Source organism: Porphyrobacter sp. AAP60, assembly GCF_001296025.1.
In the GTDB taxonomy this organism is placed as follows: Bacteria; Pseudomonadota; Alphaproteobacteria; order Sphingomonadales; family Sphingomonadaceae; genus Erythrobacter.
In genome coordinates this window covers 1-94,446 of sequence record NZ_LJHV01000001.1, presented here as the reverse complement: position 1 = coordinate 94,446, position 94,446 = coordinate 1, and the positions used below count along the sequence as shown (strand labels likewise).

91 protein-coding genes, 1 tRNA gene, 1 pseudogene and 1 riboswitch are annotated in these 94,446 nt (G+C 62.7%); of the genes and pseudogenes, 60 read left to right on the top strand and 33 right to left on the bottom strand.

Features of this window, described 5'->3' with window-relative positions:
- From IP79_RS00460 to thiC, 3 genes are all read left to right on the top strand, one after another.
- Positions 1-617 (top strand): MipA/OmpV family protein (locus IP79_RS00460; protein ID WP_197273696.1); only part of this gene is annotated, 617 nt, incomplete at its 5' end.
- A 73-nt stretch (positions 618-690) separates the two neighbouring features.
- Complete coding sequence (locus IP79_RS00455) at positions 691-1,962, top strand: metal-dependent hydrolase family protein (protein ID WP_054117297.1); 1,272 nt, start codon at positions 691-693, stop codon at positions 1,960-1,962.
- 34 nt (positions 1,963-1,996) lie between these two features.
- Positions 1,997-2,107, top strand: a riboswitch (TPP riboswitch).
- 43 nt (positions 2,108-2,150) lie between these two features.
- Positions 2,151-4,055, top strand: a complete 1,905-nt coding sequence (gene thiC / locus IP79_RS00450; RefSeq protein ID WP_054117296.1) for a phosphomethylpyrimidine synthase ThiC — start codon at positions 2,151-2,153, stop codon at positions 4,053-4,055.
- A gap of 200 nt (positions 4,056-4,255) precedes the next feature.
- Here thiC and IP79_RS15845 read toward each other — a convergent pair whose 3' ends face one another.
- Positions 4,256-4,390, bottom strand: a complete 135-nt coding sequence (locus IP79_RS15845) for a hypothetical protein (protein ID WP_267886197.1) — start codon at positions 4,388-4,390, stop codon at positions 4,256-4,258.
- A gap of 328 nt (positions 4,391-4,718) precedes the next feature.
- Here IP79_RS15845 and IP79_RS00445 point away from each other — a divergent pair, with 328 nt between their 5' ends.
- Positions 4,719-6,710 carry a hypothetical protein gene (locus tag IP79_RS00445; protein ID WP_054117295.1) on the top strand — a complete coding sequence of 664 codons (1,992 nt, stop codon included), beginning with the start codon at positions 4,719-4,721 and terminating at the stop codon, positions 6,708-6,710.
- A gap of 21 nt (positions 6,711-6,731) precedes the next feature.
- Here the strand turns inward: IP79_RS00445 and IP79_RS00440 are convergent, their stop codons facing one another.
- Entirely contained in the window at positions 6,732-7,196 is a 465-nt protein-coding gene (locus IP79_RS00440; protein ID WP_054117294.1) for a YaiI/YqxD family protein, read from the bottom strand.
- A gap of 490 nt (positions 7,197-7,686) precedes the next feature.
- On the opposite strand from IP79_RS00440, the gene IP79_RS00435 reads away from it, so the two are divergent.
- The 3 genes from IP79_RS00435 (at position 7,687) to IP79_RS00425 (ending at position 8,669) form a co-directional block, all read left to right on the top strand.
- Entirely contained in the window at positions 7,687-7,899 is a 213-nt protein-coding gene (locus IP79_RS00435) for a cold-shock protein (protein ID WP_054117293.1), read from the top strand.
- Positions 7,900-8,012: 113 nt separating this feature from the next.
- On the top strand, positions 8,013-8,225 hold the full coding sequence (locus IP79_RS00430) for a hypothetical protein (RefSeq protein ID WP_054117292.1): 213 nt from the start codon (positions 8,013-8,015) through the stop codon (positions 8,223-8,225).
- Between the two features lie 90 nt (positions 8,226-8,315).
- Complete coding sequence (locus IP79_RS00425; RefSeq protein ID WP_233994033.1) at positions 8,316-8,669, top strand: HPF/RaiA family ribosome-associated protein; 354 nt, start codon at positions 8,316-8,318, stop codon at positions 8,667-8,669.
- 29 nt (positions 8,670-8,698) lie between these two features.
- Here the strand turns inward: IP79_RS00425 and IP79_RS00420 are convergent, their stop codons facing one another.
- Complete coding sequence (locus IP79_RS00420) at positions 8,699-9,904, bottom strand: hypothetical protein (RefSeq protein ID WP_054117291.1); 1,206 nt, start codon at positions 9,902-9,904, stop codon at positions 8,699-8,701.
- Between the two features lie 82 nt (positions 9,905-9,986).
- Positions 9,987-11,222, bottom strand: a complete 1,236-nt coding sequence (locus IP79_RS00415; protein WP_054117290.1) for an FAD-binding domain-containing protein — start codon at positions 11,220-11,222, stop codon at positions 9,987-9,989.
- A 200-nt stretch (positions 11,223-11,422) separates the two neighbouring features.
- On the opposite strand from IP79_RS00415, the gene IP79_RS00410 reads away from it, so the two are divergent.
- The 3 genes from IP79_RS00410 (at position 11,423) to IP79_RS00400 (ending at position 12,985) form a co-directional block, all read left to right on the top strand.
- Positions 11,423-11,992, top strand: a complete 570-nt coding sequence (locus tag IP79_RS00410) for a fasciclin domain-containing protein (protein WP_054117289.1) — start codon at positions 11,423-11,425, stop codon at positions 11,990-11,992.
- Positions 11,993-12,100: 108 nt separating this feature from the next.
- Positions 12,101-12,547, top strand: coding sequence for a COG3650 family protein (locus IP79_RS00405; protein WP_233994032.1), 447 nt, complete (start codon positions 12,101-12,103; stop codon positions 12,545-12,547).
- Between the two features lie 30 nt (positions 12,548-12,577).
- Entirely contained in the window at positions 12,578-12,985 is a 408-nt protein-coding gene (locus IP79_RS00400; protein ID WP_054117288.1) for a GFA family protein, read from the top strand.
- Here the strand turns inward: IP79_RS00400 and IP79_RS00395 are convergent, their stop codons facing one another.
- Positions 12,986-14,476, bottom strand: a complete 1,491-nt coding sequence (locus tag IP79_RS00395) for a S41 family peptidase (protein WP_324608153.1) — start codon at positions 14,474-14,476, stop codon at positions 12,986-12,988.
- Between the two features lie 267 nt (positions 14,477-14,743).
- Here IP79_RS00395 and IP79_RS00390 point away from each other — a divergent pair, with 267 nt between their 5' ends.
- Positions 14,744-15,331 (top strand): YbhB/YbcL family Raf kinase inhibitor-like protein, encoded by a 588-nt coding sequence (locus tag IP79_RS00390; protein ID WP_054117287.1) that lies wholly within the window; start codon positions 14,744-14,746, stop codon positions 15,329-15,331.
- A gap of 28 nt (positions 15,332-15,359) precedes the next feature.
- Positions 15,360-15,614 (top strand): SWIB/MDM2 domain-containing protein, encoded by a 255-nt coding sequence (locus IP79_RS00385; RefSeq protein WP_054117286.1) that lies wholly within the window; start codon positions 15,360-15,362, stop codon positions 15,612-15,614.
- Between the two features lie 82 nt (positions 15,615-15,696).
- Here IP79_RS00385 and IP79_RS00380 read toward each other — a convergent pair whose 3' ends face one another.
- Complete coding sequence (locus tag IP79_RS00380) at positions 15,697-16,083, bottom strand: DoxX family protein (protein WP_054117285.1); 387 nt, start codon at positions 16,081-16,083, stop codon at positions 15,697-15,699.
- Positions 16,080-16,535, bottom strand: coding sequence for a cupin domain-containing protein (locus IP79_RS00375; protein WP_054117284.1), 456 nt, complete (start codon positions 16,533-16,535; stop codon positions 16,080-16,082). Before IP79_RS00375 ends, IP79_RS00380 begins: the two co-directional genes overlap by 4 nt.
- A 64-nt stretch (positions 16,536-16,599) precedes the next feature.
- On the opposite strand from IP79_RS00375, the gene IP79_RS00370 reads away from it, so the two are divergent.
- Positions 16,600-17,895 (top strand): dipeptidase, encoded by a 1,296-nt coding sequence (locus IP79_RS00370; RefSeq protein ID WP_054117283.1) that lies wholly within the window; start codon positions 16,600-16,602, stop codon positions 17,893-17,895.
- On the opposite strand, the gene IP79_RS15335 is transcribed toward IP79_RS00370, so the two are convergent.
- The 8 genes from IP79_RS15335 to IP79_RS00335 all read right to left on the bottom strand — a co-directional run bounded on the left by IP79_RS15335 (position 17,896) and on the right by IP79_RS00335 (position 24,938).
- A complete protein-coding gene (locus tag IP79_RS15335; protein WP_156317983.1) occupies positions 17,896-18,057 on the bottom strand; it encodes a hypothetical protein in 162 nt (53 codons plus the stop codon).
- 114 nt (positions 18,058-18,171) lie between these two features.
- The gene (locus IP79_RS00365; RefSeq protein WP_054117282.1) at positions 18,172-18,393 is read right to left on the bottom strand and encodes a DUF2945 domain-containing protein; all 222 of its coding nucleotides are present in this window, start codon (positions 18,391-18,393) and stop codon (positions 18,172-18,174) included.
- Positions 18,390-18,668 carry a hypothetical protein gene (locus IP79_RS15330; RefSeq protein ID WP_054117281.1) on the bottom strand — a complete coding sequence of 93 codons (279 nt, stop codon included), beginning with the start codon at positions 18,666-18,668 and terminating at the stop codon, positions 18,390-18,392. Before IP79_RS15330 ends, IP79_RS00365 begins: the two co-directional genes overlap by 4 nt.
- Before the next feature lie 72 nt (positions 18,669-18,740).
- A complete protein-coding gene (gene dapD / locus IP79_RS00355; RefSeq protein ID WP_054117305.1) occupies positions 18,741-19,577 on the bottom strand; it encodes a 2,3,4,5-tetrahydropyridine-2,6-dicarboxylate N-succinyltransferase in 837 nt (278 codons plus the stop codon).
- Positions 19,578-19,749: 172 nt separating this feature from the next.
- Positions 19,750-20,832 carry a phosphotransferase family protein gene (locus tag IP79_RS00350; protein ID WP_054117280.1) on the bottom strand — a complete coding sequence of 361 codons (1,083 nt, stop codon included), beginning with the start codon at positions 20,830-20,832 and terminating at the stop codon, positions 19,750-19,752.
- On the bottom strand, positions 20,832-21,920 hold the full coding sequence (locus IP79_RS00345; RefSeq protein ID WP_054117304.1) for a Zn-dependent alcohol dehydrogenase: 1,089 nt from the start codon (positions 21,918-21,920) through the stop codon (positions 20,832-20,834). The genes IP79_RS00350 and IP79_RS00345 overlap by 1 nt, the downstream gene beginning before the upstream one ends.
- A 131-nt stretch (positions 21,921-22,051) precedes the next feature.
- The gene (locus tag IP79_RS00340; RefSeq protein WP_054117279.1) at positions 22,052-23,389 is read right to left on the bottom strand and encodes an acyl-CoA dehydrogenase family protein; all 1,338 of its coding nucleotides are present in this window, start codon (positions 23,387-23,389) and stop codon (positions 22,052-22,054) included.
- Positions 23,390-23,480: 91 nt separating this feature from the next.
- Entirely contained in the window at positions 23,481-24,938 is a 1,458-nt protein-coding gene (locus IP79_RS00335; protein WP_054117278.1) for an MFS transporter, read from the bottom strand.
- Between the two features lie 262 nt (positions 24,939-25,200).
- Here IP79_RS00335 and IP79_RS00330 point away from each other — a divergent pair, with 262 nt between their 5' ends.
- From IP79_RS00330 to IP79_RS00315, 4 genes are all read left to right on the top strand, one after another.
- Entirely contained in the window at positions 25,201-26,394 is a 1,194-nt protein-coding gene (locus IP79_RS00330; protein WP_054117277.1) for an acyl-CoA dehydrogenase family protein, read from the top strand.
- A gap of 186 nt (positions 26,395-26,580) precedes the next feature.
- Positions 26,581-27,720: an acyl-CoA dehydrogenase family protein gene (locus IP79_RS00325; RefSeq protein ID WP_054117276.1), complete on the top strand. Its 1,140-nt coding sequence runs from the start codon at positions 26,581-26,583 to the stop codon at positions 27,718-27,720.
- 3 nt (positions 27,721-27,723) lie between these two features.
- Positions 27,724-28,533: an SDR family oxidoreductase gene (locus tag IP79_RS00320; RefSeq protein WP_054117275.1), complete on the top strand. Its 810-nt coding sequence runs from the start codon at positions 27,724-27,726 to the stop codon at positions 28,531-28,533.
- Between the two features lie 215 nt (positions 28,534-28,748).
- Positions 28,749-28,928 (top strand): hypothetical protein, encoded by a 180-nt coding sequence (locus tag IP79_RS00315; protein WP_054117274.1) that lies wholly within the window; start codon positions 28,749-28,751, stop codon positions 28,926-28,928.
- 17 nt (positions 28,929-28,945) lie between these two features.
- On the opposite strand, the gene gmk is transcribed toward IP79_RS00315, so the two are convergent.
- The 3 genes from gmk to IP79_RS00300 are packed head-to-tail and all read right to left on the bottom strand — an operon-like array spanning position 28,946 to position 30,549.
- Entirely contained in the window at positions 28,946-29,596 is a 651-nt protein-coding gene (gene gmk / locus IP79_RS00310) for a guanylate kinase (RefSeq protein WP_054117273.1), read from the bottom strand.
- Between the two features lie 42 nt (positions 29,597-29,638).
- The gene (locus tag IP79_RS00305) at positions 29,639-30,058 is read right to left on the bottom strand and encodes a hypothetical protein (RefSeq protein WP_156317980.1); all 420 of its coding nucleotides are present in this window, start codon (positions 30,056-30,058) and stop codon (positions 29,639-29,641) included.
- Between the two features lie 5 nt (positions 30,059-30,063).
- On the bottom strand, positions 30,064-30,549 hold the full coding sequence (locus tag IP79_RS00300; protein WP_054117303.1) for an SspB family protein: 486 nt from the start codon (positions 30,547-30,549) through the stop codon (positions 30,064-30,066).
- A 99-nt stretch (positions 30,550-30,648) separates the two neighbouring features.
- Between IP79_RS00300 and hisB the strand changes: the two genes are divergently transcribed.
- From hisB to pal, 13 genes are all read left to right on the top strand, one after another.
- Positions 30,649-31,257 (top strand): imidazoleglycerol-phosphate dehydratase HisB, encoded by a 609-nt coding sequence (gene hisB, locus IP79_RS00295; RefSeq protein WP_054117271.1) that lies wholly within the window; start codon positions 30,649-30,651, stop codon positions 31,255-31,257.
- On the top strand, positions 31,250-31,546 hold the full coding sequence (locus tag IP79_RS00290) for a YciI family protein (RefSeq protein WP_054117270.1): 297 nt from the start codon (positions 31,250-31,252) through the stop codon (positions 31,544-31,546). Before hisB ends, IP79_RS00290 begins: the two co-directional genes overlap by 8 nt.
- A complete protein-coding gene (gene hisH, locus IP79_RS00285; RefSeq protein WP_054117269.1) occupies positions 31,539-32,165 on the top strand; it encodes an imidazole glycerol phosphate synthase subunit HisH in 627 nt (208 codons plus the stop codon). The genes IP79_RS00290 and hisH overlap by 8 nt, the downstream gene beginning before the upstream one ends.
- A complete protein-coding gene (hisA, locus tag IP79_RS00280; RefSeq protein ID WP_054117268.1) occupies positions 32,162-32,899 on the top strand; it encodes a 1-(5-phosphoribosyl)-5-[(5-phosphoribosylamino)methylideneamino]imidazole-4-carboxamide isomerase in 738 nt (245 codons plus the stop codon). The genes hisH and hisA overlap by 4 nt, the downstream gene beginning before the upstream one ends.
- Positions 32,896-33,657, top strand: coding sequence for an imidazole glycerol phosphate synthase subunit HisF (hisF, locus tag IP79_RS00275; RefSeq protein ID WP_054117267.1), 762 nt, complete (start codon positions 32,896-32,898; stop codon positions 33,655-33,657). The genes hisA and hisF overlap by 4 nt, the downstream gene beginning before the upstream one ends.
- A gap of 139 nt (positions 33,658-33,796) precedes the next feature.
- The gene (locus IP79_RS00270; RefSeq protein ID WP_054117266.1) at positions 33,797-34,114 is read left to right on the top strand and encodes a phosphoribosyl-ATP diphosphatase; all 318 of its coding nucleotides are present in this window, start codon (positions 33,797-33,799) and stop codon (positions 34,112-34,114) included.
- A complete protein-coding gene (locus IP79_RS00265; protein ID WP_054117265.1) occupies positions 34,114-34,491 on the top strand; it encodes a histidine triad nucleotide-binding protein in 378 nt (125 codons plus the stop codon). The genes IP79_RS00270 and IP79_RS00265 overlap by 1 nt, the downstream gene beginning before the upstream one ends.
- A 201-nt stretch (positions 34,492-34,692) precedes the next feature.
- Positions 34,693-35,142 carry a YbgC/FadM family acyl-CoA thioesterase gene (locus IP79_RS00260; protein ID WP_054117264.1) on the top strand — a complete coding sequence of 150 codons (450 nt, stop codon included), beginning with the start codon at positions 34,693-34,695 and terminating at the stop codon, positions 35,140-35,142.
- 4 nt (positions 35,143-35,146) lie between these two features.
- Entirely contained in the window at positions 35,147-35,851 is a 705-nt protein-coding gene (tolQ, locus tag IP79_RS00255; RefSeq protein WP_054117263.1) for a protein TolQ, read from the top strand.
- A 97-nt stretch (positions 35,852-35,948) separates the two neighbouring features.
- On the top strand, positions 35,949-36,386 hold the full coding sequence (locus tag IP79_RS00250; RefSeq protein ID WP_054117262.1) for an ExbD/TolR family protein: 438 nt from the start codon (positions 35,949-35,951) through the stop codon (positions 36,384-36,386).
- A 13-nt stretch (positions 36,387-36,399) separates the two neighbouring features.
- Positions 36,400-37,263 carry a hypothetical protein gene (locus IP79_RS00245; protein WP_054117261.1) on the top strand — a complete coding sequence of 288 codons (864 nt, stop codon included), beginning with the start codon at positions 36,400-36,402 and terminating at the stop codon, positions 37,261-37,263.
- A gap of 1 nt (position 37,264) precedes the next feature.
- A complete protein-coding gene (gene tolB, locus IP79_RS00240) occupies positions 37,265-38,674 on the top strand; it encodes a Tol-Pal system beta propeller repeat protein TolB (protein WP_054117260.1) in 1,410 nt (469 codons plus the stop codon).
- A gap of 35 nt (positions 38,675-38,709) precedes the next feature.
- Positions 38,710-39,228 (top strand): peptidoglycan-associated lipoprotein Pal, encoded by a 519-nt coding sequence (pal, locus tag IP79_RS00235; protein WP_197273695.1) that lies wholly within the window; start codon positions 38,710-38,712, stop codon positions 39,226-39,228.
- 17 nt (positions 39,229-39,245) lie between these two features.
- Here the strand turns inward: pal and IP79_RS00230 are convergent, their stop codons facing one another.
- Positions 39,246-39,437, bottom strand: a complete 192-nt coding sequence (locus IP79_RS00230; protein ID WP_054117259.1) for a hypothetical protein — start codon at positions 39,435-39,437, stop codon at positions 39,246-39,248.
- 162 nt (positions 39,438-39,599) lie between these two features.
- Here IP79_RS00230 and IP79_RS00225 point away from each other — a divergent pair, with 162 nt between their 5' ends.
- Positions 39,600-40,133: a J domain-containing protein gene (locus IP79_RS00225; protein ID WP_054117258.1), complete on the top strand. Its 534-nt coding sequence runs from the start codon at positions 39,600-39,602 to the stop codon at positions 40,131-40,133.
- Between the two features lie 5 nt (positions 40,134-40,138).
- On the opposite strand, the gene IP79_RS00220 is transcribed toward IP79_RS00225, so the two are convergent.
- From IP79_RS00220 to infC, 7 genes are all read right to left on the bottom strand, one after another.
- Positions 40,139-40,870 (bottom strand): rhomboid family intramembrane serine protease, encoded by a 732-nt coding sequence (locus IP79_RS00220; RefSeq protein WP_054117257.1) that lies wholly within the window; start codon positions 40,868-40,870, stop codon positions 40,139-40,141.
- Between the two features lie 64 nt (positions 40,871-40,934).
- Positions 40,935-41,774: an SDR family NAD(P)-dependent oxidoreductase gene (locus IP79_RS00215; RefSeq protein WP_054117256.1), complete on the bottom strand. Its 840-nt coding sequence runs from the start codon at positions 41,772-41,774 to the stop codon at positions 40,935-40,937.
- 209 nt (positions 41,775-41,983) lie between these two features.
- A complete protein-coding gene (locus tag IP79_RS00210; RefSeq protein ID WP_054117255.1) occupies positions 41,984-43,297 on the bottom strand; it encodes a cystathionine gamma-synthase family protein in 1,314 nt (437 codons plus the stop codon).
- A gap of 187 nt (positions 43,298-43,484) precedes the next feature.
- A complete protein-coding gene (locus IP79_RS00205; protein WP_054117254.1) occupies positions 43,485-44,909 on the bottom strand; it encodes an SLC13 family permease in 1,425 nt (474 codons plus the stop codon).
- A gap of 91 nt (positions 44,910-45,000) precedes the next feature.
- The gene (locus IP79_RS00200; protein WP_054117253.1) at positions 45,001-46,215 is read right to left on the bottom strand and encodes a DUF547 domain-containing protein; all 1,215 of its coding nucleotides are present in this window, start codon (positions 46,213-46,215) and stop codon (positions 45,001-45,003) included.
- 99 nt (positions 46,216-46,314) lie between these two features.
- On the bottom strand, positions 46,315-47,457 hold the full coding sequence (locus IP79_RS00195) for a DUF547 domain-containing protein (RefSeq protein WP_054117252.1): 1,143 nt from the start codon (positions 47,455-47,457) through the stop codon (positions 46,315-46,317).
- A 270-nt stretch (positions 47,458-47,727) separates the two neighbouring features.
- Positions 47,728-48,246: a translation initiation factor IF-3 gene (gene infC, locus IP79_RS00190; RefSeq protein WP_082336925.1), complete on the bottom strand. Its 519-nt coding sequence runs from the start codon at positions 48,244-48,246 to the stop codon at positions 47,728-47,730.
- A gap of 414 nt (positions 48,247-48,660) precedes the next feature.
- Between infC and IP79_RS00185 the strand changes: the two genes are divergently transcribed.
- A complete protein-coding gene (locus IP79_RS00185; RefSeq protein WP_054117250.1) occupies positions 48,661-49,083 on the top strand; it encodes a MarR family transcriptional regulator in 423 nt (140 codons plus the stop codon).
- Here the strand turns inward: IP79_RS00185 and pdeM are convergent.
- Complete coding sequence (gene pdeM / locus IP79_RS00180) at positions 49,080-49,790, bottom strand: ligase-associated DNA damage response endonuclease PdeM (RefSeq protein WP_054117249.1); 711 nt, start codon at positions 49,788-49,790, stop codon at positions 49,080-49,082. The genes IP79_RS00185 and pdeM overlap by 4 nt on opposite strands.
- A gap of 114 nt (positions 49,791-49,904) precedes the next feature.
- On the opposite strand from pdeM, the gene hemF reads away from it, so the two are divergent.
- Positions 49,905-50,762, top strand: a complete 858-nt coding sequence (gene hemF / locus IP79_RS00175) for an oxygen-dependent coproporphyrinogen oxidase (protein ID WP_054117248.1) — start codon at positions 49,905-49,907, stop codon at positions 50,760-50,762.
- Between the two features lie 36 nt (positions 50,763-50,798).
- On the opposite strand, the gene IP79_RS00170 is transcribed toward hemF, so the two are convergent.
- Positions 50,799-51,689, bottom strand: a complete 891-nt coding sequence (locus IP79_RS00170; RefSeq protein WP_054117247.1) for a glycoside hydrolase family 16 protein — start codon at positions 51,687-51,689, stop codon at positions 50,799-50,801.
- A gap of 130 nt (positions 51,690-51,819) precedes the next feature.
- On the opposite strand from IP79_RS00170, the gene IP79_RS00165 reads away from it, so the two are divergent.
- Positions 51,820-53,910, top strand: a complete 2,091-nt coding sequence (locus tag IP79_RS00165) for a RelA/SpoT family protein (protein WP_054117301.1) — start codon at positions 51,820-51,822, stop codon at positions 53,908-53,910.
- Positions 53,910-54,269, top strand: coding sequence for a VOC family protein (locus IP79_RS00160; protein ID WP_054117246.1), 360 nt, complete (start codon positions 53,910-53,912; stop codon positions 54,267-54,269). The genes IP79_RS00165 and IP79_RS00160 overlap by 1 nt, the downstream gene beginning before the upstream one ends.
- Positions 54,270-54,376: 107 nt before the next feature.
- On the opposite strand, the gene IP79_RS00155 is transcribed toward IP79_RS00160, so the two are convergent.
- Positions 54,377-55,414 carry a peptidylprolyl isomerase gene (locus IP79_RS00155; protein ID WP_054117245.1) on the bottom strand — a complete coding sequence of 346 codons (1,038 nt, stop codon included), beginning with the start codon at positions 55,412-55,414 and terminating at the stop codon, positions 54,377-54,379.
- A gap of 79 nt (positions 55,415-55,493) precedes the next feature.
- Between IP79_RS00155 and IP79_RS00150 the strand changes: the two genes are divergently transcribed.
- A tRNA-Ser gene (locus IP79_RS00150) sits at positions 55,494-55,584 on the top strand.
- A 335-nt stretch (positions 55,585-55,919) separates the two neighbouring features.
- Here the strand turns inward: IP79_RS00150 and IP79_RS00140 are convergent.
- A complete protein-coding gene (locus IP79_RS00140) occupies positions 55,920-57,209 on the bottom strand; it encodes a sugar MFS transporter (protein WP_054117243.1) in 1,290 nt (429 codons plus the stop codon).
- A 98-nt stretch (positions 57,210-57,307) separates the two neighbouring features.
- On the opposite strand from IP79_RS00140, the gene IP79_RS00135 reads away from it, so the two are divergent.
- A complete protein-coding gene (locus IP79_RS00135; RefSeq protein ID WP_054117242.1) occupies positions 57,308-59,092 on the top strand; it encodes an IlvD/Edd family dehydratase in 1,785 nt (594 codons plus the stop codon).
- 8 nt (positions 59,093-59,100) lie between these two features.
- Here the strand turns inward: IP79_RS00135 and IP79_RS00130 are convergent, their stop codons facing one another.
- Positions 59,101-59,970, bottom strand: a complete 870-nt coding sequence (locus IP79_RS00130; RefSeq protein WP_233994031.1) for a FadR/GntR family transcriptional regulator — start codon at positions 59,968-59,970, stop codon at positions 59,101-59,103.
- Positions 59,971-60,131: 161 nt separating this feature from the next.
- Here IP79_RS00130 and IP79_RS00125 point away from each other — a divergent pair, with 161 nt between their 5' ends.
- The 4 genes from IP79_RS00125 (at position 60,132) to IP79_RS00110 (ending at position 63,356) form a co-directional block, all read left to right on the top strand.
- A complete protein-coding gene (locus tag IP79_RS00125; RefSeq protein ID WP_156317979.1) occupies positions 60,132-61,079 on the top strand; it encodes a family 43 glycosylhydrolase in 948 nt (315 codons plus the stop codon).
- Between the two features lie 65 nt (positions 61,080-61,144).
- Entirely contained in the window at positions 61,145-61,450 is a 306-nt protein-coding gene (locus IP79_RS00120; RefSeq protein ID WP_197273694.1) for a hypothetical protein, read from the top strand.
- Positions 61,447-62,436, top strand: coding sequence for an AraD1 family protein (gene araD1 / locus IP79_RS00115; protein ID WP_197273693.1), 990 nt, complete (start codon positions 61,447-61,449; stop codon positions 62,434-62,436). The genes IP79_RS00120 and araD1 overlap by 4 nt, the downstream gene beginning before the upstream one ends.
- On the top strand, positions 62,433-63,356 hold the full coding sequence (locus IP79_RS00110) for a Gfo/Idh/MocA family protein (protein WP_054117238.1): 924 nt from the start codon (positions 62,433-62,435) through the stop codon (positions 63,354-63,356). Before araD1 ends, IP79_RS00110 begins: the two co-directional genes overlap by 4 nt.
- A 17-nt stretch (positions 63,357-63,373) precedes the next feature.
- Here the strand turns inward: IP79_RS00110 and IP79_RS00105 are convergent, their stop codons facing one another.
- Positions 63,374-64,522, bottom strand: a complete 1,149-nt coding sequence (locus IP79_RS00105) for an aldose epimerase family protein (RefSeq protein WP_054117237.1) — start codon at positions 64,520-64,522, stop codon at positions 63,374-63,376.
- A gap of 156 nt (positions 64,523-64,678) precedes the next feature.
- Between IP79_RS00105 and IP79_RS00100 the strand changes: the two genes are divergently transcribed.
- The 9 genes from IP79_RS00100 to IP79_RS00060 all read left to right on the top strand — a co-directional run bounded on the left by IP79_RS00100 (position 64,679) and on the right by IP79_RS00060 (position 79,122).
- Complete coding sequence (locus IP79_RS00100; protein WP_197273692.1) at positions 64,679-66,160, top strand: alpha-N-arabinofuranosidase; 1,482 nt, start codon at positions 64,679-64,681, stop codon at positions 66,158-66,160.
- Between the two features lie 43 nt (positions 66,161-66,203).
- Positions 66,204-67,133: an alpha/beta hydrolase gene (locus IP79_RS00095; RefSeq protein WP_054117235.1), complete on the top strand. Its 930-nt coding sequence runs from the start codon at positions 66,204-66,206 to the stop codon at positions 67,131-67,133.
- Between the two features lie 306 nt (positions 67,134-67,439).
- Positions 67,440-69,614, top strand: a complete 2,175-nt coding sequence (locus IP79_RS00090) for a glycoside hydrolase family 3 N-terminal domain-containing protein (protein ID WP_233994030.1) — start codon at positions 67,440-67,442, stop codon at positions 69,612-69,614.
- A complete protein-coding gene (locus tag IP79_RS00085) occupies positions 69,614-72,421 on the top strand; it encodes a TIM-barrel domain-containing protein (RefSeq protein WP_054117233.1) in 2,808 nt (935 codons plus the stop codon). The genes IP79_RS00090 and IP79_RS00085 overlap by 1 nt, the downstream gene beginning before the upstream one ends.
- Positions 72,422-72,581: 160 nt before the next feature.
- The gene (locus IP79_RS00080; RefSeq protein ID WP_054117232.1) at positions 72,582-73,865 is read left to right on the top strand and encodes an MFS transporter; all 1,284 of its coding nucleotides are present in this window, start codon (positions 72,582-72,584) and stop codon (positions 73,863-73,865) included.
- A 93-nt stretch (positions 73,866-73,958) separates the two neighbouring features.
- Positions 73,959-75,386 (top strand): glucuronate isomerase, encoded by a 1,428-nt coding sequence (gene uxaC, locus IP79_RS00075; RefSeq protein ID WP_054117299.1) that lies wholly within the window; start codon positions 73,959-73,961, stop codon positions 75,384-75,386.
- Positions 75,383-76,873, top strand: a complete 1,491-nt coding sequence (locus tag IP79_RS00070; protein ID WP_054117231.1) for a mannitol dehydrogenase family protein — start codon at positions 75,383-75,385, stop codon at positions 76,871-76,873. The genes uxaC and IP79_RS00070 overlap by 4 nt, the downstream gene beginning before the upstream one ends.
- Before the next feature lie 103 nt (positions 76,874-76,976).
- A complete protein-coding gene (manD, locus tag IP79_RS00065; protein ID WP_054117230.1) occupies positions 76,977-78,185 on the top strand; it encodes a D-mannonate dehydratase ManD in 1,209 nt (402 codons plus the stop codon).
- A 4-nt stretch (positions 78,186-78,189) separates the two neighbouring features.
- Entirely contained in the window at positions 78,190-79,122 is a 933-nt protein-coding gene (locus tag IP79_RS00060; RefSeq protein WP_156317975.1) for a sugar kinase, read from the top strand.
- Positions 79,123-79,232: 110 nt separating this feature from the next.
- On the opposite strand, the gene IP79_RS00055 is transcribed toward IP79_RS00060, so the two are convergent.
- Positions 79,233-80,888 (bottom strand): NAD(P)/FAD-dependent oxidoreductase, encoded by a 1,656-nt coding sequence (locus tag IP79_RS00055; protein ID WP_054117228.1) that lies wholly within the window; start codon positions 80,886-80,888, stop codon positions 79,233-79,235.
- A gap of 283 nt (positions 80,889-81,171) precedes the next feature.
- Between IP79_RS00055 and IP79_RS00050 the strand changes: the two genes are divergently transcribed.
- The 10 genes and pseudogenes from IP79_RS00050 to IP79_RS00005 all read left to right on the top strand — a co-directional run.
- Positions 81,172-82,305 (top strand): efflux RND transporter periplasmic adaptor subunit, encoded by a 1,134-nt coding sequence (locus tag IP79_RS00050; RefSeq protein ID WP_054117227.1) that lies wholly within the window; start codon positions 81,172-81,174, stop codon positions 82,303-82,305.
- Between the two features lie 9 nt (positions 82,306-82,314).
- Positions 82,315-85,521 carry a multidrug efflux RND transporter permease subunit gene (locus IP79_RS00045; protein WP_054117226.1) on the top strand — a complete coding sequence of 1,069 codons (3,207 nt, stop codon included), beginning with the start codon at positions 82,315-82,317 and terminating at the stop codon, positions 85,519-85,521.
- Entirely contained in the window at positions 85,518-86,954 is a 1,437-nt protein-coding gene (locus IP79_RS00040; RefSeq protein WP_054117225.1) for an efflux transporter outer membrane subunit, read from the top strand. Before IP79_RS00045 ends, IP79_RS00040 begins: the two co-directional genes overlap by 4 nt.
- 302 nt (positions 86,955-87,256) lie before the next feature.
- A complete protein-coding gene (locus IP79_RS00035; protein WP_054117224.1) occupies positions 87,257-88,891 on the top strand; it encodes a TldD/PmbA family protein in 1,635 nt (544 codons plus the stop codon).
- A 22-nt stretch (positions 88,892-88,913) separates the two neighbouring features.
- The gene (locus IP79_RS00030; RefSeq protein ID WP_054117223.1) at positions 88,914-90,236 is read left to right on the top strand and encodes a TldD/PmbA family protein; all 1,323 of its coding nucleotides are present in this window, start codon (positions 88,914-88,916) and stop codon (positions 90,234-90,236) included.
- Between the two features lie 18 nt (positions 90,237-90,254).
- Entirely contained in the window at positions 90,255-90,989 is a 735-nt protein-coding gene (locus IP79_RS00025; protein WP_054117222.1) for a DUF4159 domain-containing protein, read from the top strand.
- A gap of 14 nt (positions 90,990-91,003) precedes the next feature.
- On the top strand, positions 91,004-92,011 hold the full coding sequence (locus tag IP79_RS00020; RefSeq protein WP_054117298.1) for an AAA family ATPase: 1,008 nt from the start codon (positions 91,004-91,006) through the stop codon (positions 92,009-92,011).
- Between the two features lie 15 nt (positions 92,012-92,026).
- On the top strand, positions 92,027-92,923 hold the full coding sequence (locus IP79_RS00015) for a DUF58 domain-containing protein (protein ID WP_054117221.1): 897 nt from the start codon (positions 92,027-92,029) through the stop codon (positions 92,921-92,923).
- A complete protein-coding gene (locus tag IP79_RS00010) occupies positions 92,920-94,050 on the top strand; it encodes a BatA domain-containing protein (protein ID WP_054117220.1) in 1,131 nt (376 codons plus the stop codon). The genes IP79_RS00015 and IP79_RS00010 overlap by 4 nt, the downstream gene beginning before the upstream one ends.
- A pseudogene (locus IP79_RS00005) lies at positions 94,047-94,446 on the top strand (DUF4175 domain-containing protein); the annotation flags it as partial. The gene IP79_RS00010 and the pseudogene IP79_RS00005, both read left to right, overlap by 4 nt.

Below are 94,446 nucleotides of genomic sequence, written 5' to 3'. Positions count from 1 at the left end.
CCCCGCCGTTTTCCGGCCCGCCATCCGCCGCCCCGCGCACACGGCCCGTCATCAGTTTCGGCCCGGCATTCCGGTTCCGCAATGATCGCAACAACCGCATCCGCGATGAGGTGGTGGCGCGCGCGGGCAAGCTGGATGCCGCGCTGGAGGTTGGGGGCGCGGCTTCGGTGGGGTTTCGCAATCTGCTGCGGCCGTTTGACCAGCTGACCATCGGGCTGCAGGCGCGCCGGGATGTGCTGGGCGCGCATGATGGCCTGATTGTCGAACCGCAGATCGGTTACCGCACCACGGTCAGCCGGGCGGTTGTGGTGCAGGCACAGATCAGCGCGGAGTTCGTCGACGATAATTTCGCCGATTACTACTTCACTGTCAGCCCTGCGCAGGCGCTGGCGACCGGCCTGCCGCAGTTCCGGGCCAAAGGCGGGCTGAACCGGATCGGCACGACCGCACTGGTCGCCTACGATCTCGATCGCAATCCGCTGAATGGCGGGTGGAGCCTGACCGGAATCGGCGGCTGGTCGCGGCTGGTGGGGGATGGCGCTGACACGCCCTATACCTCTGTGCGGGGGAATGCGAACCAGTTCATCCTTGGCACAGGGATCGCCTATACCTTCTAAGGCCTCGCGCGCTCTTGCTTTGGGCCTGCCTGCGCGCCATCACACGCAGGCAAGATCCGAGGGAAGAGACATAATGCACCATTTTCGCAAGGCCCTGATCGCGGGCACCGCCATGATCGCCGCAAGCCCGCTCGCCGCCGAAACCGTGGCGATCCGTGCCGGTAGCGTGATCACCGATGCCGCTGCCGAAGCAAGCGGCCCGGCAACGATCCTGATTACCGACGGGCGGATCGTGTCCGTCACCCCCGGACACGGTGCCGTTACCGCCGACCGCGAGATCGATCTTGCTTCCAAGACGGTGCTGCCCGGCCTGATCGACCTCCACACCCACCTGACCGGCGATCCCGGCGGCGATTTCTGGAAGGAAGCGACCGAGCCTGACGAATGGGGCGTGGTCGTCGGCGCGAAGAATGCGCTGGTCACCGTGCGGGCCGGCTTCACCACTGTGCGTGAAGCCGGTAGCGGCACCGAAACCGCCTTCGCCCTGCGGCGCGGCACTGCCGAAGGCGTCATCCCGGGGCCGCGAATCGTGGCCGCTGGCCCGGCGCTGGCGATCATCGGCGGCCATGCCGACGTGAACGGTTTCCGCCCCGAAGTGAACGAACTGCTCGACAGCGGCTTCACCTGCACTGGCGCGGTGGAATGCGCCTCCAAAGTCCGGCTGGCCAGCCAGAATGGCTCCGACGTGATCAAGATCACCGCGACCGGCGGCGTATTGTCGCAGCAGGGCCGCGGGCTTGAAGCGCATTTCACGCCGGAAGAGATGAAGGCGATTGCCGATACCGCGCACAGCCTTGGCCTCAAAGTCATGGCCCACGCCCACGGCGCACGCGGCATCCAGCAGGCGGCCGAAGCCGGGATCGATTCGATCGAACACGGCACGTATCTTGATGAAGCCGCCGCAAAAGCGATGAAGGCCAACGGCACCGTGCTGGTGCCGACCCTGATGGCACTGGAAGGCGTATCCGAAGGGCTGGGCAAGGGCATCTACACCCCCGTGGTCGAAAACAAGATCCGCGCTGTGCAGCCGCTGATGGCCACACTTGTTTCCCGCGCCCGCCAATATGGCGTGACCGTGGTGTTCGGCACCGATGCCGGTGTGTTCCAGCATGGCCGCAACGCCGAGGAACTGGGCCTGATGAAGCAGCAGGGCATGACCGACCGCGAAGTGCTGGCTTCAGCCACCACGGGCGCGGCCACGGTCCTGGGCATGGAAAGCCAGATCGGCAAACTCGCCCCCGGCTTTTCGGCAGACATCATCGCGGTGGACGGCAACCCGCTCACCGATGTGACCGTGCTGGAAGACGTGGACTTCGTGATGGTGCGCGGGCGCGTGATCGAGTGAGGCTCGACACCCGCGCCCAAACTCTCTAATCCTCCACCCATCCCCGGGGAGCCTGCTGAGGCTGAGAGGTGGGTGTAAGCACCCCACGACCCGTCGAACCTGAACCGATTAGCATCGGCGGAGGGAGTGGGCTGGTCGTTTGCACCAATGCGCCCGCGCTCTATCCGCCTGTTGGAGAGAGAGCAGCTATGGCCGACATCAATTCCCCCGTCGAAATCGGCGTCACCACCGGGCCGATCCGTGGCAGCCGCAAGATTTACGTCGGCGCGCGTACCGGCTCCGGCATCCGCGTCGCCATGCGCGAGATCGACCTTGAGGGCGGCGAGCCGAGCGTGCGCGTCTATGACACCTCCGGCCCCTATACCGACCCCGATGCCCATATCGACATCAATGCCGGGCTGCCGCAGCTTCGGCGCGACTGGATCATGGCGCGCAGCGATGTCGAGGCTTACGACGGGCGCGAGGTGAAGCCAGAAGACAACGGCCAGCTTGGCCCGGATCGCTCCGGCGGTGTCCCGCAATTCCCCAACACCGTGAAGCGGCCCCTGCGAGCCAAGGCTGGCGCAAACGTCAGCCAGATGCACTATGCCCGCCAAGGCATCATCACCCCCGAAATGGAATACGTGGCGGAACGCGAGAACCTGGGGCGCGAAATCGCTGCCGACATGGTGCGCGACGGGCAAAGCTGGGGCGCGGCCATCCCGACCATCATCACCCCCGAATTCGTGCGCGATGAAATCGCGCGCGGCCGCGCGATCATCCCCAACAACATCAACCACCCCGAAAGCGAACCGATGGCGATCGGGCGTAATTTCCTCGTCAAGATCAACGCCAATATCGGCAATTCCGCCGTCGCATCCAACGTGGCGAGCGAAGTCGACAAGATGGTGTGGGCGACCCGCTGGGGCGCGGACACGATCATGGACCTCAGCACCGGACGCAACATCCACGACACCCGCGAATGGATCATCCGCAATTCCGCCGTCCCCGTCGGCACCGTGCCGATCTATCAGGCGCTGGAGAAGGTCGGCGGCGTGGCCGAGGAGCTGACGTGGGAAATCTTCCGCGATACGCTGATCGAACAGGCCGAACAGGGCGTCGATTACTTCACCATCCACGCGGGCGTGCGGCTCGCCTATGTCCCGATGGCGGCCAAGCGCGTCACCGGGATCGTCAGCCGCGGCGGCAGCATCATGGCGAAATGGTGCCTCGCCCACCACAAGGAAAGCTTCCTCTACGAACATTTCGACGAGATCACCGAGATCATGAAGGCCTATGACATCGCCTACAGCCTCGGCGATGGCCTGCGCCCCGGCAGCATCGCCGACGCGAACGACGAAGCGCAATTCTCCGAACTCTACACGCTGGGCGAACTCACCCACCGCGCCTGGGCTCAGGATGTGCAGGTTATGATCGAAGGGCCGGGCCACGTGCCCATGCACAAGATCAAGGAGAATATGGAAAAGCAGCTGCAGGTCTGCGGCGAGGCGCCGTTCTACACCTTGGGCCCGCTCGTCACCGACATCGCGCCGGGGTATGACCACATCACCAGCGGCATCGGCGCGGCGCAGATCGGCTGGTATGGCACCGCGATGCTCTGCTACGTCACGCCCAAGGAGCATCTGGGCCTGCCTGACCGGGACGATGTGAAGGTCGGCGTGATCACCTACAAGCTGGCAGCCCACGCGGCGGACTTGGCCAAGGGGCACCCGGCATCACAGGTGCGCGACAATGCATTGAGCAAGGCGCGGTTCGAGTTCCGCTGGCGCGACCAGTTCAACCTCAGCTTGGACCCCGAAACGGCCGAGCAATATCACGACCAGACCCTGCCGGCAGAGGGCGCGAAGTCTGCCCACTTCTGCTCGATGTGCGGGCCCAAGTTCTGCTCGATGCAGATCAGCCAGGACGTGCGGGACTTTGCCGCCAAGCAGAACTCCAGCCCCGAAAGCTTCCTCGCCTCGGAAAAGCTGGGCGCCGACACCGCCGAGGCCAGCCGTCAGGCCGCGCTGAAAGGCATGGAGGAAATGAGCCGCCGCTACAACGAAGGCGGACGCGAGCTGTATGTGGGCGCAGGCAACCGCGAACACGATTGAGGCACTTCTCCCCTCCCGCCTGCCCCCGGCTTTCGCCGGGGCGGGTATCGGGTCTGGGGGTGGGAGCGCGGACGTTTTTGTGTTCCGCATCGCATCCGCGACGCGAAATCCTCGCTCACACGACCTGAAGGTCGCGTCGCTGCGGGCGGCCAGTCGGCCTTGCGGCGGCTATGCCGCCGACAGGCTCGCGCACTTACTGCCTAGCTGTTCTTCATGTTCTCCAGCCCCTTGATCCCGCCGGGCTTGGTGCTGGGCTGGCTGGCGTTGAGCTTCGGCCCCTTGTCCGCCTTGGGCTTGCGCGCTTCGCGGCTCTTCTTCTGTTGGCCCTTGGCCATAGGATGTTCCGATCAGGGGCGAGATGCCCTACCGCGGGCGTGCGCCTGATGGGGGTTGGTGTCAATGTGGGGGTGGGGAGAGCATGGCTCTCAAGGGATGGTCATCATTGAGGGGTAGTTCTATGTGAACGTGAAGGATCGCGACGTAGTTCGGGCACGAACCCAGCTGCTTTTGATTTGGTCGTGGGGCCAATTAACTTACGGAGAGAGAGGCATAATGACTGTCGCTGGAGCAATGTCTGACACTAATTCAGCACCCAAGATGCGATCTAGCTTCTCAGGGAGGGTGCGGAATTTTCACCTTCCGGCCACCGCAAAGAACACCCTTATGCCTGTGTTTGAGGGGGCGACCAACGCACTTTACGCTGTTCGAGACAGGTTCCCAGACACTTGGGCCGACGACGGTATTATCAATATCAAAGTCATCCGAGATGGACATTCAAAGGCAGGCGAATCTGAATTTGAACCGGTCATTGGGTTTGAAATCGAAGATAACGGCTTGGGCTTGAACGACGAATTATTTGATAAATTTCAAGAATTAGATACGCAACATAGAGCCCATTTAAATGGTCGAGGCATTGGCCGACTTTCGTGGCTCAAAGTATTTAATGACGTTACAGTCTCGTCAACTTTCGAGAGGGGTGGTGAGCGCTTTAAAAGAAGCTTTGATTTTAAGCTTAGGGACGACAACCCATTTCAGAATTATATTGAATCTAGCAGTATCGACGAACTCGGAACGAAGATAAAAATGGTGGGGTTCAAAGAGAAATTTGGTGCAAAGGCTTATATCGACTCAGTAGATATCAAGCGTGACATCATCGCGCATTTTATTTCAATTTTTGCCCAGCCTAAACGTCTGAAGTTCAATCTAGTCGACCACGGGAAATTTGAGAACCTTTCTGATTTCTTTTTTAATTCGATTGTTCGGGACTCAGGGGCAAGAGATTTCGAATTTGAAAGCGGAATCGTAACTGTCCGCCATGTATTGGTGCAAAGGTCCATTGCTCCCATGGATAACAGCCTAGTTTACTGCGCTGCAGAAAGATCAGTCTTGAGCCGAAATTTATCTGAATTTTTGGGTATGAAATTTATTCAAGACGATCAGGAAGGGGCGCTGGTATACATGGGACTCGTCGAGGGAAGTGTGCTTGACGATGCTTTGAATCACGAGCGCACCGGATTTGATTTCGGGGATATCGATTTTGAAGAATTAAATAAGCTGATTCTTGTTGACGTTCAGGATTTTCTTTCAATTTATTTGGAGGATCGCAGAAAAAAGAGCCGCCAACTGCTCGACAAAGTTCTCCAGTTAAATCCACTGTATAGTTCTGCCATCGGCGATCCCGAGGTCTACGCCCAGTCAATGCCCCTGAATTGGGATGAGAAAAAGCTGGTTGAGGCGGTGGCAGTCAAGCGATATCGCGCCCAAAAGGCATTGGTGAAGCAAATTGAGAAGCTTGATGCCAATACTGCGAGTATGTCGGATGGTGAGTTTGGAGAGCGCGTCCGAAAGATCACATCCGATCTTGGTGAGTCTGAAAAAAGTGCTTTGGCGCAATATGTCGTCGAAAGGCGCATGGTTATATCCTTGCTTGAGAAGAGGCGTCAATTCGATCGACGGAAAGGAGAACACGAAAGCGAGAATCTAGTCCATGAAGTTTTTTGCCCTCTAGGCGTCACAAGCGATGTAATTGATTACAACGATCACAATCTATGGCTCATAGATGATCGTCTGGCGTATTATTCGTTCATTGCGTCTGATCGTCCGATATCTACCTATACGGGAGACGTTGACGCCGTAGATGAAGATGAAACAGTTCGCCGTATGGAACTTCAAGAGATCGGTCGCTATTCGGAACGTAGCGAGCCAGATTTAGCTATTATCAAAAGGCCGATGCTTTTCAGGCGCAGCAAGACGCCGGATCCGGTCGTTATTATAGAGTTTAAGGCGCCTGGTAAAACTAGTTACTCCGGTGACCGAAAAGACAACCCAGTCATTCAAATCCGTAAGTATATAAAGACTCTTCAAAATAAGAAGGCATATGATTTTGAAGGTAATAGAATAAGTGATATCGGCGATAAGACGCCATTTCATTGCTATCTATTGGCAGAAAGTTGCACCCAAATCTACGAACTGCTTGAAAGTCACGGAATCTGGAAGCCTACGCCCGATGGGAATGGGCGTTTTGGGTATCTAGACGATTTAAATGCGTATTTTGAGTTTGTTCCGTATGATCAGGTTCTGTTGAATGCCAAGCTACGGAACGAGGCGTTTTTCAAGCATTTGAACATCATGGATAGCTTGGAAACGGCGCTTTAGACGGCATTCGATCCGTCCCCCTCACCCCATCCCCACCAGCACCCTATCCAACGCCTGCAAGAACCGCGAGCGGTCTGCCTTGCTGAACGGCGCAGGCCCGCCGCCCACGCCGTCCATGCCGGCGCGCAGGTCGGCCATGATGGCGCGGGTGGCTATGGCTCCGCCGATGCTGGCAGCCGTAAATGCCTCGCCATTATGTTTCAGCACCCGCGCGCCCGCTTTCAGGCAGCGGTCGGCCAGCAATATGTCGGCGGTGATCACCACGGACCGCGCATTGGCGTTTTCCGCGATCCAATCGTCGGCAGCGTCGAAGCTGTCGGATACCACCACGCGCTTGATCCGCGGACTATCGGGAATGCGGAACGGGGCGTTGCTGACCACGCGCACTCCGGCGCGGTATCGCTCGGCAACGCGGTAGATCTCGTCCTTCACCGGGCAGGCATCGGCATCGATCAGGATGGTGACGGGAGATGTGGGGTCTGGCATGTGATCTGGCACAGAGTCTGGCATAGTGGCCACGCCTATCGCACTTTCCTACGCCCGCCAAACCGCGCCATAAATGGGCGCGGTTTGCGCAAGGCCTTTGCACCGGTTGCCTTGCCATTCGCGCGTGAAACATTGGAAGTCTGGCAAAAACAGATGTTTAGGTGTGAAACATCGCAAAACAGCCCGCGCCAGACCCGGTTTAGCCCCGTTTAGACCCCTCCTAGACCCCCACTAGACCCGCCTCAGGTCGCGCCAGACCCACTCCAGACCGGCGCTGATTAGGTGATCGGGGCAAAGCGTGCTACACAGCCATTGCTGACGTCGAAATTTGCGACGGACTTCGAAATTTGCGCTCCGCCGCTTGCCAAGGGTTCAGCCCGAAGGCCCCGGCGTTAACCAGACGACGACTTCCTTTCATCGGACGATACGACGCACTATCTCGCCCGCACATCGTGGGCGGGCAAATGATTGTTCTTGAAAGGAACACCCCATGAGCAAGACCGGAACCGTAAAGTTCTTCAACACCGACAAGGGCTACGGCTTCATTCAGCCTGACGACGGTTCGTCGGACAGCTTCGTCCACATCACTGCAGTGCAGGCCGCCGGCATGCACAGCCTTGAAAAGGACCAGCGTCTGAGCTTCGAACTCGAGCGCGGCCGCAATGGCAAGGAAAGCGCTGTGAACCTCGCAGCTGCTGACTAAGCATTGATCCGGTACGGGGGCAGGGCGCGATTGCGTGCCTTGCCCCTGCACCAAACGTCTGAATGCAGGCGCTGAATCCCGCCCACTCCCTCTCCCAAGGCAGGACACCCCAGATGGCTCAGACTTACGAATTCTACAGCGAACGCGCCGACGAAGCAGCGGCGCTGGCCGACAAGGCAACGCTCGATAATGTGCGCGATCGCGAATTGCGCTCGGAAAAGACCTGGCGCGGGCTCGCCGAACAGGCACGCAAGACCGCCGAAGAGCGCGTGAAGGCCGATGCCGTGCGCGCGGAAAAGCGGGCTGCCGAAAGCCTCGATTCCTGAACAGGCTGGCCGATTACGCTGGAAAGCGGATGCGGCATTCCCCATATTCTCCTTGGGCAACAGGATACTGACCCCGAAGGAGAGAACGCCATGAGCACCATGCAATTCCAGTTCAATACCGATAGTTCGGTAATGGGCACGGCTGAAGTCGCAGACCGGATCGAGGCGCAGGTGCGCCATCGACTCGCGCGCTTTGCAGACCGGCTGACCAGGCTGGAAGTGCACGTTTCGGACGTCAATGGTCGCAAGCATGGTGCGGATGACAAGCACTGTACAATCGAAGCGCGCCCGCGCGGCGGCCGTCCGATCGGCGTGACCGGCAAGGCGCCCGATGTCGATGCGGCGGCGCGGATCGCGGCAAACACCATGGCTGAACGGCTGGAACGTGTGTTCGGCAAGGCCGAGCGCCACCGCCACGACCCTTCACCCGATAAGCAGATCTGATCCGGCGAAACCCGGGCGCGAGGCGGTAATTATAACCCCTTGCGCCCGAACACCCTGCTGCGCAGGCCGCGGCCCGAAAGGCCGGGAGCGCCAGGCAGGCTCGGCGTCGGCGCGATTACCGTGGCAGGCGGCGGCGCTTGCGGGGGAGGCGCATCGCCCACAGCGCGCACTTCGAATTGCCCGCCAACCCCCTCGGCCAGCTTGCGCTTTCCGCTCCATTCATTGGCCAGCACCATCTTCGCGTCCTGATCATCAGGCATGATGGCAGCAGGGAAGGCGCGGTCGTTGAAGGCGTTGGCGTCGGGCACATGTTCAGGCGCGACGAAGCCGTGGGCGAGGTGTTTCAGCGGCACCAGTTCGTACATCGGCATGTCTGCCGGTTCCGGCTCGCAATAGCCGATATCTGCGCCTGCATCATGGTGCAGCACACGGTAAGACAGGCTGCGATCCTCCGGCCCGAAGGTATCGGTATCGGGGATGATGTAGCCGTTGGGCATGGTCGCCACCCGCAGGAATGCGAGGATCGTTTCGTAATTGGCGGCCCACGGCAGGACATTGGGCTTGATCAGGATTTCGCGTCCCAGCCAATGCCGTGCGCCGAAGGTACGGATGCCTGTCAGTGCTGCATCGCCCGGCGCGGGGGGAGGGCCGTAGAGGAACGGATGGATGTGCAGCGGCCCGGGCGCAGCCATCGCCGCGAGCGCATCGCAGGCATCACCCTTCAAAAGCTGATCCGATTGGGTCCAGTGCACCGCCAGCGGCATTGCACGTTCCGATGCGATGCGGGTCATCAGGGCGAGAGTGGCAAGTCGCCGTTCGAACTGCACCTGCGAGGCGCCTTCACGCGGGCGCCCGATCTGCGCGAACATCGCCGCGATCTTGGGGTCTTCATCAACGCCGCCCAACACGCCGTGCGACACTTCGAGCAGAATGTGGCTTTGGGCGCGGGTCAGGCGCTCGCGGATATCGGGCGTAACGATCCCGGTATAGGGTGATGACAGCGCGCCGCGAAAGGCCTCTGCCTTGGCTGGCCCGTCGAGATATTCGAAGGTCAGCATCAATTCCTCGGCGCCGTTGAACAGGCGATAGAAGCGTCCGGGGTTGGCTTCGGCGATGTTGAAGGTCGCGCCTGATTTCATCCCCTCGATGCGGGTGAAATCGCGCATGATGTCTTCGAGATCGGTTATCGGCCGGTCAAACAGCAGCGCGGCTTGCAGGCGGTTGGGATAGAGCATGGCGCGGCGGCCCCTGAATTGGCAAGACCTCGCAGCTTTGGCGCAACTTGGTTAAAAACGGATTGAAACCAGCGAGCGCAATTCAGCCTGCGGTTCCGATCCCGCATTCGCGCAAAATCCCTTCGATCACCTTGGAAACGCCGAAGAACCCGGCTTTGGCATGGGGCCAGGTGGTGCGATCGAGATCGCCCAGCAAAGTGACCACGCGACCTGCTGCCACAAGTGGGGCAAGGTCTGGCCACAAGGCATCGCGGGTCCATCCTGCGGGCAGATAGGGGAGCGCAATCCGTTCCACCCCGGCAGCCGCAAGCAGCGGGGCCAGCGGCTTGCCCGCGTCCCATTCCGCCGCCGGGCACCCGAACTGCGCCGCCGCCTCGGCCATTCCGCCAGCCACCGCACCTTGGGCAAATTCGCGGGCGAGCAGGCCCGTTTCGCCGGGGGTGCGCGCTTCAGGGCGGGCGGCGCCGATCACCAGCGCAGGCGCGGCGGGCAGGGCGAGAGGCGCATGGTGCGCAGCCTCGTCATGCAGCAGCAACGCGAACGGCTGAGCGAGTTCGGCAGCGCTTACCGGAGCGGGCAGATCAAGCTGTCGTCTCCCGTATTCCTGCGGTTCTTCCAGCGGATCGGCATCGGCGGCCAACCCCTCGGCCGCCAGCGGGCCTTGCGGATGGCCTGCGGTGTAACGGGCGATATTGTCTGCCCGTGCCATGTAATGCTTGCCCTTGGTGTGCAGCCCAGCAACCCAGCGCCACGACAGCGTGTTCGACGCCGCATCGCCGTCCATCAGGTGGCGCAGGAAGAAATCCGCGCCCAGCCGCCAGTCGAGCCGCAGGGTGAAAATCCAGATGCTGGCAAACCACATGCGGGCGTGATTGTGGAGATACCCGGTCTCCACCAGCTCGCGCACCCAGATGTCGAAGGCTTCGATGCCCGTGCGCCCTTCGGTCGCCTTGGAGTATGCCGTGCGGATACCCGCGTTGCGCTCCAGCGCGGCAAGTGCGCTATCGCGGCCGGTGCGGAAATCGTCCCAGATCGCAGGGCGCTGCTCCAGATAGCCTTTGAAATAGATCCGCCAGAACACTTCGGCGATGAACTTTTCCGCGTCGCGCTGGCTGTGCCGGGAGAGCACCGCTTCGAGCACGTCACGCTCTCCGATCAGCCCGGCGTGCAGCCATGGCGATAGCTGGCTGACATTGCCGCGGCCTTCATCTGCGGGGCCATCATCATGGTTGCGGGTCTCGGCATAGCGGCGTCCAGCGGCGGGCAGGAAGGCGGAGAGGCGGCTGAGCGCGGCGGCGCGGGTGGGGTAGGTGTCCATGGCTTGCTGAACCCGACGACACGGGCATGGTTCCGGATGAACTGCGTCCAAGATGCTGATTGGCCGGAACATCCAGCGGCCTCGATGCTTCGTATCACTACAAGGCGTCACCGCTTGGGTGATTAACCTGCATTGTCCCGATGCATCTCGCAGCAGGGGCACCCCCTCCAGCCTTCGGGCACTATCAAGGAACTACCCCCATGAAGATCGTTCACATCACGCTCGCATCGGTTGCCGCGCTTTCGCTGGTTGCCTGCGCTGCCGAAACCCCCGCAGAAGACACCACTGCTGACACCACCGCCATGGCGGAAGACATGGCACCGGCCGGCACCATTGTGGAAGTCGCGCAGGGCAACGAAATCTTTTCGACGCTGGTGACTGCCGTGACCGCGGCTGAACTGGGCGAGACCCTGTCGGGCGCCGGCCCCTTCACCGTGTTCGCGCCCACCAATGATGCCTTCGGCAAGCTGCCCGATGGCACCGTGGAAAAGCTGACCACCGAAGACAAGGAAACACTGAAGTCGATCCTGACCTATCACGTGGTCGAAGGTTCGGTTGATGCCGCAGCCCTGACCTCCGCGATCGCCGCAGCTGGCGATGCCGGACACACGATCACGACCGTGAACGGCGCCGAACTGACCGCCACCGTGGTTGACGGCGGCGTGGTGCTGACCGATGCAGCCGGTAACACCGCCAAGGTCACCTCGACCGATGTTGCAGCCTCGAACGGTCTGGTCCACGTGATCGACACCGTCCTGATGCCGATGTAATCACGTCCTTCCGGATGGAAATTGCAGGGGCGGGCGTCGCGATAGCGGCGCCCGCCCTTTGCTATGGGGCCTGTGGAGGTTATGCTTCCCCGACAAAGGAGTCTGGCCATGATGCAATTATCCGTTCGCTTCCTTTCGCGTGGCTCTGCGTTTCTGGCCGCGCTCTCTCTTGCTGCTTGCGCTCCCTCTGGCGATGGCATTGATCCGCAAGGGCAGACATTCGACAAGATCGCAGCCGACGAGGTGATCAATCTGCTCGGCACCGAGCCATTCTGGGGCATCAGGATTGCGGACGGGAAAGCCAGTTACTCCAATCCCGATCAGCCCGATGGTGTGGAATTCGACGTCACCCGGTTTGCGGGCAATAACGGGCTGGGCTTTTCCGGTTCGATGGGCGAGGCGGACGTTACCATTACCCTCACCCCCGGCGATTGCAGCGACGGGATGAGCGACCGGGTGTTTCCCTATGTGGCTACTATCGCTTTGGGCGAGGAGACCTTGCGCGGATGCGGCTATACTGATCGTCAGCCGTTCACCGGCGACGCAGCGCCATGAGGCGCGCGGGATCACAAGGGGGGAGAGGTCATGTCGATTACCGGAGGCTGCCTGTGCGGCAAGGTTCGCTATAGCTGCGATTCCGATCCACTGCTGTGCGTGACCTGCCATTGCAAGAATTGCCAGCGGCAGGCGGGCAGCGCCCTATCGGTCATCATCGGCGTGCCCGAAGCGGCAGTCGCCTTTGAAGGCGAGCTTACCACCTATAACGACACCGGCGATAGCGGCGCGACCGTGCGGCGGCAGTTCTGCGGCACCTGCGGATCGCCGGTCTTCACCCGCGTCGATACCCCGCCGGGGATGATGTTCATCAAGGCCGGGACGCTGGACGATACCAGCATCCTGAAGCCTGCGTTTCATTGCTATGCCAAAAGCAAGCAGAACTGGGTCGATCTGGGCGATACCCCCAGCTTTGCCACGGTGCCCGAAGGGCTCTGATCAGAACAGGCCGGGAAGGTCGTGCTGCGCCGCATTGGGTCGCTGCGGCTGGAGCAGTTCACGTTCTGGCAAATTAAGCCCCTGGCGCGTGCTCTGGCCCTGAGAAGCGGCGCCGCTGACACCGCTTTGCGCGCTGGCAGTAAAGGCGGTGCATGTCCGCCCGCCCAGAAAGTCCAGCGCCGCCGCAATCGATGCCTCACGCGGGTCGCCAAGCGGGCGGAGCAGGTCGTCTCCGGCGCGGCAGGTGTTCGGCACCACGCTGCCGAGGCCGGTGAAGTATTCGCCCTGATTGTTGGCATTGACTGTCTGGAACGTCACCGCCCGCACCCGCAGATCGCAGGCCGTGAGATCAAATCCGAACTGCCCCACCGGCTTGCCGAAACTGTCGCTGCCCACCAAGGCCATGTTGTTGCCGAGATAGGGGATCATGCTGTTGGCAACCAGCTCGCTTGCCGAAGCGCTGGACCGGGTTGTGATGAAGGCAATGCGGGTAGGGGCAATCGCGTTCACTTCGCTGCGGAAGGCGCGGGTTTCGTTCTGTGCTGCCTTGGATGCGCGCAGCACCGTGCGGCTCCATACCTGGCCGATGCGCCCGGCGCCCATCAGGTCGCCCATCGTGTCGGCCACGTTCACCAATCCGCCGCCATTGTAACGCAGATCGATAATCAGCTCTGTCACACCTTGTCCGGCAAACTGGCCGTAGGCTGCGCGCAACTGGTTCGCTGCGTCCGATACGATGAAGGTGCGCAGATTGAGATAGCCGACCCGCTTGCCACCATCATTGAGGATCACCGCGCCATAGCGATCCGACACCGGATCAAGCGCGAAATCCGTTTTGGTGATGCTGCGTTCGATCGTCGCGCCATCGGGCTGGACAAAGCGCAACACCCGCGCCGTGCCGGGAGTGGACGGGCCGATGGCATTGACAACCGCCTGCGTGCCGCCGCTGGCAAACAGGCTCGCCACGGTCTGAAGGTCGGCGCTGGTGGTGCCGATCGCCACGATCTCGCTCCCCCGGTCCAGGCCCGCGGCCAGCCCGCTCGCGCCTTCATAGGCCTCTGCCACAAACACACGGCGTGCGGCGGTATCGTAAACCAGACGAACGCCGAACCCTGCGCTCGATCCGGAATTGATGAGCGCGTTCTCCTCTGCAATCGAGGTGGCGAAAGTAAAGCCGCGGTCGCGGTTCTGCGCGCGGGCAGGGGCGACCCGTGCGTCCAGATAGGCCTGAAGGTCGCTGAAAGAGGCCGGATTGGCATTGGCCAGCAAATCGGGGAACAGATACCATTCGCTGAGGACGCTATCGGCAAAGTCCTGCTGGGCGCGCAGTGAACAGGCCGTGGGCGTTGGGGTTCCGCCGGTCCCTCCGCCGCCGCCGCCACCGCTACCACCGCCGCCGGTCGGCGGCGTGCTCGACGATCCGCCCCCGCCGCAAGCGGCAAGACTGATAGCAAGAACGAGGCTCAATGCAGTGCGACCGGCATGAATCACTATCGGCAACTCCGTGCTTGCGGGCAGAAAGGGGGCTTGCGGGCAGAAAGGGGACTGCCCAATTACGCTTGCCCACGTGACGGAGATGCATTTTTGCTGGCGCGAGAGCAAGGATCGGAACCGCCGGAAGGCATCAATTTGCCCAAAAGCGTGACCATTTTGCCTGCATTTGCAGGGTTTTCCTCAGAAACCGGCGAAAACTGGCGTTTGAAGCCTCGTTTCTTGAGGCGGGCTGGACTAGCACGGCGGAGATGAAGCGACAGAATCATGACTGATTTTCCCGATTGGCTTGCACCTCACGTGCCCGCACCCGCGCGCCATTCCGGCCTCGCGATAGCGAAGCTGGGTTCGGCGCAGACGATGGCGCGCGGCAGCTTTTCGCTCACCAGCCCGGCTTTTCGCACTGGCGACGAGCTTGATCCCAGTTTTACTGCAACTGAAGAAGATGCGGTCGCCCCGCCTCTGGAATGGAGCGCGCCGCCGCCAGGTTCGCAGGAACTGGTGCTGGTGGTCGAAGATGCAACATCGACCGGGGCAGAACCCGCGTGCCACTGGCTTGTCTGGGGCCTCGCCGGGCAGCGCGGCAAGCTGCTGGAAGGCGAAGCACCGCCGCGCACCGGAAAGAACGCCGTCGGCAATTCCGAATGGCTGCTGCCGGACCCGCCCGAGGGTGAGACGCGCCATTATGTGTTTCAACTGTTCGCGACCGACCTGCCGCTGGTGCTGATGCCCGGCGCGGGTCGAGCGGAACTGCTTGCATCGCTGCAAGGGACGATTACGGCCTGCGCAGTGCTCCACGCCACTTTCACAGGGGGCGGGGACGACGATGCAGGCTGGGAAGATGATGATATCTGATTAACCTGCCACTTACATAAGGGAGTAGATGATGGCTGGATCGACCAATGCACTGCAGAAGCCGGTAACGCTTTCGGGTGATCTCGAAGCGGTGATCGGCAAGGGCCCGATGACCCGCGCCCAGGTGACTTCGAAGGTGTGGGAATACATCAAGGCGAACAACCTGCAGGATACCAAGGACAAGCGTCAGATCAATCCCGATGCCAAGCTTGGCGCGGTGATCGGCAAGGACCAGATCTCGATGTTCAAGATGACGGCTGCGGTGTCCAAGCACCTCAGCTAAACCGATTGCTCCGTCTTTTTGGCGGAGCCGGTTCAACAGCGGCGCGCGATCCCACTCGGGGGTTGCGCGCCGTTTTGTTTTTTCAGGCGCCCTTCGGTTCCCGGCTGACCCACCATGCCAGCCAGATGATCACCGGCTGGGCGAACATGCGCGGCACATGATAGGCAAGGCCCAGCCCGCCATCGGGCCGTGCCATATCCATCATGAAATGGTTGATATTGGCTGGCCATACGCACAGCGCATAAAGCGCCAGCCCCCAACCCGCCGCCCGCCGCAAACGCGGCGAAAACGGCTGCACCAGTCCGATGGCTCCGAGGATTTCAGCGACGCCCGTCAGCAGCACGACCCAATCCGGCGCAGGCACCCATAAGGGCGTGATGGTGAGGAAGGGTGCTGGCAGGATCAGGTGGATCACACCCGCTACCCCATAAAAAGCCGCCAGCACCCAGCGCAGGAGTGAGCGGATCATGCGGTGCCTCCTGTTCCCGGTTCCCACCCTTTCGGGGCAAGCGTGAAACCGGCAAAATCAAACCCCGGCACAACCACGCAGGAAACCAGACTATAACCGTGACGCGGATCGCCATATGGGCGCGCTGCCTGCCATTCAGTTGGTGCCACCACGCCCTGCAATTGCTGGCCCGCGCCCACATCACTGCCGAGGATCACCGACCGCGCCGGCCCTACATCATCATCGGAAAGCCGCAATTCCAGTGGATCGCCCGCCTGCCACAGCCACAGTTCGGCGGCATCGACAGTGTGCCAGTGCGACGATTCGTCAGCGCGCAGCAGAAAGATGATCGCGGTGCCGCTGGCGCGGCCATCCGGCCCGGGCTCGCCTCTCCAGGTTTCGCGGTACCATCCGCCTTCGGGATGGGCGATCAGGCCCAATTGTTCGATCAGTGCTGCCGCGCTATCACTCATGGCTGTATCCTCGCCTGCCCCCAGTCCCGGTGGTGCGGGCGCTCTAGCTTCGGGAGCCTACCCCATGCAACTTATCGCGCCCTCGCGCCTCGCCATGATCGCCGCGCTCGTGCTTGCGAGCCCGCTCGCCGCGCAGGAAGCGCCGGTTGACGCCGCCACGGCCACGGCAAATGCCGCGCTTGATGCTGCGCCGGTATTCGACGGGCACAATGATGTTCCCAATCAGCTGCGGGCGCGGGTGGCGAACCAGATCAACGGTTTCGATTTCGAGGACACGACCGATACCGGCGAGGCCCACCCGCAAGGTGCGGTGATGCAGACCGATCTGGCGCGGCTGGCCGAAGGCAAGGTGGGCGCGCAGTTCTGGTCGGTCTATGTCCCGTCCAACCCTGACGAGGCAGAGGCCGTGCAGCAGGTGATCGAACAGATCGACGTGACCAAACGGCTTATCGCGCGCTATCCGCAAAGCCTGCGTTATGCCGAAACCGCCGATCAGGTCGAACGTGCCATCGTCGATGGCAAGGTCGCATCATTGCTGGGCATGGAGGGCGGCCATTCGATCGGATCGAGCCTTGGCGTGCTGCGCCAGCTTTATGCGCTCGGCGCGCGCTCTATGACGCTGACCCATAACAGCAACACGCCGTGGGCCGACGCGGCGACCGATACGCCCAAGTTTGACGGCCTGAGCCCTTTCGGGGTGGACGTGGTGCGCGAAATGAACCGCATCGGCATGCTGGTCGATCTCAGCCATGTCAGCGAAGCGACGATGATGGATGCGCTGGACGCGGCGCGTGCTCCGGTGATCTTCAGCCATTCCGGTGCGCGTGCGATCAACGGCCACCCGCGCAATGTGCCCGACAGCGTGCTGGCCCGGCTGGCTGATAATGGCGGTATTGTCATGGTGGTGGCGCTGTCCGGCTTCCTGAATGAAGAGCGGCGGCAGTGGTTTGCAAAGCGATCGGCAGAGGAGGCACGGTTGAAGGCGCTGTTTCAGGGGCAGCCCGAAACGGTGAAGACAACGATGGACGCATGGGACAAGGCCAATCCCGAACCTGCCACGACCATCGGGCACATGGCCGACCATATCGACCATATCCGCAAGATTGCCGGCGTGGAATCCATCGGTATCGGGGGCGATTTTGACGGGATGCCATCGGGCCCCGTGGGCTTCGAGGACGTGCGCGGTTATCCGTTGCTGTTCGCCGAACTGGCGCGGCGCGGCTATTCTCAGGCAGAGCTCGAGATGATCGCCAGCCGCAACGCGCTGCGCGTGATGCGCGCGGCGGAGGCCTATGCGGCCAGTGTCAGGGGTGAGCCGGCGATCGAAACGCTGATCAACCGGCCCGTAAAGCCGGATTGATCAATGCGCCGCGCGGGCGAGTGCGGGAATGATCCAGACCAGGCTCATTGCGATCACCGTAAACGCCAGACTGAAGGCCAGCACATACCGCAAGCCGGTATTGCTTACAGCGCCGCGTGCCGCCTCATCGGTGATGCTGACGATTTTCTCGTGATCGATCATTTTCGCTCTCCCAATCCCGGTTGACGTTAGGGAAGCGCCTTCCCTAACGTCAATCAAATCCTGGGGCGGCAGATCGTTCCCGGTTTGCGCCGGGTTGTGCAAATTCCGATGGATTTACCCTTCGGCCTCGATTTCGCTGCCGAGTTTGAGCACCTCGTCACCATCATCCTGCTTGATGAGGTATGCCGGGTTGTCGGAGTCGCCCTGGCGGGTGATTTCCGAACCTTTGAGCGTGCGGGTCACTTCGCGTTCGAAGCGCTCCTTGATCTGGCCGGTCGCCTTGCCCTGTCCCCACTTCCAGCTGACGTGCTGGCCGGTGCGGAAGCTGTTGCTCACTGGTCAGCGCCTGTCGCAGCGCCCTGATCTGTCACCACGCCGTCGATCGAGCTGGCATCGGGCGCGGCTTGTTCGCGCTGCGCTTCCAGGCGACCGGTGGCAGTGCCCGCGCTTTCCACATCATCCTGCGTCAGTGCGCCGGTTACCCAGATGATGGTCAGTGCAACAATTGCCAGAGTGAGGCTGATCCCCAGCACCCAGCGAACCGTACCGCTTTTGCTGCCAGCGCTGGCATCTGTTTCGTCGATACGGGTCTGGCGGTTGTGATCGGACATTAAAAACTCCTGCTATTCTTCAACCAACCATAACCCAGACCGGGCTAGCCTTGTTCCATCGCAATCTCGCAATCAGTCGCGCAGCAGTTCGTTGATGCCGGTTTTGGAGCGGGTCTGCGCGTCCACTGTCTTGACGATGACGGCGCAATAGAGGCTTGGCCCCATGGTGCCATCGGGCAGCGGCTTGCCCGGCATCGATCCGGGCACAACCACGGCAAAGGGCGGCACGGCGCCCATGTGTACTTCGCCCGTGGCGCGGTCGACGATCTTGGTCGAAGCGCCGAGGTAAACACCCATCGAAAGAACCGCGCCTTCGCCCACGCGCACACCTTCGGCCACTTCGGCGCGGGCACCGATGAAGGCGTTGTCGCCAATGATCACGGGTTCGGCCTGAAGCGGTTCAAGCACTCCACCGATGCCTGCGCCGCCGGAAATATGCACGTTCGCCCCGATCTGCGCGCATGAGCCGACAGTGGCCCAGGTATCGATCATGGTGTTTTCGCCGACATAGGCGCCGATGTTGACGAAGCTCGGCATCAGCACGACGCCCTTGGAAATATGCGCGCCGCGCCGCACAACCGCGCCCGGCACCACGCGGAAACCGGCTTCCTTGAAACGGTTATCGCCCCAACCGGCAAATTTGAGCGGCACCTTGTCATAGGCAGGCGCGCTCGCCGCGGCGTCTTCGATCACGCGGTTATCGTTGAGGCGGAAACTGAGCAGCACAGCCTTCTTGAGCCATTGGTTGACCTTCCAGCTGCCATTTCCGTCAGGCTCGGCGACGCGTGCTTCGCCGCTGTCGAGCAGCGCGAGAGCATCACTGACAGCATGGCGCACCTCGTGGCCGGGTGAGACCTCGGCGCGGATTTCCCACGCGGCTTCGATGGCGGCAATCAGGTCGTCACTCATGGCGTTCTCCAGAAACACTTCCATCCCCGTTTGTCCTGAGCATGTCGAAGGACTATCCTTCTTCTGGACCGGAGCCGGAAGTGAAGTGCAGCCCTTCGACAAGTTCAGGGCGAACGGAAGTTGGTCGGAAATCGGGCGACCGCTTAGCCTTCGCGCAGGTCGGCGGCAAGTATTACGCGGGCATCCCTGCGGCGATTGCGAATTGATGCGCGCGTTCAGCCAGCGGCCGCACCCGTTCGCTCATCGATTGCGCATGGGCGGAAGACGCGGTGCCATCGATCACGCGTTTCTTGATCCCCTGCATGATGCCTGCGAGGCGGAACAGGTTATAGGCGAAATACCAGTCCATCGGCGGGACGGGGTATCCGGTTCGCGCCACATAGTGTTCCACCGCTTCTTCGACGGTGGGGATGCCCAGCGCCTCGAGATCGAGGCCGGACAGACCGGCGCGCCCGTCAGCGGGCTGATACCAGTTGAGCATCAGGTAGCTGAAATCGGCAACCGGATCGCCCAGTGTCGAAAGCTCCCAGTCGAGCACGGCGATGATGCGGGGTTCGGTCTTGTGGAAGATCACGTTATCGAGCCGGTAATCGCCATGCACCACGCTTGATCCGTGCTGCGGCGGGATGGTCTGCGGCAGCCATTCGATCAGCCGCTCCATCTCCGGCATATGTTCGGTTTCGGAAAGCTTGTACTGCTTGCTCCAGCGGGCGATCTGCCGGGCGCAATAATCGGTGGGCTTGCCGTAATCGCCCATGCCGATGGCGTCGGGCTGATTAAGGTGCAGATCGGCCATGGTGTCGATCAGCGCATGGTAATGCGCGCGGCGTTCGTCCGGATCGAGGCCGGGAAGGGCGCCGTTCCACAAGGAGCGGCCATCGGCCATGCTCATCACGAAGAACTTCGATCCGATCACCTCCGGGTCTTCGCACAACCCATAGGTACGCGGCACGGGAAAACCGGTGGGATACAGCCCCGTCATCGCGGCATATTCGCGATCCACGGCGTGGGCGGATGGCAAGAGCTTGCCGAAGGGCTGGCGGCGCAGCACATAGGAGGCTCCCGGCGTATCGATCCGATAGGTCGGGTTCGATTGGCCGCCCTTGAACTTGGTGTAGCTGATCGGGCCTTCGAAGCCTTCGACATTGGCTTCAAACCAGCGGGTCAAGGTGCCGAGATCAAGCGCGTCCTTCTCGGTCACTTCGACTGTGCCGACCATCGCGCTATCGTAATCGATGTTGCCTGCTTCTGCCATCAGTCGAACACCACCACCGTGCGGGCAGACGTGCCCTTGCGCATCGTATCGAAGCCTTCGTTGACCTGTTCGAGGCTGATCCGCTCGGCAATGATCGTATCGAGATCAAGCAGCCCGCGCAGATAGAAATCCACCAGACGCGGCAGATCGACGGGGAAATGGTTCATCCCCATGATCGCGCCCATCAGCTTCTTGCCGCCGAGCAGGTCCATCGCGCCAAGGCCGACCTTGCAATCCAATGGCATCATGCCGAGGATCACAGCGGTGCCGCCGCGCTTGAGCGATGCGACCGCGAGATCGGCAGACGCCTGACGGCCCACCGCCTCGATCCCCCAATCGACCCCGCCGCCGCTGATGGCGATGATCTGCTTGGCCGCATCATCCGCCAGCGCATCGACGGTGTGGGTCGCGCCCAGCACCTTGGCCAATTCGCGCTTTTCGGGCAGCGGATCGGCGGCGATGATCTTGCCCGCGCCTGCGATTTTCGCGGCATTGATCGCGGCAAGGCCCACCCCGCCGCAGCCGACCACCAGCACAGTTTCGCCCGGCGTGACCTTGCAGGCGTTGAAGATCGTTCCCGCACCGGTCGTCACCGCGCAGCCGAGCAGCGCGGCGCGATCGAATGGCATGTCCTTGTCAATCGCAACGCAGGCGTGTTCGTGGATCAGCATCTGTTCGGACAGGGCCGAAAGGTTGAGCATCTGTGCGACAGGTGCACCATCGCCGAAGGCAATACGCGGCGCTTCGCCCTTGGCGCGCCGGGTATCACCACCAAGGCACAAGGCCATGCGACCGGTCACGCAGAACTCGCAATGGCCGCAGAAGGCGGACAGGCAGGAAACGACGTGATCGCCCGGCTTTACCGTGCGTACTTCGCTGCCGACCGCCCGGACGATGCCCGCAGCCTCATGCCCCGGAATAGCCGGGAGCGCGTGGGGATAGTGCCCGTCGATAAAGTGCAGATCGGAATGACACAGCCCGCAGGCCTTGGTGTCGATCAGCACTTCATGCGGGCCGGGATCGGCATAGGTCACTTCGGCAATGGTCAGGCCCTTGCCGGGTGCTTCAAGGATGGCGGCTTTTGCCACAAGCAAACTCCGTTCGCCCTGAGCCTATCGAAGGGCCGTTCTTCCTTCGCAGCTCAGGTTCAAGAAAAAATACAGTGCTTCGACAAGCTCAGCACGAACGGCTGTATTGAGGGTTGCTTAGCGCGCTCCGATCAGCGAGCCACGCCCATGTCGCCCGAGCTGAAGCTCTGGGTTTCATTGACAACGCGGCCATGATCGCCGCGCAGGGCGTTGGCCGTGGGGCCGGGACGCGGTGCGTGCTTGGCGAACTCCATGTGCGCAATCGAGCGCGCGTGGACTTCATCCGGCCCGTCAGCCAGTCGCAGGGTGCGCTGGTTGGCGTAGCTTTTGGCCAAGCCGTAATCGTCCGAAACGCCGCCGCCGCCGTGCGCCTGGATCGCATCGTCGATGATCCGCAGCGCCATGTTGGGGGCCTGCACCTTGATCATCGCGATTTCCTGCTTGGCCGCCTTGTTGCCGACCTTGTCCATCATGTCTGCCGCCTTGAGGCAGAGCAGACGGGTCATGTCGATATCGATGCGGGCGCGCGCGACGCGTTCTTCCCAGACCGAATGCTTGTACACCGGCTTGCCGAAGGCTTCGCGTTCCTGCAGGCGGCGGCACATCTTCTCCAGCGCCTCTTCCGCCGCGCCGATGGTGCGCATGCAGTGGTGGATGCGGCCCGGCCCGAGGCGGCCCTGCGCGATCTCGAACCCGCGCCCTTCGCCCAGCAGGATGTTCGAGGCGGGAACGCGGACGTTCACCATCTCCACTTCCATGTGGCCGTGCGGCGCATCGTCATAGCCGAACACCGGCAGGTGGCGCAGGATGTTCACCCCGGGGGTGTCGATCGGCATCAGGATCTGCGATTGCTGCGCGTGACGCTGGGCATCGGGATTGGTCTTGCCCATCACGATAGCGATCTTGCAGCGCGGATCGCCGAGGCCCGAAGACCACCACTTGCGTCCGTTGATGACGTAATAATCGCCGTCACGTTCGATCCGGGTTTCGATATTGGTGGCGTCGGACGATGCCGTGTTCGGCTCTGTCATCAGGAAGGCCGAACGAACTTCGCCGTTCATCAGGGGACGCAGCCATGCGTCCTTCTGTTCGCGGGTGCCATAGCGGTGGAACACTTCCATGTTGCCGGTATCGGGCGCGGAGCAATTGAACACTTCCGAAGCCCAACCGATGCGGCCCATTTCCTCGGCACACATCGCATATTCGAGGTTGGTGAGGCCGGGGCCTTCGAATTCGAACGTATCATCGACATGATGATGGCTGTCATTGCGCGGCGGCATGAACAGGTTCCAGATGCCGGCTTCCTTGGCCTTGGCCTTGGTTTCCTCGACAATCGGCAGCACCTTCCAGCGTTCGCCCTCATGCTCCTGCTGATCATAGATCGCCATATTGGGGCGCACGTGCGCTTCGATGAAATCGCGCACGCGACCAGACCAGTAAAGCTGGCGTTCGGTGGGTTCGAAATCCATGGGGGTGTTCCTCTCTCGTCCGTCAATAGGTACCAAATCTTTGGCGAATCTTCAGGCGACCGTGGCAGAGCCTCGTGCGCCCGCCAAGCTCTCATTTGTGGGGCGCGGGGGTGATCATCACTGGTGGGGTAGGGGCATCGGGCGCTGCCGTTACGGCATTGCGAATGTCCCGCAACCGGCGTTCGGCCAGCCGGTTGACCCGCGCCTCGTGCTCTTCGCGGGTGATCGGGAACCGCGCCAGCCACCACGCGGAAATGACCGCCAGCACCAGCATTGCGCCGCCATAAGACAGCAGCAAACTGGTCAACACGCCTTGCGGGACACTGCCGGGCACAGCATCGGGGGCCAGCTGCGAAAAGGCGATGATCTGGCCGGACAGGAAAATCCCCGCGCCGGTCGCGCATTTCTGCACCAGCCAGTTGCCCGAATAGAACGATCCTTCCGCGCGCCTGCCGGTGCGTTCTTCAAACGCCTCGACAATTTCCGCGATCATCGAAGTCGCCGATACCAGCGAGATGATGCCGAGTGCGGTGGCGATCATCGCAAAACCGAAGAACAGCGCTGCCGATGCCGTGCTGCCGGGCGCGGGCCAGAATCCGGTCAAAAGCAGCGTGTAGGGCACCATTCCCAGCAACGTGCCGGCAATCATGCCAAACCCTGCCGCCTTCGCCTTGCCAAGCCGCTGGTGCAGCGGGCCGATCGTCACGAACATCAGCACCACCGCGCCCAGCAAAACCAGCGGAAAGAACATCAGCTGGCTGCGGGTGAGCTGCAAGACGAACAGGTTGATGTAATTGGTGATCGAGAAATTGAGCCCCTGATGGACATAGGCTGCAAGTCCGCCAGCGGCAAAGATCAGGAAGGCGCGTTCGGAAAAGGCTTCGCGGATTTCGGCAAAGGCACCTGCAATCGTGAACGGGGCAGGCTTGGTGGCTGGCAGGCGCGCGACCAGATTGTGCTGGCCGATGGCCGATCCGATCACCGAAACGGCCATCAATATCGCGCCGAACACGCCGAAAGCATAATAGCCTTCGCGCTGAAGCAGACCTTCCGGCCCCGGCATGAACACGGTGTAAGCCAGCACCATCATGCCCAGCCCGCCAATCCATCCGCCCAGCGCGCGGTAACGGAACAGGGTGGTGCGCTCGTCATAATCGGCGGTGATTTCGGGGACGAGGCTGATCGAAGGCACCTCGCACGCCGAAAGCAGCACCCGCACCGCAATGGCAATCGCCACCAGCCCGCCAAAACTCGGTGCTGCGCCCGCAGGCGGGCTCCACATCATCACCCATGCAAAAGCCAGCGGAATGGGCGCCGCATAAAGCCAGGGCAGGCGGCGGCCCCAGCGGGTGTAGGTGCGATCCGAAAGGTTGCCCAGAATCGGATCGACCACCGCATCCACCAGCAGCGCAATCAGCAGCGCAAAGCTGACAAGGGCCGCATCCATGCCCAGAACCTGATTGTAGAAGATCAGCAGAAAGAACGAAAAACCGTTGTCTTTCACACCGAAAGCCACAGCGCCAAAGCCCTGAATCAGCTTCAGCCGCATGGGTAACTTGCCTGCAATTAACCCGGCACCTGTGCTCACGCGCAGTCACCTATGGTGGCATTCAGCCCGCCGAGTCCCGGCAAATTCTCTCTCCCAATTTCAGTTTCGAACCTAGACCGATTGCGGCATCCGTCAATCGCGCACCCGCTGACGCTACGGCATCCGCGCCGGGCTGGCGCCGCGTTGAACAATGCTTGCAGGCCTTGGGCAAATGCCACTAACGTAAGCGTCAAGTGGGAGCTTAATAGAGAGGAGACTCGGCATGGCCGATCTGGAGACATTCCGCAGCGAAACGCGCAGCTGGCTTGAGGCAAACTGCCCGGCCGAAATGCGCGAGCCGGTGCGTGATGAAAGCGACATCTATTGGGGCGGTCGCCGCGCCACCTTCAAGAACGATGCGCAAAAGGCCTGGCTGGAAGCCTGTGTGGCCAAGGGCTACACCGTGCCTTCATGGCCCAAGGCCTATGGCGGGGCTGGCCTGAGCCCGGCCGAAGCCAAGGTGCTGCGCGAGGAAATGGGCCGCATCAATGCGCGTCCGCCGCTCAGCAGCTTTGGCATCTGGATGCTCGGCCCGGCGCTGCTGCACTTCGGCACCGAAGGGCAAAAGCAACGCATCCTGAATGAAATCGCGCGCGGCGAAATCCGCTGGTGTCAGGGCTATTCCGAACCGGGATCGGGCAGCGATCTGGTGTCGTTGCAGACCTTTGGCGAAGACAAGGGCGATCACTGGATCGTCAATGGCCAGAAGGTCTGGACATCTTACGCCGATCAGGCCGACTGGATTTTCTGCCTTGTTCGCACAGATAAAACGGACAAGTACCAGGGCATCACCTTCATGCTGTTCGACATGGCCAGCGAAGGGGCGTCGACCAAGCCGATCCTGCTGATCAGCGGCAGTTCGCCTTTCTGCGAAACCTTCTTCGATAATGTCGCGGTGCCCAAATCCTATGGCGATGATTGCCCGGCCTATGTCGGCCAGATCAATCGCGGCTGGGATGTCGCCAAATATCTGCTCGGCCACGAACGCGAGATGATCTCGGGCGCAGATGGCGGGGATCGCACAGCGGCGATCGGCGCGGCGATGACGCGCCATTCGGCCAAGACCGGCGACGAAATCGACCCGGTGCTGCGTGCCGAACTTGCGATGTTCGATGTCGATGCGCTGGCCTATGCCGCGATGGGCGAGAAGTTCCTCGATGAAATCAAGGTCGGCAAGGCGCACCCCGCGCAGCCGAACATGATGAAATACGCAGGGACCGAACTGAACAAGCGCCGTCACGAGCTGGTGATGGCAGTCGGCGGCAGCCGCTCGCTCGAATGGGAAAGCGAAGCGACCGAGAACGGCAAGCCGTCGAAGGCATGGCTGCGCACCAAGGCAAATTCGATCGAAGGCGGCACAAGCGAGGTCATGCTCAACGTCATCGCCAAGCGCATCCTTGATCTGCCGGGGGCTTGATCCATTAATCTCCCCTCCCGCCAAAGGTTGGCCGCGGCCAACCGTCAATTTGGAACAGCGGGAGGGGTCGGGGGTGGGCAAGTGCGATCGCTCGCAGGCCCACCCCGTTGCGACTAGGCCGCTGGCGCGGCCAAGTCTCACTCCCCTCCCGCAAGCGGGAGGGGAGAATTGGGAGAGGAAATTCGAATGCCCCTGTATCATAACGAAGATCAGGCGATGCTCGCCGACACCGCGCGCGGTTTTATCGCCGAAGAAGGCAACATCGCCAAGCAACTGCGCCACTGGCGCGACCGCGATTGCAAGGACGGCTTCGGCCACGGCTTGTGGAAGCAGATGGCCGAAATGGGCTTCACCGGGATGCTGGTGGAAGAAGCCGACGGCGGGCTGGGAATGGGCCATGTCGAAGCCGGGATCGTGCTGGAAGAAATCGGCCGCAACCTGACCCCGTCGCCGTTCTTGACTTCGTCGGTGCTGGCCGCGACTGCGCTGAAGCACGGTTCGGATGACTTGAAGGGCCGCTACCTGCCGGGGCTGATTGCGGGCGATTCTGTCTTCGCCGTCGCAATTGACGAGACCGCCAAGCACCGTCCCGACCGGATCACCACCCGCGCCGAAAAGTCGGGCAACGGCTTCCGGCTGACCGGCGCGAAAAGCTTTGTCATTCACGGCAGCAGTTCCGACATGATCGTAGTCGCCGCGCGCACTTCCGGTTCGGATGAGGACGCGGACGGGATCACGCTTTTCGCCGTGCCCAAGGACGCCAGCGGCATGAGCCATGATGCAGTGCGGCTTGTCGATTCCTCGATGGCGACCCATACGAAGTTCGACGGCGTCGAGCTCGACGGTGATGCCGTGATCGGCGAAATCGACGGTGGCCGCGCCGTGCTGGATGCGATGCTGATGGCAGGCCGCGTCGGTGCGGCAGCCGAAGGCGTGGGCGTGGCGCGCGGCGCGATGGACTTGACGGTCGATTACCTCAAGCAGCGCAAGCAGTTCGGAAAGCTGATCGGCGAGTTTCAGGCACTGCAACACCGCGCCAGCCACCTCTATTCCGAGGTCGAGATTGCCCGCGCTGTCACCATCAAGGCGCAGCAATTGCTCGATGGCGGTTCGGCCCACGCCGATCTGATGGCGAGCGTCGCCAAGGCCAAGGTTGCCAAGACCGCGCGCCTTGCAGTGCAGGAAGGCGTGCAGATGCACGGCGGCATCGGCATGACCGATGAATACGACATCGGCCTGTACATGAAGCGCGACCGTGCTTTGGCCGAATTTCTGGGCGATGCCTATTTCCACGCAAACCGCGTGGCGACCTTGAGCGGATATTAAATCATGGACATTCAATCACTCTTCAGCCTCGAAGGTCGCATCGCGCTGGTTACCGGCGGCAGCCGCGGAATCGGCAAGATGTTCGTCGAAGGCCTGCTCGCCGCGGGCTGCGCCAAGGTTTACATCTCGGCGCGCAAGATCGATCAGATGCAGGATACGATCGACGAGTTCGGGGCAGACCGCGTGATCGGCATCCAAGCCGATCTCAGCCAGATGGACGGCATGAAGGCTCTGGCCGCAGAACTTGCCGACCGCGAGACCCGGCTGGATATCCTCATCAACAATGCGGGCGCTGCGTGGGGCCAGCCGTATCTCGAATTTTCCGAGGCAGGCTGGCACCGGACGATGGATCTGAACGTCAAGACCCCGTTTTTCCTCACGCAGAAACTGCATGATCTGCTGGTTGCAGGCGGCAAGTCCGGGCATCCGGCCAAGGTTATTCACGTCTCCTCGATCGATGGCCAGCGGATCAACCCGTGGGAAACCTATGCCTATCAGGCGTCCAAGGCGGCGGTGATCCAACTGACCCGGCGCATGGCGGCGCGGCTGATCCAGGACAATATCGTGGTCACCTCGATCGCGCCGGGGGCTTTCCCGTCCGAGATGAACAAGGCCGCCAAGGACGCACCTGATGCGTCGGCTTCGGGAATCCCGGCCAAGCGTATCGGCACGGCCGAAGATATGGCCGCCGCCGCGATCTACCTGTGCAGCCGCGCGGGCGATTATGTGGTGGGCGAAACGCTGACGGTGGATGGCGGTGTGGTGAACGCCCACCTGCCCAACCACTTCGCCGATCCGTCCGGCGGGCATTAAGCCGGTTTGCAGCGTCAAGAATAAAAGGCCGTCGGAGCGATCCGGCGGCCTTTCATTTTGGCCCACATGGATCAGGGTCGCCCCCGAGGAGCGGCCAAAACGATGCGCTGGCGGGATGAAAAGCAAACCGCAGTGGCACATTCGGCTTTGCGGCTGGTTAGCAGGGAACGAACACCCGAAAAACCAAGCCCCTGGAAATCAAGCGGAGACAGCCGATGGCCACTATCCCTCCAACAAAGCCTGACACGATCGAACCTGCCGAGCAGCCGCAAGAAACCCCGCCGCAGCCCAGCGAACCGGTCGAACCGCAGCCGCCCGAAACCGAGCCGACCCCGCCGGACATCGACGAACCCGGACGCGGGCCGGACGAGATACCGCCGGAATTCGGAAACTAGTTAAAGCGGCCGGGCCGTTAGCCCATCAATCCGCGCACAAACGGGATCAGCCCGGTCTGGCGCTGGCGCCTCATCCGCTCGGCCTCAAGGATGGCGTGCACCTTTTCGAAGCAGACGTTCACGTCATCATTGATGATGACATAATCATACCCGTCCCAGTGGCTGATTTCGGCGTGGGCGCGTTCCATGCGGGCGTTGATGACTTCGGCGCTGTCGGTCGCGCGGCCCTGAAGCCGGCGGTGGAGTTCATCGATTGACGGGGGCAGGATGAACACCCGCACCACATCCTGCTGGTCTTTCTGGTAAAGCTGCTGGGTGCCCTGCCAGTCGATATCGAACAGGAAATCCTGCCCATCCTTCAAAGCGGCGCGGATCGCGCCCTTGGGCGTGCCATAACGATGGCCGAACACTTCGGCCCATTCGTAGAAATCGTCTTCCTCGATCATCGCGTCGAACTGTTCGGGCGTGACGAAGTGGTAGTGCACCCCGTCGATCTCTCCGGCGCGCGGCGGGCGGGTGGTGGCTGATACCGACAGCTTGATTTCGCCGTCCCTGGCCAGCAGCATCCGCGAAAGGGTCGTCTTGCCTGCGCCCGATGGCGAGGAAAGGATGAACATCAGGCCCCGGCGGTGGAGCCTGTCGTCTGTATGATGTGAGGTATCGCCCATATCGCCCGTTGCCCCATATGGGTGCCACAAATCAAGCGGTGATCAGGCTTTGGTGCCGGGCACCTTGCGCGAACGGCGGTCGGTTTGGATCTGCTTGCCGCGATCATAAAGCACCTTGGCGGCCAGGCCGCCGGCAATCACAGCCAGTCCGATCGGGGACCGTGTGGCAAGGCGGCTGGCGCCCCACAGCGCAACGGTGGCGGCGACGCCGCGGCCATCGACCAGCTTTTCAGCGCGGGCGCTGTCATAGCTTTTGATCAGCATGCCCTTTTCCATCCGCTTGCGCAGCAGGCCGCTGGCGGCACGCATGACGATGTCGGCAATCACCAGATTGGTCGCGGCGCTGGGGCTGGGCAGGGGAAGTCCTGCGATTCCCTTGCCGGATTGCGCGCCCTGCGCGCCGCTATCGGCGGGGGATTGGGCCGTCTTCTTTGAGGGCCTTGATCTCCGCAGACGCGCCATCACCACTACTTCTTCCGCCCGAAATCGACGCTGACGACGTTGGAGCCATCGCCATCACCGTCGCCATCGGGCCCGTCATTTTCGGCATCATCATGCATTTCAGGGGCCAATTCATCGACCGCGGCCTGGAATTGCAGCCCGAAATCCACCGCCGGATCAACAAAGGCGGTGATCGCGGCGAAGGGAATCACCAGTTTGGCAGGCACCTGATTGAAGGTCAGGCTGACCGTGAAACTGTGCGGCAGAACCTCCAGATCCCAGAACTTGTTCTGCAGCACGATGGTCATTTCATCGGGGAACCGTTCGCGCAGGTGCGGCGGGATGGACACGCCGGGCGCGCCGGTCTTGAAGGTGATGTAGAAATGGTGCGCGCCGGGCAAGGTGCTGCCGCCGCTGACGATTGTGCCGAGCACCCGGCCGACTACGGCACGCAGGGCTTCCTGCACGATCTCGTCATAGGGGATCAGGCTATCGGGTGCATCTTGGTTCATCACGGTCTGAATCGTGGCGGGGTGATCGGTTTTGGTCAAGCCTTTTGGAGCCTTCGCCTGATGCTTGTCATGCGCGGCGAGCCGACTATAGCGCGAAGCATGGCCAATTTCCCCGCCCGCACCGGCTCGGTGACACGCAACACCACCGAGACCAAAATCGCCATCGCCGTCGATCTCGACGGGACGGGCGCCTATGATGTATCCACCGGCATCGGGTTTCTCGATCATATGGTCGAACAGTTCAGCCGCCATTCGCTGATTGATGTGACCATGAAGGTCGAAGGCGACCTGCATGTCGATCAGCACCACACCACCGAGGATTCGGCGATTGCGCTGGGGCAGGCGATTGCGCAGGCTTTGGGCGACAAGGCCGGGATCGGGCGGTACGGCGCGGCCTATTCACCGATGGACGAAACGCTGAGCCGCGTGGCGCTGGATATTTCGGGGCGGCCTTTTCTGGTTTGGAAGGCGAAATTCACGCAGGAAAAGCTGGGCGAATGGGACACCGAGCTGATCGAACACTGGTTCCATTCCGTCAGCCAGAGCGCCGGGATCACGCTGCACATGGAACTGCTTTATGGCAGCAACAACCACCACATCTGCGAGAGCCTGTATAAAGGCTTCGCCCGCGCCATGCGGCAGGCGGTGGAGCGCGATCCGCGCAAGGGCGGCGCGATTCCCAGCACCAAGGGGCAGCTCGGTGGCTAGCATCTTCATCGCATCGTTGACGTATACGGTGCCGATCGACCGGATCGATGCAGTGCTGGCCGATCATCTGGCATGGCTGAAAGCCGGACATGACGCCGGACATTTCCTCGCATGGGGCCCGCGAGAGCCGCGCGATGGCGGGCTGATCTTCGTGAAGGCATCCAGCCGCGACGAGGCCGAGGCGCTGCTGATGAGTGACCCGTTCATGCAGCACCAGTTGGCCGATCTCACCATCATCGAGTGGACTCCGCGCTTTGTCGGGCCGGGGCTGGAGGCTTTCGGTGGGTGAGGTGGTCGCTCTCGTGGATTACGGCGCGGGCAACCTTCATTCTGTGCACAATGCCCTGAAGGCGGCGGGCGCGCAGGTGACTGTGACCGCCGATCCTTACGTGGTGCGCGCCGCTGACCGGATCGTGCTGCCCGGTGTCGGCAGCTTCAAGGCCTGCGCCGAAGGCCTGCGCGCCATCCCGCATATGGTCGAGGCCATGACCGAGCGGGTGCAGGTGGGCGGTGCACCGTTCCTCGGCATCTGCGTCGGCATGCAATTGCTGGCCGACAGGGGGCTTGAACATGGCGAGACCCCCGGCCTCGGCTGGATCGCGGGCGCGGTGCGGCTGATCCAGCCGACCGACACCGCGATCAAGGTGCCACATATGGGCTGGAACGATGTCGCGATGATGCCCCATGCGCGGGATCACGCGGTGATCGAGGAGGGCGAGGCCTATTTCCTCCACTCCTACCACTTCGATGCCGCCAATCCGCACGATGTCGCCGCGATGACCGATCACGGCGAAGGGCTGGTGGCCGCCGTGGCCCGCGACAACATCATCGGCGTGCAGTTTCATCCGGAAAAGAGCCAGGGCTATGGTCTGGCAACGCTCCGGCGCTTTCTGGAGTGGTTCCCGTGATCGTATTTCCCGCCATCGACCTCAAAGGTGGCCAAGTCGTGCGCCTTGCCGAAGGCGACATGGAGCGCGCCACGATCTATGGCGACAACCCGGCGCAGCAGGCATTGATCTTTGCCGATGCCGGGGCCGAACACCTGCACGTGGTCGATCTCGACGGCAGCTTTGCGGGCGAAAGCCGCAACCGTGCTGCTGTCGAAGCCATCATCGAAGCCTTCCCCGGTTACGTCCAACTGGGCGGCGGCATCCGTGATGCGGCGGCTGTCGAAGGCTGGTTCAACCTTGGCGTGGCGCGGGTGGTAATGGGTTCCGCCGCGCTCAAGAACCCCGAATTCGTGAAAGACATGGCGCGCGAATGGGAAGGCGGCATCGTGGTCGCGGTGGATGCCAAGGACGGCATGGTCGCGACCGAAGGCTGGGCAGAAGTATCCGATGTGCCCGTGGTCGATCTCGCCCGCCGGTTCGAGGATGCCGGCGTTGCCTCGCTGCTGTTCACCGACATTGGCCGCGACGGCCTGCTCAAGGGCGTGAACATCGAGGCGACCGTCGATCTCGCGCGCCGCGTGGACATTCCGGTGATCGCCAGTGGAGGCGTGAAGGGGCTGGACGATATCCATATGCTGGCCCTGCACGCGCATGAGGGGATCGAAGGGGTGATCACCGGGCGGGCGCTGTATGAAGGGCGGCTCGATCTGGCGGCGGCGATTGCGATTGGCCTAAAGGCGGAAACGCGGTGACCGTCCGCATCCGCGTCATCCCCTGTCTCGACGTGGCGAATGGCCGCGTGGTGAAGGGCGTCAATTTCGTCGATCTGAAAGACGCGGGCGATCCGGTCGAACAGGCGCGGGCCTATGATGCGGCGGGGGCGGACGAGCTGTGTTTTCTCGACATTTCCGCCAGCCACGAAGGGCGCGGCACCTTGCTTGATATGGTGCGGCGCACGGCGGAGGTGTGCTTCATGCCGCTGACCGTCGGCGGCGGGGTGCGCTCGCCCGAGGATGCGCGCGCGCTGCTGCTCGCGGGGGCAGACAAGGTGGCGGTGAATTCTGCCGCTGTCGCCCGTCCCGAACTGGTCGGCGAAATTGCTTCACGCTTCGGCAGCCAGTGCGTCGTCGCCAGCGTCGATGCGCGCCGGACACCGCGCGGGAACTGGGAAATCTTCACCCATGGCGGGCGCAAGCCCACTGGCATCGACGCGGTCGAATATGCGATGCAGGTTGCCGGTTTGGGGGCGGGCGAATTGCTCGTTACCAGCATGGACGGCGACGGGACGCAGCGTGGCTATGACCTCGATCTGACCCGCACCATCGCCGATGCCGTCAGCGTGCCGGTGATCGCCAGCGGCGGTGTCGGCAGCCTCGATCATCTCGTCGATGGCGTGACGAAAGGCCACGCCAGCGCGGTGCTGGCGGCGAGCATCTTCCACTTCGGCACCCACACCATTGCCGAGGCGCACAAGGCATTGCGGGACGCGGGCTTGCCTGCGCGCGGTTGAATATTCGTCATTGCGAGCGTAGCGGTAGCGAAGCTGGCCGTAGGCCAACCAATCCATGACCGAACCTGTCCACCGGCGGGAACGGTTAGTCCATGGATTGCCGCGCGCCTGCGGCGCTCGCAATGACGAGAGAAATCGAGTGCCCGACACCCTTTCCCGCCTTGAAGCCACCATCGCCCAGCGCCGCCTTGCCTCGCCGGACGAAAGCTACGTCGCGAAGCTTCATGCCAAAGGGCTGAACAAAATCGCCCAGAAATTGGGCGAGGAAGCGACCGAGACGGTGATTGCCGCGCTCGCCGGTGATGAAGCCGAACTGGTGGGCGAAGCCGCTGACCTGCTGTTTCACCTCATGGTGCTGCTCGCCGAAAAGGGCGTGGCGCTGGAACAGGTTTTCGCCGAACTTGACCGGCGCGAAGGCGTGTCAGGCCTCGACGAGAAAGCATCACGGAGCGAATAATGCCGATCGACCCGACCTTGCCCTATGACGACAACAACATCTTCGCCAAGATCCTGCGTGGGGAGATCCCCTCCAGCAAGGTCTATGAAGACGACTGGGCCTTCGCCTTCGAGGACATCAACCCGCAGGCCGAAGTGCACACGCTGGTGATCCCCAAGGGCCGCTATGTCAGCTGGGACGATTTTTCCGCCAAGGCCTCCGATGCCGAAATCGCCGGGTTCATTCGCGCCGCAGGCGAAGTGGCGCGCGCAAAAGGCCTGGTCGAGCCGGGTTATCGCCTGATGGCCAATATCGGCGCGCATGGCGGGCAGGAAGTGCCGCATCTTCATATCCATATCTTCGGCGGAGAGCCCTTGGGTCGCATGATTTGTAAGTAATGCAGCCCGTCCGGGCTGCATTTTCCTCGCTCATGCGGCCTTGCGGCCGCGTCGCTGCGGGCGGCCAGTCGGCCTTGCGGTCGCGTTGCGACCGATAATCGCCCGGCGGTAAGGGCACTCAGCCGCCGTTCCACTGCCGTTCATCGACAAAACGCAACTCCCCGCTTTGCAGCGATTCCCTGCTGCGCTAGGTGGCGCGTGATGACCTCTCCCAATCCTCCCGGCGGCATCCTCGATGGTGCGCGGCATTTGTACGCGGTGCGGGTATATTACGAGGATACCGATCTTTCGGGCATCACCTACCACGCCAATTATCTGCGCTGGTTCGAACGCGCGCGCAGCGATCTGCTGCGGCTGCTCGGCATTGATCAACGCGCCGCGATTGAAAGTGGGGAGGGCGCCTATGCCCTGTCCGAGGTCAATCTGAAATATCTGCGCCCCGCAAAGCTGGATGATGATGTGGTGATCGAAACCCGCTGCACCGAACTTGGCGCGGCATCGTGCCGGATGCACCAGATCGCCCGCCGCGACGACGATATCCTGTGCGAAGCCCACCTGCGGGTCGGCTTCATTACCCTTGATGGCCGCCCGCGCCGCCAGCCTGCCGCATGGCGCGCTGCTTTCCAGACTTTCATGACCGAGGATAACTGACACTGTGACGCTTGCCCTGCTCAGCGCCGCCGCCGCGCCTGCCGCCACCCGGCTCGATCCTGTCGAACTGTTTTTGCAGGCCGATATCATTGTGCAGGCCGTGATGGTCGGCCTGATCCTTGCCAGCATCTGGGTGTGGATGATCATCGTGTCATTCAGCATGCGGATCGGCGGATTGACGAAAAAGTCCCGCGAATACGAAGCCGAGTTCTGGGAACAGCGTGACCGAGAGGCCCTGCTGACCAAATCGGTGCGTAAGGAAGTGCCATCGGCCCGTGTTGCCGCTGCAGGTCTCGACGAATGGCGCAAGTCCACCGCCAAGCAGCCGGTTGACCGTGATGCCACCCGCCAGCGCATCCACGCGGCGATGGACAGCCAGATTGCCGAAGAGGCCGACGAATTGTCGGGGCGGCTCAATTTCCTCGCCACGGTCGGCTCGGTCGCGCCGTTTGTCGGCCTGTTCGGCACGGTCTGGGGGATCATGAACAGCTTTTTCCAGATTGGTGCGCAGCAAAGCGCCAGCCTTGCCGTGGTCGCCCCCGGTATCGCAGAGGCGCTGTTCGCCACCGCAATCGGGCTGTTCGCAGCCATTCCGGCGGTGATCGCATTCAACCGCTTTGGCGGCGCGGTCGACAAGTACGAGGCCGGATTGCAGCGCTTTGCCGACCGGCTCCACACCGGCCTGAGCCGCGAGCTGGACCGGGCGTGATGATGGCGGTGCTTCGCAAACCGTTCGTGTCGAGCGAAGTCGAGACACTCTGCACAGCCTCTCGACTTCGCTCGAGGCGAACGGGGGAGGAGACCTCATGGCTGTAAATCTATCCTCCCGCCGCCGGCGCAAACGCGGCCGTCATGCGGCGATGGCCGAAATCAACGTCACCCCGCTGGTGGACGTGATGCTGGTGTTGCTGATCATCTTCATGGTGACGGTGACACTGCCTGCCGTCGGCGTTCCGGTTGAACTGCCCGAAAGCCGGGCTGCGGCGGTGGAGGAGCAGCCCGACCAGATCACCATCTCGATCGACCGCGCTGGCACCATCTATATCGAAGACACCGCAGTTGCCGCAGGCGGGCTTCCCGCCGCGCTCGAAGCGCTGGACCTCGGGGGCGAACAGCCGCTGGTGGTGCTGCGCGGCGATCGCAGCCTCGATTACGGCAGAGTGATGCAGGTTATGGGCGAGTTGGGCCGGGCAGGCTTTACTTCGATCTCGCTGGTCACCGATGGTTCAGTTTCGGCCCCATAGTCCGAAGGGCACAATGGCAGAAATCGCGCTCCGCAACGATGAAAAGGTCGGTTTTGCCGCGGCCATCGTGCTGCACGGCGCGCTGGTGGCCGTGTTGTTGATGCAGACGGTGCGGAGCGAGGTTTCGGTCTTCCCTGAACGGATGACGGTGAGCCTGGCAACCGAGGTGGGGCTGGAGGCAGCTTCGCCCGATCCTGTGGCAGAAAGCCGGGCCGCGATTGCACCGACGCTGAGCGATGATCCTGCGCCTGCGCCAGAGCCCCAAACGGCCCCGCCGGAGCGGGTAGAGCGAGCGCCCGCACCCCGGCCAAGGCCGCAGCCGACCACCGCAGCCCGTTCGACCGCGGCGCCGACCCAGCCGGCCCCTTCGCGCGAACGCTCGCGCCCCGATCGCACGCCTGCACCGCGAGCCAGTTCCGCCCCCGCACCGCGCCCGACCAGCACCCCGGCACCGACCCGCACCGCCAATAGCGGTGGGGGCAGCCGTATCGGTGACGATTTCCTCGAAGGGCGGGGCAGTTCGACGACGAGCAATGAAACCCGCGCTCCGGCAGCGACATTCGGCAGCGCCGAACGTGCCGCGCTGTCATCGGCCATCACCCGCCAGCTGCGGCCCCACTGGACCGCGCCTTCGGGGCTCGACGCGGAACTGCTGATTTCGACCGTCAGCTGGGATCTCAATGCCGACGGAAGTCTGCGCGGCACACCGCGGTGCCGCACCGCTCCGGCGAGCATAACCGAAAGCAACCGCCCGCAGGCTGGCCTGCATTGCGAGCGCGCAATCCGCGCCGTACAACGGGCCGCGCCGTTCAACCTGCCCGACCAATTCTACGACCGCTGGAAAGCGCTCGAATGGCAATTCGACCGAAGGCTCTGACATGATCAAGAAGTTCGCGTTCCTCATCACTGCTGCCCTGTTCGCCGCGCCGTTCGCCGAACCCGCATCCGCGCAGGATCTTGGCGCGCCGCTGGGCGAGGATCAGCCGGTTGAAAGCGTCGCGGTGGAAGGTGACAGCGATGGCCCGCTGCGCGGCACCGTCACCGACGAATCCGCATGGTCCGATATCGGTATCGCCATCCCCGCCTTCGCCACCGACCGTGACCGCGCCACCCCTGCCAACGAGGCTGGCACCGGCGCGCTGGGGCGCGAGGTGGCGCGGGTGATCACCGCCAACCTGCGCAACAACGGCTTGTTCAAGCCGGTCGGCCCTGACAGCCTGCCGCAGCCTGAATTCCCCCAGATCACCGCGCCGGCGTTTTCCACCTGGAGCGGGCGCAATGCCGAAATGCTGGTGCACGGCTATGTCCGCGCGCGCGATGACGGGCGTCTGGTGGTCGGCTGCTATCTTTACGATGTCGCCTTGCAGAACGAATTGGTGCGTGAAGGCTGGGTGGTGGCCCCTGCCGATTGGCGCCGCGCCGCGCACAAGTGCAGCGATCTGATCTTCAGCCGCCTGACGGGGGAAAGCCCGTTCTTCGACAGCCGCATTGCCTATATCGCGGAAACCGGCCCCAAGGATCGCCGCGTGAAGCGATTGGCGATCATGGACAGCGACGGGGCGAACCACCGCTTCCTGACGCTGGGCAGTGCCACCGCGCTCACCCCGCGTTATTCGCCCGATTATTCGAAGATCCTGTACCTCAGCTATGTCGACGGCAATCCGCGCATCTATGTCTATGACATCGGCACGGGCAAGCAGACGCTGGTGACCGAAAACCGCAATCCCACCATCGCCCCGCGCTGGTCGCCCGATGGCAAGCACATCCTTTATGCGATGGCCGTGGCGGGCAATACCGATATCTACCGCGTGCCCGCCACCGGAGGCGCGAGCGTCAAGCTGACCGATAACCCCGGCATCGACGTCGGCGGTTCCTATTCGCCCGATGGCACCAAGATCGTGTTCGAAAGCGACCGTTCGGGCAGCCAGCAGTGCTATGTGATGGATGCCGACGGCCGGAACCAGAAGCGCATCAGCTTTTTCGGCGGACGCTGCGCGACGCCGGAATGGAGCCCGCGCGGTGATCAGATCGCCTTCACGCGGATTGCGGGCGATTTCAACATCGCGGTGATGAACACCGGCGGCGGCGGGATGCGGGTGCTGACGCGCGGCTGGCAGGATGAAGCCCCCACATGGGCGCCCAATGGCCGCATCATCCAGTTCTTCCGCACGGAAAGAAATACCGGGCGATCGGGCATCTGGCAGGTCGATCTGACCGGCCAGAATGAACGCCGCCTGCCCACCCCTGTCGATGCGTCCGACCCGGCGTGGGGACCGATCCGTCCCTGATTTTCCTCCCCCGAATGAATGAAAGGAACCAAGCGATGAACACCAAGCTTGCCACGATCCTGCTGCTGGCTTCGGCCACCGGCCTTGCAGCCTGCTCCAAGAAGGCTCCGGAAGTTCTGCCCCCGCCGCCGGAGGCCGGGCCGGTCACCACCGGGCCTACCCAGCCAACCCAGCCCACCGGCGCGCAGGTCGGCACGCAGGCGCATTTTGCCGGAGCCGTCGGTTCGTCAACCACGATCTATTTCGACACCGACCGGTTCAACATCGATACGCAGGATGCCGCCGCCTTGCAGGCACAGGCGCAGTATTTCGCGCGCTATCCGCAGATCACCTTCACCATCGAAGGCCACGCCGATGAACGCGGCACGCGCGAATACAATCTGGCGCTGGGCGAAAAGCGCGCCAATTCGGCCAAGAATTATCTGGTCAGCCTCGGCGTCGATCCGGGCCGGATTTCTGTGGTGAGCTTCGGTAAGGAGCGTCCGGTGGCGCTGGCTTCCAACGAAAGCGCATGGGCGCAGAACCGCCGCGCCGCTTCGGTGATCATCAACTAGAAGCGCGTTTTACCCGATCAATCAGCAAGCAGGCCGGGCGAAACCCCGGCCTGTATTGCATGGGGCAGGGCGTAATCCGTCCCCGTGATCGCTGGCAAATCATGTCCGGTCAGATCGCGCACGCCCGTAACCACGCACAGGCCGGCCAGCGCGAGCACCGAAAACAGGCTGGAAAGGGTCAATTGCGGGCTCATAATGTGATCTTTCATGGGCGGACATCTGGCTGCGAAGCAGCCTATCGCAATGCAACATTTCACATTGCAACCGGTTCCCGTATTCTCACGCCTTCCCATAAGCTGCCACTTCCCCTAGATTGAACGCCTCATGCCATCGACCAACATCATGCCGTCCCGCACCAGCGGTGATTCCCGGTGAGCCGCGCCAGGCGGTCCATGGACTGGGGCTTCCCGCGCTGGCGGGCCTATGGCTCCTCGCAGGAAGCGACCAATGTGCGCATCTGCGATCGCCACGGCTGCGATGAACCGGGCAATTGTCCTGCGCCCAAGGCGCCCAACAGCCGCGACCGGTGGTATTTCTGCCAGAAACATGCGGCCGAATACAATTCCGGGTGGGATTACTTTGAAGGTCTGGACAAGGCCGAGAAGGAAGAACGCGCCCATGCCGAACGGCAGGAAAGCGCAGGTTACGCCGAGAGCGCCCACTACGGCTGGGCCGGATCGGGCGACGGTTCGCGCAGTGCCGATGAAATGCGGGCGCTGGAAGTGCTGGGGCTGGAAGCCGATGCCGATTTCAACGCTGTGAAAAAGGCCTATCGCTCCCGCGCCAAGGAAGTGCACCCCGATGTAAAGCCCGGCGATGCCGAAGCGGCCAAGACGTTCCAGCTGATCCAGACCAGTTACGAAGTCCTGCGCGCTGCCGAGGAACGCCGCGAGTGGCGCGGGTAAGCGAATTACGCCCGATAGTTCGGGTCAAACATCCAGTCGGGCCGTCCACCGGCCAATGCCCAGATCAGCCTGCACAGCAGCAATCCGGCAAGAAATCCACCGAGATGTGATTCCCATGCCAGCCCGAAATTGCTGCCGCCCAGCAGCATGGGAATGGCGAATAGCGCCACCAGCGGGATGTGCAGCTTGAACCATTCGGCAAAGGCTTTGCCAAACTGCGGGCTGAACAGCGCCACTGGCGCCGCTTGCGGATCGGGCTGGCGCATCAGAAAGCCGAGCAGGCCGAAGATTGCCCCCGAAGCGCCCAGCATCGGGATCGTGCTGTCGGGATTGATTGCCAGCCAGAAAGCCAGACCGCCAAGCCCGCAGCCCAGAAACAGCAGCAAAAACGCCGCCAGACTGCGCGGCCCCAGCGGGCCAAGGCGCTCCATCACCAAAGGCCCCAGCGCCGCCAGCGCCGCCAGATTGAAGCCGATATGCAGCAGCCCGCCGTGGGCAAACATGTGCAGCACGATCAATTCGAACTGCCCCGCAGCAAGGCGGGGGCCGGACACCGCCCAGCCGATCATGCTGCCCTGATCCCACCGCAACCACGCAAATGCGATCACCATCGGCGCAGCCAGCAGGATTGCCGGAATCCGGCGGTTGCGGCGCACCGCGGCGCTGACATAGGTTTCCGGCTGGAACAGCGGCCTCTTCGGGGAGGGGTTGCGGGCTTCGCGTGGGGACAAGTTCATGGTGCTGTGCAGATATGCCCTGCACCTGCGGCCGACAAGGGATGGGCCCTAGGGATAGGATGCGTCAGTCCCCGTCACGCGGCCCCGCAAACCCCTTGCCGCGGCTGTCGATTTGCGGGTCGGGGTTGTCGTTCCACCATGGCACGTCGGTCCACGGGCGCACGTCGACCTCGTGGCTCCAGCAATTGCGCGGCTGGTGGGCGAGGTGCCAGTAGGTTTCGGCGAGCGCGGCGGGATCGATCACCCCGTCGCGGCCCTTGCCTGCCTTGAAGCCTTCAAACTTGTCGCCCAGCAGCTTGCCCAGCGTATCGGGGGCATCGACCGCGCCATCGACCACGACGTGTGCAACGTGAACGCCTTGCGGGGCGAATTCGGCATTCAGGGTCTGGCACAGCATCCGCCGTCCTCCCATGGCTGCGGCATGGCTGTGCTGGCCGGCATTGCCGCGCACGGCTGCGGTGGCTGACGTGACCAGCAATGTGCCATGCGCGCCGGTCTTCGCCCGCTCCACCATCGCCGGAAACAGCGCGTGGGCGAGCCGGAACACGCCATAGGTGCCAAGCCGCCAGCCGAGTTCGAAGATCCGGTGCGGGGTATCGGGCAGGGCGCGGTTCCCGATCTGCGCGCCAAGGTTGTAGAGCGCGCAGTGGACGGGGCCGATATCGGCTTCGGTGCGGGCGACCAGTTCCTCGATCGCGCCATCCTCTGCGGCGTTGAGCAGGGTGCCGCTGGCCGATCCGCCCGCCGCCTCGATTTCCCCCACCAGCCGTGCCAGACCGTCCTCGTCACTGCGGCGGGCGAGGACGGAGTGATAGCCCCCTGCGGCAAAGCGCAGCGCGGCATTGCCGCCGATCCCGGCGCCTGCACCGATCACAAGGAAAACGGGTTTGCGGCTGTCTGTCATGCTGGCTTTTCCCCTCACCTGCCTGTGATCTAGCAGGTGAGGGAAATAATCGACTGGGATTTTTGCGCGGCGCGGAGGCCCGGCGGGTTTTTTGCCCGGTTCAGGCCCATCCAGACCCCCGTTAGCCGCGTCTAGACCCCCTCTAGACCCCTTCTAGCCTCGCCTTGCCTCCCGCTTCGCCAATGTTTCACGTGAAACATTGGCGGGTCTCACACATGATCCAGCGCCTGGGCAAAATCGGCGATCAGATCATCGGCATCCTCGATCCCGACGCTGATGCGCACCAGATTATCGGTGATCCCCAGCAGATCCTTGCGCGCCTGCGGCACCGAAAGGTGGGTCATCGAAGCCGGGTGGCTTGCCAGCGTTTCCGTCCCGCCAAGGCTGACCGCCAGCTTGGCGATGGTCAGGTGATCGAGGAATGCGAAACTCTCCGCCTCGCCGCCCTTGATGAATAGGGAGAAGGTCGATCCGGCCCCAAGGCAGTGGCGATCATAGATGTCGCGCTGCCGCGGGTCTTCGATAAATCCGAGGTAGCCCAGCCCTTCGACCTTGGGATGACCGCGCAGGAATTCGCACACCTTCGCCGCATTCTCGCCTGCGCGCTGCATCCTGAGTTCGACCGTTTCCAGCGACCGCAGCAGCATCCACGCGGTATTGGGATCGACGATCCCGCCCATGGTGTTGCGCAGCGCCCGCACCGGGTCCATCCAGCGCTTCGCACCCGCAAGGCTGCCCGCAACCAGATCGGAATGGCCGCCGACATATTTGGTCAGCGAATAGGCGACGATGTCCGCGCCATGTTCCAGCGGGCGCGACCACAGCGGGCCAAGGAAGGTGTTGTCGATGGCGATCGGGGTATCCGCCAGATGGGCATCGCGCGCATCGCGCACCGCCTCGACATCGACCAGCGCATTGGTCGGGTTGGCGGGGCTTTCGAGGTAGATCATCGCTACCTTGCCGCCCTGTGCCTCGGCCTGGCGCCTGGCCTTTTCCAGCGCCGCGTCCAGATCGGCGCGGGTCGCCCCGGCGGGGAAATCGACATAGGTGACGCCGAAACGGCTCAGCACCTTGGCGACGAACCCTTCCGATGCGGCATAAAGCGGGCCGGAATGGACGATCACGTCGTTCTGGTTGGCATAGGCCATCATCAGCACGCAGATCGCGGTCATCCCGCTGCTGAAGGCCAGCGCATCTTCGGCCCCGTCCCACACGGCGAGCCGGTCTTCCAAGATTTCCTGATTGGGGCCGTTGAAACGTGAATAGACAAGGCCTTCCGCGCCGCCTTCACGCAGGCCGGTAATGCCTTCGAAATGGCGCTTGCCCGCCGCCGCGCTTTCAAACGCGAAGGTCGATGTAAGGAAGATCGGGGCCTTCAGCGATCCTTCGGACAAGACCGGGTCATAGCCGTGGCCCATCATCAGGGTGGACGGTTTCAGCGGCCGACCGCCGATTTCACGGATGCCGGGTTTGGGTTTGCGGCGCGGCGTGGGGGTGTCAGTTGCATCGACAGCGTCGGTCATGACAGATTGTCCTTCCAAGACATATGCCCCCAGGAAGGCGGGGGCCAGTCGCAGCGGGCAGGGCACCCGTTCCTAACCTCCGCAGGAACGCCTCTCCGCAGCCGCCGCTGGAATGGGTCGCGATTATCGCCGGGCGCGCAGCGTGGCAAGCGCTGCAACCGCAGTTTCAGACAGTCTGCATGAAACCTCAGGTGATCGCCGCGATCACCCATACCACGCCGATAATCAGCGCGATTCCCGCCACATCAAGCAGCGCGCCGGCCGTAATCATCCGGTCGATCCGGATGCGCCCTGTGGCCCATGCGATGGCGTTCGGCCCGGTGCCGGCGGGCAACATGAAGCCCCAGCTGGCCGCCAGCGCGGCGGGCAGGGCAAGCAGCACCGGATCGGCCCCCAATGCCACCACCAGCGCGGCGACGACCGGGATGATCCCCGTTGCAGTGGCGACATTGCTGGCGAATTCGGTCACCACGATCACCAGCGCGACCACGGCGACTGCGACCAGAAGCAACGGCCAGTTTTCCAGCGGTAGCAGCGCCTGCCCGACCCAATCGGCAAGGCCCGAAGCCTGCATCCCGCCCGCCAGCGCCAGCCCGCCGCCGAACATGAAAATCACACCCCACGGCGCGCGATCGGCCTCTTTCCACACCAGCAGCGGACGGCCCGTGCCATCGGGGATCAGGAACAATGCCAGCGCCGCGATCACCGCGATGGTGCCATCGGTCCATGAACCGTCGGGAAGCAGGGGAGCGACCAGCGGCTGCGTGACCCAGCCGATGAAGGTCAGCGCCACGATCAGCGACAGCCGCGCTTCTGGCGCGCTCCAGCGGGAATGGCTGGCAATTGCGGCCCGTGCAGCGGCGACATCGAAAGTGTATGCGCCCACTCGCTGCACCCGCGCCACGATCCACGCCGCCAGCGGTATGCCCAGAACCACCACCGGCACACCATAAAGCGACCATTCGATAAAGCTGATCCGCACGCCCGCGATCTCGTCCAGCAGGCCGACTGCAATCGCATTGGTGGGCGATCCGACGATGGTGCCCAGCCCGCCGATGCTGGCCGCAAAAGCGATGCCCATGGGAAGAGCGCCCGCAATGCCTTCCTGTCGGGGCGGGGCGCCCTCCGCGCTCTTGCCGAGCCCCCCTTCGAGCACCGCCAGCGCCATCGGCATCATGATCAGCGAGGTCGAGGTATTGGAAATCAGCATGGAAAGCAGCGCCGCTGCAATCATGAAGGCCAGCAGCAAGCGCGCCGGACCGCCATGCGCGCCCACACCGCGCAGGATCGCCAGGCTCAGCCGCCGGTGCAGCCCGGTGCGTTCGATGGCAAGGGCGACGAAGGCTCCGCCCAGCAGCAGGAACAGGATCGGGGAATAGTAGTCGCCGGCCGTTTCATTCGCCGTCGATACCCCGGCCAGCGGCAGCACCACAAAGGGCAGCAGCGCCGTTACGGCCAGCGGCACCGCCTCGGTCATCCACCACGCGGCCATCCACAGCACCAGTCCCGCCACCAGCCACGCGGATGCAGGCATGGCTCCGGGTGGCGGCACCAATGCTGTCAGTGCAAACGCAAGGGGGCCGAGGATCAGGCCGATTGCACGCGCTGTCATAAGATCTGATCGTCCCCCGCCATTATGCGCGGACGTAACAGCCGGGAATGGCTGGCGGCAACCCCACGCGGGCCGCGCGCCAGACGAAAAGCTATTCGACGGCGTTCTTGTTCGGCGGATCGCCGGGCAGATCGATGTTCGAGAAGAACACCCGCGAGATCGGCTGATCGCGGCGCTTCATGCGTTGCAGCTTTCTCGAACGGGCAACCAGCAGATCGCACGCAGCCTGCCCCCACCGTGAGTTGCAGACCGGCTGGTCCGTGGCCACGCCCGGCTGCGAATCAACCAGCAGGTAGGCCGGTGGACGGGCACCGCCGTGCAAATCCGCAATGTCGGCCTCCCGGATCGTGGCGACTGTCAGACCGGTTTTCGCCATCAGTTCTTTCACAGGCTCTTCGGCATATACGGCCAGATGCGCGCGCAGATCATTCTCGAAATCGGGGAAGTAGAACGGCGCGACTTCGGCATAGAGCTCCGATACCGCCAGCTTGCCGTGGATCTTCTGGGTGCCGCGCAACGAGTTCACAAAATCGGCCGCGGCGACATCCAGCAACGATGTGACATTCGCCCCCGTGAAGGCATAGGACTGCAACTGCGGCCCGCCGATCTCGCCGCGCCAGAAACCATAGATCACCTTGGGGTTTTTCCAGTGGCGATAGACGATGTTCTCGCGGATATCGCGCAGCGACACCGGAATGCCGCGCAGGTTGATGAACTTCGCCTGGTCAAGCGGTACGCCGTCAACCGCGATTTCGCGCGGCTCGCGCACGGGCCATTCCTTGGCGATCTGCTCCATCATGGCGACGTTGTGAAGGTTGATCCAATAGGCGAGCTGCTCGTTGCGCGGGAGTGTGGAGATGTCGAGTGTTTCGACAACGCTTTCGAGATCCTGACGGTATTCGGAGAAACTTGCGATGACCTTCTGATCGAAGAACCGGAACAGCACGAGCGAGCCTTCCAGCCGATAGCGCGATTGCGGCCCGCTTTTCAGGCGTGAGCCGGTCAACGGCGGTGGGCTTGGCGCGCTCAGCCGGTCCGATGGGCCCATCGAGATCAGGATGTTCTTGAGCGCCCAATCCCAGATTTCGTAATCGATGGTGTGGCGGATCGGAGCGGTAGTGGGGGCGAAGGCTGCGAGATGATCGTCGACGCTGCGCTGCTGCGCGGCAGCATCCTTGATAGGCGGAACGTAATGCAGCCCCGGATCATCCGCTGGCCGGGGTTGTTCCACTACCAGTTCGGATGCCAATGCAGGTGTCACCAGAACGGAGCCCGCGACCAAAGCAATCACATATTTCGGCACCATATCATCTCTCCCACCAGATGGAGTCGGCCCGTCCGAAAGCGATTTTATCTCAATCGGATAAACCGGGGATGAACAGGTGTTCAGGTGGGAAAGGCGCGGTTACTCCACCTCGTCCTTATCCTTGTCGGCGGGGTCATCGGGCAAAGTGATGTTGCTGAAGGTGACCGTGCCGGTGCGGCCCTGACGGATGATCTCCTGGAACTTGGTCTCGCGCTCGCGCAGCAGGGCGGCCATGCTCTGCGGGATGCGGAAGCTGGTGGGAATGCCGTTCGAGGTGATGTTCTGGTAGGTCGGCTCGCGCACGCCGCCTTCAAGATCAGCGATATCGTGTTCCGTGATGCTGGGATCAATGCTGCCGGTCTTGGCGATCAGCGCGCTGGTCTTGTCATCGGCATAGCGGGCAAGGTGGGCGCGGACATCATTCTCGAAATCGGGGAAGAAGAACGGCGCGGCTTCCTTGTAGAGTTCAGACACTTGCAGCTTGCCGCCGAGTTCCTGCGAGCCACGAAGCGAATTGACGAAATCGCCCGCGCCGCGGATCAGCAGGCGCCCGACATTATCGGCGTTGAAGGCTTCGCGCTGCAACGATGGACCACCGATTTCCCCGCGCCAGAAACCGTACATCACCACCGGATCTTTCCAGTGACGATAGACGATCTTTTCGCGGATATCGCGCGGGGACAACGCGATGCCTTCGACCGTGATAAAGCGTGCCTCGTCCAGGGGGACGCCGCCGACCTTGATCTCGCGCGGTTGCCGGATCGGCCAGGCGTTGGCGATCTGTTCGACCATCGCGACATTGTGGAGGTTGATCCAGTAGGCCAACTGTTCGTTGCGGGAAAGCGACTGGATATCAACGATATCGGCGGTGTTTTCCAGATCCTTGCGATATTCGGTGAAGCTCGCGATCACGTCGGAATCGAGGAAGCTGAACATCACCCGCGTGCCTTCGAGCCGGTAGCGCGAGACATGGCCGTACTGGCGGCGGGTTCCCATGCTTGGGTCAGGGCGGGGTGCGCCTTGGCGCAGGGATGGGCCCATGGAAATAACGATGTTTTTCATCGCCTCGTCCCAGATCGAATAATCGATCTTGTCGTTATTCGGCGCGTTTGACGGGGCAAAGGTGGCCAGTTGCGCGTCGGAGAGCGGGGCGCTGTCCTGCGCGTAGACCGGGGCTGCAACGGCCAGCATGGCACCGGCAAGCAGCAGGGGGCGGGCAATGGGGCGGGGCAGGAACGGCATGGCGTATGTTTCCCGTGAAACAACCCGCAATCGCGGGCCTGGGTGGGGTCAAGGCAGGGTCAAGCGCAGGCAAGCCGGGGTCTGGACGCAGCTTCCGCCTGCCTTCCCCCGCAGGATTTCAATAGCATGAACCTTTCCAACGATGTTGCCCGCAGTCGGTTTCCATCAACCCTTTGTCGAGCCGCCCAGCGGTTCGTCGAAGCATCGCCAAAGCAAAAGGGGCGGACCTTGCGATCCGCCCCCCTTTGGCTGATGTCATGGCGAAGGCGCCTATTTGGGCGACAGCACCATCAGCATCTGGCGGCCTTCAAGCCGCGGGAAGGCTTCGACCTTGGCGACTTCGGCGACATCGTCCTGCACCTTGCGCAGCAGATCCATGCCGAGGTGCTGGTGGGCCATTTCACGCCCGCGGAACCGCAGGGTGATCTTCACCTTGTCGCCGTTTTCGATGAACTTGGTGACGTTGCGCATCTTCACGTCATAATCATGCGTGTCGATGTTCGGGCGCATCTTCACTTCCTTGATGTCCTGCGTCTTCTGCGTCTTGCGCGCCAGATTGGCCTTCTTCTGCGCTTCGTAGCGGAATTTGCCGACATCGAGATACTTGCACACCGGCGGGTCCGCATTGGGGGACACTTCGACGAGGTTCAGGCCCTTTTCATTGGCCTGCTCAATCGCTTCGCGGGTGAACATCACGCCAAGGTTTTCGCCTTCGTCATCGATGACGCGGACCTTGGGGACATTGATCATGTTATCAAAACGAGGGCCGCTTTTTACGGGCGGGGCCATCGAGCGCCGGGGTGGACGTGATATGGGGTGTTCTCCTGTGGTGGCTTACTTGCTGCGCGCTCCTTAGTCCGAAATGTGGGCGAGCGCTAGGTGGAGTCTTGCGTGGTGGCATGGGTGGCGGCCAGCGGACGAATTGTCACGGTTGGACCATGAGAGCCTCAAGAGCAGTGATGCGCTGTCCGTGCATTTTGATCCATATCGGATGCAAATTTTCTTGCATCCGATGTCTTGCCGCTATCGTATGACCTTTGCATAATACGTTGTGTTTACAATAATTTGTAATTTAAAACGTTTGCAAGCAGTCAGTCTTGAATCGCAGCGAGGTGTACTGTGGGGGTGGAAGAGCTTCTAAATCGGCTTGAATCGGACTTGTCTCCGGAAAGTCTTCGTGAGTTGGGAGCCAGTCTGTTTCGAATGGCCGATTCAGTGGATCAGAATTGGCGTCCGGAGAATACACGTTCAAACTATCCGGTCTTCTCGAAGGTGGCGAGGATCGAACGCAATGCCATTCCCCTTTCCCATTCGGCGATTAGGGAAGAAAATCGCGCCAAAATCCGTGACGATGTTATCGGGGTCGAAATGGTCGGTGCGCCAGCCTGGAATATGCTTCTTGAACTTTTCAAGCAGTTTGCGGGAGGCGCAAAGGTTTCCACAAAATCACTTCAAGTCATTTCGCGTTGCCCTGAAACGACGGCTTTGAGAATAATTGACAGGCTGGAGGCCGGTGGATTTGTCGCTCGCTCCCAGTCCGAAAGTGACAGGCGCGTCACCTTCGTCAATCTGACGAAAACCGGCGTCGTCAAAGTCGGATCAGTGCTGGAACAGCTCGCAGTTTAGGAAGCCGCCGCACGCCACAGCGGAAACCGTGCAATCTGCCCCCGCGCAGGCATCAGCGCCTCGATCCGGTGGGCGGGTTGCAGCGCGGCGAGGATTTCGGGCGCGCCCGCGTCCATGCCGCCGGTCAAGGTGCCGAAGGCGGGCAGGATCATGCGGTCGGCTCCGCCTGCGCCTCTGCCCATGACGGCGCAGGGACGGGCGATATGGCGATTGCGGACATTCACCCGCAGCTTGGGGTGGTAATGCCCCGACATCTCCGGCGCGGTCTCTCCGGCGCGGGCTTCGTGGCGCAGGATCACGCCGCCGAGTTCCAGTTCGGGCAGGATCGCCCCGCCAAACCCCTTGGGTAATGCCTCGTCATGGTTGCCGGTGATCCACACCCAATCGAGCGCGCGGGTCAGTGCCTCCAGCATCCCGGTGCAATGCGCATCCAGCCGCAGCGCTCCCGCATCATCGTGGAAATTGTCGCCCAGCGTGATCACCCGCCGCGCGTCCGTGATCCGCACCGCATCGGCCAGCCGTTCCAGCGTGTCGCGGCTGTCATAGGGGGGAAGCATCTGCCCGCGCTGCGCATACCAGCTGGCCTTTTCCAGATGCAGGTCTGCAACCAGCAGCGCGCGTTCGGCCGGCCAGTACAGGCCGCGCCCTTGCCCAAGCAGCAACTCGTGCCCGGCGAAGGGGAAGGGGGCGAACATAGCGGGAACCATGCGGTGTCCCTGCCTGTAAACATTCGGCTTGGCAACACTCCTGCCGGGGCCAAGGATGGGCTTGTGCGGCGCGCTTCATCGCTTATGGTGCGAAGAAATGACGGACGGGGATGTATGACTGACTGGACACAGCACACGGCGCAGGCGCGTACGTGGTTTGAATTGTTGCGCGACCAGATTTGCGCCGAATTTGAAGCGATCGAACGCGAGGCGGGATCGGACGCCAGCTTCCAATATACCCCGTGGAACCGCGAGGAAGATGGCAATCCCGATCCCGGCGGCGGGGTGCAGGGGTTGATGAAGGGCAAGGTGTTCGAAAAGGTCGGCGTCAATGTCTCGACCGTGCGCGGCAGCTTTGCCAAGGAATTTGCAGGCTCCATCAACGGCGCGAGCGCGGATGCGCCCGGCTTTGTCGCCACCGGCATCAGCCTTGTCGCCCACATGATGAACCCGCATGTGCCCGCCGTACACATGAACACCCGCTTCCTCACCACCACCAAGGCGTGGTTCGGCGGCGGGGCGGATTTGAACCCGCCGATCCCTTATGAAGAAGACACCGCCGATTTCCATGCTGCTATGCAGGCCGCCTGCGATCCGCACGGGGCGGATTATTATGATCGCTACAAGAAGTGGTCGGACGAATATTTCTACATCCCCCACCGCCAGGTGCATCGCGGGGTCGGCGGGATTTTCTGCGACCATCTGGAATGCAGCGACGATGCGGCTTTTCAGGCCAATCTGGAATTCATCAAGGATATCGGCAAGCAGTTCCTCGATGTCTATCCGCGGATCGTGCGCAAGCGGATGAACACGCCCTTCGATGCTGCTGACGAAGCGCAGATGTTCGAATACCGGGGCCGCTATGCCGAATTCAATCTGGTCTATGACCGCGGCACGATCTTCGGGCTGAAGACCGGCGGCAATATCGACGCGATCCTGATGAGCCTGCCGCCCAGAGCCACCTGGTCATAGCGCGCCACCTGGTCGTAACGCGGGGCTGACGGGCAGTTATTCGCCTGCCAGCGGCTCGTACACCCGCACCCAGTCGACATACATCGCCACATCGCCGGCCTTGATCTGATCGACGGTTGCTTGGGGCATCCCGTTATAGGGCTGCGCAATCCGGCTGGTCTTGAACGGATAGGCGCCGCCCAGCGCGAAATTCAGGATCAGGTGCTTTTCATTGTCGAACCGCCACTTGCCGTAGTTTTCGACCATCGGGCGGGTGACGCGGTAGGTCAGGCGGCCATCGACTTCGAACAGCACGGCGTCCTTGGTCCATTCGACTGCGTAAACGTGCCAATCGGTCGCATCGGTGCCGTCATCGAAGAAAAACTTGTTCACCAGCGGCGTTTCGCCTGAATAGCCGGGGCCATGCAGGGCCACGCCGGTCCAGTCTTTCTCGCCGACATATTCCATGATGTCGATCTCGCCCGTGTCAGGCCACTGGCCATTGCCCAGCATCCAGAACGCTGGCCATACGCCTGTCGCATCGGGCATTTTGATGCGCGCTTCGATGCGGCCATAGGTGAATTCCGCCTTGCCTTGCGATTCAATACGGCCTGAAATGAAATCCGCCTTGCGGTCGGCGCGGGAGTCCACGCCGGGGCGATAGACCGGGCGCAGCACCAGCGCGCCGCCTTGCGCGCCTTCGATGTCATTGGCGAACTGGATCGTATCGGGGCTGTCGAGATAGGCCTGCTGTTCGTTGTTGACCCAGAAATCCATGCCGATGACGTTCCATTTCGTGCGGTCGAGCGCAGGGCCATCGAATTCGTCGGCAAAGATGATGGCCCGCGTATCGGGGCTGGCGGGGCCGGCATGATCATCGGCTGCGGCGCCGTTTGCAGCGCAAAGCATCAGGGCGGCGACGGCCGGTGTGCAGGCGAAAAGGCGCATGGTAAGCTCTCCAGTGACGTTTTGGCGGGGATAGCACGGCCTGCCTGCCGGGCCAGACCATGAATACGTTTTCGCACTAATGGCACTTGCCGCTTGCCCGCAGGGCGGGGCGGTCACATATTCGCCTGATATGCTGCGCCAATATGAACTCGTCGAGAAAGTGCTCGAATACGATCCCGATGCGGACGAGGCGATGCTCAACCGCGCCTATGTCTATACCGTGCAGAAACACGGCACCCAGAAGCGTGCGAGCGGCGATCCCTATTTCTCGCACCCGGTCGAAGTCGCGGGGCTGATGACCGATCTGAAGCTCGACATGGCGACGATCATCACCGCGCTGCTGCATGACACGGTGGAAGATACCCTCGCCACGATTGACGATATCGAGGCGCATTTCGGCCCCGAAGTCGCGCGGCTGGTGGACGGGGTGACGAAACTGTCCAAGATCGAGGCCATGCCCGAGAACGAACGCGCGGCGGAAAACCTGCGCAAGTTCCTGCTCGCCATGTCCGAAGATATCCGCGTGCTGCTGGTCAAGCTGGCTGACCGGCTGCACAACATGCGCACGCTGCATTTCATCAAGTCACCGGAAAAGCGCCAGCGCATCGCGCGCGAGACGATGGATATCTACGCCCCCCTGGCAGAGCGGGTCGGGATGTATGAATACATGCACGAAATGCAGGCGCTGGCCTTCCGGCAGCTGGAGCCGGAGGCCTACGCCACGATTGCCGGCAGGCTCGATCAGTTGCGCTCGCAGGATGGCGGGCAGGTCGATGCGATTGCGCTGACGGTGAAGCAGCGCCTGGCCGAAGCGGGGTTGCAGGTCGAGGTTTACGGGCGCGAGAAACACCCCTTTTCGATCTGGCACAAGATGGCCGAACGCCATGTCAGCTTCGAACAGGTGACCGATATCATGGCTTTCCGCGTGCTGACCGAAAGCGAAGAGGACTGTTACCGCGCGCTGGGCATCCTGCACACCACCTGGCAGTTCCTGCCGGGCAAGTTCAAGGATTACATCTCGACGCCGAAATCGAACGGCTACCGTTCCCTGCACACATCGCTGATGTACGAAAACTCGATGCGGGTCGAAGTGCAGATCCGCACGCGGGAAATGCACCGCCGCAACGAATTCGGCCTCGCCGCGCACTGGGCCTACAAGCAGGGCGACCGGCCGGATGGCGAAGTGGGCTGGCTGCGCGACCTGATCGAGATTGTCGATGCCAGCCACGATGCCGAAGAACTGCTCGAACACACGCGCATGGCGATCTATCAGGATCGCATCTTCGCCTTCACCCCCAAGGGTGCGTTGTTTCAGCTGCCCAAAGGCGCAACGGCAGTGGATTTCGCCTTTGCGGTTCACACCAATCTCGGGCTGCAAACGGCGGGCGTGAAGATCAACGGGCGGCACGTGCCGCTGCGCACGCCGCTGGGTAACGGCGATGTGGTGGAGATCATCAAGAACCCGCACGCAGCCCCGCAGCTGTCGTGGCTCGGTTTTGTCGTCACCGGCAAGGCGCGCGCTGCGATCCGCCGCTCGGTGCGGATGAAGGAACATGCCGAGGTCGCGGCCATCGGTTCCAAACTGTTCGATGAAATCGCCGTCCGCGTGCCGGCGCGAATCGGCAAGAAGGCAATTCGCGCCGCTGTGGAACGGCTGGGCATGGATGAACCGGATGACCTGATGTACGCCATCGGCGCGGCCAAGCTGTCCGACCGCGAGGTGATGGAAGCGCTGGTCCCCGGCTGCACCGCCGATTTCAAGGAAGACGAACAATGGTCGCAGCGCGAACGCGCGATTTCGATCCGCGGGCTGACGCCGGGGGTCGCGTTCGAACTGGCCCCGTGCTGCCACCCGGTGCCGGGTGATCGCATCGTCGGCATCCGCCGCAAGGGCGAAACCGTGCTGGTTCACGCGATCGATTGCCTGATGCTGGCGAGCGGGGTGGATAGCGACTGGATCGATCTGGCGTGGGGCAACCGTTCGGTCGGCGCGGTCGGGCAGCTATCGGTGACGATCTACGACCGGCTCGGCACGCTGGCGGAGATGGCGGGCATATTCGCCCAGAACAAAGCCAACGTGACCACGCTGATGCAGGCGCATATCGATCACCCCTTTGTGACTTACGATATCGAGGTGGAGGTGAAGGACGTGGCACACCTCAACCGCATCCTCTCGGCCCTGCGCGCCAGCGACGCGGTGGCGCAGGCGGACCGGCAATAGTGGCGATCATCGGGATCGATCACGTCCAGATCGCTTGTCCTGCGGGAGGCGAGGACAAGGCCCGCACCTTCTACGCCGGATTGCTGGGCATGACCGAAGTGCCCAAGCCCGCCAACCTCTCGCCCAGTGGCTGCTGGTTTACAGGCGGGGCGGTGAACTTGCACATCGGCGTCGATCCCGATTTCCGCGCCGCGACCAAGGCACACCCCGCATTGCTGGTCGATGACCTTGCAGGCTTGCGCGGGCGGCTGGCGGCAGCGGGCTGCGTGATCCGCGAGGACAAGCCGGTTGAAGGCTATGCGCGGTTCTTCACCGAAGACCCCTTCGGCAACCGCATCGAGCTGATGGAGCGGGTTTAAACCTCGTCATTGCGAGCGAAGCGAAGCAATCCATGGATCGACCGCCCCGCGTGGGCCAACGTCAGTCCATGGATTGCCGCGTCGCCTTTGGCTCCTCGCAATGACGACTAGGGAACCACCCGCCGCACCGGAACCCGGATGTTGCATATATCCGCGCCGCCAGCGGGCACGATGAAAAACGGATCGCGGCGGTTGGCGATGGCTTCGGCGTAGGTCGCGAAGGTGGTGCTTTCGGTCGAGAGATATTCGAACGCGGGTTGCTCGGCGGCGGGCAAGTCGCTCGCCACCCGCACCGTCAGGATCGCCGTGCGCTTGGCGCTTTCCTCGGCGGTGTAGAACCCCAGCGCGCCCGACCCGCGCGGCAGCGAGGAGAGGTGCTGCATCCCCTCGATCACCCGGCCGACCAGCGCGATATTGCGATCAAGATGGCGCGGCGCATGGCCGATCACGGTATAAAGTTCCGCGCCCGATCCGGTGTCAGGCGAATAGTTCCGCCCCACGCCGACCATGCCGTAGCAGTGGGTGGGCCATAGCTTGTAAGTGTCGTTCGGACTGTCCGGCGTCGTCATCGCAACCGGCCAACCGTCGCGCATACCGGCAGACTCGCCGTAGACATCGCGGTCCAACCCGTAAATCCCGGTCGCTTTCTCGATCCCGATGAGGTCGCGGTCACCAAATCTGATGATTGCCCCCATCCGTTCAACAAGTTGTTGGTCCTGCACCAACTGGAGGACGTATTCCGCCTCCCCCATCACCTTCAGCCCCTCGGGCAAGGGCTTTGCTTTCCCTGTCGCTTCCGGGTTGTCGTAATTGGGATCGCCCCATTGGGTGACGTAATTGTCCTGCACCCGGTTGACCGAAATCCCGTCATACCACTTGGCGCGCGCGAACAGCCGGATGTTGTGCACCCAGCCTTGCGAGAACGGCGCGGGCATCAGCTGGATCACCACTTCCCGCGCCTTGCCCTCGGCATCCGGCGCGAGGGTCATCACCAGCAGATCCTCCGCAGGAATCGCCACCCAATCGGACTTGGGCGCAGCCGCGACGATCTCCGATGGCGCAGGCGCTCCCTTCGGCTCCTCCTGAGCAGAAGCAGGCAGGGCAAGAGCGAGAGCAGCCGAAGCCGCCAGGAGCAATGTTCTCATACGAACATTGGTGCCACCACGCGCCTTGCGAAGCAATCCATTCGCGGCTATCGGCCCCGACTTGCTCTAGCGAGCAAACGGAGCGGTGGCCGAGTGGTCGAAGGCGCACGCCTGGAAAGTGTGTATACGTCACAAGCGTATCGTGGGTTCGAATCCCACCCGCTCCGCCAACGACCCCCAGCGCTAGTCTCTGGTTTCACGGACCTGCCGCAAGCCGGCGGAACGGGCTGGCTTTTGCAAGCAAAGCCGATTGCGCAATGTGCTGCATATGATCGGCAGCTTGTGTCAGAAGCTGACCTCCATGGTGGCCGAATTGAGCGACCGACACTGGGTCGGCAGCTGCCGATTGGTCTTGGGACTTACCTGTCGTTACCGAGGGTTGAGCGGGAAGTCATATTTTGCCACGAGAAACGGGCGGGGATGCATTCGCGAGCAATTTGAGGACGCGATCGATTGTGAGGTCGTCGTGCAATGGCCAATTTACAGCGACATCTAGACTCGCATTTTACGTCGAATAGGAAATTCTAGGCCGAGATCCGCGCAGTGCGTACCAGATGATGTAGGCCTCACACGCTACCGTCAGCCAGAAACTGTTCTGCAGGCCGAAGCTGTCCGCGAGCCAGCCCTGCACGACCACGAGCGCGCCGCCGGCAATAGCGGTGATAAGCAGGCCTGACGCTTCCTCTGTCAGAGGGCCCAGACCCTTGATGCCCATGGCGAAGATCGCCGGGAACATGATCGAGTGGCCCAGTCCGACCAAGATCAGGCACCACATGGCAAGCGGACCGTCGAGCGTTGCTGCGCCCACCATCACCACCATTGCGAACAGGGCGAAGGCGGCAAGCGTTCTGTCGGCGGGAAACCGCTGCATGATGAAGGCTCCGGCAAAGCGGCCCACCATCATGCCGCCCCACAACAGCACGAGGTAGTTCGCCGCTTCGGCGGGCGTGATGCCTGCAACATCGGGCAGGATGGCGAAGTTGATGAACAGGTTCGCCACGCCGATTTCCGCGATGAGGTAGATGAAGATGGCCGGCACACCCCAGACGAGATTTGGGTGGTCCCACAGCGAGAGATTCTTGCGTTCTTCGCGCGCGACGCGATTGGTGGCCGAACCCAGGCTTGGCAGTTTCGATCGCCAGATGATTACTGCGATCACCAGCAGGACGGTCGCGACCAGAATGTAGGGCAGCTCGGTCGCGCGGGCATCGGCCAACCGTTCCGCCGCAGTCAGCTGCGTTCCTTCCAGCGACGTTCCGCCCACCGTCCGGCTGAGGATGAGGTAGCCCCCGAAGTACGGCGCAAGGAACGTGCCGAAGCTGTTGAATGCCTGCACCAGCGTAAGGCGGGATTCTGAACTCTCCGCCGGGCCGATCACCGCGACATAGGGGTTGGCGGCGACCTGAAGCAACGTGATCCCGCTGGCGATCACGAACAAGGCGAGCAGGGTGAGGCCATAGGACGGCAGATGCGCTGCCGGAACCATGCCCAGCGCGCCGATGGCCATTACGACGAGACCGATGATGATCGCCCGCTTGTAGCCCGTCCGTTCGATCAGGAAGGCGCTCGGCATACCCATCACGCCATAGGCGATGAACCACACGCTCTCGATCAGCGTGGTCTGGGTGTAGCTGAGCTCGAACACGCTGCGCAGGTGCGGCAAAAGCGTATTGTTGATGACCGTGATGAAGCCCCACATGAAGAAGAGCGACGCCAGCAGCGCGAGGGCTGGCTTGTAGTTGATCGCCTGACCGCCCTCAATCGCGGCACTTTGTGTCCCGTCCACCTGCATCATTCCCGATGTCTCCCCACAGGCCTTGCTAGACCGGCATTTGTAGGAGTAATGCGTGGCAACGGGCAGAGCGTCAAGCGGAGCCCGGCAGGAAAGGGAACATGACGCGCAAACTCCGCAGCAAGGCCTGGTTCGACAATCCCGACAACATCGACATGACCGCGCTTTATCTGGAGCGGTATCTGAATTTCGGGCTTAGCCTGGAGGAGTTGCGATCCGGCAAGCCGATCATCGGTATTGCGCAAACCGGTAGCGACCTGTCGCCGTGCAACAGGCACCACCTCGTGCTGGCCGAGCGGATTCGCGAAGGCGTTCGCGAGGCAGGTGGCATTGTACTGGAATTTCCGGTGCATCCAATTCAGGAAACCGGAAAGCGCCCGACCGCGGGGCTGGACCGGAATCTTGCATATCTCGCGCTGGTCGAACTGCTTTACGGTTATCCGATCGACGGCGTGGTGCTCACCACCGGTTGTGACAAGACCACACCTGCATGCCTCATGGCAGCGGCGACGGTTGATATCCCCTCTATCGCGCTTTCGGTCGGACCGATGCTCAACGGTTATCACAAGGGGGAGAGGACGGGGTCAGGCACGATCGTGTGGAAAGCGCGCGAGCTGCTGGCCGAAGGCAAGATCGACGATACCGATTTCATCCGGATGGTCGCGAGCAGCGCACCCTCGACCGGCTACTGCAACACAATGGGCACCGCAACGACGATGAATTCGTTGGCCGAAGCGCTCGGCATGATGCTGCCGGGCAGCGCCGCGATCCCCGCCCCCTACCGCGACCGGCAGGAGGCGGCCTACCTCACCGGCAAGCGCATCGTCGCGATGGTGGAGGAGGACATGAAACCCTCCGACATCATGACACGCGAAAGCTTCCTTAACGCGATCGTCCTCAATTCCGCCATCGGCGGATCAACCAATGCGCCAATCCACCTGGCGGCGCTGGCCCGCCATCTGGGCGTATCGCTGGAGCTGAAGGATTGGCACGTTCATGGCCATGGAGTTCCTTTGCTGGTCAACATGCAGCCGGCCGGGGAGTATCTTGGTGAAGACTATTACCGCGCGGGCGGAGTGCCTGCCGTGGTCGCGCAACTGATGCAGCTTGGCCTGATTCACGAGAGCGCGCTGACCGTGAACGGCGAAACGATCGGTGACAATTGCCGTTCCGCTACGATCGAGGACGAGCGCGTCATCCGGCCCGCGTCCGATCCGATCCGTGAAAATGCCGGCTTCATCGTCCTTTCGGGAAACCTGTTCGACGCGGCGATCATGAAGACCAGCGTCATCGGCGAAGAGTTCCGGACGCGCTACCTGTCCAATCCCGATGATCCCGATGCTTTCGAAGGGCCGGCTGTCGTGTTCGACGGGCCGGAAGATTACCACGCCCGCATAGACGACCCAGCGCTCAGCATTACCGATCGGCATTTGCTGATCATTCGCGGGGCCGGACCGGTTGGTTATCCCGGCGCGGGAGAAGTCGTGAACATGCGTCCGCCCGCCTATCTTCTGGCCGAAGGCGTGCATGCCTTGCCATGCATCGGCGACGGTCGGCAATCGGGCACTTCGGCCAGCCCGTCGATCCTCAACGTATCGCCCGAAGCCGCGATCAATGGCGGCCTCGCTCTGGTAAAAACCGGCGACCGGCTCCGCGTCGATCTGGCGCGAGCGGAGGTCAACCTGCTGGTCGAACCGGAAGAACTGGACCGGCGGCGTGAGGAACTGATGGCTGGCGGAGGATTTGCATATCCGGAGTCGCAGACCCCGTGGCAGGAAATCCAGCGCGCTCTCGTGGGGCAGATGGATAGCGGAGCGATCCTCGAAGGGGCGGAAAAATACCGGCAGATTGCGCGCACCAAAGGTTTGCCGCGCGACAATCACTGACAAGCGCGTCAGTCGCGGTCCTGCGGAGAAATGAAATCCTGCAGCGCCTTATCGGTATCCTGCCGGGCAAGCAGCAGCAGTTCCGTCATTGCCTGTTCCGCGGCGTCGGGGTCGCGCGCGTCGATTGCATCCATCACGCGCTGATGGTCGGGGACGGGGTCTCGCGACAGCCCGCCCGCGCGCTTTTTAAACAAAGTGGTGTAAGCGACCGCCGCCCCGATGCTGGCGCCAAGCGATTGCATTACCTCGTTGCCGCAGGCCTTCAGCAGCGTTTCGTGAAACAGCCGGTCGGCATCCCGTCCGGACTGCGAACGCAGCCCTTTGCCGGCCATGACCGCTAGCGCTTCTCGCATCTGCTGTGCCTGCTCATCGTCGCGGCGCGTCGCAGCCAGCCGGGCGATCGCTGGTTCGACCACGCTGCGCATTTCGAACAGGTCGGCGACAAACGAGGGGTCCGGCCGGCCTGCGAAGGCCCAGCGCAGCACATCGGGATCGAGCAAATTCCAGCGTGATCGCTCGAGCACGCGGGTCCCCGTCTTGGGACGGCTTTCGACCAATCCCTTGCCCGCCAGCATCTTCACAGCCTCGCGATAGGTGCCGCGCGAAATGTCCAGTCTCTCGGCTGTCTCGACTTCGCCGGGCAGCGTATCTCCCACGCCCGCGCTTCCCGTGACGATCAGCTCGCCCAGATAGTCGAAAATCGCGCCGCGCACGCGCCGACCGCTGGTTTTCGGCATGTCGTCGAACGCAGGCGCACGGGAATTGCCGCGAATTTTCGTGTCGCGCTTTTCCGGCGATGGGCTGGTTCGTTGTCGCATGGCTGCATCTAGGCCTGCGCCCGCCTGCAAATCAATCCGCGTGGCGACGCACCACTTCAAGGCAGGCGATGCTTTGACAGTTCGATTTGTCGGAGTAATGAATAATCGAGCTTGGGAGAATTGTGAAAATGGCATTCTTGGGCACATTTCGCGCGGCGAAAGGGCACGCATTCAACGCGCTCGGGGTCCTGGCGCTTGCCGCTCTGGCAAGCGGTTGCACAATGGCGACGCCGCCCGAAGGGCTGGCAAGTTTCGTAAACGCCGGAAATCCGCTGATCCAAGATCGCCACACCGCCGATCCCGCGCCGTTGGTCGTCGGCGATCGGCTCTACCTCTATGTCGGACATGACGAAGCGCGCGGCGAACAGATGTTCAACATCACCGAATGGCTCGCCTACTCGACCGCCGACATGAAGTATTGGACCTATCACGGTTCGATCATGCGCCCCACTGACTTCAGCTGGGCATCGCGCGATGCCTGGGCCAGTCAGGTGCACGAAAAGAATGGTCGCTACTGGTTCTACACTGCGGTCGAGCATGACGAGGCGCAGGGCAGCCACGGAAAGGCGATCGGCGTCGCCGTGGCCGACAATCCGCTCGGTCCGTTCGCCGATGCTCTCGGCCGTCCGCTGGTGAAGAACGAAGATACCGCCGGGCCGCATCATTGGGACGATATCGACCCGACAGTGTGGACCAACGCGGATGGCAAGAGCTATCTCTTCTGGGGCAATGCCAACCTCTATACGGCTGAACTGGCGGACGACATGGTCAGTTTCGCCGGTCCGATCCGGCAGATCGAGCTGCCGGACTTCGTCGAGGGGCCGTGGGTGTTCGAACGAGACGGCACATATTACCTCGCCTATGCCTCGATGGATAAGCGGCTAGGCCCGGACGAGCGGATCTCCTACGCTACCGCTCCGTCGATCACTGGCCCCTGGACGCGGCAGGGCGAAATCACCGGAAGCGCAGCCAACAGCTTTACGATCCATCCCGGAATCGCGAAATTCAAGGGCGAGTGGTACCTGTTCTATCACGTCGGAACGCTTACCGTCGGCGATCAGCCGGGTGGCCTTGGCCGCCGTGCCGTCGCGGTCGAGCGGCTGCACTTCGATAAGGAGGGGCGCATTCTCCCCGTCGAGCAGACACAGGCGGGAATCCTTGCGGAGTGAAGGGCCTGCTGATGATCGCCGCGGTATGCTTGTCGGGGGCCGTTCTTGCCGCTCAGCCGGCACCGGTGGCGCGCTTCAGCGCGATCGTGATTACCGATAGCGCTGGCGTTGCTGTCGGGCATGATCCCGTCCAGCTGACGGCGACACGCAATCTGCTGTCGGACGAAGCACCATCAATGCACGCTATCGACGACCCCGGCGGAGATATCATCGCCGACATAGTAATCGACTATGCCGAGATTGCCGATGGCGATGTCGCCGGGCTGGCGATCGTGCAGGATGGCGAGCGGTGGATAACGCTGCAGACCGAGCCGATCACGCTGCACGCTTTCGATGGTGGCGAAAGACATACAGGAGATTTTGCGCAATGATGCTTCTTCAGCGCCATACCCCGAAGGGGACGCGGCAAGTTTTGGCGACGGTCGATGGCGAGACCGGCGTGGTCGAGGGGTTCGAATCCACGCTGGACCTGGCTACCCATGCGATAGCCAGCGGTATTTCACTTTCCGATGCCGTCGCTCGGGCCGGGTTGGGAGAACGCGTCGATCCCGCAAAGGAACTGGCGGCAGGTCGGCTGGTTGTGCCCGTCGATCATCCCGACAGCGCCCATCTTACCCTTGCGGGCACCGGTCTTACCCATCTCGGCAGTGCGGAGGGGCGCGACCGGATGCACAAGGCGGCCGCCGCCGGCGACGCGTCGGATTCCATGCGCATGTTTCTCGAAGGTCTGGCAGGCGGCAAGCCGGAAGCGGGCGCGATCGGCCATCAACCCGAATGGTTCTGGAAGGGTGACGGCCAGCACCTTGCCGGGCCGGGTCAATTGCTGAAGGTTCCGCCCTATGCTCTCGACGGAGGGGAGGAGCCGGAGATCGCAGCTATCTATCTGATCGGTCCCGATGGCACACCTTACCGGCTGGGGTTCTGCCTCGCCAACGAGTATTCCGACCACATCACCGAAAAACACAATTACCTGTGGCTGGCGCATTCGAAATTGCGGCAAGCCTCACTGGGTCCGGAACTGTTCGTTGGCGCCTTGCCGCAGGATATTCGCGGCACGGCCCGCATCCGGCGCGGCGACAATGTGGCTTGGGAAAAGCCGTTCCTCACCGGCGAAGCCAATATGGCTCACACCATCGCAAACCTTGAACACCACCATTTCAAATACGATCTGTTCTGCCGTCCCGGCGATGTGCACGTTCATTTCTTCGGAACTTCGACCGCCAGTTTCGCGGATGGATTCGCGACCCGCGATGGCGATATCTTCGAGATAGAAGCACCGCCCTTCACCCTGCCACTGGTCAACACCTTGCGCGTTTCGGAAGAAGCCGAAGAATTGAAGCGAGTGAAAGCGCTTTGACCATTCGGATCGCCATCGTCGGGCTGGGGAAGATCGCGCGCGACCAGCACCTCCCGGCTATCAAGGGGGATGCCGGGTTTGCCTTGGCCGCGACAGTCGATCCTCATGCGCAGCCGTGCGACGGCGTACCCCATTTTCGCGATCTGGCGAGGCTGCTGGACAGCGACATCGCGATCGACGCGGTCGCGATCTGCACGCCGCCCCAGGCGCGCTACGATCAGGCCCGGATGGCACTGCAAGCGGGAAAGCACGTGCTGATCGAAAAGCCTCCGGCTTCCACCGTCTCTGCGGCGCAGGCACTCGCGACGCAGGCTGCGGATACCGGCGTGGTTCTGTTTGCCGCATGGCATTCCCGGTTCGCCCACGGTGTCGCACCGGCACGCGAGTGGCTGCAGGGCAAGACCATTCGGCGCGTCACCATCGACTGGCGCGAGGACGTGCGGGTATGGCATCCGGGACAGGAGTGGATATTTGAGGCTGGTGGCTTCGGCGTGTTCGACCCCGGCATTAACGCGCTGTCCATAGCCACGCTGCTGCTGCCACGGCCATTGATAGTAGAGGGCGGGCATCTCGCCGTGCCGGAAAATCGCGCTGCGCCCATCGCTGGATATATCCAGATGCACGACAGCTCGGGCGTGCCCGTCACCGTGACGCTCGATTTCCTACAGCAAGGCCCGCAGACTTGGGACATCGCGATCGATACGGACGAGGGAAGGCTGACCCTGTCGCAGGGTGGCCGGATACTGAATTTGCCAGACAGGCAAAGCGAAGGAACTGACCGGGAATATCCGGAGATTTACGCCGCTTTTTCGCGAGCGGTCGCGGCTGGCCGCAGCGATGCCGACTTCGCGCCGCTGCAACTGGTGGCAGACGCGTTCATGCGGTGCCACAGCGTGGTCGCTCCGCCTTTCACCGAATAAAGTCTGTCGGTCGCCTGTCACATGGACGAAGCGGTGGACACCCGGTAGATCATCTGGTGGCGATAGGGTTTGCCCGGATCGACCCGCGCGCTCGGGAAATTCGCATGGTTGGGCGCGTCGGGATAGTTCTGCGGCTCCAGCGCGATCCCGTCGCCCATGCGATAGACCGTGTCACCCTTGCCCACGACAGTTCCGACCAGGAAATTGCCCGAATAGAACTGCATGCCGGGTTCGGTGCTTAACACTTCGAGCACGCGGCCTGATGCGGGGTGCACCAGCCGGGCCGCGAGTTCTGGCTGTGCCGTACGCCCCTTGTCGAGCGCCCAGTTGTGGTCATAGCCGCGGCCGATGACGATCTGCGGATCCTTGGCATCGCGCAACCCGTCCTCGATCCGGCGCGGCTGTCGGAAGTCGAAGACCGTGCCTGAAACCGGCGAAAGTTCGCCAGTCGGAATCAGCGCCTCGTCTACGGGGGTGTAGGTTTTCGCCGGCAGCATTAGCCAGTGATCCATCGCCCCTTGTGGCGCACCGACGCCTGCAAGGTTGAACAGCGCATGGTTGGTCATGTTGACGATCGTGGGCGCGTCCGTTGAAACTTCGAACAGGATGCCGAGATCACCTGCGTCGTCGAGCGTGTATGTCACTCGCACCGCGGCATTGCCGGGGTAGCCCTGATCCCCGTCCGGGCTGTCGAGCGTCAGGACGATCCGCGCGATCGGCCCGCTTGCCACCTCTGCAATCCGCCACACGCGTTTGTCGAAGCCCTCCACCCCGCCGTGGAGCGAGTTCGCCGCGTCGTTCTGCGTCAGCTGAAAGCTGCGCCCGTCGAGCGAGAAGCGCCCGCCACCGATGCGGTTGGCATAGCGGCCCACAGTGACGCCGAAGTAATTCGGCAGCGCTTCGTAGTCCGCCGCATCGTCGTAGCCGAGAATGATGTCGGCGGGCCGCCCCTCCCGATCGGGCGCGACAAGCGACTGAAGCGTGGCGCCGTAATTGAGGATTCGTGCCGACACACCGGCGCTGTTGGACAGGGTCACCGCTTCGATCGGCGTGCCGTCGGCCAGCGCCCCGGCCATCGTGCGATGCGCCTCTGCGGCTGTCGCGGGCGAGGCCGCCACGGCCATCGCACCCAATGCGACGGCGGCCGAAATCCACGCTCTGATCATTTCTCTTCCTCCCGAAACTTGTGCGTTTCTTTTGTCGGACAAATTCGTTCTTGCCTAGCCCGCATCCGCAGTGGCAGGGTTGTCTTCGAGAGAATAAAGGGAGTGGGTATGGTGCGTTTGGGCAGCGCCTTGGCGGGTGCGTTGGTTAGTATGGTCATGGCCATGCCGGCCGCCGCGCAGACCGCGATCACGATTGAACGCGAAAGCGAGATCGGCACCATCCAGCCGGAAGTTTACGGCCAGTTTCTCGAGCACCTGGGTACGCAGCTTTACGGCGGACTTTGGGTCGGCGAGGACAGCGACATACCAAACACGGACGGCGTTCGTGACGATGTGTTTGCGGCCTTGCAAAAGCTGCAAGTGCCAGTCATCCGCTGGCCGGGCGGGTGCTACGCCGACATCTATCACTGGCGCGATGGCATCGGGAAACGTACGCCGCGCGTGAACCTGGCCTGGGGCGGCACATCGGAACCCAACACCTTTGGCACGCACGAATTTTTCAATCTGGCTGAACGGCTGGGCGCGAAGACCTATCTCAACGTCAATCTTGGCAGCGGCACGGTGAACGAAGCGGCCGATTGGCTGGAATACATCACCGGCAACGGCCAGACCGCGCTGGCGCAGGAGAGACGTGGAAACGGACGCGCCGCGCCGTGGAAAGTCGATTACCTTTCGATCGGAAACGAAACCTGGGGTTGCGGCGGAAGGATGCGTCCGGCCTATTATGCGGACCTGTATGCGCATTGGGCGAGCTTCATGGTCGTCGACGGGGAAAAGCCCGTGATGATCGTCTCCGGCGCGCATGACGGCAATCCTGAGTTCTCTGACGAGGTGCTCGATCACCCGATGATCGGAGAGGTATCCAAGGGTATCTCGCTGCATTTTTACACGCTTCCGACCAGCAACTGGTCGCGCAAGGGCGCGGCGACCGGTTTTGCGGAAAGCGAGTGGGCGTCCACCATGGAGCGGACGCTACGCATGGACGGGCTGATCGCCAGTTCGATCGCCATGATCGACAGCCACGACAAGCTGCCCGACGGTTACGGCCTTTATGTGGACGAATGGGGAACCTGGTTCGACGAGACGGAAGGACGTTCTTCGCTGTGGCAGGAAAACACGATCCGCGATGGCGTGGTCGCGGGGCTGAACCTCAACATCTTCCACAAATACGCCGACCGCGTGCCGATGACCAATATCGCGCAGATGGTGAACGTTCTTCAGGCCATGATCCTAGTCGATGACGAGAGGATGACGCTGACGCCGACCTACCATGTCTACGAAATGTACGCGCTTTTCCAGAATGCGAAGTCGCTGCGCGTGGCGATGGACGGTCCAACCTATAGCAACGGCGAGATCAGCATTCCGGCGCTTTCCGCATCGGCGGCGCGGATGAAGGACGGAAGGCTGGCGATCGCGCTGGTCAACGCCGATCCGGGCGCCGACCATGCCATCGCCATTCCCCGCACCGGGGCCGAGCGTGCGACGGGCCGGATCCTGGCCGGTAACGCCATGGATTCGCGCAACAGCGCTGCGAAGCCTGAAGCTGTCGCTCCACGGCCAGCCACCATCCGGCAGGATGGCAACCGTTTCACCGCCGTGCTTCCGGCGCGGTCCGTGTCCGTCTGGATCGTGGGCTGAACTCCGCGTCGATCGACCAATCTAGACTGCAAGGATCATCTCGATGAAGAACATCTTCAGTGCCCTGATCTCCGCCTGCTTGCTGGCAGCGCCATTCCACGTCGCGGCCGCACAGGACGGTACGATGTATCCGATGGATGCACCGGCGGAACCCGATGCCATTCCCCTGAACACGGGCGGCGTCGCGAACCAGCCGGCGGAAGAAAGCTGGTTCCGGCAATGGGGCGATCCGATGGCACGCAACATTTCCAGCGCCACGCTCACGCCGTTCCTGCCCGATCCTGCGATCGCCAATGGCTCGGCCGTGATCGTCGCGCCGGGAGGTGGCTTCCGCTGGCTCTCGATGGAGAATGAGGGCTGGGAAGTTGCGCGCGCGCTCAACGAACGCGGGATCGCGGCCTTTGTTTTGAAATATCGCCTGTTCCCGACGGAGCCAACGCTCGAACAGTTCAAGGCCGAGATGAACCGAACGTTCGCCGATGCAGCAGCGACGGAGGACGAAGATGCGGACGCTCGACCTCCGCGCCGGAGGGAATGGGACTTGTCAAATCAGCAAGCGGATGCCGAAGCGGCTTACGCCCTGATCGCCGCGCACGCGGAAGACTGGAAAGTCGACATGTCGCGGCTGGGAATGATGGGCTTTTCCGCTGGCGCCGGTTTGACAATGCACGTCACGCTTCATTCGGAAAAGATGGACCTGGCTTTCATCGCGCCGATCTACGGCGGGATGGACGCAGTCGAAGTGCCTGCGGACGCGCCGCCGATGTTCGTCGCCATTGCGGCCGACGATTTCCTTTACGGCGGCACGACCGGCCTGATCCAGTCGTGGTACGAAGCCGATCGCCCGGTCGAGTTCCACCTCTACCAAAATGGCGGACACGGCTTCGGGTTAGGCAATCCCGACCGAACGAGTAACCGCTGGTTCGACGCCTTTGTCCACTGGCTGGACGTGAATGGTTTCATACCTGGATAACAGACGGCAAATTCGACTCAGGTAGGTAAGGTGCCCGTCTATCGATCCTCGCGGACGCTTGCGTCTTTTTGCAACCCCTTTTAACTTGCATGAAAATGCATCTCCGGACGAGGAAGGTGCGGTAAAAGGGCGGGGAACAAACCAGATATGACCTTGAAAATGGTAGCGCTATCATGCTTGGTTGCTGCTGCAACAATCGGCCCCGCTAGCGCGCAAGCCGAACAGGTCGCGCGTGCAACGGGCCCCTCCGTACCTGCGTCAGCCGATAAACCGCAATCGCCCGATATCGAATCCTTGCTCGCGCGCATGACGATCGAGGAAAAGATCGGGCAACTCGTGCAACGCATGGGTGGGCGCTCCAAGGCGCTCAATTCGCGGTTGGGGCCGGACGAACTTGCAAAGGTCCGCCGCGGCGAGGTTGGCTCGTACCTGCACGTTGCCGGGGCAGAGCCGCTGCGGGAATTGCAGCGCGTGGCGGTCGAGGAAAGCCGGCTAGGCATCCCGCTGCTGTTCGCAATGGATGTCGTCCACGGCTATCGCACGATCTTCCCCGTCCCGATTGCGATGGCGGCAAGCTGGGATCCAGCGGCGGCCCGCGAACATGCAGTGATAGCCGCCCGCGAATCCAGCGCTGCCGGTCTGCACTGGACCTTCGCGCCGATGGTCGACATCTCGCGTGATCCGCGTTGGGGGCGGATCGTCGAAGGGGCAGGCGAGGACGCCTATCTCGGCAGCAGAATGGCCGAGGCGCAGGTGCGGGGCTTTCAGGGCGAAAGTCTTTCTGCGGCAGATACGATCATGGCCGGAACGAAGCATTTCGGTGCCTATGGCGCGGCCGAAGGGGGCCGTGACTACGCCGGGGCCGACATCGGTGAACGGGCGATGCAGGAGGTCTATCTGCCCCCGTTCCGCGCCGCTGCCGAGGCAGGGTCGGCCAGCTATATGACTGCCTTCAACGCGGTGGACGGCGTTCCCACAACCGCGAACGCTGCGCTGCTACGTACCATCCTGCGCGAAGAGTGGGGGTGGAACGGGGTGCTCTTGTCCGACTGGCGCGCGGTCGAGGAACTGCTGGCGCATGGTGTCGCGGCAAGCCGCTCGGAGGCGGCTGCGCTCGCGCTCAGGGCAAGCGTCGACATGGACATGGTCGCAGACGTCTATGCCGATGATCTCGAGGCTGCAATCGCCGCTGACCCTGCACTTGAAGCATTGCTCGATCAGGCGGTGTTGCGGATCCTCGCGGTCAAGCGCGACCTTGGCCTGTTCGACGATCCTTACAAGTATCACGACACGGCGCGCGAAGCCGCAGTCATGCTCGCGCCCGAACATCGCGCTGCCGCGCAGCTGATCGCCGAACGTTCTATCGTGCTGCTCAAGAACGAGGCCGGGACGCTTCCCCTCGCACGCGATACAGGGCGAATCGCGCTGATCGGGGCGCTGGCGGATGACCCGATGTCGCAGCTTGGATCGTGGCGTGCGCGCGGGCAGGTCGAGGACGTGGTGACGCTGCGCGCCGCGCTCGAAGCTGCGCATCCGGACGTGGTCTATGCACCGGGCGCAGATAGCCGGTCTGACGATCCGGGCGGGATCGAGGCAGCCGTGGCTGCAGCGCGCGGCGCTGATGTGATCGTCCTTGCCATTGGCGAGGATTACGACTGGTCGGGCGAGGCGCGCAGCCGGTCCTCGCTTGAACTGCCCGGCCGCCAGATGGAATTGTTCGAAGCGCTGGCGGCGACTGGCAAGCCGCTGGTGGTGGTGCTTATGGGCGGCCGCCCCCTCGCTGTTCCGGACATCGCCGGGCAAGCCGACGCGGTGCTTGCGACGTGGCTGCTCGGGATCGAGGCCGGGCCTGCCATCGTCAATACGCTGCTGGGTGGCAACAATCCGGGGGGCAAACTTCCCGCAAGCTATCCCCGCTCGACCGGGCAGGTGCCGGTCCACTACGATCACCTGCCCAGCGGGCGCCCTGCCGATCCCGACTTGTCCAAGGACACAGCGCGGTACATGGATCAGCCGATCACGCCGCTTTACGCTTTCGGCCACGGCCTCAGCTACACCACCTTCGATTATGGCGAGGCCACTCTGTCGAGCTCGCGCATTCCGGCCGATGGCGGCAGCGTGACCGTGACCGTCCCCGTCACCAACACCGGAACGCGCGCGGGCGACGAGGTGGTGCAGCTTTACATGCGCGATCCGGTTGCCAGCGTGTCGCGCCCCGTGATGCAATTGCGCGGCTTTTCCCGCGTGACGCTGCAACCGGGGCAGACGCGCGAGGTGGTATTTACCCTCTCATCGGACCAGTTCGCTTTGTGGAGCCGGGATGGCAGCTGGTTGATCGAACCGGGCGCCATCGACCTGATGATCGGAAGCGCATCGGACGCCATTCGCGCACGGGCATCGTTCGAGATCGTCGGTTCCGCCAAGGGCAGCATCGCGCCTGCGGCTATTGCCACCCGTATCCAGATCGAAGGCGGCGAGTGATGCTGAGGCTGGTGGCCCTGACACTTGCGGCGACCCTCAGCGCAGCAGCCCTTGCCGGAGAGGTCAGACAGGTGCCACACGGCATGGTAGTGACGACCGACACGGGCGATCAGGTTCGGGTCCTCGCTCATGCCGACGGTACCTTCCGGGTAACTGTCGCTACCGACCTTCCGGATGGCCGCTCGACCGCGATGGTGGTGGCCGAGGCGGATGGCAAGCCGGACTTCCGGCGCGAGGGCGATGTCGCATACCTCGTCACGCCCAAGGGATCGGCCGCAGTGGGCTTGACGGATGGCCGCGTGACCATGTTCGATTCCGCTGGCGTGGTGTTGCTCGACGAACACACGCCTGCGCGGACAATCGCGCCGGTGACGATCGAGGGGCAGCAATGGCTTGCCACCCGCGTCCAGTTCAATCGTGGCACCACGGAAGGGCTCTTCGGCCTCGGCCAGCACCAGAACCGCCAGATGAATTACAATGGCGAGGATCTCGAACTCGCTCAGCACAACATGGCGATTACAGTGCCCTATCTGGTGTCGACGAGGGGCTATGGCATCCTGTGGGACAATGCCTCGATCACCCGGGTGGGTGATCCCGCGCCCTATGAGAAGCTCACGCTGGATTGGCGCGCGCAGTATTATCTGGGTGAACAACAGGTGCTGGACCGCCTTGAGCGGACAATCGATTACCAATATCTGCGCGATCAGACGCGCTGGCCCGAAGAGGCCAGGGCAGCGGTGGTCGCAGCGACGACAGGTCAGAACACGCAAGGCAACGCTGTCCAGACCCAGCGGGTCGTGTGGTCCGGTACCTTCGCGTCCGAGCAAGCGGGCACGCACAAGTTCCGGCTTTACTCCTCGTCCTATGCGAAAGTCTTCGTCGACGGTGAACTGGTGCTCGACCGGTGGCGGCAGAACTGGAACCCGTGGTATCACAATTTCGAGATCGACTTCGAACCGGGGCAGACCGTCAACTTCCGCGTCGAGTGGGAGCCGAACCAAGGTTACATCGCGCTCGAACACGCCGAGCCGCTGCCCGCCGAAGACCGCCACTCGGTCAGCTTCGCCAGTGAAGCAGGCACCGCGATTGACTACTACGTCGTACCCGCGCCAGACATGGACCAGGCCATTGCCGGTTACCGGCGGCTGACCGGGAAGGCTCCGATGATGCCCCGCTGGGCCTACGGCTTCTGGCAGTCGCGCCAGAGATACAACACACAGGCCGAACTGGTCGAGGTGATGCAGACCTATCGCGACCAACGGATCCCGATCGACAATATCGTGCAGGACTGGTTCTATTGGCCCGAAGACAGCTGGGGCTGCCATTGCTTCGATCCTGCGCGCTTTCCCGATCCCAAGGGGATGGTCGATGCGGTCAAGGCGCTTGATGGCCGGGTGATGATCTCGGTCTGGCCCAAGTTCTATCCCGATACCGCCCACGGCAAGGCGCTGCGGGAGAAGGGCTTCCTCTACGAGCGCCCCTTGACCGCTGGTCAGCGCGACTGGGTGGGGAAGGGCTATTTCAACACCTTCTACGATCCCAATCTGCCCGAGGCCCGCGCGCTTTACTGGCAGCAGATGAAGGACACGCTGTTGCCGCTTGGCTTCGATGCGTGGTGGATGGATGCCACCGAGCCGGATTGGCATTCCAACCTGTCGGTGGAGGAGCGCAAATATCAGATGACCTCGCCCACGACCGGCACAACGGGGGCGGCGATCTTCAATTCATACCCACTTGTCCATGCCGAAGGCGTGTTCGAAGGATTGCGACAAGCGCAGCCGGACACGCGCCCCTTTATCCTTACCCGCAGCGGCTTCGGAGGAATCCAGCGCACGTCGTCGGCCTTATGGTCGGGCGATGTGGCGGCCCGGTGGGACGATCTGCGCGACCAGATCAGCGCCGGGCTCAACCTTAGCCTTGCCGGTGTGCCTAACTGGACGCACGACATCGGCGGCTTTGCCCTGGAAGATCGCTTCAGCAAGCAGGATCCGGCTCACCTGCCCGAATGGCGCGAGCTTTATCTGCGCTGGTTCCAGTTCGGCGCCTTCACCCCGCTGTTCCGCAGCCACGGCGAGTTTCCCCAGCGCGAGACCTATCTGGTCAGCGAAGGCGATCCCGCGATGCGCGAAGGGCTGCTGCATTACCATCGCCTGCGCTATCGCCTGATGCCCTATCTCTACACGGTCGCGGCCGGGACGCATTTCGACGATGGTACGATCATGCGCCCGCTGGTGATGGATTTCGAAGCGGACCGGAAGGTCTGGGTGATCGATGATCAATACCTGTTCGGTCCATCGCTCATGGCGGCACCTGTGACGCAGTTCGAAAGCCGGACGCGCAAGGTCTATCTGCCGCATGGCAGCGATTGGTTCGATGCGCTGACCGGGGTGAAGCTGACAGGCGGGCAGGAAGTTGTGGCCGACGCTCCGCGCGAACGGATGCCGCTTTACGTGCGCGCCGGGGCGATCATCCCGGCCGGGCCGGATGTGCAATGGACGGGCGAGAATCCGCAAGGCTCGCTCACCCTGCACGTATTTGCCGGAGCTGACGGCGGCTTCACGCTCTACGAGGACGAGGGCACGGACATGGGATATACACGCGGCGCATTTGTCCGGGTTCCGCTAAGCTGGAACGATGCGAGCCGCACGCTGTCGATCGGCGCGCGGGAGGGAAGTTTTCCCGGGATGGCGCAGAGCCGGTCGCTCACTATTGTTCTGCACGAAGGACACAGCCGGGGCGAGGTCTTCGATCTGCGCGACGGACGTAGCCTTACTTACTCGGGCGAAGCAGTCACGCTGAAGTTCTAGCCAGCCTGCCACTTGTCGATGCTCGCATTTGCGGGGTCGTCCGCAAGGAAAAGATAGCGCTAACAAAATCAAGGGGGGTTGGGGTGAACCATATTTGTAAAGGCCGAGGGCACCGCGCGTGATCACATCGTCACACGTTGGGGCAAACGCGCCATCGCCATTGGAGAAGCCAGTCGGCAGGTACCGCTGGGGCATCTGCGCGCTGCTCTTCTTTGTCATCACCATCAATTACATCGACCGCCAGATCATCGGGGTGCTCAAACCGGTAATCGAAGATGATCTCGGCTGGAGCGAGGTTGACTACGGCAATGTCGTCACCGCGTTTCAGGCCAGCTACGGTATCGGACTGCTGGTGGTCGGGCGCTGGCTCGACCGGATCGGCACCCGCAAGGGCATGGCCATCGCCATCGCGCTTTGGAGCTTGGCAGCAAGCTTCCACGCTGCGGCGAGCAGCGTGCTGGGCTTCATCCTTGCCCGCGTCGCGCTCGGCATTGCCGAAAGTGCAGCCTATCCCGGCGCGGTCAAATCCATCGCCGAATGGTTTCCGAAACGCGAGCGGGCGCTTGGTGTCGGCTTTCTCAATGCCGGGGCCAATGTCGGGGTGCTGCTGACCCCGATCATCGCCATCGGGATTGCCGGTCTGTACGGCTGGCGGGCTGCGTTTCTGGTGACCGGTCTGCTCGGCTTCGTGGTGCTATGGGCGTGGCTCCGCTTTTTCCGCCAGCCGGCCGATCACACGCAGCTGACCGACGGGGAGCGCGTCTGGATCAACCAGGACGGAGAAGATGCGGCGGGCGAGCCGCTCGGCTGGAAAGACGCACTCCGCCAGCGCCAGGCGTGGTTTTTCATCTGCGGCAAGTTCTTCACCGATCCCGTCTGGTATCTGTTCCTGTTCTGGCTGCCCGATTTTCTTGCGAAGACACAAGGGATGGAGCTGTTTCCGAAGGGTGAGAGCGGGATCCTTGCCACCATCGGCCCTGCGCTGATCGGGGTCTATCTGCTCGCCGATATCGGCTCGATAGCGGGGGGATGGTTTTCCTCGCACCTGGTGGGTCGCGGCTGGTCGGTGAACCGCGCGCGCAAGACGACGCTGTTCATTGCCGCGCTTTGCGCCCTGCCGATGGTAACGGTCGCCAGCGTTCCCGAACCTTGGATGGCAGTTCTGCTGATCGGTTTGGGGACGGCTGCGCATCAGGCCTTCAGTTCGAACATCTTTACGATGATTGCCGACATGTATCCGCGCCGGGCGGTGGCCACGATCGCCGGAATGGGCGGCGCGGCGGGCGCCGTCGGCGGGATCCTGATCGCACAGGCGACGGGCTGGACGCTGGAACTCACCGGTTCCTATGTGCCGATCGTGATCTATGCGGGGCTGGGCTACATCATTGCCTTCGTGATCATCCAGATACTGGTGCCCAAAATGGCTCCTGCGCGCATGCGATAGGAATTGGCATGACCGAACTGCCGGACATTCAGGACACATCCGTGCCGAAATCTGTGGTGAGCTTTGCGGAATCAAGCCGGGAGATTGATCGAAGTGGCTAGGCTCGAACTGCACGAGGACCGGCTGTTTCCGGCAGATCCTGCGACCCGCGCGGTTGCACGGCGGCTTTATACAGGGGTGCGCGGCCTGCCGATCATCAGCCCGCACGGCCACACCGATCCTTCGTGGTTTGCAGATAACGCGCCTTTCCCCAATCCGGCGGCGTTGCTGATCACTCCCGATCACTATGTTTTCCGGATGCTCTACAGCCAAGGCATCCGGCTTGAGACGCTGGGGGTGCCAATGCAGCCCGGAGCGGAAGGCCCGCCAACCGAAACCGATCCGCGCAAGGTGTGGCGGCTGTTCGCGGCAAACTACCACCTGTTCCACGGCACGCCGTCCCGGATGTGGCACGACTGGGTCTATTCCGAGGTGTTCGGGCTTGAAGAAACGCTCAGCACAGCAACAGCCGATCACTATTACGACGTGATCGACGCCAGTTTGCAGCAGGACGATTTCCGCCCGCGCGCGCTGTTCGACCGCTTCAATATCGAGGTCATCGCCACCACCGAAGACCCGCTCGACCCGCTTGTGCATCATGCGAAATTGCGGGCCGATGGCTGGGGCCGGAAAGTTATCACGACCTTCCGGCCAGACAATGTGCTCGATCCCGAATATGAGGGTTTTGCCGCCAATGTCGCGAAGCTGGGCGCCAACACCGGCTGCGATGCGGGGACGTATCAGGGATACCTCGACGCGCTGATCGACCGCCGCGCCTTTTTCAAGGCCCACGGTGCGACCTCGACCGATCACGGCCACCCCACCGCCACCACCGCCGACCTGCCCCGCGCCGAGGCTGAGGCGCTGTTCGCCCGCGTGCTGGCAGGACAGTGCTCCCCGCAGGAGGCCGAGACGTTCCGGGGGCATATGCTGACCGAAATGGCGCGGATGAGCCTTGAGGACGGGCTGGTGATGCAGATCCACCCCGGATCCTCGCGCAACCACAACGCGCAAGTTTTCGCCCGCTTCGGGCGTGACAAAGGCGCGGACATCCCGACCCGCATCGATTACGTCGCCGCTCTGCGTCCGCTGCTATCGCGTTACGGCAATGACCGGCGCCTCAGCGTGATCGTGTTCACGCTCGACGAAAGCACCTATGCGCGCGAGCTGGCCCCGCTCGCCGGGCATTATCCGGCGCTGAAGCTTGGCCCGGCGTGGTGGTTCCATGACAGCCCCGAAGGGATGCGCAGGTTCCGCGAGAACACCACCGAGACGGCGGGCTTCTACAATACCGTCGGCTTCAACGACGACACCCGCGCTTTCCTGTCGATCCCGGCGCGGCATGATGTCGCGCGGCGGATGGATTGCGGGTTTCTGGCGCGATTGGTGGCCGAGCACCGGATGCGGGAGGACGATGCACACCAGGTCGCACAGGACCTCGCCTATAACCTCGCCAAGGCGGCCTATCGCCTCGACACATGAACCATGCGACCCGCCTCTCGAGCGCTGCGCTTGCCGATCTGCCCGCCGACTGGGCGAGGCCTGCCTATGATCGCGACCAGCCTTGCGGGGTTGTTCATCTGGGCATCGGGGCCTTCCACCGTGCGCATCAGGCGGTGTTCTTCGATGCGCTGCTTGCGGCGGGGCATTGCGGCTGGATGATCCGGGGCGCAAGCCTGCGCTCGCCTGCGGTGGCGCAAGCAATGAACCCGCAAGACGGGCTGTTCACTGTGCTGGTGCGTGACGGGGCCGAGGAACGCCCGCAGGTGGCGGGATCGGTGCGCGATGTGCTGGTCGCCCCGGACGATCCGCAGGCGCTGGTGCGGGCGCTGGCCGATCCGGCGGTGGCGCTGGTAACGCTGACCGTGACCGAGAAGGGCTATTGCCTCGATCCCGCCACCGGCGCGCTGCGGGCCGATGATCCCGCGGTCGCCGCCGACATTGCCAACCTCGCCTCGCCGCAGACCGCGCCTGGCTTTCTGGTGGCAGGCCTTGCAGCGCGCCGTATGGCAGGGGTCGCCCCCTTCACCGTGCTAAGTTGCGACAACCTGCCGGAAAACGGCCAGCGCACCCGCGCCGCCGTGCTTGCCCTGGCCGAAGCAGTCGATCCTGCATTGGCGGCATGGATCGCGCGCGAAGTCGCCTTCCCTTCCTCGATGGTCGACCGCATCGTGCCCGCGACGACACCTGATGACCTCGACAATTTCGAAAGCGCGACTGGCTGGCGGGACGAGGCGCTGGTCAAGACCGAGCCTTTTTCCCAGTGGGTGGTCGAAGACTGGTTCTGCAATCGCCGTCCACCGCTCGATGAAGTCGGCGCGCAGTTCACCCGCGATGTCGCCGGATGGGAAAAAGCCAAGCTGCGGCTGCTAAACGGTGCACACTCTGCCATCGCTTACCTCGGGGGGCTGGCGGGATATGCCCATGTTCATCAGGCGATGGCCGCGCCCGGCTTTGCGGCGTTGATCGAGGCGCTGTGGGACGAGGCCGGGGCGACACTCGCTCCGGTGGATGGCTTCGATCCCGCCGCCTACCGGGCGCAATTGCGCACACGCTTCGCCAATGGCGCGTTGATGCACCGGACCAACCAGATTGCGATGGATGGGAGCCAGAAGCTGCCGCAGCGCTGGCTTCAGACGATCCTCGAAATTCGGCGCGCCGGTCGCGCGGTGCCACCCGCGTTAACGCTGGCGTTGGCAGGGTGGATGCGCTGGCAGGCTGGGGTGAATGACGCGGGCGCCCGCCACAGCGTCGATGACCCGCTCGCCGCCGAAACCGCTTGCGCGCTGGCAAATGCCGCGGGCGATCCTGCCGCCGAGGTGCGGGCTCTGCTGGCGAACAATGCCATCTTTGGCAGCGCATTTCCGGCTGATGCAGATTTCGTTGCACAACTAACCCGCAGCTACGTCTTCATCCGGCAGGAAGGCGCCGCAGCGGCGGTGCAGGCTTTCGTCGATGCAAGGGACTGAGGCGATGCGGCACGCCCATATCCTCGCCCGGCATCCGACCACAAACGTGCCCCGAGAGATCGAACTTTCCCGGTTGGACCGGGCGTAAACAGGAAGCAGAACGATGAAGATCAAATCGGCGCGTGTGATCGTGACATGTCCCGGCCGCAATTTCGTCACGTTGAAGATCGAGGTCGAAGGCGGCCTGACCGGGATCGGCGATGCGACGCTCAACGGGCGAGAGATGGCGGTTGTCGCGTATCTTCAGGAACATGTCTGCCCGGCGCTGATCGGCATGGACGCGCGGCGGATCGAGGATATCTGGCAGTTTCTCTACCGCGGTGCCTATTGGCGGCGCGGGCCTGTGACGATTCGCGCCATTGCGGCGGTCGATGTGGCGCTGTGGGACATCAAGGCCAAGGCGGCGGGAATGCCGCTTTACGATCTGCTCGGCGGCAAGAGCCGCGACCGGATCATGGTCTATGGCCACGCCAACGGCGCAGACATCGACGAGACGGTGGATGCTGTCGGCCAGTATATCGCGATGGGCTACAAGGCGATCCGCGCGCAGACCGGCATCCCAGGGGTTGAGAAGACCTATGGCGTGGGCCGGGGGACGATGTTCTACGAACCGGCCGATGCGGCGCTTCCTTCGGTAACCGGCTGGGATACGCGCAAGGCGCTCAACACGATACCAAGGCTGTTCGAGCGTCTGCGCGACACCTACGGCTTCGATCACCACCTGCTGCACGATGGCCACCACCGCTACACTCCGCAGGAAGCGGCGCATCTCGGCAAGCTGCTTGAGCCTTTTCAGCTGTTCTGGCTGGAGGATTGCACTCCGGCAGAGAACCAGGAGGCTTTCAAACTGGTGCGCCAGCACACCACCACGCCGCTGGCCGTGGGGGAGGTGTTCAACACTATCTGGGACTGCAAGGATCTGATCCAGCACCAGCTGATCGATTATATCCGTACCACCATCGTGGGCGCGGGCGGCGTGACGCATCTGCGCCGCATCGCCGATCTTGCCAGCCTGTATCAGGTGCGCACCGGCTGCCACGGTGCGACCGACCTCTCGCCCGTCACGATGGGCACCGCGCTCCATTTCGATAGCTGGGTGCCCAACTTCGGCATTCAGGAATATATGCGCCACACGCCTGAGACCGACGCGGTGTTCCCGCATGATTACCGGTTTGAAGATGGTCACATGATCGTGGGCGAGACAGCCGGCCACGGGGTGACGATCGACGAGGAACTTGCCGCCAAGTATCCCTACACGCCGATGCAGCTGCCCGTCGCGCGGCTGGAGGACGGCACCTTGTGGAACTGGTGAAGGCGTGAGCGACACAATGATCCCGCCCGCTATCGTCTGCTTTGGCGAATGCATGATCGAATTGAGCCGGAACCCGGCTTCCGACGCATGGCGCATGGGGTTTGCGGGTGACTGCGCGAATGTGGCGATCTACTGCGCGCGCGGCGGGGCGCAGGCGGGCTTTCTAAGCGCTGTTGGCAGCGATCCCTATAGCGAGGAAATGCGCGCTTTCCTGAACCGGGAAGGCGTGGATTGCAGGTTCATGCTGACGCACCCGACGCGCGTTGCAGGTCTTTACGCGATCCGCACCGACGACCGGGGCGAGCGCAGCTTCACCTATTGGCGCGACCAATCCGCGGCGCGGGACTTCTTTGCCCTGTCAGGTGCTGGCGCCGCGCTGGCCGAGGCGGCGCAGGCGCGGATGCTCTACCTTTCGGGCATCACGCTTTCGCTATTCGATGCTGACGGGCAGGCGCAGGTGGCTGACCTTGCCAAAACGGTGCGGGAAAATGGCGGCGAGGTCGTGTTCGACGGCAATTATCGCCCCCGAGGCTGGCCCGATCCCGCCGCTGCGCGCGCAGCCTTCGGCGCGGTAGCGCCGCATTGCTCCATAGTCCTGCCGACCTTCGAGGACGAGGCCGCGCTTTACGGTGACGCCGATCCACATGACAGCCTTGACCGATGGCACGATGCCGGTGCGCGTCTGGTGGTAGTGAAGATGGGGGATAAGGGCGCGTTGTTTTCCCACAAGGGCGAAGACTCGGGATTGCTCCCCTGTCCTAGTCGCAGGGCCCCGCGCGACACGACGGGAGCAGGCGATTCCTTCAACGCCGGTTTCCTGACCGCGCTCCTTGCCGGGGCCGAGCCTGAGGGCGCGGTGCTCGCCGGGCACCGGCTGGCGGGCGAAGTGGTGATGCACCCGGGCGCGATCATACCGCCAGATGCGATGCCGCAATGATCGGCCCACAGGGCTATGTCATAGCAAAGGCACCGTGCTGGCGGTTTAGGTGAGCAAGATTAGGGCGGGGTGATGCCCGGACCTTATAACCCACGGCTCTTCTGTCCGATTCAGGTGGCGTGCCCAACAGCGGCGGCACGGGCTGGGTCAGCGCCAAGGCTCAATGCCACGGCTTCGGCAATCTTGATCCCGTCCACCGCTGCCGACAGGATTCCCCCGGCATAGCCCGCGCCTTCACCCGCAGGGAACAGCCCGCTCGTGTTCAGGCTTTGCAAATCATCGCCGCGGGTGAAGCGGACCGGTGATGATGTGCGCGTCTCGACACCGGTCATGATGACATCGGGATGATCATAGCCCGGTATCTGCCGACCAAAAACGGGCAGCGCCTCGCGCATTGCGGTTACGGCATAGTCTGGCAGGCATTGCGCCAGATCGGTCATATGCACGCCCGGCCTGTAGGACGGTGTGACCGAACCAAGCGCCTCTGAAGGCCGCCCGGCAAGAAAATCGCCCAGTCGTTGCGCCGGCGCTTTGTAGCTTGATCCACCCGCGACATAGGCCAGCGATTCCCAATGGCGTTGCAGCGCAATCCCGGCGAGCGGATCGCCGGGGAAGTCGCGCACCGGATCAATCGCGACGACCAGGCCGGAATTGGCGTTGCGTTCGTTGCGCGAATACTGGCTCATGCCATTGGTGGCGACGCGGCCTTCCTCGGACGTGGCGGCGACCACGGTGCCGCCCGGGCACATGCAGAAACTATAGACCGTGCGGTCATTCTTGCAGTGGTGCGAGATGTGATATTCCGCCGCGCCAAGGATCTTGTTGCCAGCGTCGATGCCGAACCGCGATTTGTCGATCCACGATTGCGGGTGTTCGATCCTGACCCCGATCGAAAACGGCTTTGCCTCGACATGAACCCCGGCAGTGTGAAGCATCGCAAAAGTATCGCGCGCACTGTGGCCAATGGCGAGTACGATATGATCGGCCTCCAGATATTCACCGGTGCTCAGGTGAACCCCGCGAACACGGCGGCCGCCTTGCGCATCGGTTGCAATGTCGATGTCATCGACGCGGTGGGAAAAGCGGTATTCGCCGCCGAGTTCCTCGATTGTGTTGCGGATGCTTTCAACCATAGTCACCAGCCGGAAGGTGCCGATATGCGGGTGCGCTTCGGTCAGGATTTCGGCAGGCGCGCCGGCTTTCACGAATTCGGTCAGCACCTTGCGGTCGCGATTGCACGGGTCCTTGATCCGGCTGTAGAGCTTTCCATCGGAGAACGTGCCCGCGCCGCCCTCGCCGAACTGGGCGTTGGATTCCGGGTTGAGCACCCCCTGCCGCCACAGGCCCCAGGTGTCCTTGGTCCGCTCGCGCACCACCTTGCCGCGATCAAGGATGATCGGGCGGAACCCCATCTGGGCAAGGATAAGCCCGGCAAACAGCCCGCATGGCCCCGCGCCGATGACAACGGGCCGCTTGACCGTGCCGCCTTCGGGCGCCTTGGCCACCAGATGGTAGCGCGGGTCGGGGGTGGGCAGAACCTTGCGATCCTTGCGAAAGCGCTGGAGCACCGCCGCCTCGTTCTTAACATTCACATCGACCGAATAGACCAGTTGGATGTTCGTTTTGTCGCGCGCATCGTGGCCGCGGCGCGCCACGACAAAGCGCACCAGATCGCGCGGGGTGATCCGCAGCCGCTTGCAGATGGCAGCGGGCAGGGCCTCGTCCGGGTGGTGGAGCGGCAATGTCAGTTCGGTGATGCGCAGCATGGCGCAGCTTTAGTGAGTGAAAGTGCGGAATGCCAATCGCTCGATTGCAATGCCGACCGCAGCGTTATGAAAATTCGGCTGCCTCGCGGCTTGCGATCGGAAGGCCGGGGCGGAGCGAGCGATAAACCGGTCAGCCCGTTTTCAAGAGTCGCGCCCGATCACGCGTTTACACCGTTTCTAAGAAGCCTAAGAGGCTGACTGCTTCCCCTTTTTCCGAGAGCGTACCATTCTTCCCCCTGATGCACAGAATCCGGTTCTGATCACACGTGTCGTTCTCGCAGGGATGGCGGCCTTGGCGCTTGCCGCCTGCGGGGGCGAGGCCAACGACAGGCAATCACAGCGACCCGATCCTGAGGTCGGCTTTGTCGTGGTGCAGGCCAGTTCTGTCCCTGTGGCAGTGGAACTTGCCGGACGCATTGCGGCGTTCGAGATGTCCGAAGTGCGCCCGCAGGTCAGCGGATTGATCCGCAAACGGTTCTTCACCGAAGGCGCTATGGTGCGCGCCGGGCAGACGCTTTACGAAATCGATCCCCGCCTGTTCGTGGCGACCACGCAAGAGGCGAAGGCCAACCTCAACAGCGCGATTGCCAATGCCGAAGCTACCCGCATTCGCGCCGAGCGGTTGAAGCCGCTGGCAGAGGCGCAGGCAGTGTCGATGCAGGAATACACCGATGCCGAGGCCGCTTCGCGTCAGGCCGCCGCTGCGGTTCAGCAGGCGCGTGCGCAGGTGCAAACGGCCGATGTCAATTTGCAGTTCACCCGCGTGCCTGCCCCGATCACCGGGCGCATCGGGCGTTCGCTGTCCACGGTCGGCGCGCTGGTCACCGGCAATCAGGCCGAGCCGCTGGCGGTGATCCAGGGCGTTGATCCGGTGTTTGTCGATATCCAGCAATCCAGCGCCGATCTTTTGGCGCTGCGCCGTTCGCTTGCGCAAGGCGGAGGAACGGTTCCTGCCAGCGCGCCTGTCAGCCTGTCGCTTGAAGACGGCAGCGAATATGGCCCGCGCGGGGTGGTGCAATTCTCCGAAGCGATGGTCAACGAGGGAACCGGCACGGTGACGCTGCGTGCGCGCTTTGCAAACCCCGAAGGGCTGTTGCTGCCCGGCATGTTCGTGCGGGCGCGGTTCGATCAGGCAATCAACCCCAATGCGATCCTGGTGCCGCAGGCAGCCGTGACCCGCAATGCCCGCGGCGAGGCGAGTGTCTTTGTGGTCGATGCCGGCAACAAGGCAGCCGAGCGCAAGGTTGCTGCCGATCGCGCAGTCGGATCCGACTGGGTCGTGACCAGCGGGCTGAAGCCTGGCGACAAGGTGATCGTGCAAGGTCTCTCCAAGATCAGACCGGGCGCGGCCATCAAGCCCGTGCCCGCCAGCAAGCCGCAGGTGATTGCCGCCCCCAAGCCCGGCCAGAAGGGCTAAGGCACAGGCATGTCGCGCATTTTTATCGAGCGGCCGATTTTTGCCTGGGTGCTGGCAATCATCACCATGCTGGCAGGGCTGGGCGCGATCTATCTGCTGCCGGTAGAACAATATCCCGATGTCGCCCCGCCGCAGGTCAATATCCGTGCGACTTTTCCCGGTGCTTCGGCAGAAACGCTGGAAAACAGCGTCACCCAGATCATCGAGCAGCAACTGACCGGCATCGACGGGCTGCTTTATTTCAATTCCAGCTCCAGCTCGCGCGGGCAGGTGACGATCAGCGCGACCTTCGAAAAGGGGACAGACCCCGATATCGCCCAGGTGCAGGTGCAGAACCAGGTGCAGCAGGCGCTGCCCCGCCTGCCGCAGCAGGTGCAGCAGCAAGGCCTGCGTGTCACCAAATCGAACCCCGATTTCCTGATGATCGTCGGTGTCTATGATGAAACCGACCGCAGCACCAATATCGACGTTTCCGATTATCTGGTCACCAATTTGCAGGATACGCTGGCGCGGATCGAAGGCGTGGGCGAAACCAACGTGTTCGGATCGCAATACGCCATGCGGATCTGGCTGGACCCCGACCGGCTGGCATCGGTCGGGCTGATGCCGGGCGATGTTATCACCGCGATCCGCAACCAGAACACCGAAGTGGCCGCAGGCGAGGTTGGCGGTCTGCCGCAGCCCGAAACCAACCAGCTCAACGCCACGGTGACCTCGCAATCACGGATGCGCACTGTCGAGGAGTTCGAATCGATCATCCTCAAATCCGAACAAAGCGGTGCGATTGTCCGGCTGGCCGATGTTGCCCGTGTGGAACTGGGCGCAGAGAATTATTCCGCATCCAGCCGGATCAACGGGCACCCCGGCGCAGGTCTGGCGGTATCATCGGCGCCGGGCGCGGATGCGCTGGCAACATCGGATCTTGTGAAAGAGGCGGTGAGGCGGGCCGAACCCGGTTTTCCGCCGGGCTACAAGGCCGCCTTTGCCAATGACACAACAGCCTTCATCCGCCTTTCGATCGACGAGGTTGTCGGCACATTATTCGAAGCGATCATCCTTGTTGTGATCGTGATGTTCGTATTCCTGCAAAGCTGGCGTGCCACGCTGATCCCGACGATTGCCGTGCCGGTGACCTTGCTGGGCACCTTTGTGATATTCTACATTTCCGGTTTCTCGATCAACACGCTGACCCTGTTCGGGCTGGTGCTGGCAATCGGCATTCTGGTCGATGATGCGATTGTCGTGGTCGAGAATGTCGATCGGCTGCTGGAAGAAAATCCGGACATGACGCCCAAGGAAGCGACCATCCAGTCGATGGGCGAAATCCAGGTGGCACTGGTGGCCATCGCCATTGTCTTGTCGGCGGTGTTTTTGCCGATGGCGTTTTTCGGCGGGTCGACAGGGGTTATCTACCGGCAGTTTTCGATCACGATGATTTCGGCGATGGTTCTGTCAACGCTGGTGGCGCTGATCCTGAGCCCGGCGCTGACAACTTCACTGCTGCGCCAGAAACACAAGGGTGACGATCACCCCCAGGGCTGGCTCGACCGTCGCTTCCCGGCAATGACGAACCGGCTGGACCGGGCGCAACTCTGGTTCAACCAGAGCTTTAAACGCGGAACAGACCGTTACATCGGTGCCATCGTGAAGGTGGTGGATCGCAAGTGGCTGTTTCTAGCCATCTACGCGATCATTCTGGTTCTGCTGGCGGCCATGTTTGTGCGTTTGCCGACCAGTTTTCTGCCGACCGAAGATCAGGGCGCGGCGCGGGTGCAGTTCCGCCTGCCTGCCGGTGCAACTCAGGGACGCACCCGCGAAGTGCAGCTGGCTGTCGAGAAATACATGCTCGAACAGGAAGCCGATAACATTGCGGTGATGTTTACGGTCGCTGGCGGCGGGCAGGGCGCGGCGGGCCAGAACACCGGCCAGGCCTTCGCCAACTTTGTCGACTGGTCTGAACGCAGCGGGGCCGAAAATTCTGCAGATGCTATCGTAGACCGTGCCGGAAAGGCGTTCTCGCAGGTTCGCGATGCACAGGTCAATGTGCTCGTGCCGGCGGCCATTCGCGGTCTCGGGCAGACCAACGGTTTCAGCCTGCAATTGCAGAACACCAGCGGCCTGCCGCGTGATGAATTCGTCGCCGCGCGCGACAAGCTGCTGGAATTGGCGGAAGCAGACCCACTGCTGGCTGGCGTGCGTCTGGGGGAGCTTCCCGATGTTGCCACCTTGCAGGTCGATATTGATCAGCAACGGCTCGCCGCGCTCGGGCTCAACCAGTCGGATGTGAGCACCACGCTGTCTGCTGCCTGGGGCGGGCAATATGTGAATGACTTCATTGATCGTGGCCGGGTGAAGCGGGTGTTTGTGCAGGGTGACGCGCCCTATCGTGCGACGCCCGATGATCTGGGCAACTGGTTCGTGCGCGGATCGGGCGGACAGATGGCGCCGTTTTCGGCCTTTGCGCAGACGCGCTGGTCGACCACTCCCACCACCCTCTCGCGGTTTCAAGGCTATCCCAGCTTTCAGTTCGAAGGGCAGGCGGTTCCCGGCCAAAGTTCCGGTGCGGCAATGGACCGGATTGAGGAACTGGCGCAGCAGATCGAAGGCGTCAGCGTCGCCTGGTCGGGGCTGTCGTTTCAGGAGCGGCTGTCATCCGGGCAAGCGCCGCTGCTCTATGGCCTGTCTTTGCTGGTCGTATTCCTGTGTCTTGCGGCGCTGTATGAAAGCTGGAGCGTGCCTGTGGCGGTGATGCTGATTATCCCGCTGGGGCTGGTCGGTGCGATCTTTGCCGTTACGCTGCGCGGGCTGGAAAATGACGTCTATCTCCAGATCGGGCTGCTCACGACCATGGGTCTCGCAGCCAAGAACGCCATTCTGGTGATCGAGTTTGCCGAACGGGCCGAGCGCGAGGGCGCGCGCGTGATCGATGCAGCCCTTGCTGCGGCGCGATTGCGACTGCGGCCCATCCTGATGACCAGCCTCGCCTTTATTTTCGGCGTGCTGCCCTTGGCAGTGTCGAGCGGGGCCGGGGCCAACAGCCGGATCGCCATCGGCACATCGGTGATCGGCGGGATGCTGACCGCCACGGTGCTGGCAATTTTCTTCATCCCGCTGTTCTTCGTGCTGGTGCGCCGCACCACGCGCGATACGCTGAAGAAGCTGCATATCGGGGAGGGCAAACCGCCCGAGGGCACCCCTGAAGGGAGCATCGCATGAGAGCGGCCATCCTGATCGCCGCCGCATTGCTTTCGGGCTGTTCGATGGCCCCCAAATATGTGCAGCCGGCCTTGCCTGTCCCCGCATCCTGGCCGGTAGGCGATGCCTATCTCGCCCAAAGCGAGGCGGCGCTGCCGGTGATGAGTTACCGCGAAGTGTTTGCCGATCAACGGCTGGCCGCGGTGATCGAACAGGCTCTCGCCAATAATCGCGACCTGCGGGTTGCGGCAGCAAATATCATGGCGGCGCGCGCGCAGTACCGGATCCAGAATGCGGCCCGTTTGCCCCAGATCAGCGCAGGGGTGGGCGGGACGCGGTTTGACAACGGCACCGCCAACCTCAACCGCAATCAGGACATCGACATCGGCAATGATCCTGCCGCCAGCCGGTCGACCGCGGGCACTCGCTACACTGCCGATATCGGCACGGCGGCGTTTGAAATCGACCTGTTCGGACGCTTGCAATCGCTGTCTGATGCTGCGCTCAACCGTTATTTCGGAACCGAGGCTGCGGCCCGTGCGACGCGGCTGACGCTGATCGGCGATGTCGCGGATGCATGGCTCACCTACGCGGCGGACAGGTCGCTGCTGACATTGGCCGAAGATACTGCGGCCAATGCGCGGGAACAGGTGAAACTGACGCGGCTGCGGCTGGACGGGGGCATCGCCCCGCGCACTGAACTGCGTCAGGCCGAGCAGATACTGGCGACTGCCGAAGCCGACATTGCCCAGCAGAAAACGGCGCTGGCGCAAGACATCAACGCCCTGCAATTGCTGGTCGGTGCGCCTGTGGACGAGGCTTTGTTGCCGCAGTCCATCGACGAGACAGACACTGCCGTGAACACGCTGCCAGCCGGTCTGGATTCGACCATCCTGCTGCGCCGCCCCGATGTATTGCAGGCGGAATACGAACTGCGCGCGGCCAACGCGGAAATCGGCGCAGCGCGCGCGGCACTGTTTCCGCGCATTTCGCTGACAGGGCTGACGGGCCTTGCCAGCAACGCGCTTTCCACCCTGTTTACCGGCGCGGCATTCAATTATTCGGCCGGCGCGAATGTGCGTTATTCGCTGTTTGCAGAAGGTGCGGCGCAGGCTGGCGTGGCCCAGACCGAGGCGCAGCGCGATGCCGCAGTGGCAGGCTATGAAGGCGCAATCCAGGCCGCGTTCCGCGATGTGGCCGATGCGCTGGCACGGCGCGGCACAATCACAGAGCAGTTGCGCGCCAACCGCGCTTTTGTCGATGCGGCTGAAGACACCTTCCGCCTTGCCGACTTGCGCTATCGCGGCGGGGTGGATTCCTACATTCTCAGCCTCGATGCGCAACGGGCGACCTATCAGTCGCAGCGCACGCTTCTGGCGACCCGGCTGGTCGAGGTCAGCAATCGGGTGACGCTTTATCGTGCGTTGGGCGGAGAGACGGCTGAAAGCCGCTGATCTGGCCAAGGGCACGCGCCGCCGGTGCGCGCACCCGAACCGGCTGGCGGCGCAAGCAGCGGCCATGTGCCCCGTTCGTCGATAATGCCCTGCGCTTCGTCGTCTGCCTTCCCCTTTGCCGGCGGCCCTTGCTAGCCAAGGGCTAACGGGGCGATGCCATTAAACGCATGGAGCGAAAACTCCTTGCTCGGTGATTTGACCAATGCGCAGACTTTGGGCAGCTATGTCCCCCGTAACAAAGCTATCGCCGGATGACCCTCGGATTTCCCGTGGGAAGTGACCGGCCGTTGGGGAAGTTTATCATGGACCGAAGGGATTTCCTGGCGCTGAGCACCTTCTTTACAGGGGCCGCGCTTTCGCCTTCCATTTTCGGCAAGGCCATTGCCGCCAGCCAGTTGCAGGACGGGATCGAGATCGCGGTCAAGAAGCGGCTGGCTGACGCGGCGCTGGCCGCGGCGACCGCTGCCGGTGCGACGTATTGCGACGTGCGCGTGGGGCGGTATCTGCGCCAGTTCGTGATCACCCGCGAACGCAATGTCGAAAATATCGTCAATACCGAAAGCAGTGGCACCGGCGTGCGCGTTATCGCTGACGGTTCGTGGGGCTTTGCCGCGACCAATGCCCTGACCGAAGACGCCGTCGCCGAAGCTGCGCGGCAGGCGACCGCGATTGCCAAGGCCAATGCCCGCACCCAGACCGCGCCGGTGCAGCTTGCACCGACGCCCGGTGTGGGTGAGGTCAGCTGGCGCACGCCGATCAGCAAAAACGCGATGGAAGTGCCAATCGCGGACAAGGTCGATCTGCTGATGTCGGTCAATGATGCAGCGCTGGGGGCGGGGGCCAGCTTCGTCAATTCGCTGCTGTTCCTCGTCAACGAACAGAAATATTTCGCATCGACCGACGGGTCTTACATCGATCAGGACGTCCACCGCATCTGGGCGCCGCTGACCGTGACCGCCGTTGACCAGTCGACCGGCAAGTTCCGGTCACGCGAAGGCCTGTCCGCGCCCATGGGCCTTGGCTGGGAATACATGGACGGCCGGCAGGAGGACAAGTTCGTGCTGTCCAACGGGCTGACCACTTACGGCAAATCCTATGACATGAAGGAAGATGCCATCGCCGCTGCGCAGGATGCGCAGGCGAAGCTCAAGGCGCCTTCGGTCAAGCCGGGCAAATATGATCTGGTGCTCGATCCCAACCACCTTGGCCTGACGATCCACGAATCGGTCGGCCACCCGCTCGAACTGGACCGCGTGCTCGGTTACGAAGCCAATTACGCCGGCACCAGCTTCGCCACCCTCGACAAGCGTGACGCCGCCTTCAAATATGGCAGCGAGATCGTGAACCTGTTCGCCGACAAGACGCAGGAAGGCTCGCTCGGCGCGGTCGGTTATGATGATGAAGGGGTCAAGACCAAGCGCTGGGATCTGGTGAAGGACGGGACGCTGGTGGATTACCAGACCATCCGCGATCAGGCGCATATCGTCGGCAAGGATGCTTCCGACGGCTGCTGCTATGCCGATAGCTGGTCGAGCGTCCAGTTCCAGCGCATGGCCAATGTCAGCCTCGCCCCCGGCAAGACCAAGCTGAGCACCGCCGATATGATCGCCGGAGTGGACAACGGGATTTACATCTCCGGCCGCGGATCGTTCTCGATCGACCAGCAGCGTTACAATGCGCAGTTCGGCGGAACGGTGTTCTACGAAATCAAGAACGGCAAGCTGGGCCCGATGATCGAGGATGTCGCCTACCAGATGCGCACGCCCGAATTCTGGGGCGCGTGTTCGGCGATCTGCGACGAAAGCGATTACCGGATGTTCGGTTCGTTCTTCGATGGCAAGGGCCAGCCGAGCCAGATCTCGGCGGTCAGCCACGGATCTTCGACCACCCGTTTCGACGGTATCAACGTCATCAACACCGCCCGGTCGCTGGGTTGAGCCAAGCGCAGGAGAAGCAGATATGAGCATTCTTACAGAAGCGCAGGCCAAAGCCATTCTTGACAAGGTCATCGCATTTTCGACCGCCGATGAAACCAGCGCGCAGATTGGCGGCGGCATTCAGGGCAACATCCGTTTTGCCCGCAACGACATTTCCACTTCGGGCATCGTCGATGATATCGAACTGGGCGTGCAGGTCGCTTTCGGCAAGCGCGTCGGCACGGCCACCATCAACCAGTTCGACGATGCCTCGCTTGAACGGGTGGTGCGCCGCGCCGAGGATCTGGCCAGGCTGGCTCCGGAAAATCCCGAATTCATGCCCGCCGTCGGCAAGCAGACCTATCAGGCAACCGATACCTTCAGCGAAGCCACCGCAGCGCTGACAGCCGAAGCCCGCGCCAAAATCGCCGAAGCCTCGATCGCCCCGTGCCGCGACAGGGGCCTGATTGCGGCAGGCTTTCTTGAAGACGGAAATACCTTCTTTGCCCATGCCAATTCCAACGGCAATTTCGGTTACCAGCGCACCACGGTTGCCGATTACACCTGCACCGTGCGCACCGAAGACGGGCGCGGATCGGGCTGGGTTGCCAGCAACGTCAAGGATGTTGCCGCATTCGATCCGGCTGCCGATATCCAGATCGCGATGCGCAAGGCTGCGGCATCGGCCGAGGCGCAGGCGCTGGAGCCGGGCAAATACACCGTCATCCTCGAACCTGCGGCGGCCTCGGGCCTGATCAGCTTCATGATGAACTTCTTCGATGCCCGGTCCGCCGATGAAGGCCGCAGCTTCCTCAGCAAGCAGGGCGGCGGCAACAAGATTGGCGAGCAGATCATGGATCCGCGCGTCAACATCTACACCGATCCGCGCAACCCGGTAGTGCCCACCATGCCGTGGGACGGCGACGGCCTGCCGCGTGACCGGGTGAAGATCATCGACGGGGGCAAGGTCGCCAACCTCCAGTACTCACGGTATTGGGCGGCCAAACAGGGCAAGCCTGAAACCGCAGGCTGGGGCAACACCATCATGGAAGGCGGCACCAAGTCCACCGCCGAACTGATCGCGGGCACCGAACGCGGCATTCTTGTCACCCGCACCTGGTATATCCGCATGGTCGATCCGCAGACCGTGCTGCTGACCGGTCTGACCCGCGACGGCACCTTCTATATCGAGAACGGGCAGCTGAAATATCCGGTCAAGAACTTCCGCTTCAACGAAAGCCCGGTGATCATGCTCAACAATATCGAAGAGCTGGGCCGTTCGGTGCGCGTGGAGGATGGCAGCATCATGGTGCCGCCGATGAAGATCAGGGATTTCACCTTCACCTCGCTTTCCGACGCAGTCTGAGATGCGGGCGCGGGTGACATGAGCAAGGATGCCATCACCCGCGCCCGCTTCCTGCGATTACTGACGGGGGCGATTGCAGGGGCCGCAAGTGCTGCCCCCCTGTCCGCCACCCAACGCGCGATCGGCGCGGGCGCTGGCGGGTACGATTTCTGGTTCACCCGCCTCAAATACAATTCCGGCAACTGGGATGTGGATCAGCGCATGCCGGCCAACCTACTGACATCACTGATCGATTACACCAGCCTGCGGGTTGACCCAAAGGAACAGGTCATCGCGCTGAGCGATCCGCGAATGCTGTCCGCCCCGTTCTGCTATCTTGCTGGTCACAAGGCAGTCGAGTTTTCGGATGCGGAGCGCCGCAATTTCGAACGTTACGTGCGCAATGGCGGGTTCGTGTTCGTCGATGATTGCAACCACGACATCGACGGATTGTTCGCCAAGTCGTTCGAAGCGCAGATGGCGCGCATCTTCGGCGCCGATGCGCTCAAGAAACTGCCCGATGACCACCCGCTCTATTCCAGCTTCTTCAAGTTCAAGGGCCCGCCCGCAACCTCGTTCGAACTGAACGGCTGGGGCGATGATCTGGTCCACGATTACCTCAAGGGGATCACCATCAACGGCCGGCTTGGCGTGCTTTACAGCAACAAGGATTATGGCTGCGAGTGGGATTATGACTGGCGCAACAAGCGCTTCCTCGCAGAGGACAACACCCGCTTCGGGGTGAATATCATCATGTATGCGCTCAGCAATTGAAGGGTCTTGAACAGGTGGCACAGCAAGCAGCGGCCAACGCCGCGCAGATCGAACAGCTTACCGCGAGACTCGATGATCTGAAGCGCGCCATCGGCTGCGCGATTGTCGGGCAGAACGATGTCGTCGAACAATTGCTGATCGGGCTGTTGGCGGGCGGGCATTGCCTGCTGGAAGGCGTGCCGGGGCTGGGCAAGACGCTGCTGGTGCGCACACTGGGCGAAGCGCTGGAGCTGGATTTCCGGCGCGTCCAGTTCACACCCGATCTCATGCCGAGCGACATTCTCGGCACCGAACTGCTCGAAGAAGATCACGGCACCGGCCACCGGTCTTTCCGCTTCCAGAAGGGGCCGGTGTTCACCAACCTGCTGCTGGCCGATGAATTGAACCGCACCCCGCCCAAAACGCAGGCCGCGCTGCTGGAAGCGATGCAGGAAAAGACCGTCAGCTACGGCGGGCAGACCTATCAACTGCCCAAGCCGTTCTTCGTGCTGGCGACACAGAACCCGCTGGAACAGGCGGGCACCTACCCGCTGCCCGAGGCACAGCTTGACCGCTTCCTGCTGCTGGTGCGCGTCGGCTATCCGACCGCTGCCGAGGAACGCGATATCCTTGCGCTGACCACCGGCCGCGCGGGAGAGGCTGTGCCTTGCGTGATGCAGGCTGCCGATGTGCTGGCGCTGCAAGCGATTGTGCGCGACGTTTATCTCAGCGAGGATTTGCTCGGCTGGATCACTGCGCTGGTGCGTGCGACCCGGCCCGGCGATGCTGCTGCGCCCGCGGCGGTCGCCAGTTATGTGCGCTGGGGGGCGGGGCCACGCGCCGGGCAGGCGCTGGTGCTATGTGCCAAGGCCCGCGCGCTCCTGCACGGACGGCTGGCCGCCACCCGCGAGGATATTGCCGCGCTGGCCGCGCCGGTGCTGCGCCATCGCCTGCTGTTGTCCTTTGCCGCCGAGGCCGAGGGCAAAAACGCCGATGATGTGGTCGCCGCGCTGCTGGCGCATCTGCCGCCGCCTGCGGCCTGATCCCTGGCCTGATCCATGGGACGTGCGCCGCTGATGATACCACCGGAAACTCGCACTCGGCTGAGGCGGCTTTCGCTCAGGACGCGGCGCGATCCGGCAGCGCGCGGCTTTGGCATGCATGCCAGCCGCAACAAGGGTGCTGGGATCGAGTTTGCGCAATACCGCGCTTACGAGCCCGGCGATGAACCGCGCAGGATCGACTGGAAGCTGTTTGCCCGGTCCGACAAGTTCTTCGTACGCGAGGCGGAAGAGGAAAGCCCGGTTGCGGTCTGGATCCTGATCGATGCCAGCGCTTCGATGGGTCAGGCCGACCGCGCAAGGCCGGACTGGTCGCGGCTTGATGCGGCCAAGCTACTGGCGCTGTGCATTGCCGAACTTGCGCTGATGCAGGGTGATCGCTTCGGGTGGGTGGCCTTGCAGGAAGGGGCATTGGGGCTGGCAGAACCGCGCAGCGGGCGGGCCCAGACCGATCGTTTGCAAATCGACTTTGCCCGCATGGAAGCAGCTGGCACTTTCCCTGATGCAAGCACGCTCGCGCCGCTGTGGGAACGGATTGGTGCCCGCGATCTCGTGCTGTTCCTCGGCGATTGCTTCGATGAAGGCGGGATCGCGCTGATCGAGCGGCTGGCGAAGGCGGGGCGCGAGGTGCTGGCGGTGCAGATGCTGACTGTGGAGGAGCGCGATTTCCCCTTTGATGGCGGCTACCGCTTCATGGATCAGGAAAGCGGCGCGGCGCTGGTGGGCGACGGGAGCGCCTTGCGCGAAACCTTCCTCAGCCGCTTTGCCGCCGCGCGCGCAGCGCTTGACGAGCGGCTTGACCGGGCCGGCATCCGCCACACCACCTATGTCCTCGATGAGGCCATAGACCTGCCCTTGCAGACATTCTTCGGGCGCGGGGCAGGGGTACGGTGACGCCCCTTTTGCTGGCCCCGCTTGGTCTGGCAGCGCTCGCCGCGCTGATCGTGCCGCTGCTGATCCATATCAGGCGGCGGACCGAGGAGGTGCCGCTCGATTTTGCGGCAATGCGCTGGCTCGAAGCGCGGCCCCGGCCACGGCGGCGCCTGCAGTTTGACGAATTGCTGCTGCTGGCCTTGCGGCTGCTGCTGGTCACGCTGCTGGCGCTGCCTGCGGTGCTGGGCTGGGAAGACAAGGGGCAGCGCGTCATCGCCGCACCGGGCGTTGACCCTTCGGCTGCCCGCACAATCGCCGGGCCGGAAGCGGATATTCACTGGATCGCACCGGGCTTTCCGGAGATTGATACGCAGCCGCCTGCGATCACCACTAAGGTTTCCAGCCTGATCCGCCAGTTCGACGCCGAGTTGCCGCCGGGCGCGCCTCTCACGATCCTTGTGCCGCCGGTTCTGGGCGGCGTCGATGCCGAACGGCTGCGCCTGACCCGCAAGGTCGAATGGCGGATCGTTGAAGGTGAAACCGGTGCGGATGGGCGCCCCGTTGCCGCAAGCCCGATCCTGTCGGTGCGCCATGCGGAGGGGCAAGGCGGTGCAGTGCGATATTTCCGTGCCGCCGCGCAGGCCTGGGGCGACACGCCCCGGTTTGATGCAGGCACCGGGGCTGCGCTCCCGCCGCGCGATCACGTGCTGATCTGGCTGACGCCCGGCCCCGTCCCGCAGACCGTCACTGATTGGGTGAGCGCGGGCGGCACTGCCTTGCTGGGCAACATGGCACAGGTCGCCATGCCCGCTGCGAGCGCCGCCTTATGGTCCGATGAAGCGGGGCGTACGCTGGTAGAGGGCGGGCCGCTTGGCACAGGGCGGCTGATGCGCTTTACCCGGCCCTTGCTGCCCGCAGCGATGCCCGATCTGACTGCGCCCGATTTTGCTGCGGGCCTCCGCGATCTCGTCGCGCGTCCTGCTCCGGCGCCAGCGCGCGTTGATGCCGCTGCCTTCGCTCCGGCGGATGGGGTCACACCTTTTGCCCTGCCGCCGCGCGAGCTTGCCTCGTGGCTGGGCGTGTTGATCGCACTGGTGTTCCTTGCAGAGCGGCTGCTGGCGACCCGGCGGCGGAGGTTCGCGGTGTGAGCCACGAAGTGCGCTTCGAAGACTGGCTCCGCCCCGCACGCCGCCGCGCGATGGGCGATGTGGTGCTGGTGGGAAGCCCATTGGTGCTGGTGTTTGCGGCGCTGGGCTGGACGCTGGGCGGGGTGATACTGGCGGCGGGGGCGCTTGGCGTCGGTGCGATTGTGCTGGGCTGGACAGCTACACGCCGTGCAAACCGGCTTGATCGCGACTGGCTCTCTCGCCGTCTCAACGCGCGCGAGGCGCAGCTTGAGGACAGCGCCGCGCTGCTGTTTGCTGAGACCGATCTGGCCCCGGTCGAGCGGTTGCAGGCCAACCGCATTGCCGCCCGGATCATGGCGATTGATCCGGCGAGCCTCGCTGACAGCTGGTCATGGCGGCGCATCGCCGTGGCTTTGG

What these genes read in the sequence shown, in the direction of transcription:
- thiC (WP_054117296.1), top strand. Translation starts at nt 2,151, where the DNA reads ATGGCCGACATCAATTCCCCCGTCGAAATCGGCGTCACCACCGGGCCG.
- hemF (WP_054117248.1), top strand. Translation starts at nt 49,905, where the DNA reads ATGACTGACTGGACACAGCACACGGCGCAGGCGCGTACGTGGTTTGAA.
- IP79_RS00125 (WP_156317979.1), top strand. Translation starts at nt 60,132, where the DNA reads ATGGCGACGCCGCCCGAAGGGCTGGCAAGTTTCGTAAACGCCGGAAAT.
- IP79_RS00420 (WP_054117291.1), bottom strand. Translation starts at nt 9,904, where the DNA reads ATGCTCTATCCCAACCGCCTGCAAGCCGCGCTGCTGTTTGACCGGCCG.
- IP79_RS00305 (WP_156317980.1), bottom strand. Translation starts at nt 30,058, where the DNA reads ATGGCGCGTCTGCGGAGATCAAGGCCCTCAAAGAAGACGGCCCAATCC.
- IP79_RS00455 (WP_054117297.1), top strand. Translation starts at nt 691, where the DNA reads ATGCACCATTTTCGCAAGGCCCTGATCGCGGGCACCGCCATGATCGCC.
- IP79_RS00085 (WP_054117233.1), top strand. Translation starts at nt 69,614, where the DNA reads ATGCTGAGGCTGGTGGCCCTGACACTTGCGGCGACCCTCAGCGCAGCA.
- IP79_RS00050 (WP_054117227.1), top strand. Translation starts at nt 81,172, where the DNA reads ATGGCGGCCTTGGCGCTTGCCGCCTGCGGGGGCGAGGCCAACGACAGG.
- IP79_RS00325 (WP_054117276.1), top strand. Translation starts at nt 26,581, where the DNA reads ATGCCCCTGTATCATAACGAAGATCAGGCGATGCTCGCCGACACCGCG.
- dapD (WP_054117305.1), bottom strand. Translation starts at nt 19,577, where the DNA reads ATGAGTGACGACCTGATTGCCGCCATCGAAGCCGCGTGGGAAATCCGC.
- IP79_RS00055 (WP_054117228.1), bottom strand. Translation starts at nt 80,888, where the DNA reads ATGCTGCGCATCACCGAACTGACATTGCCGCTCCACCACCCGGACGAG.
- pdeM (WP_054117249.1), bottom strand. Translation starts at nt 49,790, where the DNA reads ATGGTTCCCGCTATGTTCGCCCCCTTCCCCTTCGCCGGGCACGAGTTG.
- IP79_RS00100 (WP_197273692.1), top strand. Translation starts at nt 64,679, where the DNA reads ATGGCCATGCCGGCCGCCGCGCAGACCGCGATCACGATTGAACGCGAA.
- tolB (WP_054117260.1), top strand. Translation starts at nt 37,265, where the DNA reads ATGATCAAGAAGTTCGCGTTCCTCATCACTGCTGCCCTGTTCGCCGCG.
- IP79_RS00185 (WP_054117250.1), top strand. Translation starts at nt 48,661, where the DNA reads ATGGCCGATTCAGTGGATCAGAATTGGCGTCCGGAGAATACACGTTCA.
- IP79_RS00090 (WP_233994030.1), top strand. Translation starts at nt 67,440, where the DNA reads ATGACGATCGAGGAAAAGATCGGGCAACTCGTGCAACGCATGGGTGGG.
- IP79_RS00170 (WP_054117247.1), bottom strand. Translation starts at nt 51,689, where the DNA reads ATGCGCCTTTTCGCCTGCACACCGGCCGTCGCCGCCCTGATGCTTTGC.
- IP79_RS00350 (WP_054117280.1), bottom strand. Translation starts at nt 20,832, where the DNA reads ATGGCAGAAGCAGGCAACATCGATTACGATAGCGCGATGGTCGGCACA.
- IP79_RS15330 (WP_054117281.1), bottom strand. Translation starts at nt 18,668, where the DNA reads ATGTCCGATCACAACCGCCAGACCCGTATCGACGAAACAGATGCCAGC.
- IP79_RS00030 (WP_054117223.1), top strand. Translation starts at nt 88,914, where the DNA reads ATGAGCATTCTTACAGAAGCGCAGGCCAAAGCCATTCTTGACAAGGTC.
- hisB (WP_054117271.1), top strand. Translation starts at nt 30,649, where the DNA reads ATGGCCAATTTCCCCGCCCGCACCGGCTCGGTGACACGCAACACCACC.
- IP79_RS00205 (WP_054117254.1), bottom strand. Translation starts at nt 44,909, where the DNA reads ATGACAGCGCGTGCAATCGGCCTGATCCTCGGCCCCCTTGCGTTTGCA.
- IP79_RS00430 (WP_054117292.1), top strand. Translation starts at nt 8,013, where the DNA reads ATGGCTCAGACTTACGAATTCTACAGCGAACGCGCCGACGAAGCAGCG.
- IP79_RS00315 (WP_054117274.1), top strand. Translation starts at nt 28,749, where the DNA reads ATGGCCACTATCCCTCCAACAAAGCCTGACACGATCGAACCTGCCGAG.
- IP79_RS00340 (WP_054117279.1), bottom strand. Translation starts at nt 23,389, where the DNA reads ATGGATTTCGAACCCACCGAACGCCAGCTTTACTGGTCTGGTCGCGTG.
- araD1 (WP_197273693.1), top strand. Translation starts at nt 61,447, where the DNA reads ATGATGCTTCTTCAGCGCCATACCCCGAAGGGGACGCGGCAAGTTTTG.
- IP79_RS00260 (WP_054117264.1), top strand. Translation starts at nt 34,693, where the DNA reads ATGACCTCTCCCAATCCTCCCGGCGGCATCCTCGATGGTGCGCGGCAT.
- IP79_RS00385 (WP_054117286.1), top strand. Translation starts at nt 15,360, where the DNA reads ATGATGGCTGGATCGACCAATGCACTGCAGAAGCCGGTAACGCTTTCG.
- IP79_RS00210 (WP_054117255.1), bottom strand. Translation starts at nt 43,297, where the DNA reads ATGACCGACGCTGTCGATGCAACTGACACCCCCACGCCGCGCCGCAAA.
- IP79_RS00300 (WP_054117303.1), bottom strand. Translation starts at nt 30,549, where the DNA reads ATGAACCAAGATGCACCCGATAGCCTGATCCCCTATGACGAGATCGTG.
- gmk (WP_054117273.1), bottom strand. Translation starts at nt 29,596, where the DNA reads ATGGGCGATACCTCACATCATACAGACGACAGGCTCCACCGCCGGGGC.
- IP79_RS00155 (WP_054117245.1), bottom strand. Translation starts at nt 55,414, where the DNA reads ATGAGAACATTGCTCCTGGCGGCTTCGGCTGCTCTCGCTCTTGCCCTG.
- IP79_RS00250 (WP_054117262.1), top strand. Translation starts at nt 35,949, where the DNA reads ATGGCTGTAAATCTATCCTCCCGCCGCCGGCGCAAACGCGGCCGTCAT.
- IP79_RS00045 (WP_054117226.1), top strand. Translation starts at nt 82,315, where the DNA reads ATGTCGCGCATTTTTATCGAGCGGCCGATTTTTGCCTGGGTGCTGGCA.
- IP79_RS15845 (WP_267886197.1), bottom strand. Translation starts at nt 4,390, where the DNA reads ATGGCCAAGGGCCAACAGAAGAAGAGCCGCGAAGCGCGCAAGCCCAAG.
- IP79_RS00095 (WP_054117235.1), top strand. Translation starts at nt 66,204, where the DNA reads ATGAAGAACATCTTCAGTGCCCTGATCTCCGCCTGCTTGCTGGCAGCG.
- IP79_RS00410 (WP_054117289.1), top strand. Translation starts at nt 11,423, where the DNA reads ATGAAGATCGTTCACATCACGCTCGCATCGGTTGCCGCGCTTTCGCTG.
- infC (WP_082336925.1), bottom strand. Translation starts at nt 48,246, where the DNA reads ATGGCCCCGCCCGTAAAAAGCGGCCCTCGTTTTGATAACATGATCAAT.
- IP79_RS00165 (WP_054117301.1), top strand. Translation starts at nt 51,820, where the DNA reads ATGCTGCGCCAATATGAACTCGTCGAGAAAGTGCTCGAATACGATCCC.
- IP79_RS00370 (WP_054117283.1), top strand. Translation starts at nt 16,600, where the DNA reads ATGCAACTTATCGCGCCCTCGCGCCTCGCCATGATCGCCGCGCTCGTG.
- IP79_RS00215 (WP_054117256.1), bottom strand. Translation starts at nt 41,774, where the DNA reads ATGACAGACAGCCGCAAACCCGTTTTCCTTGTGATCGGTGCAGGCGCC.
- IP79_RS00230 (WP_054117259.1), bottom strand. Translation starts at nt 39,437, where the DNA reads ATGAAAGATCACATTATGAGCCCGCAATTGACCCTTTCCAGCCTGTTT.
- IP79_RS00195 (WP_054117252.1), bottom strand. Translation starts at nt 47,457, where the DNA reads ATGCCGTTCCTGCCCCGCCCCATTGCCCGCCCCCTGCTGCTTGCCGGT.
- IP79_RS00380 (WP_054117285.1), bottom strand. Translation starts at nt 16,083, where the DNA reads ATGATCCGCTCACTCCTGCGCTGGGTGCTGGCGGCTTTTTATGGGGTA.
- IP79_RS00070 (WP_054117231.1), top strand. Translation starts at nt 75,383, where the DNA reads ATGAACCATGCGACCCGCCTCTCGAGCGCTGCGCTTGCCGATCTGCCC.
- IP79_RS00375 (WP_054117284.1), bottom strand. Translation starts at nt 16,535, where the DNA reads ATGAGTGATAGCGCGGCAGCACTGATCGAACAATTGGGCCTGATCGCC.
- IP79_RS00445 (WP_054117295.1), top strand. Translation starts at nt 4,719, where the DNA reads ATGCCTGTGTTTGAGGGGGCGACCAACGCACTTTACGCTGTTCGAGAC.
- IP79_RS00435 (WP_054117293.1), top strand. Translation starts at nt 7,687, where the DNA reads ATGAGCAAGACCGGAACCGTAAAGTTCTTCAACACCGACAAGGGCTAC.
- IP79_RS00400 (WP_054117288.1), top strand. Translation starts at nt 12,578, where the DNA reads ATGTCGATTACCGGAGGCTGCCTGTGCGGCAAGGTTCGCTATAGCTGC.
- IP79_RS00135 (WP_054117242.1), top strand. Translation starts at nt 57,308, where the DNA reads ATGACGCGCAAACTCCGCAGCAAGGCCTGGTTCGACAATCCCGACAAC.
- IP79_RS00140 (WP_054117243.1), bottom strand. Translation starts at nt 57,209, where the DNA reads ATGATGCAGGTGGACGGGACACAAAGTGCCGCGATTGAGGGCGGTCAG.
- IP79_RS00390 (WP_054117287.1), top strand. Translation starts at nt 14,744, where the DNA reads ATGACTGATTTTCCCGATTGGCTTGCACCTCACGTGCCCGCACCCGCG.
- IP79_RS00025 (WP_054117222.1), top strand. Translation starts at nt 90,255, where the DNA reads ATGAGCAAGGATGCCATCACCCGCGCCCGCTTCCTGCGATTACTGACG.
- IP79_RS00405 (WP_233994032.1), top strand. Translation starts at nt 12,101, where the DNA reads ATGATGCAATTATCCGTTCGCTTCCTTTCGCGTGGCTCTGCGTTTCTG.
- IP79_RS00265 (WP_054117265.1), top strand. Translation starts at nt 34,114, where the DNA reads ATGCCGATCGACCCGACCTTGCCCTATGACGACAACAACATCTTCGCC.
- IP79_RS00335 (WP_054117278.1), bottom strand. Translation starts at nt 24,938, where the DNA reads ATGCGGCTGAAGCTGATTCAGGGCTTTGGCGCTGTGGCTTTCGGTGTG.
- IP79_RS00040 (WP_054117225.1), top strand. Translation starts at nt 85,518, where the DNA reads ATGAGAGCGGCCATCCTGATCGCCGCCGCATTGCTTTCGGGCTGTTCG.
- IP79_RS00425 (WP_233994033.1), top strand. Translation starts at nt 8,316, where the DNA reads ATGAGCACCATGCAATTCCAGTTCAATACCGATAGTTCGGTAATGGGC.
- IP79_RS00440 (WP_054117294.1), bottom strand. Translation starts at nt 7,196, where the DNA reads ATGCCAGACCCCACATCTCCCGTCACCATCCTGATCGATGCCGATGCC.
- manD (WP_054117230.1), top strand. Translation starts at nt 76,977, where the DNA reads ATGAAGATCAAATCGGCGCGTGTGATCGTGACATGTCCCGGCCGCAAT.
- IP79_RS00035 (WP_054117224.1), top strand. Translation starts at nt 87,257, where the DNA reads ATGGACCGAAGGGATTTCCTGGCGCTGAGCACCTTCTTTACAGGGGCC.
- IP79_RS15335 (WP_156317983.1), bottom strand. Translation starts at nt 18,057, where the DNA reads ATGATCGATCACGAGAAAATCGTCAGCATCACCGATGAGGCGGCACGC.
- IP79_RS00015 (WP_054117221.1), top strand. Translation starts at nt 92,027, where the DNA reads ATGGGACGTGCGCCGCTGATGATACCACCGGAAACTCGCACTCGGCTG.
- IP79_RS00415 (WP_054117290.1), bottom strand. Translation starts at nt 11,222, where the DNA reads ATGGACACCTACCCCACCCGCGCCGCCGCGCTCAGCCGCCTCTCCGCC.
- IP79_RS00200 (WP_054117253.1), bottom strand. Translation starts at nt 46,215, where the DNA reads ATGGTGCCGAAATATGTGATTGCTTTGGTCGCGGGCTCCGTTCTGGTG.
- IP79_RS00220 (WP_054117257.1), bottom strand. Translation starts at nt 40,870, where the DNA reads ATGAACTTGTCCCCACGCGAAGCCCGCAACCCCTCCCCGAAGAGGCCG.
- pal (WP_197273695.1), top strand. Translation starts at nt 38,710, where the DNA reads ATGAACACCAAGCTTGCCACGATCCTGCTGCTGGCTTCGGCCACCGGC.
- IP79_RS00105 (WP_054117237.1), bottom strand. Translation starts at nt 64,522, where the DNA reads ATGATCAGAGCGTGGATTTCGGCCGCCGTCGCATTGGGTGCGATGGCC.
- IP79_RS00320 (WP_054117275.1), top strand. Translation starts at nt 27,724, where the DNA reads ATGGACATTCAATCACTCTTCAGCCTCGAAGGTCGCATCGCGCTGGTT.
- IP79_RS00330 (WP_054117277.1), top strand. Translation starts at nt 25,201, where the DNA reads ATGGCCGATCTGGAGACATTCCGCAGCGAAACGCGCAGCTGGCTTGAG.
- IP79_RS00245 (WP_054117261.1), top strand. Translation starts at nt 36,400, where the DNA reads ATGGCAGAAATCGCGCTCCGCAACGATGAAAAGGTCGGTTTTGCCGCG.